General features: G+C 71.4%; 89 protein-coding genes and 6 pseudogenes (1 of these 95 only partly in view). 45 read left to right on the top strand and 50 right to left on the bottom strand.

Translation table 11 applies throughout. The features are described 5' to 3' along the window. The first annotated feature begins 428 nt into the window (after nucleotides 1-428). Nucleotides 429-1,616, top strand: a complete 1,188-nt coding sequence (locus tag AB0383_RS10505; RefSeq protein ID WP_366186517.1) for a glycosyltransferase family 1 protein — start codon at nucleotides 429-431, stop codon at nucleotides 1,614-1,616. A gap of 6 nt (nucleotides 1,617-1,622) precedes the next feature. On the opposite strand, the gene AB0383_RS10500 is transcribed toward AB0383_RS10505, so the two are convergent. Continuing rightward, entirely contained in the window at nucleotides 1,623-2,465 is an 843-nt protein-coding gene (locus AB0383_RS10500; protein WP_366186515.1) for an undecaprenyl-diphosphate phosphatase, read from the bottom strand. Continuing rightward, complete coding sequence (locus AB0383_RS10495; protein ID WP_366186513.1) at nucleotides 2,465-3,508, bottom strand: LLM class F420-dependent oxidoreductase; 1,044 nt, start codon at nucleotides 3,506-3,508, stop codon at nucleotides 2,465-2,467. The genes AB0383_RS10500 and AB0383_RS10495 overlap by 1 nt, the downstream gene beginning before the upstream one ends. A 123-nt stretch (nucleotides 3,509-3,631) precedes the next feature. Here AB0383_RS10495 and AB0383_RS10490 point away from each other — a divergent pair, with 123 nt between their 5' ends. The 3 genes from AB0383_RS10490 (at nucleotide 3,632) to AB0383_RS10480 (ending at nucleotide 5,936) form a co-directional block, all read left to right on the top strand. Then, on the top strand, nucleotides 3,632-4,600 hold the full coding sequence (locus AB0383_RS10490) for an aldo/keto reductase (RefSeq protein ID WP_366186511.1): 969 nt from the start codon (nucleotides 3,632-3,634) through the stop codon (nucleotides 4,598-4,600). Nucleotides 4,601-4,698: 98 nt separating this feature from the next. After that, nucleotides 4,699-5,715, top strand: coding sequence for a hypothetical protein (locus AB0383_RS10485; RefSeq protein WP_364177718.1), 1,017 nt, complete (start codon nucleotides 4,699-4,701; stop codon nucleotides 5,713-5,715). After that, nucleotides 5,712-5,936 carry a DUF5703 family protein gene (locus AB0383_RS10480; protein WP_285967049.1) on the top strand — a complete coding sequence of 75 codons (225 nt, stop codon included), beginning with the start codon at nucleotides 5,712-5,714 and terminating at the stop codon, nucleotides 5,934-5,936. Before AB0383_RS10485 ends, AB0383_RS10480 begins: the two co-directional genes overlap by 4 nt. Nucleotides 5,937-6,071: 135 nt before the next feature. Here AB0383_RS10480 and AB0383_RS10475 read toward each other — a convergent pair whose 3' ends face one another. The 6 genes and pseudogenes from AB0383_RS10475 to AB0383_RS10450 all read right to left on the bottom strand — a co-directional run bounded on the left by AB0383_RS10475 (nucleotide 6,072) and on the right by AB0383_RS10450 (nucleotide 10,894). Next, nucleotides 6,072-6,686, bottom strand: coding sequence for an HAD family phosphatase (locus AB0383_RS10475; RefSeq protein ID WP_366186508.1), 615 nt, complete (start codon nucleotides 6,684-6,686; stop codon nucleotides 6,072-6,074). 43 nt (nucleotides 6,687-6,729) lie between these two features. Next, nucleotides 6,730-7,476: an SRPBCC domain-containing protein gene (locus tag AB0383_RS10470; RefSeq protein ID WP_366186507.1), complete on the bottom strand. Its 747-nt coding sequence runs from the start codon at nucleotides 7,474-7,476 to the stop codon at nucleotides 6,730-6,732. 1 nt (nucleotide 7,477) lies between these two features. Then, entirely contained in the window at nucleotides 7,478-8,068 is a 591-nt protein-coding gene (locus tag AB0383_RS10465) for a helix-turn-helix domain-containing protein (protein ID WP_366186505.1), read from the bottom strand. A 31-nt stretch (nucleotides 8,069-8,099) separates the two neighbouring features. Continuing rightward, nucleotides 8,100-8,829: pseudogene (locus tag AB0383_RS10460) on the bottom strand (alpha/beta hydrolase). 18 nt (nucleotides 8,830-8,847) lie between these two features. Next, nucleotides 8,848-10,170 (bottom strand): M20/M25/M40 family metallo-hydrolase, encoded by a 1,323-nt coding sequence (locus tag AB0383_RS10455; RefSeq protein ID WP_220240646.1) that lies wholly within the window; start codon nucleotides 10,168-10,170, stop codon nucleotides 8,848-8,850. A 49-nt stretch (nucleotides 10,171-10,219) separates the two neighbouring features. Further along, nucleotides 10,220-10,894, bottom strand: a complete 675-nt coding sequence (locus AB0383_RS10450) for a GntR family transcriptional regulator (protein WP_364177730.1) — start codon at nucleotides 10,892-10,894, stop codon at nucleotides 10,220-10,222. Between the two features lie 134 nt (nucleotides 10,895-11,028). Here AB0383_RS10450 and AB0383_RS10445 point away from each other — a divergent pair, with 134 nt between their 5' ends. Next, nucleotides 11,029-11,832 (top strand): carbon-nitrogen hydrolase family protein, encoded by an 804-nt coding sequence (locus tag AB0383_RS10445; protein ID WP_366186502.1) that lies wholly within the window; start codon nucleotides 11,029-11,031, stop codon nucleotides 11,830-11,832. On the opposite strand, the gene AB0383_RS10440 is transcribed toward AB0383_RS10445, so the two are convergent. Beyond that, nucleotides 11,829-12,446, bottom strand: a complete 618-nt coding sequence (locus tag AB0383_RS10440; RefSeq protein WP_364177738.1) for an enoyl-CoA hydratase-related protein — start codon at nucleotides 12,444-12,446, stop codon at nucleotides 11,829-11,831. The genes AB0383_RS10445 and AB0383_RS10440 overlap by 4 nt on opposite strands. A 169-nt stretch (nucleotides 12,447-12,615) precedes the next feature. Here AB0383_RS10440 and AB0383_RS10435 point away from each other — a divergent pair, with 169 nt between their 5' ends. The 9 genes from AB0383_RS10435 to AB0383_RS10395 are packed head-to-tail and all read left to right on the top strand — an operon-like array spanning nucleotide 12,616 to nucleotide 21,912. Beyond that, nucleotides 12,616-13,476: a TetR/AcrR family transcriptional regulator gene (locus AB0383_RS10435; protein ID WP_364177741.1), complete on the top strand. Its 861-nt coding sequence runs from the start codon at nucleotides 12,616-12,618 to the stop codon at nucleotides 13,474-13,476. Further along, nucleotides 13,476-14,369, top strand: coding sequence for a 3-keto-5-aminohexanoate cleavage protein (locus tag AB0383_RS10430; protein ID WP_364177744.1), 894 nt, complete (start codon nucleotides 13,476-13,478; stop codon nucleotides 14,367-14,369). The genes AB0383_RS10435 and AB0383_RS10430 overlap by 1 nt, the downstream gene beginning before the upstream one ends. After that, a complete protein-coding gene (locus AB0383_RS10425; RefSeq protein ID WP_364177746.1) occupies nucleotides 14,362-15,306 on the top strand; it encodes a 3-hydroxyacyl-CoA dehydrogenase NAD-binding domain-containing protein in 945 nt (314 codons plus the stop codon). The genes AB0383_RS10430 and AB0383_RS10425 overlap by 8 nt, the downstream gene beginning before the upstream one ends. Then, nucleotides 15,299-15,733: a thioesterase family protein gene (locus tag AB0383_RS10420; protein ID WP_364177749.1), complete on the top strand. Its 435-nt coding sequence runs from the start codon at nucleotides 15,299-15,301 to the stop codon at nucleotides 15,731-15,733. The genes AB0383_RS10425 and AB0383_RS10420 overlap by 8 nt, the downstream gene beginning before the upstream one ends. Before the next feature lie 45 nt (nucleotides 15,734-15,778). Next, nucleotides 15,779-17,374 carry an ABC transporter substrate-binding protein gene (locus AB0383_RS10415; RefSeq protein ID WP_364177752.1) on the top strand — a complete coding sequence of 532 codons (1,596 nt, stop codon included), beginning with the start codon at nucleotides 15,779-15,781 and terminating at the stop codon, nucleotides 17,372-17,374. 8 nt (nucleotides 17,375-17,382) lie between these two features. Further along, nucleotides 17,383-18,339 (top strand): ABC transporter permease, encoded by a 957-nt coding sequence (locus AB0383_RS10410; protein WP_364177755.1) that lies wholly within the window; start codon nucleotides 17,383-17,385, stop codon nucleotides 18,337-18,339. Next, complete coding sequence (locus AB0383_RS10405) at nucleotides 18,336-19,235, top strand: ABC transporter permease (RefSeq protein ID WP_364177758.1); 900 nt, start codon at nucleotides 18,336-18,338, stop codon at nucleotides 19,233-19,235. The genes AB0383_RS10410 and AB0383_RS10405 overlap by 4 nt, the downstream gene beginning before the upstream one ends. Beyond that, nucleotides 19,232-20,815, top strand: a complete 1,584-nt coding sequence (locus tag AB0383_RS10400; RefSeq protein WP_364177761.1) for an ABC transporter ATP-binding protein — start codon at nucleotides 19,232-19,234, stop codon at nucleotides 20,813-20,815. Before AB0383_RS10405 ends, AB0383_RS10400 begins: the two co-directional genes overlap by 4 nt. Further along, nucleotides 20,812-21,912 carry a serine hydrolase domain-containing protein gene (locus AB0383_RS10395; RefSeq protein WP_364177763.1) on the top strand — a complete coding sequence of 367 codons (1,101 nt, stop codon included), beginning with the start codon at nucleotides 20,812-20,814 and terminating at the stop codon, nucleotides 21,910-21,912. Before AB0383_RS10400 ends, AB0383_RS10395 begins: the two co-directional genes overlap by 4 nt. Here the strand turns inward: AB0383_RS10395 and AB0383_RS10390 are convergent. Beyond that, the gene (locus AB0383_RS10390) at nucleotides 21,833-22,138 is read right to left on the bottom strand and encodes a hypothetical protein (protein ID WP_364177766.1); all 306 of its coding nucleotides are present in this window, start codon (nucleotides 22,136-22,138) and stop codon (nucleotides 21,833-21,835) included. The genes AB0383_RS10395 and AB0383_RS10390 overlap by 80 nt on opposite strands. Before the next feature lie 264 nt (nucleotides 22,139-22,402). Between AB0383_RS10390 and AB0383_RS10385 the strand changes: the two genes are divergently transcribed. Then, on the top strand, nucleotides 22,403-23,311 hold the full coding sequence (locus AB0383_RS10385) for a cobalamin-binding protein (RefSeq protein ID WP_364177769.1): 909 nt from the start codon (nucleotides 22,403-22,405) through the stop codon (nucleotides 23,309-23,311). Between the two features lie 7 nt (nucleotides 23,312-23,318). Here AB0383_RS10385 and AB0383_RS10380 read toward each other — a convergent pair whose 3' ends face one another. The 6 genes and pseudogenes from AB0383_RS10380 to AB0383_RS10355 all read right to left on the bottom strand — a co-directional run bounded on the left by AB0383_RS10380 (nucleotide 23,319) and on the right by AB0383_RS10355 (nucleotide 29,119). Then, nucleotides 23,319-24,179 (bottom strand): hypothetical protein, encoded by an 861-nt coding sequence (locus tag AB0383_RS10380; RefSeq protein WP_364177772.1) that lies wholly within the window; start codon nucleotides 24,177-24,179, stop codon nucleotides 23,319-23,321. 35 nt (nucleotides 24,180-24,214) lie between these two features. Continuing rightward, entirely contained in the window at nucleotides 24,215-25,069 is an 855-nt protein-coding gene (locus AB0383_RS10375) for a LysR substrate-binding domain-containing protein (protein ID WP_364177775.1), read from the bottom strand. Nucleotides 25,070-25,155: 86 nt separating this feature from the next. Beyond that, nucleotides 25,156-25,524 (bottom strand): DoxX family protein, encoded by a 369-nt coding sequence (locus AB0383_RS10370; RefSeq protein ID WP_220240630.1) that lies wholly within the window; start codon nucleotides 25,522-25,524, stop codon nucleotides 25,156-25,158. Nucleotides 25,525-25,637: 113 nt separating this feature from the next. Further along, nucleotides 25,638-27,998: a glycoside hydrolase N-terminal domain-containing protein gene (locus AB0383_RS10365; protein WP_364177778.1), complete on the bottom strand. Its 2,361-nt coding sequence runs from the start codon at nucleotides 27,996-27,998 to the stop codon at nucleotides 25,638-25,640. A gap of 289 nt (nucleotides 27,999-28,287) precedes the next feature. Then, nucleotides 28,288-28,880 (bottom strand): annotated as a pseudogene (locus tag AB0383_RS10360) (lipase family protein); the annotation flags it as partial. Continuing rightward, the gene (locus AB0383_RS10355) at nucleotides 28,820-29,119 is read right to left on the bottom strand and encodes a hypothetical protein (protein WP_366186496.1); all 300 of its coding nucleotides are present in this window, start codon (nucleotides 29,117-29,119) and stop codon (nucleotides 28,820-28,822) included. The gene AB0383_RS10355 and the pseudogene AB0383_RS10360, both read right to left, overlap by 61 nt. Before the next feature lie 107 nt (nucleotides 29,120-29,226). On the opposite strand from AB0383_RS10355, the gene AB0383_RS10350 reads away from it, so the two are divergent. Beyond that, nucleotides 29,227-29,892, top strand: a complete 666-nt coding sequence (locus tag AB0383_RS10350) for a TetR family transcriptional regulator (RefSeq protein WP_366186494.1) — start codon at nucleotides 29,227-29,229, stop codon at nucleotides 29,890-29,892. On the opposite strand, the gene AB0383_RS10345 is transcribed toward AB0383_RS10350, so the two are convergent. Then, complete coding sequence (locus AB0383_RS10345) at nucleotides 29,834-30,610, bottom strand: NAD(P)H-binding protein (protein WP_364177789.1); 777 nt, start codon at nucleotides 30,608-30,610, stop codon at nucleotides 29,834-29,836. The two genes, AB0383_RS10350 and AB0383_RS10345, sit on opposite strands and share 59 nt — an antisense overlap. A gap of 97 nt (nucleotides 30,611-30,707) precedes the next feature. Next, nucleotides 30,708-31,145 carry a helix-turn-helix domain-containing protein gene (locus AB0383_RS10340; RefSeq protein ID WP_364177792.1) on the bottom strand — a complete coding sequence of 146 codons (438 nt, stop codon included), beginning with the start codon at nucleotides 31,143-31,145 and terminating at the stop codon, nucleotides 30,708-30,710. Between the two features lie 152 nt (nucleotides 31,146-31,297). On the opposite strand from AB0383_RS10340, the gene AB0383_RS10335 reads away from it, so the two are divergent. Both AB0383_RS10335 and AB0383_RS10330 read left to right on the top strand, forming a co-directional pair. Then, nucleotides 31,298-32,491 carry a thiolase family protein gene (locus AB0383_RS10335; protein WP_366186492.1) on the top strand — a complete coding sequence of 398 codons (1,194 nt, stop codon included), beginning with the start codon at nucleotides 31,298-31,300 and terminating at the stop codon, nucleotides 32,489-32,491. Between the two features lie 182 nt (nucleotides 32,492-32,673). Next, nucleotides 32,674-33,984, top strand: a complete 1,311-nt coding sequence (locus tag AB0383_RS10330; protein WP_366186490.1) for a serine hydrolase domain-containing protein — start codon at nucleotides 32,674-32,676, stop codon at nucleotides 33,982-33,984. Between the two features lie 3 nt (nucleotides 33,985-33,987). On the opposite strand, the gene ligD is transcribed toward AB0383_RS10330, so the two are convergent. The 5 genes from ligD to AB0383_RS10305 all read right to left on the bottom strand — a co-directional run bounded on the left by ligD (nucleotide 33,988) and on the right by AB0383_RS10305 (nucleotide 41,760). Further along, complete coding sequence (gene ligD, locus AB0383_RS10325) at nucleotides 33,988-34,929, bottom strand: non-homologous end-joining DNA ligase (protein ID WP_220240621.1); 942 nt, start codon at nucleotides 34,927-34,929, stop codon at nucleotides 33,988-33,990. Nucleotides 34,930-34,964: 35 nt separating this feature from the next. Next, complete coding sequence (locus tag AB0383_RS10320) at nucleotides 34,965-36,419, bottom strand: hypothetical protein (RefSeq protein ID WP_366186488.1); 1,455 nt, start codon at nucleotides 36,417-36,419, stop codon at nucleotides 34,965-34,967. 76 nt (nucleotides 36,420-36,495) lie between these two features. Then, complete coding sequence (locus tag AB0383_RS10315) at nucleotides 36,496-38,031, bottom strand: hypothetical protein (protein WP_366186486.1); 1,536 nt, start codon at nucleotides 38,029-38,031, stop codon at nucleotides 36,496-36,498. Between the two features lie 34 nt (nucleotides 38,032-38,065). After that, on the bottom strand, nucleotides 38,066-39,553 hold the full coding sequence (locus AB0383_RS10310; protein ID WP_366186484.1) for a hypothetical protein: 1,488 nt from the start codon (nucleotides 39,551-39,553) through the stop codon (nucleotides 38,066-38,068). Nucleotides 39,554-39,711: 158 nt separating this feature from the next. Then, nucleotides 39,712-41,760: an MDR family MFS transporter gene (locus AB0383_RS10305; RefSeq protein ID WP_366186482.1), complete on the bottom strand. Its 2,049-nt coding sequence runs from the start codon at nucleotides 41,758-41,760 to the stop codon at nucleotides 39,712-39,714. 149 nt (nucleotides 41,761-41,909) lie between these two features. Here AB0383_RS10305 and AB0383_RS10300 point away from each other — a divergent pair, with 149 nt between their 5' ends. After that, nucleotides 41,910-43,022: a pyridoxal-phosphate dependent enzyme gene (locus AB0383_RS10300; protein ID WP_366186480.1), complete on the top strand. Its 1,113-nt coding sequence runs from the start codon at nucleotides 41,910-41,912 to the stop codon at nucleotides 43,020-43,022. 12 nt (nucleotides 43,023-43,034) lie between these two features. Here AB0383_RS10300 and AB0383_RS10295 read toward each other — a convergent pair whose 3' ends face one another. Beyond that, complete coding sequence (locus tag AB0383_RS10295; protein ID WP_364177818.1) at nucleotides 43,035-43,973, bottom strand: catalase family peroxidase; 939 nt, start codon at nucleotides 43,971-43,973, stop codon at nucleotides 43,035-43,037. A gap of 286 nt (nucleotides 43,974-44,259) precedes the next feature. Between AB0383_RS10295 and AB0383_RS10290 the strand changes: the two genes are divergently transcribed. The 7 genes and pseudogenes from AB0383_RS10290 to AB0383_RS10260 all read left to right on the top strand — a co-directional run. Next, nucleotides 44,260-45,657 (top strand): amino acid permease, encoded by a 1,398-nt coding sequence (locus AB0383_RS10290; RefSeq protein WP_364177821.1) that lies wholly within the window; start codon nucleotides 44,260-44,262, stop codon nucleotides 45,655-45,657. A gap of 145 nt (nucleotides 45,658-45,802) precedes the next feature. Next, nucleotides 45,803-46,774 (top strand): LacI family DNA-binding transcriptional regulator, encoded by a 972-nt coding sequence (locus tag AB0383_RS10285; protein WP_366186477.1) that lies wholly within the window; start codon nucleotides 45,803-45,805, stop codon nucleotides 46,772-46,774. A gap of 97 nt (nucleotides 46,775-46,871) precedes the next feature. Continuing rightward, the gene (locus AB0383_RS10280) at nucleotides 46,872-48,161 is read left to right on the top strand and encodes an ABC transporter substrate-binding protein (protein ID WP_364177827.1); all 1,290 of its coding nucleotides are present in this window, start codon (nucleotides 46,872-46,874) and stop codon (nucleotides 48,159-48,161) included. Further along, complete coding sequence (locus tag AB0383_RS10275) at nucleotides 48,158-49,129, top strand: sugar ABC transporter permease (protein WP_364177830.1); 972 nt, start codon at nucleotides 48,158-48,160, stop codon at nucleotides 49,127-49,129. Before AB0383_RS10280 ends, AB0383_RS10275 begins: the two co-directional genes overlap by 4 nt. Next, nucleotides 49,126-49,950, top strand: coding sequence for a carbohydrate ABC transporter permease (locus AB0383_RS10270; protein WP_364177833.1), 825 nt, complete (start codon nucleotides 49,126-49,128; stop codon nucleotides 49,948-49,950). The genes AB0383_RS10275 and AB0383_RS10270 overlap by 4 nt, the downstream gene beginning before the upstream one ends. 9 nt (nucleotides 49,951-49,959) lie before the next feature. Further along, nucleotides 49,960-52,821: a glycoside hydrolase family 2 TIM barrel-domain containing protein gene (locus AB0383_RS10265; RefSeq protein WP_364177836.1), complete on the top strand. Its 2,862-nt coding sequence runs from the start codon at nucleotides 49,960-49,962 to the stop codon at nucleotides 52,819-52,821. Then, nucleotides 52,818-55,022 (top strand): annotated as a pseudogene (locus AB0383_RS10260) (glycoside hydrolase family 38 C-terminal domain-containing protein); the annotation flags it as partial. The gene AB0383_RS10265 and the pseudogene AB0383_RS10260, both read left to right, overlap by 4 nt. Nucleotides 55,023-55,528: 506 nt before the next feature. Here the strand turns inward: AB0383_RS10260 and AB0383_RS10255 are convergent. Continuing rightward, nucleotides 55,529-56,215, bottom strand: a complete 687-nt coding sequence (locus AB0383_RS10255; RefSeq protein ID WP_366186474.1) for an NUDIX domain-containing protein — start codon at nucleotides 56,213-56,215, stop codon at nucleotides 55,529-55,531. Between the two features lie 82 nt (nucleotides 56,216-56,297). Here AB0383_RS10255 and AB0383_RS10250 point away from each other — a divergent pair, with 82 nt between their 5' ends. Together AB0383_RS10250 and AB0383_RS10245 are read left to right on the top strand one after the other, a co-directional pair. Further along, nucleotides 56,298-57,299, top strand: a complete 1,002-nt coding sequence (locus tag AB0383_RS10250) for an SPFH domain-containing protein (RefSeq protein ID WP_364177845.1) — start codon at nucleotides 56,298-56,300, stop codon at nucleotides 57,297-57,299. Further along, nucleotides 57,296-58,165, top strand: a complete 870-nt coding sequence (locus AB0383_RS10245; protein ID WP_364177848.1) for a hypothetical protein — start codon at nucleotides 57,296-57,298, stop codon at nucleotides 58,163-58,165. Before AB0383_RS10250 ends, AB0383_RS10245 begins: the two co-directional genes overlap by 4 nt. Here AB0383_RS10245 and AB0383_RS10240 read toward each other — a convergent pair. Further along, on the bottom strand, nucleotides 58,098-58,970 hold the full coding sequence (locus tag AB0383_RS10240) for a helix-turn-helix transcriptional regulator (protein WP_364177851.1): 873 nt from the start codon (nucleotides 58,968-58,970) through the stop codon (nucleotides 58,098-58,100). The two genes, AB0383_RS10245 and AB0383_RS10240, sit on opposite strands and share 68 nt — an antisense overlap. 91 nt (nucleotides 58,971-59,061) lie before the next feature. On the opposite strand from AB0383_RS10240, the gene AB0383_RS10235 reads away from it, so the two are divergent. Next, nucleotides 59,062-59,889, top strand: coding sequence for an SDR family oxidoreductase (locus AB0383_RS10235; protein ID WP_364177854.1), 828 nt, complete (start codon nucleotides 59,062-59,064; stop codon nucleotides 59,887-59,889). Between the two features lie 222 nt (nucleotides 59,890-60,111). Here AB0383_RS10235 and AB0383_RS10230 read toward each other — a convergent pair whose 3' ends face one another. Beyond that, the gene (locus AB0383_RS10230) at nucleotides 60,112-62,346 is read right to left on the bottom strand and encodes a glycoside hydrolase family 15 protein (RefSeq protein WP_366186471.1); all 2,235 of its coding nucleotides are present in this window, start codon (nucleotides 62,344-62,346) and stop codon (nucleotides 60,112-60,114) included. Nucleotides 62,347-62,541: 195 nt separating this feature from the next. On the opposite strand from AB0383_RS10230, the gene AB0383_RS10225 reads away from it, so the two are divergent. After that, nucleotides 62,542-63,018, top strand: coding sequence for a single-stranded DNA-binding protein (locus AB0383_RS10225; protein WP_366186469.1), 477 nt, complete (start codon nucleotides 62,542-62,544; stop codon nucleotides 63,016-63,018). 1,523 nt (nucleotides 63,019-64,541) lie between these two features. On the opposite strand, the gene AB0383_RS10220 is transcribed toward AB0383_RS10225, so the two are convergent. After that, nucleotides 64,542-65,039, bottom strand: a complete 498-nt coding sequence (locus AB0383_RS10220; protein WP_366186467.1) for a MarR family transcriptional regulator — start codon at nucleotides 65,037-65,039, stop codon at nucleotides 64,542-64,544. Nucleotides 65,040-65,103: 64 nt separating this feature from the next. Further along, complete coding sequence (locus AB0383_RS10215) at nucleotides 65,104-65,466, bottom strand: metalloregulator ArsR/SmtB family transcription factor (protein ID WP_364177866.1); 363 nt, start codon at nucleotides 65,464-65,466, stop codon at nucleotides 65,104-65,106. Nucleotides 65,467-65,533: 67 nt separating this feature from the next. Between AB0383_RS10215 and AB0383_RS10210 the strand changes: the two genes are divergently transcribed. Together AB0383_RS10210 and AB0383_RS10205 are read left to right on the top strand one after the other, a co-directional pair. Next, nucleotides 65,534-66,538 (top strand): cation diffusion facilitator family transporter, encoded by a 1,005-nt coding sequence (locus AB0383_RS10210; RefSeq protein ID WP_364177869.1) that lies wholly within the window; start codon nucleotides 65,534-65,536, stop codon nucleotides 66,536-66,538. Between the two features lie 74 nt (nucleotides 66,539-66,612). Further along, nucleotides 66,613-66,867: a hypothetical protein gene (locus AB0383_RS10205; protein ID WP_364177872.1), complete on the top strand. Its 255-nt coding sequence runs from the start codon at nucleotides 66,613-66,615 to the stop codon at nucleotides 66,865-66,867. A 748-nt stretch (nucleotides 66,868-67,615) separates the two neighbouring features. Here the strand turns inward: AB0383_RS10205 and AB0383_RS10200 are convergent. Beyond that, nucleotides 67,616-67,835: pseudogene (locus AB0383_RS10200) on the bottom strand (helix-turn-helix domain-containing protein); the annotation flags it as partial. Nucleotides 67,836-68,066: 231 nt separating this feature from the next. Between AB0383_RS10200 and AB0383_RS10195 the strand changes: the two are divergent. Further along, entirely contained in the window at nucleotides 68,067-68,696 is a 630-nt protein-coding gene (locus AB0383_RS10195) for a hypothetical protein (protein WP_364177875.1), read from the top strand. 55 nt (nucleotides 68,697-68,751) lie between these two features. Continuing rightward, nucleotides 68,752-69,326, top strand: a pseudogene (locus tag AB0383_RS10190) (helix-turn-helix transcriptional regulator); the annotation flags it as partial. Nucleotides 69,327-69,592: 266 nt separating this feature from the next. Here AB0383_RS10190 and AB0383_RS10185 read toward each other — a convergent pair. The 8 genes and pseudogenes from AB0383_RS10185 to AB0383_RS10150 form a co-directional block, all read right to left on the bottom strand. Continuing rightward, nucleotides 69,593-69,793, bottom strand: a pseudogene (locus AB0383_RS10185) (glyoxylate carboligase); the annotation flags it as partial. 86 nt (nucleotides 69,794-69,879) lie between these two features. Then, the gene (locus AB0383_RS10180) at nucleotides 69,880-70,758 is read right to left on the bottom strand and encodes a 2-hydroxy-3-oxopropionate reductase (RefSeq protein ID WP_366186464.1); all 879 of its coding nucleotides are present in this window, start codon (nucleotides 70,756-70,758) and stop codon (nucleotides 69,880-69,882) included. Further along, entirely contained in the window at nucleotides 70,755-71,582 is an 828-nt protein-coding gene (locus AB0383_RS10175; RefSeq protein ID WP_366186462.1) for a TIM barrel protein, read from the bottom strand. The genes AB0383_RS10180 and AB0383_RS10175 overlap by 4 nt, the downstream gene beginning before the upstream one ends. Nucleotides 71,583-71,723: 141 nt before the next feature. Further along, complete coding sequence (locus tag AB0383_RS10170; RefSeq protein WP_366186460.1) at nucleotides 71,724-72,806, bottom strand: acyl-CoA dehydrogenase family protein; 1,083 nt, start codon at nucleotides 72,804-72,806, stop codon at nucleotides 71,724-71,726. Nucleotides 72,807-72,935: 129 nt separating this feature from the next. Then, nucleotides 72,936-73,859 (bottom strand): 2Fe-2S iron-sulfur cluster-binding protein, encoded by a 924-nt coding sequence (locus tag AB0383_RS10165; protein ID WP_366186458.1) that lies wholly within the window; start codon nucleotides 73,857-73,859, stop codon nucleotides 72,936-72,938. 34 nt (nucleotides 73,860-73,893) lie between these two features. Continuing rightward, nucleotides 73,894-75,675 (bottom strand): NAD(P)H-dependent oxidoreductase subunit E, encoded by a 1,782-nt coding sequence (locus tag AB0383_RS10160; RefSeq protein WP_366186456.1) that lies wholly within the window; start codon nucleotides 75,673-75,675, stop codon nucleotides 73,894-73,896. Between the two features lie 11 nt (nucleotides 75,676-75,686). Next, nucleotides 75,687-77,624, bottom strand: a complete 1,938-nt coding sequence (locus tag AB0383_RS10155) for a molybdopterin-dependent oxidoreductase (protein ID WP_366186454.1) — start codon at nucleotides 77,622-77,624, stop codon at nucleotides 75,687-75,689. 31 nt (nucleotides 77,625-77,655) lie between these two features. Next, the gene (locus tag AB0383_RS10150; protein WP_364177895.1) at nucleotides 77,656-78,642 is read right to left on the bottom strand and encodes a 2-dehydropantoate 2-reductase; all 987 of its coding nucleotides are present in this window, start codon (nucleotides 78,640-78,642) and stop codon (nucleotides 77,656-77,658) included. A 293-nt stretch (nucleotides 78,643-78,935) separates the two neighbouring features. Here AB0383_RS10150 and AB0383_RS10145 point away from each other — a divergent pair, with 293 nt between their 5' ends. Beyond that, on the top strand, nucleotides 78,936-79,673 hold the full coding sequence (locus AB0383_RS10145) for a GntR family transcriptional regulator (protein ID WP_364177897.1): 738 nt from the start codon (nucleotides 78,936-78,938) through the stop codon (nucleotides 79,671-79,673). Between the two features lie 60 nt (nucleotides 79,674-79,733). On the opposite strand, the gene AB0383_RS10140 is transcribed toward AB0383_RS10145, so the two are convergent. The 4 genes from AB0383_RS10140 to AB0383_RS10125 form a co-directional block, all read right to left on the bottom strand. After that, nucleotides 79,734-81,137 (bottom strand): OFA family MFS transporter, encoded by a 1,404-nt coding sequence (locus AB0383_RS10140; protein WP_364177900.1) that lies wholly within the window; start codon nucleotides 81,135-81,137, stop codon nucleotides 79,734-79,736. 174 nt (nucleotides 81,138-81,311) lie between these two features. Next, a complete protein-coding gene (locus tag AB0383_RS10135; RefSeq protein ID WP_366186451.1) occupies nucleotides 81,312-83,450 on the bottom strand; it encodes an acetate--CoA ligase family protein in 2,139 nt (712 codons plus the stop codon). 11 nt (nucleotides 83,451-83,461) lie between these two features. Beyond that, nucleotides 83,462-84,691 (bottom strand): formyl-CoA transferase, encoded by a 1,230-nt coding sequence (gene frc, locus AB0383_RS10130; RefSeq protein WP_366186449.1) that lies wholly within the window; start codon nucleotides 84,689-84,691, stop codon nucleotides 83,462-83,464. A 16-nt stretch (nucleotides 84,692-84,707) separates the two neighbouring features. Continuing rightward, nucleotides 84,708-86,450, bottom strand: a complete 1,743-nt coding sequence (locus AB0383_RS10125; RefSeq protein ID WP_364177908.1) for a thiamine pyrophosphate-binding protein — start codon at nucleotides 86,448-86,450, stop codon at nucleotides 84,708-84,710. A gap of 324 nt (nucleotides 86,451-86,774) precedes the next feature. Here AB0383_RS10125 and sucC point away from each other — a divergent pair, with 324 nt between their 5' ends. Genes sucC through AB0383_RS10090 form a run of 7 tightly spaced genes read left to right on the top strand, consistent with a single transcriptional unit; the run spans nucleotide 86,775 to nucleotide 91,930 of the window. Beyond that, nucleotides 86,775-87,956, top strand: a complete 1,182-nt coding sequence (gene sucC / locus AB0383_RS10120) for an ADP-forming succinate--CoA ligase subunit beta (protein WP_366186447.1) — start codon at nucleotides 86,775-86,777, stop codon at nucleotides 87,954-87,956. A gap of 3 nt (nucleotides 87,957-87,959) precedes the next feature. Next, a complete protein-coding gene (gene sucD, locus AB0383_RS10115; RefSeq protein WP_364177914.1) occupies nucleotides 87,960-88,850 on the top strand; it encodes a succinate--CoA ligase subunit alpha in 891 nt (296 codons plus the stop codon). Nucleotides 88,851-88,852: 2 nt separating this feature from the next. Then, entirely contained in the window at nucleotides 88,853-89,362 is a 510-nt protein-coding gene (locus tag AB0383_RS10110) for a carbonic anhydrase (RefSeq protein WP_304504299.1), read from the top strand. 10 nt (nucleotides 89,363-89,372) lie between these two features. Then, entirely contained in the window at nucleotides 89,373-90,515 is a 1,143-nt protein-coding gene (locus AB0383_RS10105; protein WP_366186444.1) for a molybdopterin molybdotransferase MoeA, read from the top strand. 26 nt (nucleotides 90,516-90,541) lie between these two features. After that, the gene (locus AB0383_RS10100; protein ID WP_364177920.1) at nucleotides 90,542-91,399 is read left to right on the top strand and encodes a LysR family transcriptional regulator; all 858 of its coding nucleotides are present in this window, start codon (nucleotides 90,542-90,544) and stop codon (nucleotides 91,397-91,399) included. A 46-nt stretch (nucleotides 91,400-91,445) separates the two neighbouring features. Next, nucleotides 91,446-91,616: a LysR family transcriptional regulator gene (locus tag AB0383_RS10095; RefSeq protein WP_364177923.1), complete on the top strand. Its 171-nt coding sequence runs from the start codon at nucleotides 91,446-91,448 to the stop codon at nucleotides 91,614-91,616. Nucleotides 91,617-91,633: 17 nt separating this feature from the next. Then, nucleotides 91,634-91,930, top strand: a complete 297-nt coding sequence (locus AB0383_RS10090) for a LysR substrate-binding domain-containing protein (RefSeq protein ID WP_364177926.1) — start codon at nucleotides 91,634-91,636, stop codon at nucleotides 91,928-91,930. Here AB0383_RS10090 and AB0383_RS10085 read toward each other — a convergent pair. The 5 genes from AB0383_RS10085 to AB0383_RS10065 all read right to left on the bottom strand — a co-directional run bounded on the left by AB0383_RS10085 (nucleotide 91,927) and on the right by AB0383_RS10065 (nucleotide 96,990). Continuing rightward, the gene (locus tag AB0383_RS10085) at nucleotides 91,927-92,571 is read right to left on the bottom strand and encodes an NAD(P)-dependent oxidoreductase (protein ID WP_364177929.1); all 645 of its coding nucleotides are present in this window, start codon (nucleotides 92,569-92,571) and stop codon (nucleotides 91,927-91,929) included. The two genes, AB0383_RS10090 and AB0383_RS10085, sit on opposite strands and share 4 nt — an antisense overlap. Before the next feature lie 209 nt (nucleotides 92,572-92,780). Further along, nucleotides 92,781-93,632 carry a formate dehydrogenase accessory sulfurtransferase FdhD gene (gene fdhD, locus AB0383_RS10080; RefSeq protein ID WP_364177931.1) on the bottom strand — a complete coding sequence of 284 codons (852 nt, stop codon included), beginning with the start codon at nucleotides 93,630-93,632 and terminating at the stop codon, nucleotides 92,781-92,783. A 16-nt stretch (nucleotides 93,633-93,648) separates the two neighbouring features. Then, entirely contained in the window at nucleotides 93,649-95,004 is a 1,356-nt protein-coding gene (locus AB0383_RS10075) for an OFA family MFS transporter (RefSeq protein WP_366186441.1), read from the bottom strand. Nucleotides 95,005-95,108: 104 nt separating this feature from the next. Then, nucleotides 95,109-96,017, bottom strand: coding sequence for an MBL fold metallo-hydrolase (locus AB0383_RS10070; RefSeq protein ID WP_366186439.1), 909 nt, complete (start codon nucleotides 96,015-96,017; stop codon nucleotides 95,109-95,111). Between the two features lie 43 nt (nucleotides 96,018-96,060). Then, nucleotides 96,061-96,990 (bottom strand): LysR substrate-binding domain-containing protein, encoded by a 930-nt coding sequence (locus AB0383_RS10065; RefSeq protein ID WP_364177940.1) that lies wholly within the window; start codon nucleotides 96,988-96,990, stop codon nucleotides 96,061-96,063. An 83-nt stretch (nucleotides 96,991-97,073) separates the two neighbouring features. Between AB0383_RS10065 and AB0383_RS10060 the strand changes: the two genes are divergently transcribed. From AB0383_RS10060 to AB0383_RS10050, 3 genes are read left to right on the top strand one after another with little or no spacing between them, the layout of a single operon-like run. After that, nucleotides 97,074-97,784 carry a succinate dehydrogenase cytochrome b subunit gene (locus tag AB0383_RS10060; RefSeq protein WP_364177943.1) on the top strand — a complete coding sequence of 237 codons (711 nt, stop codon included), beginning with the start codon at nucleotides 97,074-97,076 and terminating at the stop codon, nucleotides 97,782-97,784. A 2-nt stretch (nucleotides 97,785-97,786) separates the two neighbouring features. Further along, nucleotides 97,787-99,715, top strand: a complete 1,929-nt coding sequence (locus AB0383_RS10055) for a fumarate reductase/succinate dehydrogenase flavoprotein subunit (RefSeq protein WP_366186539.1) — start codon at nucleotides 97,787-97,789, stop codon at nucleotides 99,713-99,715. Beyond that, the gene (locus AB0383_RS10050) at nucleotides 99,712-100,458 is read left to right on the top strand and encodes a succinate dehydrogenase/fumarate reductase iron-sulfur subunit (protein ID WP_364177946.1); all 747 of its coding nucleotides are present in this window, start codon (nucleotides 99,712-99,714) and stop codon (nucleotides 100,456-100,458) included. The genes AB0383_RS10055 and AB0383_RS10050 overlap by 4 nt, the downstream gene beginning before the upstream one ends. 14 nt (nucleotides 100,459-100,472) lie before the next feature. Here the strand turns inward: AB0383_RS10050 and AB0383_RS10045 are convergent, their stop codons facing one another. The 3 genes from AB0383_RS10045 to AB0383_RS10035 all read right to left on the bottom strand — a co-directional run. Further along, nucleotides 100,473-101,423: an alpha/beta hydrolase gene (locus tag AB0383_RS10045; RefSeq protein ID WP_366186436.1), complete on the bottom strand. Its 951-nt coding sequence runs from the start codon at nucleotides 101,421-101,423 to the stop codon at nucleotides 100,473-100,475. Between the two features lie 97 nt (nucleotides 101,424-101,520). Further along, nucleotides 101,521-102,534, bottom strand: coding sequence for a helix-turn-helix domain-containing protein (locus AB0383_RS10040; protein ID WP_366186434.1), 1,014 nt, complete (start codon nucleotides 102,532-102,534; stop codon nucleotides 101,521-101,523). Between the two features lie 44 nt (nucleotides 102,535-102,578). After that, on the bottom strand, nucleotides 102,579-103,689 hold the 3' portion of the coding sequence (locus AB0383_RS10035; RefSeq protein WP_366186432.1) for a pyruvate dehydrogenase. The gene runs 623 nt beyond the window's last position; the window shows 1,111 of its 1,734 coding nt (coding positions 624-1,734); its start codon lies off the right edge, out of view; the stop codon is at nucleotides 102,579-102,581.

Below are 103,689 nucleotides of genomic sequence, written 5' to 3'. Positions count from 1 at the left end.
CAGTAACTGTGTTTTCTGCCCCGGCTCCGCCAGGGCGTGCGAGATCGCCTTTGAGCCGGTTTCCGGATTGGGGCGGTCGGATCGGCCGGGGGCCGATCGCACCGCCCCAATCCGGAAGCCGGCGCGATCTCGCGCCGGGGTCGCCTCGGCAGTCCCCGGCTTCGGTTGTTGGGCGCCTCGTGGTGGGGGGTGTTCCCGGGGATGTCCGGAAGTCGGCGCGATCGCGTGTCGGGGTGGCCTCGGGGCAGTCCCGGGCTTCGGTTGTTGGGCACCTCGTGGTGGGGGGTGTTCCCGGGGATGTCCGGAAGCTGGCGCGATCGCGCGCCGAGGTGGCCTCGGGGCAGTCCCGGGCTTCGCTTGTTGGGCACCTCGTGTTGGGGGGCTGTTCCCGGGGATGTGAGGTGGGCGTCATCGGTTTGGATCTCCGAATGACGTCCAGCCATCGCGCGGGATCTTCGTTGCGGGTCCTCGTCGTGACCGAGTCGTACCCGCCGCAGGTCAACGGGGTCGCGCACACCGCGTTCCGGGTCGCCGAGCACCTGACGGAGCGCGGTCACGCGCCGCTGGTGGTGGCGCCCACCGCGCCCACCGGGCTGCGGCAGGAGGCGCCGGCGGAGGTCGGGAGCTCACGCGTCGTGCGGGTGCCGGCGCTGTCGTGGCCCGGTTACCCGGACGTGCGCATGGCGCTGCCGACCCGAGCGGTGGCGCGCGCGATCGCCGAGCACCAGCCCGACGTGGTGCACCTGTCGAGCCCGCTTCTGCTCGGTGCCCACGCGGTGCGGGCCGCTCTGAAGCGGCAGGTGCCGATCGTGGCGGTGTACGAGACGGACGTCGCGGCATACTGCGCTTCCTACGCCCCGCGGGTGCCCGGTGGCGCGAGGTACGTATGGCACCGGCTGCGGGGGATCCACGGACCGGCCGACCGCACGATCGTCTCGTCCAGCGCATCGAAGCGGGCGCTGGAAGCGCAGGGCATCCCTCGCCTGCACCTGCTCCCCCACGGCGTCGACGCCGTGCGCTTCGACCCGCGGCACCGGGATCCGGAGCTGCACCGCCGGCTCGCGCCGAACGGCGAGGTCCTCGTCGGGTACGTCGGCCGCCTCGCGCCGGACAAGCACGTCGAGCTGCTGCGCGACGTCTGCGCACTGCCGGGGGTGCGGGTGGTCGTCGTCGGAGACGGGCCGAACCGGCCCAGCCTGCAGGCGGCGCTGCCCGACGCGACCTTCCTGGGCCTGCGCGTCGGTGCCGAGCTGGCGAGCATCTACGCGTCGCTCGACGTCTTCACGCACACCGGGCCCTTCGAAACCTTCGGGCTGACCATCCAGGAAGCGATGGCGAGCGGCCTCCCCGTCGTGGCGCCGGCGGCCGGCGGTCCGCTGGACCTCGTCGTGGACGGGCACACCGGGTATCTGGTAACCCCGCTCGACGCGGGCGCCCTACGCGACGCGGTGCTCCGGCTCGTGGAGTCGCCCGCGCAGCGCGCCGCGTTCGGTGCTGCGGGCCGCGCCACCGCGGTCCGCAGCACCTGGGAAGCCTCCGGCGACCACTTGATCAACCACTACCGCGAGGTGCTCGGCGAGCGATCACCCCAGGCTCGCGCCCGCGCCGCCGCCTGACCACCCTCAGCTCCCGACAGGTCCGGCATTGGGGTCGAGCACCCCGCCGATGATCAGCCCGACCAGCAGCAGACCGAGCACGATCCGGTAGATCACGAACGGCACGAAGCTCTTGCGCTTGATGTAGGACATCAGCCACGCGATCACCACGTACCCGACGCCGAAGGCCACCAGCGTCGCCAGGATCGTCGGCCCCCACTGCGCGGTCTCGCCGTTCTTGCCGATGTCGGTGAGCTTGTACAGGCCCGAGCCGAACACGGCCGGCAGGGCCAGCAGGAACGAGTACTCCGCGGCGTCGGCGCGGGTGTAGCCCATGAGCAGGCCGGCGCTGGTGGTGCCGCCGGAGCGTGAGACGCCCGGGATCAGGGCCAGGGCCTGCGCGAAGCCGAACCCGAGGCCGTGCGGCACGGTGAGGTGGTCGAGTGAGCGCCGCTGCGAGCCCACGCGGTCGGCGATGAGCAGAATCACGCCGAACACGATCAGCGTGGACGCGGTGATCCGCAGGTCGCGGAACGCCTCGTCGATCTGGTCCTGCAGCAGCAGGCCGAGCACGACGATGGGGATCGAGCCGACGATGATCAGCCAGCCCAGCCGCGCGTCGGGGTCCCGGCGCCAGCTGCGCCGGTAGAGGGAGAAGAACCAGGCCTGCAGGATCCGGCCGATCTTCTTCCCGAAGTACAGGATCACCGCGAGCTCGGTGCCGATCTGCGTCACGGCGGTGAACGCCGCGCCCGGGTCGTCCCAGCCGACGAGCGCGGCCACGATCCGCAGGTGCGCGCTGGAGGAGATGGGCAGGAACTCCGTGAGCCCCTGCACCAATCCCAGCACCAGTGCTTCGAACCACCCCATCAGGCCACTCCCGCCAGCTCGATCGCTTCCACGGCGGTCCGCAGAGCCGCCTCGAATCCCGCGGACTCCCCGTACGGAGTCACGGACAACGTCGTCACGCCCGCCTTCGCGAACTCCGCCATCCGCTCGGCGATCCGCTCCCGCGGGCCGAGCAGCGACGTCGCGTCGAGGAACTCCAGCGGCACAGCCGCCTGAGCCCCCTCGTAGTCGCGGGCGAGGTAGCGCTCCTGAACTTCGGCCGCCGCGGCCTCGAACCCCATCCGCGCGGCGAGGCGGTTGTAGAAGTTCCGCTCCCGGCTGCCCATCCCGCCCACGTAGAGCGTGGCGTGGGCGCGCACGGCGTCGGCGCACTCGCGCCAGTCGTCGCCGACCACGAGCGGCACCGCCGGGGCGACGTCGAAGCCGTCGAGCGAACGCCCGGCCGCCTCGGCGCCGGCGCGGAGGTGCGCCAGCTGCTCACCGGCGTGCTCGGGTGAGAAGAACACCGGCAGCCAGCCGTCGGCGACCTCACCGGTGAGCGCGAGGTTCTTCGGCCCGATCGCGGCGAGGTACACCGGCACCTGCTTGCGCTCGGGCCGGAAGGTCAGGCCCAGCGCGAGCCCGGGCCCGTCGGGCAGCGGCAGCTCGAAGTGCTCGCCGCTGAAGCGCACGCGGCGCCGCGACTGCACGGCCCGCACGATCTCCACGTACTCACGGGTGCGGCCCACCGGGTCGGCGAACCGCACGCCGTGCCAGCCCTCCGACACCTGCGGGCCCGAGACACCCAGGCCGAGCCGGAAGCGGCCGCCCGAGAGCGTGTCGAGCGTGGCGGCGGTCATGCCCGTCATCGCCGGCGTCCGCGCCGGGATCTGCAGCACGGCGCTGCCGACGTCGATCCGCTCGGTCCGCGCGGCGATCCAGGTGAGCATCGTCACGGCGTCGGAGCCGTAGGCCTCGGCCGCCCACACCACCGAATACCCGAGTTCGTCCGCTCTCCTGGCCAGGGCCAGGTTCGCGGAGTTGTCCCCGGTGCCCCAGTAACCGAGGTTGAGTCCCATTCGCACGGCCGGAAACGTACCGATCCCGCGACTCGGGCCGTGCCCTGGGTGCACCGACGGGGTGGCCGGTCGCGACACGGCGTCACCTTGGTCAACTACGGGCCGGGCCGACGGCTAGGCTCGGTGGTCGTGGAAAAGCGACAGCTCGGCCGGTCGGGACTGCGGGTCTCGCGCCTGGCGCTCGGCACGATGACGTGGGGCGGCGACACCGACGCCGAGGAGGCGGCAAGCCAGCTCGTCGCGTTCGTCGACGCCGGTGGCACCCTCGTGGACACCGCGGACATCTACGCCGAAGGCGAAGCCGAGCGCGTGCTCGGGAGCCTGCTGGGCGACCTCGTGCCGCGTGACGACGTGGTGGTGGCCACGAAGGCCGTCGCGCGGCGCACCGAAGGGCCCTTCGGTGGCGGGGCTTCCCGGGGCGCGCTGCTGAGCGCTCTCGACGGCTCGCTGCGCCGGCTCGGCACCGACCACGTCGACCTTTGGCAGCTGCACGCGTGGGACGCAAGCGTGCCGATCGAGGAGACCCTCTCGGCCCTCGAGTACGCCGTGACCAGCGGGAAGGTCCGTTACGTCGGCGTCTCCAACTACGCGGGCTGGCAGCTGGCGACGACCGCGTCGCGCGCCGGCGCCGTGGCGCCGATCGTGTCCTGCCAGTACGAGTACTCGCTGCTGGAGCGCGGCGTCGACCGCGAAGCCGCGCCCGCCGCGCTGCACCACGGCATCGGGCTGCTGCCCTGGGCGCCGCTGGGCCGCGGCGTGCTGACCGGCAAGTACCGCACGGGCACGCCTGCCGACTCGCGCGGCGCGTCCAGCGAGTTCGCCGGGTACGTGGAGCACCACCGTACGGACCGCGCGGCGCGGATCGTGCAGGCCGTGGCCACGGCGGCCGACGGGCTCGGCACCTCGCCGCTGGTCGTCGCGCTGGCCTGGGTGCGCGACCGGCCGGGGGTCGTGGCGCCGGTAGTCGGCGCCCGCGACACCGGCCAGCTGACGGGTTCGCTGGCGGCGGAGGAGCTCACGCTCCCGCCCGCGATCCGCAGCGCGCTCGACGACGTGAGCTGCGTCGAAGTGGGCTACCCGGAGCGGGGACCGAAATGAGGCGCAGGTGTCTGTTGGATGACGCACACGTGACGGCACGGGAATCGTGGGGGATGCTGGTGAGGACACCTCGCCGAGGGACAGCTGGAGGCTTCAAGGTGCGTCGGCTCACCGCCGCGTCGCGGATTGCGATTCCGCTGGTCGGTGCCCTCGCGCTCTCGGCATGCTCGGCTTCGGGTCAGGACAACACCGATTCGCTGCAGGTGGTGGCGAACCCGGTGGCCGCGAAGCCGGCGGTCTCCCCCGCCGTGACGGCGAAGCCCGCGGGCCAGGTGATCGCTACACCGGCCGTGTCGGCAATGGCGACCGACGAGAAGACCCGCACGCTCGCGGTCGCGGTCACGCAGCCGCCGTCGGTGCTCGTCTACGACCTCGACTCGCTGAGCACCCCCAAGGCCACCGTGCCCCTGCCCGGGCCGGCCGAATCGCTGACGACGTCCGACGGCCAGGCGATCGCGAGCATCCCGACCAAGGGCGAGCTCGCCAAGATCTCGCTGCCCGGCGGGCAGCTGACCACGCAACCGGTCGCCGGCCAGCCGACCGCCAGTGTGGCCGACGGGGCGGACACGATCGTGGCCGTGCGCGACCGCAAGGCCGTCGAGGTCCTGGCCGGCGGCGCGGTCGCCAAGACCATCACCGGCCAGCTCTACAGCGCCGACGACGTCGTGGACACCGGGCAGGGCGTGGTCGTGCTCGACCGCCTGCGCACCGCGGTGTTCAGCGTCGACGTGAACGCGGGGACCATGGGCGAGGGCCTGCGCGCCGGCGACGGCGCCGCCAACGCCACCAGCGACTCCTACGGGCGCGTGCTGGTCACCGACGCCCGCGCGGGCGCGCTGCTCGCGTTCTCCGTCGGCCCGCTGATCCTGCGCCAGCGCTACCCGGTGCCCGGCGGGATCTACGGCATCGCCTACGACCACCAGCGCAACCTCGCGTGGGTCACCCTGACCGGGCAGAACCAGGTGGTGGGCTTCGACGTCCGCGGTGGCGAGCCCACCGAGAAGTACCGATTCCCGACCGTGCGCCAGCCGAACTCGGTGAGCGTCGACGACCGGAGCGGCCGAGTGCTCGTCGGCTCGGCCGCAGGAGAAGGGACCCAGGTGATCCAGCCATGACGACGGTCGACGAGGCGGTGGTCGAAGGGGATTGGGAGTACCGCCGCCTGCGCCTGCCCCCGGGTGTGTCCCGGCGCGCGGCGGCGATCCAGCTCTCGATCCACGCCGAGTTCGCCGGCTGGGAGCTGCGCACGGTGCGGCTCTACGCCGACGGCACACGACGGGTCTGGTTGCGGCGCAAGCGCACCGCCGCCGACCGCCTGCCCGGGCTCGCCACCTGACCGAGCCCGGGACCCGGCTGAGTGCGTCCGACGCGCGGGCTGCCGGATTCTTGTGGGTGAGCGCGCCGGCACGCCGCGGCACGGATGTCAGTGCGTGGTGCCGTGAATCTCGGCCACCGCGGCGGTGGCGCTCGTTCACGCGCCGGCGGACGCCAGAAGCCCTTCGATCTCGGTGATCGCTTGGCCGTTGTCCCGGTAGTGGATTCCGTGGATTCCGACCGCACGCGCGGCGTCGATGTCGGGTTCGAGATCGTCGAGGAAGATCATTTCTTCGGGGGTCACACCAAGCCGCGTACAGCTCAGCCGGTAGATCTCCGGATCCGGCTTGCTCATCCCGACCTCGTGCGAGTAGACGATGTCGTCCACCAGGTCCTCGAAACCGTATGCGGCTTGTTCCCGTTCCCGGGCACCGACGAAGCTGTTGCTCAAGATGCCGGTTCGACAGCGCGGCCGCAGCCCGCGTACGTAGTCGATCAGGTCGGCGTTGCCGGTGCCGAGGTACTGTTCCCAGACATCGGCCATGATCGCGTCGGCTCGTCCTGTGCCGACGCCGAGCCTGCTGCTGATCGTGTCACGCACCTCGTCCTCGGTGATGGTGCCGACGGCACCGGCTGCCCAAATGTCGGCCAACCGCCGGGTGATCTCGCCTTCCTCGAGGCCGAGCTTGGCCTCCCACCGCCTGTCGACGCCGAGGTCGGGCGCGATCTCCAGCACGTCACCGATGTCGAACACCACCGCGCGAATCACCATGGCGGCGAACCTATCGACCGACCTGCTGAGCCAGGGACCCGGCTCAGGCGCTGAGCCGCCCGAGCCACTCCTGCCAGTTCTGCTCGTCGCCGCCGTCGGCGGAGAACACGTGGTGGCAGGCGATGAGCGGGCCGTGGAAGCCCTGCAGGAAGCAGTAGAGCGCGTCGGCCGTGCGCACGCCCACCGTCTGAGGGTTCACCGCGTACACAACGCCTTCGACGGACCGGCCCGCCAGCTCGACGCGTACGCGGTCGCCCTCCTCGGGCCGGCCCGGCAGGCCCAGTTCGGCCCCGAGTGCCGCCCACAACCGGTCCCAGTCGGACACGGGCGGGCCGAACGCCGTGACCGGCGTGGCCGTGCGGCCGGCGAAGTACGTGACGTACTCGGCGAGGTTGCGGAAGAACAGCGCGCCGCCGGCGGTCATCGCCTCGAACTCGTCCTCCCAGTCGTCGCCGGGCAGGAATCCGCTGGTGACGCAGCGAACGACCGAGCTGCCGCCGTCGCGTCCCTCGATCAGGAACTCGTAGGCGATCCGGCGACCGTCGGGCTCGGTCTCCGTGCCGTAGACGAGCCGCTCCAGCGGGTCCCACGCGGTGATCGCCATGTCCGGTTCGTAGCCCGCGAAGGAACCGCGCACGACGCCGCCGAGGCCGCCTTCGACCTCGTTGCGGCCCATGTACCACGAGTCGATACCCGGCCCGGTCGCGATCGCCGCCCAGATCTGCTCCGGCGTGGCGGCCACCTCGGCCGATCCGGGGAGCTCGAACTCTTTCCCGGTGAACTCCGCCATCTCAGGCCTCCTCGTCCGGCACGCTCGGGTGCACAGCCACGATCACGCGGTGCGCGCGCCCGTTCTCCGCGCCCTCGTCGTGGTACTTCCCCACCAAGCTCGTCACGGCCACCGCGAGCTCCTCGGCGAACGCGGCCCGGTCCGCCGCCGAGGCGAAGCGCACCTCGCCGTCGAGCGCGAACGTCGCGACGCGCTTGCGCGCCTTGGCAGCGCCCGTGATCAGGATCCCGACGTCGCGCACCAGCCGGCCCGCCACGGCGAGCAGCCAGCGCGCCGACAATCGGTCGGGCGACCGCGAGGGGTCCGGCTGCACCGCCGCCAGCGCCGACGGCGAGATCACGTACGACGCCGCGGTCGCGCGCATCATGCGCTCGGTGACGTTGCCCTTGCGCCGCTCCTCCACCAGCTCCACGAGCCCGTGCTTCTCCAGCGCGCGCAGGTGGTAGTTGACCTTCTGGCGGGGCAGGTCGACGCGGGCCGCGAGCATGGTCGCCGACGCCGGTTCCGCCAGCTCGGCCAGCAGCCGGGCGCGGACCGGGTCGAGCGACACCTCGGCCGCGGCCGCGTCCTCGATCACCGCAACGGGAAACATGCGCCCATCGTGCGTCCGAAAAACGAAATTGTCAAGAACTACGATGTTGTCGGTATGCCTCGCGGACCTGCGCCACAATGCGCGGCACGACTTGCGCGGCGGCCTCCAGCGGCACGGCGTGCCCGACACCCCGCAGCACGAGGGCCGTCCCGTGTTCGAGATCCCCGACGAGGTGCTCGACGTCCGTGGCCGCCATGATCCGGTCCCGCTCCCCCACGATCGCCGTGACCGGCAAGGAACCCACGCGTGCCAGAGCCGCTTCGCGCGCGTACGCGTCGAGCGCCGGGCGGAACACGGCGACGGTGTGCGGCCAGTTGCGCCGGATCATCGTCACGGTCAGCTCCACGAGCTCCGGATCCGGGTCGTCACCGAAGAGCCACCAGCGCAACCCCGCGCTCACCGCGCGGCTCGTGTGCACGAGCACACGAGCCCGAACAACTTGGCGCCCAGCACCAGTTCCAGGTCCTGCCCAGCACCCCGAGCGCGCCCGGCCACGCCGCCGAAGCCTCCGTGGCAAGCCGCCCGGACGAGGTCGCGAGCAGCACGAGCCCGGCCACGCGCGCGGCGAACAGCTCGGGGTGGCGTTGCGTGAGCGACATGATCGCGAGCCCGCCCATGTCGTGGCCCACCAGCACCACCTGGCCTTCGGGCACGGCGCGTTCCAGTACTTCGTGCAGGAGCACCACGGTCACGCCGGCCGACGGGTCACCCCGGCGCACGAGGTGCAGAGGTGTCCCGTCGGCGAGCGTGAACGCGGGCAGCTCGGTGGTTTCCGGCGCTCAGGACGACCGCACGAACCGATCCAGCACGCGCGTGCCGAACTTCAGCGCGTCCACCGGCACACGCTCGTCCACGCCGTGGAAGAGCGCGGAGAAGTCGAGGTCCGCCGGCAGCTTCAGCGGCGCGAAGCCGAAGTTGCGGATTCCGAGCTGCTGGAACGACTTCGCGTCGGTGCCACCGGAAAGCATGTATGGCAACGTGCGCGCGCCCGGGTCCTCGGCGAGCACCGCGGCGGTCATCGCGTCGACGAGCGCGCCGTCGAACGTGGTCTCGACCGGCGGGAGCTCCATCCACTCCTTCTCGATGTCCGGGCCGAGCAGCTCGTCGAGCTCGCGGTCGAACGCCTCGATGCGCCCGGGCAGGATGCGGCAGTCGACCGCGGCCTCGGCGACCGACGGGATCACGTTCGACTTGTAGCCGGCGGTGAGCATCGTCGGGTTCGCGGTGTCGCGCAGCGTCGCGCCGATCATGCGGGAGATGTTGCCCAGCTTCGCGACCGAGCCCTCGAGGTCGTCCTCGGGGAAGTCCCAGCCGGTGATCTCGGTGACCCCGGCGAGGAACTCGCGCACGGAGTCGGTGAGCACGAGCGGGAACTGGTGGCTGCCGAGCTTCGCGACGGCCTCGGCGAGCTTGGTCACCGCGTTGTCGCGGTGGATCATCGAACCGTGGCCCGCCGTGCCGCGCACGCGCAGCTTCATCCAGCGGATGCCCTTCTCGGCCGTCTCGATCACGTACGCGCGTACGTCGTCCTTCAGCGTGATCGAGAACCCGCCGACCTCGCTGATCGCCTCGGTGACGCCCTCGAACAGCTCCGGCCGGTTCTCCACCAGCCACTGCGCTCCGTACTTGCCGCCGGCCTCCTCGTCGGCGAGGAACGCGAACACGATGTCGCGTGGCGGCACGATGCCGTGGATCTTGTAGTGGCGGGCCAGTGCCAGCGTCATGCCGACCATGCCCTTCATGTCCACCGCGCCGCGACCCCAGACGTAGCCGTCCTGCACGGCGCCGGAGAACGGGTGCACCGACCACTCGGCCGGGTCGGCGGGCACGACGTCGAGGTGCCCGTGGATCAGCAGCGCCCCGCGCGACGGGTCGGCTCCGGCCAGCCGGACGATGACGTTGTGGCGGTCTTCGCCGCCGGACTCGACGTAGGTGATCTCGTAGCCGGCGTCGGTGAGCTGCTCCGCGACGTACTCGGCGGCGGCGCGTTCGCCGATGAGGGTGTCGGGGTCTCCGGTGTTGGTGGTGTCGATGCGGATGAGGTCGCTGGTGAGCGTGACGGCCTCGTCAGCGGCGGCGTCGATCGAGTTCGGTTCGGTCACCCGACCTTCCTATCATCAGCGCCCGTAGTGCCGCGCCGCTCACACCCGTTCAGGTCCGGTCAAGGGCCGAGACCACCTCGGAAACCGGCCGCAGGTGCTGGTTCAGGATCCGCAGCGCCGTGTCCGTGTCACTCTCGTCGAGCGCCGCCACGAGCTGCCGGTGCTCGGCGTCGATGATCGACAGCCGTTCCGGCCGCGCCTCCAGCGCCCGCACGGCGACGCGCTGCTGGCGCGAGCGGAGTGTGTCGTACAGCTCGGTGAGCACGGTGTTGCCGGCGGCGTTCACGATCGCGCGGTGGAACCGGCGGTCGAGCCCCGAGACGGCAAACCAGTCGCGTTCCGCGCCCGAGCGGCCCATGTCCTCGATCAGGCCGGCCATCTCGGCGGGGGCACCCGCACCCGCGGCGCAGACCTCGGTGATCGCGTGCCCCTCGATGAGGCGGCGGCTCTGGTAGACCTCTTCCAGCTCGCGCGCCGTGACGGTGCGGACCTGCGCGCCCTTGCGCGGCAGCAGGCTGATGAAGCGCTCGGCCTCGAGCCGGTGGAACGCCTCGCGCACCGGCGTCCGCGACACGCCGACCACCCCCGAAACCCACAGCTCGTCGAGAAAGCGTCCGCCTTCGAGCGCGCCCGAGATGATCCCGTCGCGCAGCCAGGCGTACACCCGATCCCGAGCCGGTCCGCCGCCCTCGACCGGGACCGGTCCCGGTGCGGTGGTGGTCATGCGTCTCCCCTCGTCCCGCGCCCGCGTCGGCGCGCAGGCGAGCCTACACCTCTGGACCGGATCCAATCCGTCATGTATACACGGAGTACACAGACTCGGTGGCGATCGCCGTCGCTCCTTAAAGGACACTTGTCGTGGTGTACGTCGCCGTCGCGCAGTTCGCGCCCACCGACGACAAACCGGCCAATCTCGCGGAAGTCACGCGGCTCGCGGGCGAGGCCGCGGACCGCGGCGCCGAGGTCGTGGTGCTGCCCGAGTACTCGATGTTCACCGTGCCGAAGGTCGACGAGCGGTTCGTGGCGTCGGCCGAGCCCCTCGACGGCGCGTTCGCCACCGGGCTGCGCGAACTCGCGCGCGAGCACGGGATCACCGTGGTGGCCGGGATGAACGAAGCCATGCCCGAGGGCGGGCGGATCTGGAACACGCTCGTCGCCGCGGGTCCGGACGGCGACTTCGCCGCGCTGTACCGCAAGATCCACCTCTACGACGCGTTCGGCTTCCGCGAGTCCGACGTGATCCGCGCCGGCGAGATCACCGAGCCCGCGACGTTCAAGGCCGCCGGCCTGACCTTCGGCCTGCAGACCTGTTACGACCTGCGGTTCCCCGAGGTGACGCGCCGGCTCGTCGACGCCGGCGCGCAAGCCGTGCTGCTGCCGGCGGAGTGGGTGCCGGGGCCGCTGAAGGAGTACCACTGGACGACGCTGGTGAAGGCACGTGCGATCGAGAACACCGTGTACGTCGCCGCGGCCGGGCAGATCGCGCCGATGGGATCGGGGTCGAGCCTCGTCGTCGATCCGATGGGTGTGGTCACGGCGTCGCTCGGTGAGCGGCCGGGGGTAGCGGTCGCGCAGCTCTCCACCGACCGGCTCGAGCAGGTCCGGACCACGAACCCGGCGCTCGCGCTGCGCCGGTTCTCCGTGGTGCCCAAGGAGAACTAGTCGAACGAGCTGTCGCCGCGGTGCGCGCCGAGGCCGATCTCCTTCACGGCCGCGGCCGCACCGGGAGCGCTGCCGAGCGAGCGCGCGAGGTCCACCGCCGCCGCGAGTTCGGTGCCCGCCGGCACGACCCGGTGCACGACCCCGCACCGCGCGGCGGCGGCCGCGGTGAGCCGTCCGGTGCGGCACAGTCCGTGGACGGCCTCTTCGGAGAGCCGCTCGGGCAGCGGCACCGCGCCGCGGGGGTCGGGCAGGGCGAACTCGGCGTGGTCCGCGGCGACGATGAGATCGGTCATGAGCGCGAGTTCGAGCCCGCCACCGCGGGCGAGCCCGTTGACGGCCGCGATCATGGGTTTGCCGAGCCGGAAGAAGTCGGCCACGCCGGCGAACCCGCCGGAGCCGGACGCGAGGTCCCAGCCGGCCGAGAAGTACGCCGATCCCGCGCCGGTCACCACGCCGGCGAACAGCGCCGGGTCGTCGCGCAGCCGCGCCCACGCGGTGTAGAGCTCGAAGCTCATCCGGGAGTCGATTTTGTTGCCACCGGGCCGGTCCAGGGTGGCGACGAGCACGCCGTCGACCACTTCGGTGTGCACGGCACAGGACGGGGCGGCGGTCACGCTCGGACGGTAATGCCCGCGCCACCGGCGGTCAAACCGGGGGCTTGACTAATCCGACAGTCAGCACCCCGTCGTAAGTCGCCGACACCGCGCCAAAACTACGCGAACACGACAGTGAAAGTGTCCGGACCATTGCGATAATCGCAACGCGGGGTTACGGTCCTCCGGCATGGACGAGTCGGAGGAGCTGCGGACCAGGGTCCGGGAGCTGATCCGGTCCATGCCGGGAGCCCAGCGGGAGTTCGCCGCCGCCATCGGGCTCGACGAGACGAAGTTGTCCAAGGCGCTGACCGGCACCCGCCGGTTCTCGCCGCACGAGCTCGTCCGGGTCGCCGAGTACTCCGGCGTCACGGTCAACTGGCTGCTCAACGGCAGTGACGACGCGAAGACCGTGACGGCGGTCCCCGCGCTCGCCGCCCGGCCGGAGAGCGATCCCGAGCACCACACGCAGTCGGAGCCGCGGCGGCGGATCCTCGAGACGGCGTGGCTGCTCATCGCCGAGCGCGGCTACCACCGGGTGCGCATCGCCGACATCGCGAAGGCCTGCGGCACGAGCACCGCCACCATCCACTACCACTTCCCCAGCAAGACGGAAGTGCTCAACGAAGCGTTGCGGCGCAACGTGAAGCTCGCCTTCGACCGCCAGGTCGCGGAGCTGCACGCCGTCAACGACGCCCACGGCCGGCTGCTCAAGCTGGTCGAACTGCAACTCCCGGCCGACGGCGTGCTGCGCGCCGAGTGGTCGGTCTGGCTCCAGGTGTGGAACGAGGTGTCCCTCGCCCCGGAACTGCGGTCGCTCTACCACGATTCCTACGACCGCTGGCACCGGACGATCCTCATGACCATCCGCACCGGCCAGGAGCAGGGCGCGTTCCGCGTGGCCGATCCCGAGGCCGTCACCGAGCAGCTCACGGCGCTGATCGACGGGCTCGGCATCCAGGTGCTGACCCGCAAGCCCGGCAGCACCGTCGCCACCATGCGCGCGCACCTGCACGACTTCATCGAAAGGTCGATCGTCAAGGGAGCCTGATGAACCACGAGGTCATCGTCACCTGCGCCCTCACCGGCGCGGGCGACACCGTCGGCCGCAGTCCCCACGTGCCGGTCACGCCGGCGCAGATCGCCGCGAGCGCCATCGAAGCCGCGGAAGCCGGGGCGGCCGTCGTCCACATCCACGTCCGCGAGCCCGAGACCGGGGCGCCGTCGCGGGAGGTGGCGCTGTACCGCGAGGCCGTGCGGCTGATCCGGGAGTCCGGAGTGGACGTGGTCGTGAACCTGACCGCCGGGATGGGCGGTGACCTCGTGCTCGACCGGGAGGACCCGCTCAAGCCGATCGACGGCACGGACCTCGTCAACGCGATGGATCGCCTGCCGCACGTGGAGGAGCTGCTGCCCGACATCTGCACGCTCGACTGCGGTTCGCTGAACTTCGGCGAGGGCAGCCAGCTCTACGTGTCCACTCCGGACATGCTGCGCACCGGCGCGAAACGCATCCAGGAACTGGGGGTGAAGCCGGAGCTGGAGATCTTCGACACCGGTCACCTGTGGTTCGCCTCGAAGATGGTGGAGGAAGGGCTGATCGACGCGCCGCCGCTGTTCCAGCTGTGCATGGGTATCCCGTACGGCGCGCCCGCCGACCCCGGGCTGCTGCAGGCGATGGTGAAGCTGCTGCCCGAGGGCGCGCAGTGGGCGTCGTTCGCGATCGGGCGCGACCAGATGCCGTGGGTGGCGCAGTCGGTGCTGCTCGGCGGGCACGTGCGCGTCGGGCTCGAGGACAACCTCTACCTCGCCCGCGGGGTCAAGGCGACCAACGGGCAGCTGGTGGAGCGCGCCGTGCAGATCGTCACCGATCTCGGCGCCGGCATCGCCACCGCCGACCGGGCCCGCGAGATCCTCGGCCTCAAGGAGCGTGTCCGTGCCTGACGTATCCGCTGTGGACACCGTCGCGTGCGTCGGTGCGGGGGTGATCGGCGGCGGCTGGGTCGCGCACTTCCTCGCGCGCGGCTACCGCGTCCGGGCGTGGGACCCCGCGCCCGACGCCGCGGCGAAGCTGGGCCGGCTCGTCGACGCCGCATGGCCCGCGCTCATGTCGCTGGGCCTGGCCGAAGGCGCGAGCCGCGACGCGCTCACGGTCGCCGGGACGCTCGCGGAGGCGGTCGAGGGCGCCGGGTTCGTGCAGGAAAGCGCTCCCGAAGACCTGCCGCTCAAGCAGAAGCTGCTGGCCGACATCGACGCCGTCACGCCGGCCGGTGTCGTGGTCGCGTCCTCGACCTCGGGGTACGGCATGACCGAGATGCAGGTGGCGGCGAAGACGCCGGAACGGCTTGTGGTGGGCCACCCGTTCAACCCGCCGTACTTGATCCCGCTCGTCGAGGTCGTCGGCGGGAAGCTGACCGCGCCGTGGGCCGTGGCGTGGGCGAGCGAGTTCTACCGGCACGTCGGCAAGACCGTGATCACGATGGACCACGAGGTGCCCGGGTTCATCGCCAACCGGCTGCAGGAGGCGCTGTGGCGCGAAGCCCTGCACATGGTGGCGAACGGCGAGGCCACCGTGGAGCAGATCGACACCGCGATCACCGACGGGCCGGGCCTGCGCTGGCCGGTGCAGGGGCCGATGCTCACGTTCCACCTCGCCGGGGGTGAAGGCGGCATGGCGCACATGCTGGACCACTTCGGACCGTCGCTGAAGGCGCCGTGGACGCGGCTCGAGGCGCCCGAGCTCACGACCGAGCTGCGCAACGCCGTGGTCGACGGCTGCGAGGACGAGGCCGCGCCGCGCACGATCGCCGACCTCGTGGCCGAGCGGGACCGGGCGATCATCGCCGTCCAGCGCGCCGTCGGCGAGGCCCGCCGTGGGTGAGGTCCTGGTTTACCACGACCGGGTCCGTCCCGAGTGGATCGACTACAACGGGCACCTCTCCGAGCCCTACTACGTCCTGGTGTTCGGCGACGCCACCACCGCGTTGATGGACGCCGTCGGCCTCGATCCCGCCTACCGCGAGTCCACCGGGGCTTCGCTGTACACCGTGGAAGCGCACGTCCGCTACCTGCGAGAGGTCGGGCCGGACGCCGAACTGGCCGTGACGACCTCCGTGCTGGCCGTCGGAGCGAAGAAGGTGCGGCTGTGGCACGAGCTGCGCGTGGGCGGTGAGCTCGTGGCCACGGAGGAACTGCTGTGCCTGCACGTCGCCGAGGGCAGAGCCTCGCCGTTTCCCCAAGCCGTCGCCGAGCGCCTCGGCGCCCACCTCGCACCGCTCCCCGAACACGCCGGGCGCGCCATCGCCTGACCATCCCGAACCTCCGCCCGGCCAGCCTCCCACCGGAAGACACCCATGGAAGAACGATGTGAGCCGAATTCCCTCTCGCGCCGCCGGTTCCTCACGGCGGCGCTCGGCGGTGCCGCCCTGCTCGCCACTCCCCTGCTCGCCGCCTGCGGCGGCTCCGGTGTCGCGGCCGCCGCGCCGAGCGGACCACCGCGCCGCGGCGGCACCCTGCGCGTCGGCGTGACCGGCGGCGGCGCGTCCGACACGCTCGATCCGCACATTCCCGTGGCGAACCCGGACATCGCCCGGGTGCTCAACCTCTACGAACCCCTGCTGCTGCGCGACCACGACTACAAGCTGCAGATGCTCGTCGCCGAATCGCTCACGTCGTCGCCGGACGCGCGGACGTGGACCGCCGTGCTGCGCGACAGGGTGCGATTCCACGACGGCCGCGCCGTGACCCCCGCCGACGTCGTGGCGACGTTCAAGCGGATCACGGACCCGAAGGACCCCAAGAGCGGCGCCGCCAGCCTGACCATGCTCGGCCAGGTGGTGCCGACGGGCGAGCGGACCGTCGAGTTCCGGCTCACCGAGCCCAACGCCGGCTTCGACGACCTGCTCGGCCAATACTCGCTCGGCATCGTGCCGGCGGACTTCGACGTGAAGCGGCCGATCGGCACCGGGCCGTTCCGGCTGAAGGAGTTCACCGCCGGTCTGCAGAGCACCTTCGTGCGCAACGACCATTACTGGCGGCCCGGCCAGCCCTACCTCGACGAGCTGGTGCTGATCAACTTCGCCGAGGACGACGCCCGGATCAACGCGCTGCTCTCGTCCCAGGTGGACGCCATCGACCAGGTGCCGGTGGCGCTCATCGACGTGCTGCGCAGCGACCCTCGGATGCGTGTGCTGCGCTCGGCCACGGGTACCTGGCTGCCCTTCACGATGCGCGTGGACCGTCCGCCGTTCGACGACGTGCGCGTGCGCCAGGCGCTGCGGCTGGTGGTGGACCGTGACCAGATGATCAACCAGGTTCTGAGCGGTCAGGGCCGGCCCGGCAACGACCTCTACGCGCCGTTCGACCCGGCGTACGACTCGCAGCTGCCGCAACGCAAACAGGACATCCTGGCCGCGAAGCGACTGCTGGCCGAAGCCGGGCACGAGAACCTCGACATCGAGCTCGTCACCGCGCCCATCCAGGCCGGCGCGGTCGAGGCGGCGCAGGTGTTCCAGCAGCAGGCGAAGGCGGCGGGTGTGAACGTGCGCATCCGCAAGGTCGACACCACCACGTTCTACGGCGAGAACTACCTGTCATGGGACTTCGCGCAGGATTTCTGGTACACGCGCAACTACCTGCCACAGGTCGCGAACGGTTCGCTGCCGAAGTCGCCGTACAACGAAACCCATTGGCAGGACCCGCAGTTCACCGACCTCGTCACGCGCGCGAGCGCCACTGTGGACACCGCGGCCCGCACGGACTTGCTGCACCAGGCGCAGCGGATCGAGTACGAACGCGGCGGCCTCATCGTGTGGGGCTTCGTCGACCAGGTGGACGCCCACCAGGTCTACGTGGCGGGCCTCGTGCCGGACCGGACGGGGATCTCGCTGTCGGGCTACCAGTTCCGCGAAGCATGGCTCGGCACAGCGCCCGTCGACTCAGGAAAGTGAGGTGCGGCATGACCCGGATGATCGTGAAGCGGCTGCTCGTGAGCCTCGTGGTGCTGTGGCTGGTCACGCTGCTCGTGTTCGTGGCGACGCTGTTGCTGCCGGGAGACCCGGCGCGCGCCATCCTCGGCCAGCAAGCGACACCGGAGCGGATCGCCGCGCTGCAGCACCAGCTGCACCTCGACGAGTCGGTCTGGCAGCGCTACCTCAGCTGGCTCGGCGGACTCTTCACCGGCGATCTCGGCACCTCGACGTCCACGCAGGGCCCGGTGACGACGTTGCTCGGCGACCGGATCGTGGCTTCGCTCGTGCTGCTCGTGCTCGCCGCGGTGATCGCGACTCCGCTCGGGCTGGTGCTCGGCACGTGGAGCTCGATGCGGCGCGGCCGGGCCGCGGACCAGACCGTGTCCGGCATCAGCCTGGTGATCGCCGCGCTGCCGGAGTTCGTGATCGGCGTGGCGCTGATCGTGCTGTTCGCGACCACGGTGTTCAAGGTCCTGCCCTCGGTCACGCTCACCGCGCCCGGTGAACCGGTGTGGCGGCAGCCGAGCCAGCTCGTGCTGCCGGTGGCAACGCTCGTGCTGGTGGTGACGCCGTACATCGCCCGGATGATGCGGGCGACCATGAACGAGGTTCTCGACTCCGGCTACGTCGAGATGGCGCGGCTCAAGGGCGTGCGCGAGCGGACCGTGCTGCTGCGGCACGCCTTGCCGCACGCCGTGGGTCCCGTCGCGCAGGTCGTGGCACTGCAGCTCGCGTGGCTCGCGGGCGGGGTCGTGGTGGTCGAGTTCCTCTTCCGCTACCCCGGCATCGGGCAGTCGCTGATCGACGCGGTGAGCAAACGCGACGTCGCCGTGGTCCAGGCCGTGACGCTGATCATCGCCGCGGTGTACATCGTGGTGAACCTGCTCGCCGACGTGGTCGGCATCCTCGCGAACCCCAAGCTGCGGACGGAGGCGAGCCGATGACCGCCGTCGACGACGAGCTCGCACCGGCCACCACGGCCGGCGAAGCACCCGTCAAGGCCCGCGGACTCCTCCGTACGGCGTGGCGGTTCCCGCAGGCGAAGGTCGGCACGGTGCTGGCCGGGATCGTGGTGCTGGTGGCGCTGCTCGGCCCGTGGCTCGGGCCGGTGCTCACCGGATACAGCACCACGGACTTCGCGGGCAAGCCGTTCAAACCGGACGGGCTCGCGGGCACCGACGGCCTCGGCCGCGACGTGCTCACGCGGTTCCTCGCCGGCGGCACCACGCTGCTGCTCTACGCGGTGCTCGCCACCGTGCTCGGGATCGTGCTGGGCGCGCTGCTCGGCATGGTCGCGGGCTACGGCGGAGGCCGGCTCGACAGCCTGCTGATGCGCGGCAACGACGTGCTGCTGTCGTTCCCGCAGCTGGTGATCGCGCTGCTCGCCATCGCGGTGATCGGGCCGAAGGGCTGGCTGCTCGTGCTGGTGATCGGCTTGACCCACGCGCCCCGCACGGCTCGCGTCGCGCGCCAGGCGACGGTGGCGGTGCGCGGCGAGGACTACATCCGGGCCGCGGAGATGTACGCGGTGCCGCGCAGCCGGATCCTGCTGCGCGAGATCCTGCCGAACATCACCGGCCCGCTCATGGTGGAGCTCGGTCTACGGCTGACCTACTCCATCGGCTACATCGCGTCGCTGTCGTTCCTCGGGCTCGGGATCCAGCCGCCCGCGGCCGACTGGGGCCTGATGATCAACGAGAACCGGATCGCGCTGGTCGTGCAGCCGTGGGGCGCGCTGCTCCCGGTGGTGGCGATCGCGCTGCTCGCCGTCGGCACGAACCTCGTGGCCGACTCGCTCGCCTCGGCCGCGGCCGGGCGCACCCGGGAGGAACGCTCGTGACCGCGGTGGGCAACGCGCAACTCGCGCTGGAAGTGACCGGCCTGCGGGTGAAGACGGCCGCGGGCCGGCCGGTGCTCCACGACGTCGCCTACCGCATCGCGCCGGGCGAGGTGCTGGCGCTCGTCGGCGAGTCCGGGTCGGGCAAGACCACGGCGGGGCTGGCCGCACTCGGTCACTTCCGCCGCGGGCTCGTGGCGGACGGCGGCGAGGTGACGCTGCACCCGCGCGAGGGCGAACCCGTCGACGTGCTCTCACTCGCCACGCCCGAGCGTCGGAAACTCCGCGGCACGACCGTTTCCTACGTGCCGCAGGACCCGGCGCTGTCGCTGAACCCGGCGCTGCGGATAGGGCTGCAGATCGCCGAGGTGCTGCAGACGCACGGCTACCCCGGCCCGGTCGAGGAGCGCGTGGCCGAGGTGCTCACAGAGGTCGGGCTGCCCGCCGATCCGGCCTACCGCCGGCGCTACCCGCACCAGCTCTCGGGCGGGCAGCAGCAGCGCGTGGGGATCGCGATGGCGTTCGCGTGCCGGCCGAGCGTCGTGGTGCTCGACGAGCCGACGACCGGGCTCGACGTGATGACGCAGGCGCTCGTTCTGGAGACAGTGCGGCGGCTGACGGCCGAGCACGGCGTGGCCGCGCTCTACATCACCCACGACCTGGCCGTGGTCGCGCAGCTCGCCGACCGCGTCTCGGTCATGTACCAGGGCCGCGTGGTCGAGACCGGGCCGGCCGAGGACGTGTTGAAGCGGCCGGAACACGCCTACACGCGCGAGCTGCTGGCCGCCGTGCCGGATCTGGGCGCGGAACCCGGCGTCGCTCCGCCGCCCTCGGACGCGGTGCTGGCCGCGCGCGGCATCCACGTCGCGTACGGCCGCCAGGAGGTGCTGCGCGGGGTGGACCTGGAGGTGACCCGCGGCGAGTGCGTGATGCTGCTGGGCGAATCCGGGTCCGGCAAAACCACGCTGTCGCAGTGCGTCGCGGGTCTCACGCGCGGCTTCAGCGGAACTGTCGCGCTCGACGGGACCCCGCTCGCACCCGGCACACGCCAGCGCAGCAACGACGAGCGGCGGCGAATCCAGTATGTGTTCCAGAGTCCGTTCTCCTCGCTCAACCCACGCCGCACGATCGCGCAATCGATCGAGGTGCCGCTGGTGCACCTGACGTCGCTGTCGCGTCCACAGCGGCGCGAGCGCGTGGCCGAGGTGCTCGACCGCGTGCGGCTCGGCCGGTCGCTCGCGAACCGACTGCCCGACCAGCTCAGCGGCGGCGAGCGCCAGCGCGCGGCGATCGCGCGGGCGCTGGTGACGACCCCCGACGTGCTGGTGTGCGACGAGGTGACCTCCGCGCTCGACGTGTCGGTGCAGGCGACCATCGTGGAACTGCTCGGCGAGCTGCGCCGCGAGCTGGGGATGGCCGTGCTGTTCGTGACGCACAACATCGCGCTCGCGCCCGAGGTGGCCGACCGGATCGCCGTTCTGCGCGGCGGGGAGATCGTGGAAGAGGGTACGGTCGAAGCCGTGCTGACCGCGCCCGCCCACTCCTACACCGGCGAACTGCTGGCCACCACGCCGCGCCTATGACCGGCCACGGCGAGGTGCGGCCGGGGTTCGAGGCGGTGCGCGAAGCGTTCGACGAGGTGGCCGCCGCGGCCTCGGGCGGGGTCGCGTTCAGCGTCTTCCGGCGTGGCCGCCTCGTGGTCGAGCTGTGCTCTGGATCCGCCGCGCCCGGGGTCCCCTGGACCCGCGACACGCGCGTGGTGCTGTTCAGCGGCACCAAGGGGATCGTGGCCACACTCGTCGCGATGCTCACCGCGCGCGGCCAGCTCGGCCCGGGCGAACGCGTGGCGCGCTACTGGCCGGAGTTCGCGGCGGCGGGCAAGGCCGACGTGACCGTGTCGCAGGTGCTCGCGCACACCGTCGGGCTGCCCTATGTGGACGCCGAGGTGCCGATGGCCGACAATGCGGCCAACGCGACCGCCCTCGCCTCGCAGAGTCCTCTGTGGACACCGGGCGCGCGCGTGGCGTACCACGCCCTGACCTACGGCTACCTCGCCACGGAACTGATCCGCCGCGTCACCGGCCAGCGCGTCGGCGAGCTGCTGCACGAGCTGCTCACCGCCCCGCACAGGCTGGATCTGCGGCTCGGCACCCCGCCGTCGATCCCGGTCGCGACGCTGCAACGCGCGCCCGGCTACCGGATCAGCACGTTCCTGCAGGACGAGGAGCGCCGGCGCGTCGTCGAGCGCATGTACCGCGGCCTGCTGGATTCCACCGACACCATGAACTCCCCCGGGTACCGCGGCGCCGAGCTCGCGGCCGGCAGCGGCGTCGGCACGGCCACGAGCATGGCGCGACTCTACGACCTGCTGCTGGCGGGTTCCCTCGTCCCGTCGGCCGTGCTGACGCAAGCGACCCGCACGTGGAGCGAGGGCGTCGATGCGATCAACGACCGGCCGCTGCGCTTCGGTCTCGGCTTCGAGCTGGCCGACCCGATCGGCACCTACGGTCCCGACGGCGCCGACCCGGGTGCGTTCGGCCACTCGGGCGCGGGCGGCGGCCGGCACGGCGCGTGGCCCAACCGTGGTGTCTCGTTCTCCTTCACCACCAACGAACTGCAGGCCGAGGACGTCGACGCGCGCGCCGCGACGCTGCTGGCGGCGCTGCACCAGGCCGCCTGACCGGCGGCTGCACCGTCTCCCTGGTGATGTCGAACTGCGTCGCCAGCCCGGCCACGTCGACCCGGCCGTTCCTGCGCGCCACGCAGGTGACGGTGAGGACCGTCGCGGCGACGGTGTCGAGCTCGTCGAGCGCGGCTGCCACCAGCTTCGTCTTGCCGATGCCCGCCGGGCCGCGCAGCAGCACCACCTGGCCTTGGCCGAGCGCGGCGTCGCGGGCCTTCTGCACAATCCAGGATCGTCTGATGGCGCTCCTCGGCGTACATTTCTGCCGCTTCTCCCCTGTCGGTGACCCGAGGGCCTCCCTTTCGGTTTCCCGAAAGCCGCACGCTACCCACGGTCACACCGGCCACACGACAAGGTCCGGCCGGTTTTGAGGGAGATCCCGGTCTTTCGACAGGTTCCCCTAGACTTCACCGGGTCGCGTAACTGACGGTGATCGCGGTCCTGCCTACCCCGTGCGAGACGATGCGGCGCGGGCTAGGTTCGAACCATGCGGATCGTGTCGCTGCTGCCCGCCGCCACCGACCTCGTCGCGGAGCTCGGCCGCCTCGATGACCTGGTCGGACGCACCCACGAATGCGACTGGCCGCCCGGCGTCGAGTCGGTGCCCGTCGTGACCGCGGCCGAGGTGGACGACGCCGTGCTGACCAGTCGCGAGATCTCCGACGCCGTCGGGGGTTCGGCTCACCGCGGGTCTTCGCTGTACTCGGTGGACACCGCGCGGCTGGCCGGGCTCGCGCCGGATCTCGTGCTCACCCAGGACCTGTGCGAGGTGTGCGCGGTCTCTTACACCCGAGTCGCCGAAGCCGTGCGGATGCTCGACGCGGGGCCGAAGGTCCTGAGCCTGGAGCCCCGGCGGCTCGCCGAGGTCCTCGGCTGCGTCACGACGCTCGGCGACGCGCTGGGCGTGCCGGCCCTCGCCGCCGATCGAGTCCGCTCACTCACCGCGCGACTCGACGCCGTCCGCGCTCGCGTCGCCGGCCGGCCGCGGCCACGCGTGGTCGCCCTCGAATGGCTCGACCCGCTGTGGCCCGCCGGGCACTGGGTGCCCGAGCAGATCACCGCGGCGGGCGGCGAACCGCTGCTCGCGGCGCCCGGCGAGCACACGCACCCGATCCCGTGGGACGCCGTCGCAGCCGCGCGCCCGGACGTGCTGCTCGTCCTACCGTGCGGCTTCAGCCCCGATCGCACAGCGGCGGAGTTCGACGTCCTCACCTCGTTGCCGGGCTGGGCCGAGCTGCCCGCTGTGCGCGCCGGTGCGGTGTGGCTGCTCGACGGTCCGGCCTACTTCAACCGCCCCGGCCCGCGCGTCGTCCGCGGCGCGGAAGTCCTGGCCCACGTGCTGCACGGCGTCGAGGCCGACCCGCCGGTGTCCCCCGCCGAGGCCCGCCGAGCCTGAACCGCAGTCAGGCGAACACGACGTCCGCGGTCGCCACGGCTTCCGTGCGCGCGGAGTCGACCTGCAGCGCCGCGCCGCCGTCGCCGGGCACGCCGGTCGCGAGGAGGTGCTCGCCTGCGAAGACCGGGCGGCGCAAGCGGTAGGACAGCGACGGGATCGGGCGTTCCGGCGCCCGGGTGCGCGCCAGCTCCAGCAAGAGCAGCACGAGCAGCGGGCCGTGCACCACGAGACCCGGGTACCCCTCGGTGCCGGTGACGTACGGCTCGTCGTAGTGGATGCGGTGCGCGTTGGCCGTCAGCGCGCTGAACCTGAACAGCAGCACGGGATCCGGCGTCCACGCCTGCTGCCACTCGGCGGCCGACTCCGGCTTTCCGGACACGTCGAGCGCCGCCAGCGCAGTGCGCCCGGCGTCCTCGCCGGAGCGGTAGACGATGTCCTGCTCCTCGACCACGCGCACGGTCCCGTCCTGCCTGATCTCCGACCGCACCGTCACGAACAGCATCTCGCCCGTGCGGCCGTGTTTCACCGCGACCTCGCCGAGCGACCGCGTCCGTTCGGCCGGCGTGCCCAGCACGAGCGGGGCCCGGACTTCCAGGCGTCCACCGGCGAACATCCGCCGCCGGTCCGGCAGCGGCGGCAGGAAGTGGCCGTCCGCCGGATGGCCGTCGGCGCCGATCTCCGAATGCCGCGGCCACTCCAGGAAGTACAGCCAGTGCCACAGCGGCGGTAGCGCCTGCCCCGCGACGGCAGCCGGCCGCGGCAGGTCCAGCGCCGCCGACAGCGCGGCCGCCGGTCCGGCCGGCAGCGCGTCGGTGTCGGTGACCGGTTCAGGAGACCACGACTCGACGTAGGAACCCAGCGCGTTCATGGTCTTGGCCTACCACACCACCACGTCACGCGCAGTCAGGCTGTGACGAGCTCCGCGAACTCGTAGATCAGCCGCGAGCGCCGCGAGGCGACCCAGGCCAAGGCGACCTGGCCCGGCGGGAGGTCGCCGACCGGCACGTGGGTGACGTCGGGGCGCGTGTAGTACTCCGAAGTGGACAGCGGCACGATCGCGATGCCCAGACCGGCGGCCACGTGCTCCAGCTTCTCCTCGATACTGCGGAACCCGCGGGGCCGCGCGGCGCCGCCGGCGCGAAGCTCGGTCGCGACGGCCCGCCATTCCGGCACCGCGTCCGGGTCGTTGAGCAGGTGCTCGTCGGCGAGATCGGCCACGTCGACGGATTCCTTGCCCGCCAGGCGGTGCGACACCGGCAGGATGGCCACACGCGGCTCGCTGAACATCGGCCGCACGGTCAGCCCGCGCGGGTCCACCGGCAGCCGGACGATGCCGACGTCGGCCCGGCCGTCGTGCAGCACCTGGGTCTGGTCATCCCACGTGGTCCGGACCAGCTCCACGTCGAGGCCGGGATGCCGGTCCGTCAGCGCGCGCACGGGTTGGGTCACGGTGATGCCGGGCATGAATCCGATGGTGAAGGTCGAAGCGCCGCGCGCGGCCAGCGCCACGCGCCGCCGCAACGCGTCGGCCGAGGCGAGGATCGGCCGGCTGTCCTCGAGCAGCTGCCGGCCGGCGGCCGTGAGCTCCGTCGAGCGCCGGTCACGCACGAACAGCTGCGCGCGCAGCTCCTCTTCCAGCGCCCTGATCTGGCGTGACAGCACGGGCTGCGCGATGTGCAACCGCTCCGCCGCCCGGCCGAAGTGCAGTTCCTCGGCCACGGCGACGAAGTAGCGCACCTTCCGCAGATCGACGTCCACCTCGGGCCTCCGTCCCTCGCCGCCCCAGCCTAAGCCAGCCGCGGCTCCGCGGACGGGTCGAGACCGACGCCCGGGTGAGGCCGCGCTCAGCCGGCGAAGCGGCCCACGGCGACGAAGACGGTCAGCACCAGCAGTACCACGTTGACCGGCACACCCTTCGGTTCCTTGCGCCGCGCGTGCACCACGATCGCGCCGAGGGCCACGATCGCCAGGCCCACCGCCGCGATCGGCGTCAGGACGGGCGCGATGTCCAGAGCCCACGGCAGGATCAGCCCGATCGCGCCGAGCACCTCCGCGAGCGCGATCAGCTTCACCGAGGTGTCCGAGAAGTCCTCGACCCAGCCCATGTTGGGGTTCTCGAGCAGCTTCTTCCGCGGCGTGGCGAGCTTCATTCCGCCCGCCCCCAAGTACAGCACTGCCGAAATCCCCGCCGCGATCCACAACGCGATGTTCATGCCCGCTCCGATCCATCCGACTCGTATAGTTGAACGCTACACTGTTCGAGGTCGAATCGACGGGGGCACGGGCGCCGGAAGGTACGGACGGGAACCTTCCGGCGCCGGTCCGGTCACCGCGGGGTGACGGTGATCGACTGTCCCGGGCGCAGCCGGATCTGCTGCTTCCAGGTACCGGCGCGCAGTTCGGTCTCGGTCCCGCCGACGCTGCGCACGACCGCCTTCGTGACCTTGCCGCGCCGCCATTCGAGGTCGACCTCGAACCCGCCGCGGGCGCCGATGCCGGTCACGTGCCCGGACCCCGCCCAGGCCGACGGCAGCGCGGGCAGGAGCTCGATCACGCCGGAGCGCGAGTACAGCAGCATTTCCAGCACCGCGGCCGGCCCGCCGAGATTCGCGTCGATCTGGAAGATCGTGTAGCTGCCCTGGCTGTACATGTCGAAGAAGTTGGCCGCCGTGCCGTTGCCGTTGTTGAACGAGGGCCGCAGCACCGTGAGGAAGAGCTGGTACGCGCGGTCGGCGTCCTTGAGCCGGGCCCAGCACGCCGAGCGCCATGCGCAGCCCCAGCCGAAGGTGTCCATCCCGCGGGCGATCAGCAGGTTGCGCACGCCGTCGATCAGTTCCTTCGACGCGGTGTCGGTGTTGATGCGGTCGCCGGGGAAGAACCCGATGAGTGGCGAGAGGTGCCGGTGGGTGGTCTCCCCCAGGTTCTCCGGCGAGAGCCACTCCTGCAGCCAGCCGGTGACCGGGCTGACGGTCGGCAGGTGCAGCCGGTCGCGCATCCCCGTGATCGTCTTGCCGTAGTCGCCGTCGCGCCCGAGAATCTGCGTCGCCTGCGTGAAGTGCCCGAACAGGTCGTGGACGAGCTCCTGGGAGTAGGTGTTGCCCTGTGCGTCCGGGCCGTGCTCGGGCGACCAGTCGGTGTCGCTGACCAGGTAGTCCTTGCCGTCGATGTTCTTCGTGACCAGGCGCGCCTCCCAGAATTCCGTCGCGCCCTTGAGCACCGGGTAGACCTTCGCGAGGTAGGCCTTGTCCTGGGTGAACTCGTAGTGGTCCCACAGGTTGTTGCACAGCCACGCGTTGCCCGCCGGGTGCCACGCCCAGCCGGAGCCGCCGTAGATGTTGGTGGAGAACGCGATCGCCCAGCCGGCGATCTTGCCGGTGCTGTTGCGGAACCGGTTGCGCGGGTCGTTGAACAGCCGCTTCGTCGTGTCGGTCCACGAGGGCAGTTGCGCGAGGCAGTAGTCCGCCAGCGCGGTGAAGCACTCCTTCAGGCCCGCGCGGTCGGCGAGCCAGTAGTTCATCTCCAGGTTGATGTCGGTGTGGTAGTCGCTGTACCAGTCGGGCGAGTTGTTGTTGAGCCACAGGCCCTGGAGGCTGATCGGGAGACCGCTGCGGGAGCCGGTGATCGTCAGGTAACGGCCGAACTGCACGTAGCTCGCCTCGAGCTCCGGGTCTGGCGTGCCCGGGTCGGTGTAGCGCACCGCGATGCGCGACCACGAGTCGAGCGTGCGCCGGTTGGCCGGCGACTGCCCGAGGTCGACCTTCATCCGGTCGAACAGCTTGCGGTAGTCCTGCACGTGGGTCGCGAGCAGCGCGGTGCCGGACGCGGCGGCCGCGGCGTTCACCTTGCCGACAGCCACGGAAGCCGGGTTCGCCCCGGCGTCGAGGTAGTGCCGCGCGGCGTCGGGAACGTAGTTCGTGCCACCGCAGACCACGATCACCACTTCGCTGCAGCCGGTGAAGGTCACCTCCGTACCCGAAACGGCGACGCGCCCACCCTTCGACGCGGCCGTGACGGCGCTGCTGTACTTCAGGCCGTTCGCGAAGGTGCCGCCGAGCGATACGGCGCCGCCGCCCGCCGTCGGCTTCTCGTCGCGAGTGCCTTCCAGCGTCACCGAACCGGTGTAGGAACCGCCGCCCTGCTGCGTCAGCCGGATCACCACGACGTCGTCGGGGTAGCTCGCGTAGACCTCGCGCCGGTAGGTCGCGCCACGCAGGCCGTAGGTCGCCGTGACGAGGCCGTTGCTGAGGTCCAGGGTTCGCCGGTAGCCGCTGACGCCGGTGTGGGCGGGCAACTTCAGCCGCACCTTGGCCAGGAGGCCGAAGCTGCCGAAGTCGTCCTTGCCGTAGGGCAGCTGGCCGTCGTCCTGCACCGTGTCGTTGAGCCCGCCGGTCCAGAGCGACGAGTCGGTGAAGTACACGTAGTCGGCTGCGGGGTCGCCACCGACGAGGCCACCGATCCGACCATTACCGATCGGCAACGCCTGCTCGATCACGTGCGACTCGACAGCCGGCGCCGGGTACCAGAGCGTGGTCGCGGCGTTGTCCGAGACGAGGTTGGCGGACGGCGGTCGCGCGGGCGACGCTTGCGCCTTGAACGGGCGAAACCCGCTCAAGGCGAAGCCCGCGCCGACGGCGCCACCGAGCTTGAGAAAGGTCCGACGGGAGGGCGGGGAGGAGAGGTCCGACATGACAGGTCCGTTCGTCGTCGAAGGCGGAATCCGGCCGTGAGCGAGGCCTGAAGCTCGCCAAACATAGGATGTCTGCCCGAACCTGGTCAAGATTCTTCGGAATTATTGCCCGCCAACGACGGAGGCGGATCGGTTTCCGGCGGAGCCGGATCAAACTCCTCGGAGGACTCGGGTGGCGGTCCCTCCACCGGCGGGGGGGCACCCGGACGCGCTCAGCAGGTGCTGGGTGGGGCTTGCCCGCCAGCCGGTCGGCGAGGTAGGCCAGCGCGCCGGGCGCGCCCTGCACCGCCACCGTCACGTGGTCGCCGATCGGGATCCGGCGGTACTGCACCGCAGCGCCCTGCGCGCAGTACGTGCGCACGAGCTTGTCCACCGGCGGCGAGAACGCAAGTTCGTCGAACACGCCCTGGTAGACGTAGACCGGCGAGCCGGGCTTGAAGCGCCCCATGGTGTTCTCGGCGATCACGCGTTTCACCGCGGGCACGTCGAGCAGCTGCGGCACGGTCGTGTAGTCCCGCATGCGCCGGAACGTCTGTCCGACCGTGAACTGCGCGATGCACTGTCCACCGACTTCGGCGAACGCCTGCTTACCGCGCGCGTTGAGCAGCGTGTCCGTGTCGATCCCGGGGTACGCGCGGGCCAGCCCGACGGCGGCGCCCACGTAGATCCCCGCGAACGGCCGCCGTCGATGCGGCGGGCGATGAAGTCGAGGTCCGCAGGCACGCCGCCGGCGGCGACCCCGGCGAACTTCAGCTCCGGCGCGTACCGCGGCTGCAGCTCGGTGGCCCACTCACTGGCGAGCGCACCACCCGAATAGCCGATCAGGCCCGTCGGCGTGCTCGGACCGGAGAGGTGTCGGTCGAGCGGTACTTCACCTGCCACGCGCGCACCGGCACGGGCAGGGTCAGCGCCCGGATGGTGACCGGGCGCGAGTCGAGCACGGTGCCCGGCGCGACTTCCGGGAACGGCGAGGGCTGGGCGTAGAACGGGTCGCTCGCGGGATTTCCGGGCGACGGCGCGGCGGTGGCGGACGGCGCGGCCGTGAAGACCGTCGCGGCCATCGCGGTGACGACGGCGAGGGTGGAGAGCTTTCGGCGGATGTCGACGCTGACGGTGGGCACGGAACCTCTGACTCAATACCAACCGGTATCGAGTCAGAGGCTTACCAGATGACTTGGATCACAGTCAACGAAAAAACGTCCAGGTGGGGAGCTGTAGTCTCCGGCTCATGGCCCCTTCGCGGACCCCGCGCCGTCGCCCGAGCCGCGCCGAGACCCGACGCAAGATCATCGACGCCGCGGGCGAGGTGTTCGCCCGGCAGGGCATCGCGGCCACGTCGCTCAACGACATCGCCGCGGCGGCCGGCCTCACCAAGGGTGCGGTCTACTCGAACTTCGAGGGCCGCGACGACCTCGTGCTCACCATCATGGAAGAGCACATCGTCGAGCGCATGCGTTCGGCCACCACGGCGTTCGACGAGCTGAGCGATCTCGGCGAGGCCACCGCGGAGGCGGGCGCGCGACTGGCCGCGGGTGTCGACACGGACGCGACGTGGCACCGGCTTCTACTGGAGTACTGGGGAATCGCGATGCGCAACCCCGCCGTCCACAAGGGACTCGCGTTGCGCCGGGCACAGCTGCGCGACGCCATCACCGCGGCCATCACGCGGGCCGCGGCCCAGCACGGCGTCAAGCTTCCGCTGCCGCCGGAGCAGCTCGCCGTGGTGGTGCTGGCGCTGTCCAACGGGCTCGCGGTGGAGCGCGGCGTCGAAGCGTCGGCGGTGCCGGACTCGCTCTTCGCCGACGTGTTGAAGCTGCTGGTCACGCCGCGCGCAGTCAGTGGTAGCGCAGAGCCACCGGATTCGGCTGCTCCGCCAGGTACTGCCGGAAGGTGATCACCCCGTCGGCGTGGCCAGACGCGAGGTTGCCACCCTCGGCGTACGCGCGGAACAACGCGCCGGGCAGCCGTACCGGCAGCACGCGCTTGGTCCGGCCACTCGCCGCGAGCACCGCCTTCGCCAGGTCCGCCGCCGCCAGCACCTCCGGCCCGCCGAAGTCCGGCACCCGGCCCGCGGGCTCCGCCTTGGCGAGCTCGGCCAGGCGCACCGCGAGGTCGCGCACATCGACGGGCTGGAACCGCCACCGCGGCACCGGGACGACGGGCAGCCGGGCCGCGCCCGCGAGCACGGCGCGCACGAGCGCGTGGAACTGCGTCGCGCGCTGGATCGTGTGCGGCAGCCCGGAACTCGCGAGCACCTCCTCCGCGGCGAGTTTCGCCGCGTAGTAGCCGAGCGGCACGCGGTCGACGCCGACGATGGACACGTACACGACGTGCGGCGGGTTGCCCGTCCAGCGCGCGGCCTCGACGAGCGTGCGCATCGTGGCGACCTCGTGCCGGTAGTCGGTGGCGCAGTGCAGAACGACGTCGCAGCCCGCCAGCGCGGTGTCGATCCCGCGCCCGGAGCGCAGGTCCCCGACGACCCATTCGGCGCCGCCTCCGCCGCGGCGCCGGCGGCTCAGCGCGCGCACCTGCTCCCCCGCCGCCCTCAGGCGTTCGACGACCACCCTGCCGAGCTGACCGGTCCCGCCGGTCACCAGGATCCGTTCCGGCACGCCGCCCCTTCCCGGCACCACCGCCCGGCCGGACGGCTTCCGCGGCCATCCTGGCACGCGCCCGCCCGGCCCGGAAGCCGTGTGGTTCACCGGAAGATCAGCGCACCGCGCCCACGCGGACCGCGTGCAGGCCTTTCGACGCGATCGGCTCGCCGCAATCTGCGCACACGCTCTTCACGTGCAGCTTTTCACCGCAGTCGTGCTCGTACACAGTCGGCGGCGGGCCCTGGCGGATGAACCGGTCGCCCCACTGCATCAGGCCGAGCAGCACCGGCTGGAGCGCCTTCGCGGACTCCGTCGGCAGGTACTCGAAGCGCGGCGGGTGGTCCTCGTACTGGCGCTTCTCGAGCACGCCGGCGTCGACCAGCTTGCGCAGCCGCGCCGCCAGGATGTCGCGGCTGGCCCCGGTGTTCTCCGCGATCTGGTTGAACCGCCGCTCGCCCAGCAGGACCTCCCGGAGCGCGAGCAGACTCCACCGCTCGCCGACCACCTCCAGTGCGTCCGCGATCGAGCACTCCCGGCCTCGCGTTGCCATCCGTCCCACCTCCGTTACACCCCAGCAGGAATTTCCAACCTAGCACGTCACCAGGAGGGTGTGAGGTGGCCGACAGCCTTCGCCGAGTGAGTTGTGTTATCAAACCCATAAGGCGTACAACGGGATCAAGCGGCTATGCGAGGAGGCAGGTCATGAGGGACGCGGTCATCGTCGACGCGGTTCGGACACCGATCGGCAAGGGCAAGCCCACGGGGAAGCTGGCGGGGGTCCACCCGGTCGACCTGCACGCGCACGCCATCCGGTCGCTGGTCGAACGCACCGGCATCGACCCCGCGCTGGTCGACGACGTGATCAGCGGCGCGGTCGGGCAGATCGGCGAGCAGAGCATGAACACCGCGCGCTGGGCCGCGCTCGCCGCAGGGCTGCCGGAGTCGGTGCCCGCCGTGACTGTCGACCGCCAGTGCGGCAGCAGCCAGCAGGCCATCCACTTCGCCGCGCAGGGTGTACTGAGCGGCGCGTACGACATCGCCATCGCCTCCGGCATCGAGTCCATGGGCCGCGTGCCGATGGGCAGCCAGATGGCCGGCAAGGACCCGTTCGGCGCCGGTGTCGCGGCCCGCTATCCCGAAGGCCTCGTGCCACAGGGCATCAGCGCGGAGCTCATCGCCGCCAAGTGGGGCTTCTCGCGCGAGCAGCTCGACGCGTACTCCGCCGAGAGCCACCGCCGCGCGGCCCAGGCCTGGGCCGACGGCAAGTTCGCCGGCGAGGTCGCCGCACTCAAGGCGCCGGGCCCCGACGGCACGCTCGTCGACGTGACCACCGACGAGTCGGTGCGCCCGGGCACCACGCCCGAGGTCCTCGCGGGCCTCAAGCCGGCGTTCAAGGCCGACCTGTGGTCCGAGCGCTTCCCGCAGATCGACTGGCGCGTGACGGCGGGCAACTCCTCGCCGATCAACGACGGCGCGTCCGCGGTGCTCATCACCAGCAGCGACACGGCGAAGAAGCTCGGCCTCAAGCCGAGGGCGCGCCTGCACTCGTTCTCGGTGGTCGGCGACGACCCGCTCTACATGCTCACCGGCGTGATCCCGGCGACCCGCAAGGTGCTCGACCGCGCGGGCCTGAAGCTGTCGGACATCGACGCGTTCGAGGTCAACGAAGCGTTCGCCAGCGTCGTGCTGGCGTGGCAGGCGGAGCTCGGCGCGGACCTGAACAAGGTCAACGTCAACGGCGGCGCCATCTCGATCGGCCATCCGCTCGGTGCCAGCGGCGGGCGCCTGATGACGACGCTGCTGTCGGTACTCGAGCAGACCGGCGGCCGCTACGGCCTGCAAACCATGTGCGAAGCCGGCGGCCTGGCCAACGCGACGATCATCGAACGGCTGTAAATTTTTGGCCCCGACTCCGTCGGGGCGGGCGAGATCGCCTTTGAGCCGGCTTCCCGATTGTGCGGTCGGATCGGCCGGGGGCCGATCGCACCGCACAATCGGGAAGCCGGCGCGATCTCGCGGGTAGGGTCGGCGGAGTGTGCTCGCCCAGTCCGTCCCGGAACGGCCGCTAGGTTGGCGGGGTGGGGTGGAACCTGGGCGAGCTCATCACGAAGTACGACGTGCCGGGCGCGCAGGTGGCGGTGCTGGCCGGCGGAAAGATCAGGGACGAGGCCGCGGGCGTGCTGAGCCTGCGCACGGGAGTCGAGGCCACGACGGACTCGGTGTTCAAGATCGGCTCGATCACCAAGATCTGGACCGCGACCCTGGTCCGGCAACTGGTGAACGAGGGCGTGCTGGATCTCGACCATCCCGTTCGCGAGTACGTGCCCGGTTTCCGACTGAGCGACCCGGTCGCCACCGCGTCGCTGACCGCCCGCCACCTGCTCACCCACACCGGCGGCCTCGACGGCAACCACTACGTCGATGCCGGTCGCAACGACGACGCCATCGAGAAGTTCGTCGCCGCTCTGGCCGACGCGGACCAGCTCCTCCCGCCGGGCGCCCTCTTCTCCTACTCCAACAGCGGGTACGCGCTGCTCGGCCGGCTCGTGGAAGTGTTGCGCGGCAAGCCCTTCCACGCCGCATTGCGCGATCACCTCGTGACACCGCTGGGCCTGCAGACCGTCGCCACCGACCCGTACGAGGCGATCCTGCACCGCGCCGCGGTCGGCCACGTCGAGGCCGGCGGACAGCTCTTGCCCACCCCGTCGTGGGCGGTCCGCTACCACTGCGTGCCCAGCGGCTCGCACCTCGCGATGAGTGCCCGCGACCTGCTGGAGTTCGTCCGCCTGCACCTCACCGACGAGACGCTCGCGGCCCTGCGCGAACCCCAGCTCGAGTCCGTCCCGGACTTCGGTGGCGGCATCCTCGGCTGGGGGCTCGGCTGGATGCTCTACCAGGACGGCGTGCTCGGCCACACCGGCGTCTCCAAAGGACAGAAGGCGTTCCTGCGCGTCGTCCCCTCGGCCGGCGTCGCGGTGGCGGTGCTGACCAACAGCGCGGGCAGTGAGCCACTGGCGCACGAGATCTTCAGCGCGGTGCTCGGGGAGCTCGCCGGCGTCGGGACGGCACCGCTTTCCGTGCCGCCCGCGAACCCCGCTCCGATCGACGCGGACCGCATGTGCGGCACGTACCGCACCACGCTGTACGACATCGCCCTCACCGCCGAGAACGGCCGCTCGTCCCTCACCTACCGCCCCCGAAACGAGCGCGCCGCGACCCTCCTCGGCAAGCGCGAGAACCGCGTCGAGGTCGTCCGCCTCGGCGACAGCACGATCATCACGCTCGAGCCGAAGTTCGACGGCCACCAGGTCCTGTCCCTGGTCGGCTCGGACCAGCACGGCCGCGCCCGCTTCCTGCACAACGGAGCTGCCGCCTCCCGGATTGCCTGATCATCAAGAGTCGTCGGCTTCCAACCCGTCGCGATCGGCCCATTCGAGCAGGGGCTCCAGTGAGAACACCGCGTCGTCGATGCCCGCGTGGAGGTCGCCCAGCTCGGCGAAGCGCGCGGGCACTGTGGCGATGGTGCACTCGCGCGGCTCGACGTCGTCGACCTCGTCCCAGCGGATGGGCGTCGACACGGTGCCCTCCGGCACGCCGCGCACGGAGTACGCGCTGGCGATCGTGTGATCACGCGCGTTCTGGTTGTAGTCCACGAATAGCTTCTTCGGATCGCGGTCTTTGCGCCACCACGTGGTCGTCACCTCGTCTGGCGCGCGCCGCTCCACTTCGCGCGCGAAGGCCAGCGCCGCGCGGCGCACGTCGGCGAAGCCCCAGCGGGGTTCGATGCGCACGTAGACGTGCAGCCCGCTCCCGCCGGAGGTTTTCGGCCAGCCGACGGCGCCGAGCTCGTCCAGCACCTCGTGGACGACGTGCGCGACGCTGCGGACCGTGTCGAAGGGACAGTCGGGCATCGGGTCGAGGTCGATCCGCCACTCGTCAGGCTTTTCCGTGTCCGCGCGACGCGAGTTCCACGGGTGGAACTCCACAGTGGACATCTGCACTGCCCACGCGACGTGCGCCGCCTCCGTCACGCACAGCTCGTCGGCGTAGCGGCCGTAGCGAGGGAAGTGCACCCGCACGGTCTCCAGCCACGGCGGCGCGCCGTTCGGCACGCGCTTCTGGTGCACCTTCTCCCCCGCGACGCCTGAAGGGAACCGGTGCAGCATGCACGGACGCTCCCGCAGGGCGCGCACGATGCCCTCGCCGACCGAGAGGTAGTAGTTCACCAGGTCCAGCTTCGTCTCGCCCCGGGCCGGGAAGTACACCCGGTCCGGGTTGGAGATGCGCACCATGCGGTCCCCGACCGCGACCTCCACCGCCGAGTCTTTCGCCATGCCGTGACGGTAACCGCTGCGGGGCGCGGGCGCGATCAGATCCGCACGAGCCGCACCCAGCCGTTGCCCGTCGCCGGTGAGGACAGGTGCCACGTGTCCGGCCCGGAGATCGGCGTCCAGCTCCAGTCGAGGTGGTAGTCCACGGGCCGGGGCCGGCGGGCGCGGTCGAGCCAGTGGTAGTCCAGCCGCAGCAGGAATCCGCCGACCGGTCCCGCCGCCGCGATGCGCTGCGCCACCAGCGGGACGACGCGGCCCTGGTCGGCGAACGTGTCGACCATCGCGCACTCGCAGAAGTACGCGAGGGTGCCGATCTCGGGCGGGGCCGCCACCGTCGCGTCGCCGACCAGCGCGCCGATTTCCCGGCCGACACGGGCGTAGTCCGCCGCCGTGGCCCAGTTGCCGAAGATCGGCGGCGCCGTCCAGGGCACCCCGCGGTGCACGTCGAGGTATCCGGCCGGCAGCACCGCGAGCGCCAACGCCAGGATCGCCACGGCCACCCGGAACGCGCCGCCGCGGGCCAGCCACCCGGCTGCGACCACGAACACGACCGTGAGCGCGACGATCGGCGCCACGTAGTACCACTGGTAGGGCGGCACGCCGAGCAGCGAGTACGCACCGTAGTACGCCAGCCCTCCCACACCCAGCACGCCCACCGGTCCGAACCGGGCGGCCTGTTCCCGGCGCACCACGAGCCACCCCAGCCAGCCGAGCAGCGCCACCAGCCCGGTGGCAGCCGGCGCGAACGCCACCAGCGTCGCCTTCCAGCGCTTCGGGTCGAGGTAGTACTCCGGCCCGTTGCCGTAGGTGTACTCGCCGAACGCGCCCTGCGTCGTCTTGATCAGGAAGGTGTCGGGGATCGCCGAGCCGAGTGCGAGCCAGCTGAAGACGAACCACGGCAGGCACACCGCGAGCGCCACGCCCACCACGGGCAGCAGCCGGCCCCGCAGCGCCCCGACCCCCAGCGCGAACAGCACCACGAAGACCACCAGATCCAGCCGCACCAGCACCGCGAGCCCGGCCACCACGCCGAACCCGATCGCCCGGCCTTCCAGCGCGTACGCCGTGAGCAGGACCAGCGCCGCCGAAATCAGGTGCACCTCCAGCCCGGTCGCCGACAAAACGAACGGGTTGACCAGGATCGCCGCCGTCCCCGCCACAGCCGTGAAAAACGGCAGCCGCAGCGCCCGGGTGATGCGCGCGAACCCCCAGCCCACGGCCGTCATCTCCGCCACGAACACGAGTCCCGCGCCGACCACCGGGTGGACCTGGCCGCCCGCGACCCGCGTGAGCGTGCCGCCGAGCGCGAGCAACAGGACGTTCAGCGGCGAAGTCGCCGAGTTCGCCGTCTCGGCCTCGACCAGTCCCCAGTGGAAATGCTCGGCGAGGTTACGCGCGTACCCGAGCGTGATGAACGAATCGTCGATCAGGCTTCCCTTGACGCCGAGGAACACCACGGCGGAGACCACGGCCACCGTGGCCGGCCACAGCACTGCCCGGCCACGGCCTCGTCTCGCGGGCTCCCCCGGCTCGGCCGGGAGACGCGCGGGAGCCACGGCCCGGCCCACGTCAGGTCCCGTCGCCGCGCACGAGGTAGAGCACCTGCTCGCCGGCCCACGGCGACGCGATCCGCCACTTTGCCAGCACGTTCGCCGGTGCGGCCGCGCCGACCGGGGTCGGGACCAGCGCGTACTCGGGCTTCACGGCCACCGCTCCGTAGTCGAAGTAGCGGAAGTTGAGGTCGACGAGCTTGCGGCCGAACGACCCCATCGTCGCCTCGCGCTGCGCGATCGCCGGGCCGACCGCGCCGCGGTCGTCGAACAGGTCCACGATCGAGCAGCCGCAGCTGTACGCGAGCACACCGATCTCGCCGCCACTGCGCACCGTGCCGGTACCGACGAGCCGGCCCAGCTCCGGCCCGATTCGCTCGTACTGGGTGGTGGTGGTGTGGTTGGACATGATCGGCGCGAACGGCCGCGGCAGCCCACCCCAGGCGTAGAACGCCGCGCTCACGATCACGAGCCCGACCGCCGCCAGCACGGCGGGCGCCCCGGCCGCCCAGCGGGCCACCGCCGGTGCGCACCCGGCCACGGCGGCGACCGCTGCGGCGAAGAAGAGCGTGGTCACGGCGATGCTCGGCGCGTAGTACCAGTGATAAGGCGGTACGTGCAGCCGCGAGTACGCCAGGTAGTGCACGACCCCAGCGGGCACCAGCGCCGCGAACGGCAGCAGCGTCCTCGCCGCGGGGCCGCGCCGCACCAGCGTGAGGAGCCACACCGCGAAAGCCACCGCGCCCAGCGCCGCCGGGAGGAACGAAAGCCACGTCGCCCCAGGGAAAACGCTCTCGTACAGCGCCGGGCCGTTCGAGAACCCGTAGGCGCCCCAGGACTTCTGCAGCGTTTTGATGATCAGCGTGTCCGGCACCGCGGAACCGAGCACGAACCAGCTGACCACGAACCACGGCAGCGCGACGACCACCGCCGCCAGCACCGACTTGCCGAGCCCGGCCCAGAACCGCGCCCGCAGGAGGACCACCACGATCGCGATCAGCACCAGGTCCACCCGGATGAGCACGAGCACGCCGGTGGCCACGCCGACGAGCACCGGCCGCCGCTCGGCCGAGAACACCAGCAGGCACACCACCGCCGCCACGCCGAACTCGACCTCGAGCCCGATCGACGAGATCAGCAGCGGGTTCACGGTGAGCAGCGCGACGGCCAGCGGCGAGAACCACCGCGGCAGGCCCGCGCGGTCACCCAGGCGGGCCAGGCCGCCGGCGATCACGACCTGGCACAGCACGTATAGGATCGCCGCGGCCGGCACGGCGTCGCGCACCACCAGCGTCAGCCCGGCCAGCACCAGCACGCTCAAGGGCGAGGTCGCCGTGTTCGACGTGCCCAGCTCGATCAGGCCCCAGTGCCCGTGGAACGCGAGGTTGCGGGCGTAGGAGAGCGTGATGAAGGTGTCGTCGATCAGGTGGTTGCGGAACAACGCGAACGCGCCGGCCGAGAGCACGGCGACCACGAGCGCGAGCACGCCGTGGCGGCGTGGTGCCGGTCCGGCGTCCTCGACGTCGCCGGGTGCGGTGGTGCTGGTCGATGCCACGCGGACTCCTCGTCGGGAGGGGTCGGGCAGGGTCTCAGCGCGCGGGCTCCAGCGTGAAGTGCCCGATGCCCTTGGCGGCCGAGTACACCGTCCACGAGTCGGGTCCCGAAGCCGGGCCCTTGCCGTAAAGAAGCCGGTAGTCTACCTGGCGCGGCGGCTGATTCCGGTCGAACCAGTGGTAGTTGATGCGCAGGCCGAGCCGCGAGACGGTCCCGTCCTCCGCGATCCGCTTGCGCACGATCGACGCGACCTGGCTGCGGTCGGAGAACACGTCGAGGATCTGGCAGTCGCAGTAGTAGGCGAGCGTGCCGATCTCCCCCGGCCCCGCCACCGACGCGCCGTTGAGCCGCTGCCCGAGCTCGCGGCCCACCCGGGCGTAGTCGGTCGAGCTCGCCCAGTTGCCGAAGATGACCGGCGAGGACCACGGCACGCCCTGCGCGAGGTCGATCGACACCATGCCGAGCGCGGTCACCCAGGCCAGGCCCAGCGCCGTGAGCGGTGCGGCTTTGCGCAGCCCCGGCCGCCGGCCGGACTCCGCGAGCCAGATGCCGGTCATGAGCACGGCGAACGACCCGATCGTGGCCGTCGGCGTCACGTAGTACCAGTGGTACGGGCCGACGCCGAGCGTCGAGTACACGATGTAGTAGACGACGCCGCCCAGGCCGAGCCCGACGACCGGCGCGAGAGCCGGGAAGTCGTCCCAGCGACGCGCGAAACGCAGCCCGAGCCAGGCCAGCAGGACCACGGTGCCCGCGACCGCCGCCGCGAACGTGAAGATCACCGTCACCGGCTGGTACAGGAAGTACATCACCGGGCCGCTGAAGTAGCCCCAAGCGCCGAAGAGGCCTTCCTGGTCCTGCTTGATGACCAGGGTGTCGGGGATGAACGAGCCGAGCGCGAACCAGCTGAACAGGAACCACGGCGCGGCGACCAGCACGGCCGTGCCGAACGCGCGCCAGAAGTGCTGCCGGATGGCGCGCGTGCTGAACGTGATGATGAGGACGAACACGACCAGGTCGAGACGGGTGAGCACCGTCAGCGCCGCGAACACCCCGAACAGGACCGGCCGGCCCTCGACGGCGAACACCGTGAGCCACAGGAGGATCGCCGGCACCAGCAGGACCTCGAGGCCCGTGGCCGAGAGCAGGAACGGGTTCACGACCACGATCACCACGCCGAGCAGGCCGACCCACGTCGCCAGCCCGAACGAGCGCGCCAGGCGCTGCCACGCCCAGCCGATGGCGGCGGATGAGAGCACGGTGAGCGCGCCCAGCGCGACCACCGGGTGAGCCGCGCCGCTGATGCGCGTGACGAGCGTGAGGAGCCCGAGCAACAACACGTCGAGCGGCGAGGTCGCCGAGTTCGCCGTGATGCCCGGCACCAGCGACCACTCGCCGTGGAGCGCGAGGTTCTTGGCGTAGGCGAGGGTGATGTACCCGTCGTCGGTCAGGCTCCCCCGCACGAGGAAGAACGACAACAGGCCCAGGATGGCCGCGGCCCAGGGCAGCCAACGGAAGCGCACGGAGCGTGACCGTACGGCACTCCTGGATCGGGGCTCGACACGGCTGTCCGCATCTTCCGGGATCGTGACCACTGACTCATCCACCGACATGGTCCGGGAACAATAGGGGGTATTCGTTCCGGCGATGTTAACGCCCCGCCCGTAACGTCCCGGTTCTTTCAGACCAGAGCGTGGCGGCCCGTGCGCTCAGCGTCAGCGCTCTGGTCGAGCATGCGCGCGGCGACGCGGCCGATCGCGGCGTCGAGCTCGGCGCGGTCGCCGGTGCCCCAGTCGGCGAGCCGCTCGGCCAGCCAGTCGCGCCAGGCGCGCACGAGCTTGCCGAACTCCTCGCGCCCGGCCGCGGTGAGCGCCCAGCTCCCGCCGGAGAACCTGAGGTACCCGGTGAGCTCCAGCCGCGCGAACGCGGGTTCCAGTACCTGTGGGGGCACGCCGTAGTGCTGCCCGATCGCCGTGAGCGTCGCCGGTTCGCCACGGCGTTCACGCAGGTGGACCTGCACGAGGCACCACAGGCCGCCGTGGTCGAGCTCGGAACCGGAGCGCGCCGCGATGGCGGGCGCGACCTTGCGCCGCTCGCGAAAGAAGAGCGTGGCGACAGCCCGTTCCAGCTCGCGATCGTGGTCACGCGCCTCGGGCATCGCGAACCCGTCGCCGAGGTCGGGCGCGGCCGCCCTGGACGTGTCCCGCAGCGGCACTTCCTTCAGGAAGAACGCCAGCGCCAGCGCGACGAGGCCCACCGGAGCGGCGGACAAGAACACCACATGCAGTGAATCGCTGTACGCGGCGATCACGGGCTGTGACACCGCCGGGGGAAGCTGGTGCAACGCCTGCGGCACCTGCGTCGCCCGCGGATCGACTCCCGGCGGCAGGGGGTGCGCCGCGAGAGCGTGGGCCAGGTTCGGGCCGAGCTGGTTGGCGTAGACCGTGCCGAAGATCGCCGCGCCGAACGAGCTGCCGATCGACCGCAGGAACGTGACACCGGACGTCGCGACGCCGAGGTCGCGGTAGTCGACCGTGTTCTGCACCGCGATGGTGAGGACCTGCATGCCGAGGCCGATCCCGAGACCCAGCACCGCCATGTACAGCGCCGACTCCCAGAACCCGGTGTCCGGGCCCAGGCGCGAGAGCAGGTAGAGCCCGGCCGTCATCAAGGCGGAGCCCACCAGCGGGAAGATCTTGTACCGGCCGGTGCGGCTCACGAGGTTGCCCGACAGGATCGACGCGAACAGCAGCGCCAGCACCATGGGCAGCAGCCGCACCCCGGACGACGTCGCCGAGACGCCTTGCACGTACTGCATGTAAGTGGGCAGGTAGGACAGCGCCCCGAGCATCGCGAAGCCGACGACGAAGCTCATGATGCCGGCCACGGTGAACACGGGGTTGCGGAACAGCCGCATCGGCAGCATCGGTTCTTTCGCCCGGAGCTCCACCAGTACGAAGAGCCCGAGCAGCACGATCGAGCCGATCGCCATCCCGATGATCGTCGGCGAGCCCCACGCGTAGGTGGTGCCGCCCCAGCTCGTGACGAGCGTCAGCCCGGTGGCGGCGAGGCCGATGAGCAGGATGCCGAGGTAGTCGATCACGGGCTTGAGGGCGGCACGCGCGTTGGGCATCGCGGACGCGGCCACGATGAGCACCACGACGACCAGCGGGATGTTCACGTAGAACGCCCAGCGCCACGACAGGTGGTCCACGAAGAAGCCGCCGAGCATCGGCCCGGCCACGGTCACCACGCCGAACACCGAGCCGAGCGCGCCCTGGTACTTGCCGCGCTCGCGCAGCGGCACGACGTCGGCGATGAGCGCCGTCGAGGTCACCATGAGGCCACCGCCGCCCAGCCCCTGCACGGCCCGCCACACGATGAGCCACACCATGCTGTCGGCGAAGCCGCAGAAGAAGGACCCGACCCCGAAGATCACGACCGACAGCTGGAACATCAGCTTGCGCCCGAACAGATCGCCGAGCTTGCCGACGACCACGGTCATGATTGTCTCGGCCAGCAGGTACGCGGTGACGACCCACGACAGGTGCCCCGCCCCGCCGAGGTCACCCACGATCGTGGGCAACGCCGTGCCCACGATCGTCTGGTCCAGCGCCGCGAGCAGCATGCCGAGCAGCACCGCGCCGAACACCGCGTTGATCTTCCGCCGCGACAACCCTGCCCCCAGCGCGGCCGGCTCCTCCTGCGTCACCTCGGCGGTGGCCGTCATGCGCCCTCCTCGTCACCCGCTCGGCGGTCGTTCCCGCGGGTCCACCGTAGGGCGAGGTGTCCACTGTGGATAGCCACTCGTTCCGGTGACGGGACCACCCGTGACGCGTCACATTGACCGGACGGGTGAGCGTGGCCAGAGTGTCCCTCGTGGACTACGTGGACGAACGCTCCGCCCGCCGCTACCCGCTCGACGCGCTGCGCTGGTGCGGGGACGACGGCGCGCCGCTCACTGTGGAAGCGCTGCCGGGCATCACGCGCGAGCAGGTGGACACCGCCACGCGGTCGCTGTGGCGCTACCGCGCCGCACTGCCGGGCGACCTGCGGCCGATCTCGCTCGGCGAGGGCTGCACGCCGCTGGTCGAGCGGCCGTGGCGCGGGCACGACACGCGGTTCAAGCTCGAGTGGTTCAGCCCCACCGGCAGCTTCAAGGACCGCGGCAGCAGCGTGATGCTCTCGGCGCTCGCCCAGGCCGGCGTGCGTGAGGTCCTCGAAGACAGCTCCGGCAACGGCGGTTCCTCGGTGTCGGCCTACGCGGCCGCCGCGGGCATCGCGGCCACGATCCTCGCGCCGGAGTCGACGTCGCCCGCGAAGATCCTGCAGAGCCGCGCGTACGGCGCGACCGTGGACCTCGTGCCGGGCACCCGCGACGCCACCGCCGCCGAAGCTCTGCGCCGATCCGGTGAAACCACCTACGCGAGCCACAACTGGCACCCGTTATTCCTGCAGGGCACCAAAACACTCGCGTACGAGCTGTGGGAGGACTTCGGGTACACCGCGCCGGACACGGTCGTGACCGTGGCCGGCGCGGGCAGCATCGTCCTCGGCCTCGACCTGGGGTTCGGCGAGCTGCTCGCCTCCGGCGCGATCGCGAAGCGGCCGCGCCTGCTCGTCGCGCAGCCCGCGAACTGCGCGCCGATCGACGCCGCCTTCCGCGCCGGCGCCGACCACGCCGTGCCGACGCGGTTCGCGCCGACGATCGCCGAGGGCACCGCCATCCGCGAACCCGTCCGCCTCCCCGAGGTGCTCGCCGCGATCCGCCGCTCGGGCGGGGCGACGGTGGCGATCGCCGAGGACGAGATCGCCCGCGCCGCACGGGAGCTTCCGCGGATCGGCCTCTACGCCGAGCCGACCAGCGCCACCGCGGCGGCCGCCGTCGACGTCTTCCGCGCCGACGGCGTGCTCGCGCCCGGAGACAGGACCGCCGTCATCCTCACCGGCTCGGGGCTGAAGGCGGCCACCACGATGAGCACGCTCATCTGACCCCGCACCCGGTCAGCGGTCGTGACTGCGCCGGTCGTAGGAGACCGCGTAGATCGCGCTGCGGGCGGCCAGGATCGGGTCGTCGGACAGCTCGATGCCCTCGGTGAGCAGCGTCGGGTCGAAGACCTGGGAGTTCCAGTGCTTCTGGTCGGTGACCTCGGCGGTGATCGCCAGCCGGCCGGCCGTGATCTCCGTGCGGTCCTCGGGCCAGACCAGCGTGGCGTCGTTCGTCGGGTCGCCCGGCTCGCCGAGCTGCACCTTGAGCGTGAACTCGACCGGTCCGCGCGCCAGCCGCTCGCCGAGCTCTTCGGTGAGATGCTCGGCCGACCAGTCGCCGCCCTCGCCGGCGGCGAGCACGTGGTCGCCGGCCTCGGGCACCCAGCGGTAACGCACCGGGCGCAGGGAACCGTCGGCCGCGCGCCAGAAGAACGCGTGGATCGCCCAGTAGGTGGTGGTGCCGTAGCTGACCGGCGTGGGCAGCTGCGAGGCGGTGAACAGGCCCGGGCCCGCGCTCGGGTGCGCGCCCACGTGGGCCTGCACCTTGCCGAGGTCGGGCGCGCCGGTGGCGGGGTCGGGCTCGGCCGACTTGAGCAGCGCGAGGAAGTCCTCGGGCGTCGCGGCGATGAACCGGTCGAGGTTCACGCCGACGATGTCGGTGTTGCCGCCACCCGGGAGGTGGAACTTCACCGCGAGCCCGCGCACGGCCGTGCCGGCGTCGGGCAGATGCGGGTTGGTGTCGGTGTGGGAGAACCGCACGGTCGCGCGCACGGGCTCGCCCCGCAGGTGCGTCGCCGTGGTGAGGTCGGCGGCGACGCCGGACGGGACGAAAGTGGCGTCGTAGCAGACGCCCCGGGCGTGGGCCCGGCGGTAACCCGGGTAGGTGCCTTTCAGCTGCTCGATCTCGTCCACGATGGACACGGAGAGCTGGGACGCGGGCAGTTCGGTGGTCATGTCGCGAAGGTAACGGCCGTCGCGCGTGCACGCCCGCCGCATTACCCTCCCGGCCACGGAAGTGTTCCTGAAGTTCCCCGCGAACCTGAGAGATATTCCGAAATCCCGGTCGGCGGAATCGCCGCCCCGCGCGAATCAAGCCTTGATCAAGTCACCGGAAGAATGGTGCCGCTGTCAAATCGAGGGAGCGTTTTCCCGGGATTTCCCCCGAGTGAGGTGTCGCACACCTTAAGTCTTCCTTGGCGTGCTTGGTCACGCGCGCCCGCACCGCTAGCGTCACGCAACCATGGATTCCACAGTGGTCGCCAGCGAAGGCGACAGCTACACGAAAGCACTGGGCAACCGCCAGGTGCAGATGATCGCGATCGGCGGCGCGATCGGTGTCGGCCTCTTCCTCGGGGCCGGCGGCAAGCTCCAGCAGGTCGGCCCGTCGCTGGTGCTCTCCTACGCCATCTGCGGCATCGCCGCGTATTTCGTCATGCGCGCACTCGGTGAACTCGTCTTGCACGAGCCGAGTTCGGGAAGTTTCGTCACCTACGCCCGCAAGTTCATCGGGCCGTGGGCCGGTTTCGTCTCCGGCTGGATGTACTGGGTCAACTGGGCGATGACCGGCATCGCCGAGATCACCGCCGTCGCGATCTACGTGCACAAGTGGCTGCCCGACGTGCCGCAGTGGATCACCGCGCTCGTCGCGCTCGGCGTGCTGATCGGCGTGAACCTGGTGAGCGTGAAGCTGTTCGGCGAGCTGGAGTTCTGGTTCTCCGTGGTGAAGGTGCTCGCGATCGTGGTCTTCCTGATCACGGCGATCGGGCTCGTGTTCGCGGGCGCGAACATCGGCGGCACGCCGGCCGGCGTGCACAACCTGACCGACCACGGCGGCTTCTTCCCCGCAGGCATCGGCATCGCGCTCATGACCCTGCAGGCCGTGATCTTCGCCTACTCCGCGATCGAGGTCGTCGGCATCGCGGCCGGCGAGACCAAGGACGCGCGCAAGGTACTGCCGAAGGCCATCAACGGCGTCGTCTGGCGCATCGGCGTCTTCTACGTCGGTTCGGTGCTGCTGCTGGCGATGCTGATGCCGTGGTCGTTCTACAGCGGCGCCGAAAGCCCGTTCGTCACCGTCTTCTCGCGCCTGGGCATCGGCGGCATCGGCGACGTGATGAACGCCGTGGTGCTCACCGCCGCGCTCTCGTCGTGCAACTCGGGTCTCTACTCGACCGGGCGCATCCTGCGGGCGCTGGCCGACCACGGCGAGGCGCCGAAGTTCGTGGGCCGCATGAACAGCCGTCACGTGCCCTACGGCGGCATCCTGTTCACGTCGATCGTCTACGTGCTCGGCGTGGTGCTGAACTACATCGTGCCGCAGGAGGCGTTCGACATCGCCATCGCGGTGGCCTCGCTCGGTGTGGTGGCCACGTGGGCCACGCTCATCTACTCGCAGATGCGGATGCGCCAGGCCGCGCTGCGCGGCGAGGTCGAGCGGCCGAGCTACCGCATGCCGGGCGCGCCCTACACCGGCTGGGCCACGCTCGGGTTCCTCCTGCTGGTGGTCGTGCTGATGGGCTTCTCCGACGGCGCCGAGAAGATCGCGTTCTACTCCATCCCCGTGCTCGCGATCGTCCTGGCGGTCGGCTGGAGGATCGTGTCGCGCCGGCGCGGCGTGCGCGTCGGCGACAACGCCTGAGCCCGGCACCGGGCCGCACCGCACACGCCGGGCCGGGCACCGTTCCCGGCCCGGCGTGTGCGGTGCGGGCATACTCGGATCCGGCGGCGTGGACGCGTCGCACGGCGGGAGGTCCGTGATGGTGTCGTCGGAAACGTCCCGGAAGGTGACGATCCACGACGTCGCCCGCAGCGCGGGGGTGTCGCGCCAGACCGTGTCGCGGGCGCTCAACGACAAAGCCGAGATCGACGGCACCACGAAACAGCGGGTGCTCGACGCGGCCCGTGAGCTCGGCTACCGGCCGAGCCGGTTCGCCCGCGGCCTCGTTCGGCAGGACACCACGACGATCGGGCTCGTGATCCCCGACCTGCTCAACCCGTTCTTCACCGAGGTCGCCGCCGCCGCGCTCGAGGCCGCGCGCGCCCGCGGCTGGCACGTGGTCGTGTACGACACCTCCGACAGCGCCGAGGAAGAGCTCGGCACGCTGCAGGTGATCGGTTCGCAGGTGGACGCCGTGGTCGGCTACTTCAGCCGGCCCGAGGACGAGCTCGACCGCTTCACCCGCGGCATCCCCGTGGTCCTCATCGGCCGCGAACACCACACGCCCCGGTTCAGCTCGATCCGGGTCGAAGGCGCGAACGGCGTGCAGGCCGCGATCACGCACCTCGTGCGGGCCGGACACCGGCGCATCGGCATGCTCGACCACGCAGGCCGCGCCGAACCGAGCGTCCGGCGCGACTGGTTCGCCGCCGCGGTCGCCGCGCACGGGCTCGAAGCCGAGGTCGTCGAGCGGGCCGCCCAGTCGGTGGACGGCGGGGCCGCGGCCCTGGAAGCGCTGCTGGCCGAGCACCCCGACGTGACGGCCGTGTTCACCTTCAACGACATCATCGCCATGGGCGCCCTGCGCGCCGCCCGCCGCCTCGGGCGCCGGGTGCCGGGCGACCTCGCCGTGGTCGGGTTCGACGGGCTCCAGCTCGGCACCGTCGTGGACCCGGCATTGACCAGCGTCGCCCTCGACACGCGCCGGCTGGGCGCCCTCGCGATCGACCAGGCCGCCCGCCTGCTCACCGGCGCGACTCCCCTGTCGGCCGACGAGCTCGTGATCCAGGCCGAGCTGCTGGTCCGCGAATCCGCCTGAGCCTCACCGCTTGACACCTCACGGCACCTCGCGCACACTTCCGGGCAATTCGTGAACGTTCACGGGAGCGTTCACGGAGCTTCCCGGAGGGTCCCCGATGACGTTGACTCGACGACGGTTCCTGACCGGCGCGGCGGCACTCGGCGCCTCGGCGTTCGGCGCAGTTGCCTGCACCAGTCCCACGACCGCCAACCCAGGGCGGATCACGCTCTGGTACACCTCGAACGGCCTGTCCGACGCCGTGCTCGGCGAGGCCGTGAAGCGGTTCGCCGCCGACAAGCTGACCCCTTCGCAGGTCAGCGGCGAGCTGAAACAGCGGCTGCTCGCCGCGCTGGCCGGCGAGGCCTACCTGCCCGACATCACCATGCTCGGCGACGACATCGCCACCTACTTCGCCGACACCGACCATTTCGTCGACCTGAACAGCCTCGGCGCGGACAATCTGCGCGACGAGTACCTGCCCTGGAAGTGGCAGGCGGGCACCAGTCCCGACGGCTTCCAGCTCGGGTTCCCCGTCGACGTCGGCCCGGCCGCCCTGTACTACCGCCACGACCTGTTCGCCCAGGCCGGCTTCCCCAGCGAGCCCGACGAGGTCGCGGCGGCCGTGTCCACATGGGACGACTACTTCGCGTTCAGCGCGCAGGTGCAGAAGAAGCTGCCCGGCCGTTACATGATCACCGACACCAAGACGGTGTTCACGTACTCGCTCGCGCAGGAACCGCGCAAGTACTTCGACCACGCCAACCACTACCTCGACGACCAGTCGCAGGTGCGCCGCGCGTGGGACCGGGCCGTGCAGGCGTTCCGGATGGGCCTGACCGCCGGGTACGCGGGTTCGCAGAGCGTCAACGGCCAGTCGATCGACCGCCACGCGGCCTGGAACAGCGGCAAGGAGCTCAGCTTCGTCAACGCCTCCTGGATCACCGGCGAGCTCAAGGAGTCGGCGCCAGGCACCTCGGGCAAGTGGCGCGTGTGCCGGCCGCCCGGCGGTGCGGGCAACCAGGGCGGTTCGTTCCTGGCGATCACGAAGTACTGCCCCGACCCGCACGCCGCGTTCGAGATCGTGAAGTGGCTGCAGTCGCCGCAGAACCAGCCGCAGACGTTCCTGGACTTGGGCCTCTTCCCGCCCAGTCCGTCGGCCTACGGGGACCCGCGGCTGCTCGCACCCGAGCCGTTCTTCGGCGGACAAGTGACGATGGACGTGTTCTCGAAGATCGCGCGGGAGGTCAAGCCCGTGTACTTCAGCCCCTGGGACATCACGATCAGCGACACCTTCACCGATGAACTGACCAATGTGGAGAGTGCGGGCAAGGACCCCGAGGACGCGTGGCAGGACGCCCGCGCTTCGGTGGAACGCCTGCTGCGCCGCCAGGGGGTGCTCTCGTGACCGCGATCCTGCCCGCCGAGACGGCCGGCGCTCGCCGCGCTCCGGTCCGCCACACTGCCGACGGCCGCCGCAAACAGTGGCGCTACCTGCCGCAGTACCTGGCCGTCGCACCGTTCTTCGTGCTGTTCGCGATCTTCGGGGTCTACCCGGTGCTGTACTCGCTCTATCTCGCGCTGCAGCGCTGGGACGGCGTCGGCCCGATGAAGTTCGTCGGGCTGGAGAACTTCGCGTTCCTGCTGTCGGACACCACGTTCTGGGACTCGATCGGCAACACCCTGATCATCTGGGTGGCCTCGACGGTCCCGATGACGGCGCTCGCGCTGCTCATCGCGGTCGGCCTCAACTCTTCGGTGCGGTACAAGGGTGTGCTGCGGGTCGCGTACTTCCTGCCCAACGTGACCTCGATCGTGGCGATGTCGCTGGTGTTCGGCTCGATCTTCTCCGACGAGTTCGGGATCCTGAACTGGTTCCTGGGCCTGTTCGGCATCGGCAACATCGACTGGCTGAGCGACCCGTGGGCCATCCGCGGCGCGATCTCGATCATGATCATCTGGCGCTGGACCGGCTACAACGCGATCATCTTCCTGGCCGGGCTGCAAGCGTTGCCACCGGACGTGTTCGAGGCGGCCCGCATCGACGGCGCCGGCCCGGTGCAGACGTTCTTCCGCATCACGCTGCCGCTGCTGCGGCCGGTGCTGCTGTTCTCCGTGGTGATGTCGGCGATCAACGGGCTGCAGATCTTCACCGAGTCGCAGGTGCTGCTCGGCAATCGCGGCGGCCCCGGCGGCGCGGGCATGACGATGGTCCTCTACTTCTACAACACGGCGTTCGCGGACAACGACTTCGGTTACGGCGCCGCGATCGCGTGGGGCATCTTCGTGGTCGTCGTCCTCTTCTCGATCCTCAACTGGCGGCTCGTGATGCGGCCCGAGCGCGGCCAGGTCCAGACCAAGGGAGCCGGCCGATGACGAGCAGACGGGCACGGGTGCTGACGCTGGTGGCACTGATCGTCGGCGGCCTGATCACCCTCTTCCCCTACTACTGGCTCGCCGTGATGGCGTCCAACACCACCGCCGACATCTACGCGACCCCGCCGCGGCTGACGTTCGGCGGGCACCTGTTCGCCAACATCGGCGAGGTGTTCGCGAAGATCGACTTCTTCGGCTCGCTGCTCAACACGCTGATCGTCGCCGTGGTCACCACGTTGCTGGTGCTGTTCTTCGACTCGCTGGCGGCGTTCACCTTCGCCAAGTACGACTTCCCGGGCAGCAGCGTGCTCTTCGGCATCCTGCTCGCAACGTTCGTGGTGCCCACGCAGCTCTCGGCGATCCCGCAGTTCACGTTGATGGCGAACTTCGGCTGGGTCGGCGACCTCAAGGCACTCATCATCCCGGCCGCCGCCAACGCGTTCGGCATCTTCTGGATGCGCCAGTACGCCCGCGGCGCCATTCCGGACGAGCTGCTGGAAGCGGCCCGGATGGACGGCGCGGGGTTCTTCCGCACGTACCTGTCGGTCGGGCTGCCGGTGCTGCGCCCGGCGCTCGCGTTCCTCGGCATCTTCACCTTCGTCAACGCCTGGAACGACTACCTGTGGCCGCTGGTCGTGCTGATCGACTCCAACCACGTGACGCTGCAGGTGGCGCTCTCGCAGCTGCAGGGTGTGTACGTGAAGGACTACAGCGTCGTGATGGCCGGGACGCTCGTCGCGATCGTGCCGCTGATCATCGTGTTCCTCTTCGGTGCCCGTCACTTCATCCGCAACATCGCCGCCGGCGCTCTCAAGGGCTGAAAGGAACCCATGTCGTCGTACGTCGAAGACCCCGCCCCCGGCCACGGCTCGCTGCCGGCCCGCGCCGCGTTCTCCTCGGACGCGCGGTCGGTGAGCCTGGCCGGGACGTGGCGGTTCCGCCTCTCGCCCTCTCCGGCGGCCGCGCCCGAAGGGATCGCGCGCGACGACTTCGACGACAGCGGCTGGGACACGCTCACGGTGCCGGGTCACTGGCAGCTGCAGGGCCACGGGAAACCGGCCTACACCAACGTGCACTACCCGTTCCCGGTTCAGCCGCCGCTGGTGCCTTCGGACAACCCTACGGGGGATCACCGGCTCACGTTCGACCTGCCGGCCGGCTGGCCGGATGAGCCGGCGGTGCTGCGCTTCGACGGCGTCGACTCGTGCGCGAAAGTGTGGCTCAACGGCGAGGAGCTCGGCGTCACGCGCGGCAGCCGGCTGCCGTCGGAGTTCGCGGTGGGCCACCTGCTGCGTGCGCGCGGAAACGTGCTCGCCGTGCGCGTGCACCAGTGGTCTTCGGGCAGTTACCTCGAGGACCAGGACATGTGGTGGCTCTCGGGCATCTTCCGCGGAGTCACGCTGCTCTCGCGCCCGGTGGGCGGCGTCGAGGACTACCAGCTGCACGCCGACTTCGACCACGCCAGCGGCCTCGGCACGCTCTCGGTCACCGCCGCCGAGGGCGTGCTGCTGAGCGTGCCCGAGCTCGGCGTCGAGAACCTGCCGGCCGGGTCGCCGGTGGAGATCGCCGTGGAGCCGTGGAGCGCCGAATCGCCGCGGCTCTACCACGGTGAGGTGCACACCCCGGCCGAACGCGTGCCGGTGCGGATCGGGTTCCGGACCGTTCGGATCGAGGACGGCGTGCTCGAGGTGAACGGACGGCGGGTGCTGTTCCGCGGAGTCAACCGGCACGAGCACCACCCGCGGTTCGGCCGCGCGCTGCCGCGCGAGTTCGCGCTGGCCGACGTGCTGCTCATGAAGCGCCACAACGTGAACGCGGTGCGCACCAGCCACTACCCGCCGGACCCGTACTTCCTCGAGCTGTGCGACATCCACGGCCTGTGGGTGATCGACGAGTGCGACCTCGAGACCCACGGCTTCGGCGATCTGGGCTGGGCGGGCAACCCGAGTGACGACCCGCGCTGGGGCGAGGCCTACCTCGACCGCATGCGCCGCACCGTCGAGCGCGACAAGAACCACCCGTCGATCGTGCTGTGGTCACTCGGCAACGAGGCCCACACCGGCCGGAACCTCGCCGCGACGGCGGCGTGGACGCGGGAGCGCGATCCGTCGCGGCCGGTGCACTACGAAGGCGACTTCGAGTGCGAGTACGTGGACGTGTACAGCCGCATGTACGCCGACCACGCGGAGGTCGACCGGATCGGCCGCCGCGACGACCCGAACGAGCGCCGCCGGTCGCTGCCGTTCCTGCTCTGCGAGTTCGCGCACGCGATGGGCAACGGGCCGGGCGGACTGCTGGAGTACCGCGAGCTGTTCGAGCGGTACCCGCACGTGCAAGGTGGGTTCGTGTGGGAATGGCTCGACCACGGGCTCGCCCGGCGCGACGCCGGAGGCCGCGAGTACTTCGCGTACGGCGGCGACTTCGGCGAGCAGATCCACGACGGCAACTTCGTGATCGACGGCCTGGTCCACCCCGACCGCACGCCCTCGCCCGCGCTGGCCGAGTTCGCGAAAGTCTTCGAGCCGGTGCGGATCGACGCGAGTGCCGCGGGGGTGCGGATCTCGAACCACTACGACGTGGTCGGGTCGGCGCACCTGGTGTTCCGCTGGAGCTTCGAGGACGACGGCGTCGAGTTGGCGGCCGGCGAGCTGGCCGTGCCCGAGGTCCGCGCCGGACAAAGCCTCGACCTGCCGCTCCCCCGGCTGCCCGACACGTCGGGCGAAGGCGTGCTCACCGTGCGAGCGGTGCTGGCGGCCGACACCGGCTGGGCGTCCACGGGCCACGTCGTGGCGTGGGGGCAGCTGCCCGTGACGCCCGCGACCGACCCCGTGCCTCCCGCGGTGGGTGCGCCACTGCTGCGTGAACGCAGACTCCTGCGGCTCGGGCCCGGCGCGTTCGACGCCGCCACCGGCCGGCTCGTCGCGCTCGGCGGCCACCGCGTCGAGGGGCCGCGAGTGGACCTGTGGCGCGCGCCGACCGACAACGACCGGGGTTCCGACGACCCCGAAGCCGCGCGGTGGCGGGCCGCGGGCCTGCACCGGCTGCAGCATCGCGTGGCCGAGGTGGACGGGCAAGCGTCGGCTCTCGTCGTGCGGACGCGGGTCGCGCCGCCCGGGCTCGGGGTCGGCATGTTCGCCGAGTACCGCTGGGCCGCCGACGGCGACCGCGTGCGCCTGCGTGTCGAGCTGGAGCCGGACGGCGAGTGGCCGTGCACGCTCCCCCGCCTGGGCCTGCGGATGGCGGTGCCCGGCGCGTTCGGCGGTGTCGAGTGGTTCGGCGCCGGCCCGGGCGAGGCCTACGCCGACAGCCGCCAGGCGGCGCGGATCGGCCGGTTTTCCTCCACTGTGGACGCTTTGCAGACGCCGTACGTGTACCCGCAGGAGAACGGCAACCGCGCCGACGCGCGCTGGCTGCGCCTGACGTCCGCGGGCGGGGCCGGGATCCGGATCGAGGGCGAGCCGGTGTTCGACTTCACCGCGCGGCGCTGGACTTCGGAGGACCTCGACGCCGCTCGCCACACCGTCGACCTGGTGCCGGGTGAGCTCGTGCACCTCAACCTCGACCTGGCCCAGCACGGGCTCGGCACCGCCTCCTGCGGGCCGGGCGTGCTGCCGCGCTACCGCCTGCACGCCCAGAAGGCGAGCCTCACGCTCACGTTCTCCCCGATCACGCCCGAAGGAGCCGCCCGATGACCAGTGCGCCCGAGGTCCGCCTCGTCCCGCACACGCACTGGGACCGTGAGTGGTACGAGCCGTTCCAGCGGTTCCGCCTGCGCCTGGTCGACCTGCTCGACGAGGTCCTCGACCGCGCCGAGGCCGACCCGCGGTTCCGGTTCACGCTCGACGGGCAGATGGCGGCCGTCGACGACTACCTGGAGGTGCGCGGCGAAAATCGCGACCGGGTGGCCGCGCTGGTCGCGTCCGGGCAGCTCGCGGTGGGGCCGTGGCAGATCCTGCTCGACGAGTTCCTCGTCTCGGGCGAGAACATCGTGCGGAACCTGGAGCTCGGCTGGGCGCGCGCCACCGAGCTCGGCGGCGCGATGCGCGTGGGCTACCTGCCCGACGAGTTCGGCCACTGCGCGCAGATGCCGCAGATCCTCGCGGGCGCCGGGTTCGAGCACGCGTGCGTGTGGCGCGGGGTTCCGTCCGGAGTGGACGGCCACGCGTTCCGCTGGACGGCGCCGGACGGCAGCTCCGTGCGCGTGGAGTACCTGGCCGACGGTTACGGCAACGCGGCCTACGTCTTCTCCGACCCCGGCTTCTTCGCCTCCCGCATGGCCGAGCTCGGGCGGCGGCTGCGGCCCTCGTTCGGGGCCGACCCCGTGCTCGCGATGTACGGCACCGACCACTCCGCGCCCGTCGGCTCGCTGGTGAAGCTCGTCGCCGGGCTCGATCCGGCGTCGGTCGACGTGCGGATCAGCACGCTGGCCGAGTACGTCGGCGCGCGCGACGCCACGGACCCTTCGCTGCCCGTGGTGCGGGGTGAGCTGCGCAGCCACGCCGCGGCCAACATCCTGCCGGGTGTCCTTTCGGTGCGCCCGCAGCTCAAGCAGGCGATGGCGCGGGCCGAGCGGCTCGTGGAGCGTTATGCCGAACCGTTCGCCGCGCTGTTCTCGGCCGAGTGGCCGCAGCGGTTCCTGGAGCTGGCGTGGTGGCGGCTGGTCGACGCGTCGGGACACGACTCCGTGACCGGCTGCGGGGTCGACGAGACGGCGACGCAAGTGTTCGCGCGGATCAGCGAGGCGGGCCACCTCGGGCAGGCGGTGCGCGACCGCGTGGCCGGCCGGCTCGCGCGCTCCGTCGCACGGGATTCGCTGCTGGTGCTCAACCCGACGCCCGCTGCTCGCCGCGACCTGGTGACACTGGACGTGGAAGCGCCGTGGGCAGAGATCGCGCTGGAGCTGCCCGACGGCACGCGCCTGCCCGCGCAGGTGGAGGCTGTGGCCGGCGAGCTACTGCACGAGGAAGCGGCTTCAGGCGCCGACCTGGTGCTTTTCCTGCCGCGCATCCACGGACGTGAGCTGTTCGGCAGTGAGATCACCGGCTGGCGGTGCGAGTCTTCAGCGCGACTGCTGGAGTTCTCCGTCGCGCGGCACGGCGGCGAGGAACCCTTCGACGTCGAAGCCGTGCGAGCGGCGGTGACCGACGCGACGGGCGCGTGGACGATCCGCATCCGCCAGGCCGAGCGGCGGACGGTGACCGCGTTGGTCGACGTGCCGGCTCTCGGCTGGACGACCGCGCGCGTGGTGCCGGGCTCTGTTCCGGTCACTGCGCCCGTCGTCGCCTGCCCGTTGCTGAGCAACGGCCTCGTGACGGTCGAGGTGCACGACGACGGCACGCTGCGGATCACCGCGGCCGACGGCACTGTCCTCGACGGCGTCGCCACGATCGTCGACGGCGGCGATCGTGGCGATTCCTACAACTACGCCCCACCCGGCACGGACACCGTGGTCACGCGGCCGGACTCGGTGCGGGTGACACCGGGCGTCGAGGGGCCGCTGCGCACGACGTTCACCGTGGAGCGGACCTACTCGTGGCCGGCGGAGATGGACTGGGCGGGCGATCGGCGCAGCCCGTCGACTTCTCGTGGCACGGTGACGATGGCCGTCGAACTGCGCGCGGGTGAGCCGTTCGTCCGCCTCGACCTCACGATCGACAACGCCTCGCGCGACCACCGCGTGCGGTTCCACGTCCCGCTCGCCCGCGCCGCGTACACCTCGCACGCCGAGGGCCAGTTCGCCGTCGTCGAACGCGGGCGCACAGCCGAGGGCGGCTTCAGCGAGTACCCGATCCCGACGTTCCCGGCCCACGGCTTCGCCGACGCCGGCGGCGCCGGACTGCTGCTGACGCAGGCGTGCGAGTACGAGCTCCTGGATGACGCGCTCGCCCTCACCGTGCTGCGCACGAGCGGCCGGCTCAGCCGCAACGTCCACCCGTACCGCGAGGAGCCCGCCGGTCCGCAGATCGCGACGCCACTCGCCCAGCAGATCGGCACCACCACCGTGCAGCTCGCCGTCCTCCCGCACACGGGCGACTGGCGCGCCGGTGCCCTGCTCGACGCCGCCGAGCGCTACCGCCATCCGCTGCACGCCACCCTCGGTGCGGGCCCACTCGACGCGCCGCCCGCGTCCCGGCACGGGCTCACCGTCGAGGGCGCGGTGCTCACCAGCTTGCGGCGTCGCGACGGCTCACTGGAGGTGCGGCTGGTCGCCCAGTCTCCTGAGGCGACCACCGCGGTGGTGCGCGGTCCGTTCGCCTCGGCGTGGCGAGTGGACCTGCTGGGCAAGCCCGGCGAAACCGTGCCGGTGACCGACAGCGAGCTGCGGCTTTCCCTGCGGCCGTGGGAAATCGCGACACTCCGCGGCCGTGGGAAATCGCGACACTCCGCCTGTCCTGAACCTCAACCGCGGGTGCGCAGCATCGGCGGCGACAGCAGCTCGGCCGGCCCCCTCCGGTACAGCCGGGCGGGGCGGCCGCCGTCGCGAGTCGTGGTGGTGCCGACGGGTTCGAGGAGTCCTTCGGCGCCTGTGACCTTGCGGTGGAAGTTGCGCGGGTCCAGCCGCGCGTCCCACACCAGCTCGTAGACGCGGCGCAGCTCGGCGACCGTGAACTCGGGCGGGCAGAACGCCGCGGCGAGCGGGGTGTACTCGAGTTTCGCTCGAGCCCGTTCGAGGCCGTCGGTGAAAATCTTCGCGTGGTCGAAGGCGAGCGTCGCCGGGTCGAGGCTCACGACGGGGGTCCAGCGCGCCTCCGCCGCGTCCGTGCCGGCCTGCGGCACCGGCAAGTCGGGCGCGAGCGCCAGGTAGGCGATGGTCACCACGCGCAGCCGCGGGTCGCGGCCCGGGTCGCCGTAGCCCGCGAGCTGTTCGATGTGGACGGTGCCGGCGGCCAGGCCCGTCTCCTCCGCCAGCTCGCGCCGCGCCGCGGTGTCGAGGTCCTCGTCGGCGAGGACGAAGCCGCCGGGCAGCGCCCAGGCGTCGCGGAAGGGCTCGATCCCCCGCCGCACCAGCAGCACGCAGAGCTGCTCCCCCGTGATCGTGAGCACGACGAGGTCCACGGTGACCGCGCTGGGCGGGAACTCCTCCATGTGTCGCACACTACACCGTAATCGTCAGCTTGACGAAAAGACCGTCGGGCCCATGTCGTCACGGCGACGATAAGGAGGCCCCATGGTGGACATCAAGCGCCGGTTCGGGTTCCGGCACCTGCGCGGTGTGCCGACCGCGCACATCCGGCACCTGCGCGGCGGCAAGCTCGTGCACGACGGCACCGGGCTGTCGTTCTGGTACCGGCCGCTGGCCGCGGCCCTGTCGGAGATCCCGGTGGACGACCGCGAGCTGCCGTTGCTCTTCCACGCGCGCACGGCCGACTTCCAGGACGTGACGGTGCAGCTCGCCCTCACGTTCCGCGTGGTCGACCCGGCGCTCGCCGCCCAGCGCCTCGACTTCTCCGTCGACCCGGATACGGGCCGCTGGCGCGGCGACCCGCTGGCGCAGATCAGCGGGCTGCTCACGGAGAACGTGCAGCAGTACGCCCTCGACGTGCTCACCCGCACGCAGCTCGCGGAGGCCCTTGTGGACGGTGTCGGCGCCGTGCGCGACCGCATCCGCGCGGGGCTGGCCGAGGAGGACACGCGGCTCGCGCAGACGGGTTCGGCCGTGCTCGACGTACGCGTCGTCGCGATCCGCGCCGAGCCGGAGGTCGAGAAGGCGCTGCAGACGACCGCGAGAGAGAAGGTGCAGCAGGAAGCCGATCGCGCGACCTACGAGCGGCGCGCGCTGGCCGTGGAACGCGAGCGCGCGATCGGCGAGAACGAGCTGCAGAACAAGATCGAGCTCGCCCGGCGCGAGGAGCAGCTGCTCGCGCAGCGAGGCGCCAATGCCCGGCGTCAGGCCGAAGAAGCCGCGGCGGCCGACCACATCGAGACCGAGGCGCGCGCGAGCCGGGACACGCGGCTGGCGCAGGTGAAGGCCGAAGCCACGCGCACGCTCGGCGAAGCGGAGGCGGCCGGCGAGGCCGCGCGGCTGGCCGCGTACCGCGACCTGCCGGAGCCGGTGCTGCGGGCGTTGGCTGTGAAGGAGCTGGCGGCGAACCTGCCGAAGATCGACAGCCTCGTGCTCACGCCCGACCTGCTCACACCGCTGCTGGCCCGGCTGGGGATCGGGTCGTGAGCCTCGCCCCGCGGGCCGTGGTGGTGCACCGGCGCACCGAGCTCGACGAGCTGCTCGCCCGCCATGGCACGCTCGGCCAGGCGGAGTTCTTCCTGGCCACGCGCGGCCGTTCGCTCGACGACCGCTCCCTGGGTGACCTGGTGGCGCAGGACGCGGCGCTGCGGCGGACGCTGACCGCGGTGTCGGCCGCCATTCCCCTCGACTGGCGCCGCGGCAGCGTCGAGCGAGCGGACCTGTCGCGCTTCCTGTTCACGCCGGAGGACGTGGTGCTCGTCGTCGGGCAGGACGGGCTGGTCGCGAACGTCGCGAAGTACCTGGCAGGCCAGCCTGTCGTCGGCGTCACGCCCGGTGAGCCGGGCGTCCTGGTGCGCCACCCGGCCGCGGCCACGGCGGACCTGCTGCGCTCGCTGGACTCCGTCGAGCCCCGCACGATGGTCGAGCTGACCGCCGACGACGGCCAGAAGCTCTTGGCGCTCAACGAGATCTACCTCGGCCACCCGAGCCACCAGACCGCGCGCTACCGCCTCGGCCCCGAGCGGCAGGCGTCGTCGGGCCTGCTGGTCGGCACCGGCACCGGTGCCACGGGCTGGTGCCGGTCGGTCTGGCAGGAACGGCACAGCCCGCTGCGCCTGCCGGCCGTCGACGAACGCCGGCTCGTGTGGTTCGTCCGGGAAGCGTGGCCCTCCCCCACGACCGGGACCTCGCTCACCGAGGGCGAGCTCACGACTTCGGCGCTGACGATCGACGTCGAGTCCGATCACCTCACCGCGTTCGGCGACGGCCTCGAGAACGACGCGGTCACCGTGACACGCGGGCAGTCGGTGACGTTCGCCCCTGCGGCTCAGTCGTTCCACCTCGTCCGCTGAGGCCCTCCGACAGCTTCCGGAGAGCCTCGGCCGACCGCGTGCCGGGTTCGGCGTGGTAGATCACCATCAGCTGGTCTTCGGCGCCGCTGACCGCGAACTTGTCGTACTGCAGCTCCAGCTCGCCGACCCGCAGGTGGTACAGGTGGTGGGTCCCGCCGCCCGGCTGCGGACGCACGTCGTGGCGGGGCCAGAGGCTGCGGAACAGCTCGCTCTCCTCCGACAGCTCCGCGACCAGCCCGGCCAGCCGCGGATCATCCGGGTCGCCGGCGGCGCGCAAGCTCGCGACGAGACCGCCCACCCGCCTTTCCCACCCGGTGAAGAACTCCTGCGCGGCGGGGTCGAGGAGAACAGCGCGCAATAGGTTCGTGCCCGGCGTGTACACGGGCGACAACGCGGCGGCGATCGCGTTGGCGGCGAGGACGTCGAGGTGGCGGCCCTGCACGTACGCCGGCGTCAGCTCCCACGACGCGATCAGCCGCGCGACGCTGGACCTGACGTGCTCGTGGCTCTCCGGAGCGCGGCGACGGCGCGGCGCGGGGTCGGCGAGGTCGTGCAGGTACGCGGTGGCCTCGCGGTCGAGGTGGAGCCCACGCGCCACGGCGTCGAGCACCTGCGCCGACGGGTGGCGATCCCGGCCCTGCTCCAGCCGCGTGTAGTACTCCGTGCTGATGCCCGCGAGCATCGCCAGCTCGTCACGCCGCAGACCCGGCACGCGCCGGTGGCCGTTCACGGTGATCCCGACGTCCTCCGGCCGCACCTGCTCGCGCCGCGCGCGCAGGTACTCGCCGATCACGTTTCCCGCCATGTCCCCCACGATAATTCGCCGAAGGTGGCCCTGCCGGCACCCCTGTCATCGGAGTCTGGTTGGCCGCGCAACCGCGGCCCAGGCTGAAGACATGACACGAACCTGGTTCATCACGGGCGTGAGCACCGGCTTCGGCCGGCACCTCGCCGAACAGCTGCTTTCCGCCGGCGACCGTGTCGCGGGCACCGTCCGCCGCCTCGACTCGGTGGCCGACCTCGTCGAGTCTTACGGCGCCGCGTTCCAAGTCTCTCTGCTGGAGATGACCGACACCGGTGCCATCCGCCCGGTCGTCGACGCCGCGCATGCCCACTTCGGGCGCCTGGACGTCGTGGTCAGCAACGCCGGCTACGGCCTCATGGGCGCCGCCGAGGAGCTCACCGACGAGCAGGTGCGCCACCAGCTCGACACCAACCTGCTGGGCTCCATCCAGCTCGTCCGCGCCGCCTTGCCCCACCTCCGCGCCGACGGCGGCGGCCGCGTCCTGCAGCTCTCCTCGGTCGGCGGCCAGGTCGCCTGGCCGGGCGGCTCCCTCTACCACGCGACGAAGTGGGGCATCGAAGGCTTCGCCGACGCCCTCGCCGACGAAGTCGCGCCCTTCGGAATCGGCGTCACCCTTGTCGAACCGGGCGGCGCCCGCACCGAGTTCCGCTACGGCAACTCCAGGCTGGCACCCAAGATCGACGCCTACGCCGTGTCCCCGGCGTCCCGCATTCGCCAGGTCCTGGAGGAACGCACCAGCCTCGCCATCGGCGACCCCTCCCGCATGGCGGCGGCCATGATCGCCACCGTGGACCAGACCCCGGCGCCCCGCCGCCTGGTCCTGGGCAGCGACGCCTGGACGGCGATCACGAACGCCCTGGAAGCACGGCTGGCGGAGGTGCGGGAGCAGAAGAGCGTGGCGTTCTCGACGGACCTGTAGGCATTCCAGTGCGACCGCCACACGCGCTGTGCTGGTGCTTCACCACCGGAGACGCGTGACGTGTTGCCGGCCCGCAACGCTCGACGCCGGCCGCGTTTTGCCGGACCTCCGCCGCCGGTCGGGTGCGGGCGCGCATCAACGGCCAAAGCCGGGCTTGCGCACGATGCTCCGCGTCACCTCCTGCGAGCTGCGCGCACGAGCCACCGCCTCATCAGGCGGGCCTCAGTTGCCGTAGCGGTCCTTCACCACCGAAGGCGTGTCGAGGTTGTGGCCCGCGTCCATGCTCTGCGCCAGGCGCAGGTACTGGCCTTCGGCCCACATCAGCGGTGCGGCGCTGCCCGTCGGGCGGCCGAGGGCGAAGCAGCCACTGGAGCGGTCCCACACCTGCTCGGGGATGAAGTAGCCGTCGTTGGCGGCGTCGGCCATGGACTTGAGGTAGAGCGCGGCCGAGCGGCCGTTGGCGAGCTCGTACTCGCCGCGTTCGCCGGACAGCACGGGCCACAGCCGCCCGAAGCGTTGCGGGCCGCCGGCGGGCCAGCCGGTGCAGGCGGAGGTGCTTTCGCCGTAGTTGTCGTGCGGGTAGCGGTGGAAGTAGACGTCCCCGTCGGGCAGGGTCACCTGCATCGGCGCGTTGCCGTCCGACGCGGCGGCCGTCGGAGCGATCGAGGCGGCGATCGTCGGGTCGGCCGGCGCGCGCACGCCGAGCCGCACGAGATCGAGGAAGCCGAAGTCGACCACGTCGTGCTCGTAGAAACAGCCTTCGTCGAAGCAGATCTGGCCGCCGTCGTCGGGGTCGGTGCCCTTGTCGAGCCGTTCGTAGTACGTGTGGCCGCCCCAGAAACCGGACGTCGTCACGGTCCACGAGTCGAGCGACGCCCCCCATGAGTCCGCTGTGGACTCCCACGTGGTGGCGCTCGCGGTGTCGCCGTTCGCGCGGGCGATCGCGCCGGCCGTCACGAGTCCCGCGATCTCCGCGGCGATCGACGAGGGCGACCGGCCGTACTGCTCTTCCCAGCGTTCGGTCGTTGCGGGACCGCTCGTGCGCAGGTGCTCGGCGGTGACCTTGACCTTCGCGTACGTGGCGGCGTCGGTGAGACCGGTCAGCCAGGCGAGCACGATCGCGTCGGCGTCCTGGTCGAGCTGCTCGCAACACCCGAGCTGCTGGGCACTGGCGCCGGCGACGCCGCTCACGGGGCTGTAGCGCGGGAAGGCGCCGGCCGGGTACGTCGTGCCGTCGCCGGCGGTCGGCGAGCCGATCCACTGCGAGCCCCACAGGAACTGCGCCATGCGTTTCGGCTGCGCGGTGTCACCGGCGGCCAGGAGACCGGTGGCCTGTTGGTAGAGGTCGCGGCCCCACACGCGGTGGTAACCGTCGCCGAGGCTGTCGCCGTTGACGACGTCGCCCCACGGCGTCGCGAGCCCGGCCACGCCGGCCCCGCGGAACGTCTTGTCCTCGGCCGCGTGCAACGCCATCGCGGCGACGTAATACGCGCGGCGCCGCTGCTGATCCCCCGCGACGCTGGCGGGCGCGGGCTTGAGGCTGCCGACGTAGGAGTTCCAGCCCGTGCGGTAGCCGGATTCCAGCGAGCCGAACCCGGCGGCCAGTGAACCGGTCGCCGCACTCGTCGCGGCTTGTGCGCTCGAGCCGTACCCGAGGGCGGCGGTGAAGGTCGTGTCCGCGGCGACCGGGATCTGTCCACACTGGACGACGTTGCCGGCGCCGGAGACGGAGTCGAACCCGTTGTCCAGCGTGCGGTCGGCGCGCAGGTCGACGAGACAGTCGCTGGCGGCACCGGAGTATCCGTTGTCGTGCGCGGAAAACCCGGTCGACACCCGCAGCGAGGACACGACGGTGGTCGTCGTGCCGAAGAGGTTCTCCGTGCCACTCGCCACGAGGCCGCTGCCGTCCCACGACGCGATGTCCCCGCCCGCGCCACCCGCCATGGACGGGTTGGCGAGCAGGTAAAGCCGATACGTGCCACCGTCGAGCGACTGGAACCGGGTGCGGGTCACGAGCGTCGCGCGGGCCGGGTCGGTGACATACGTGGTCGTGATGCGGTAGCGGCCGCTCTTCGCGGTGTTGGTGACGGTGTATTCGAGGGACTTCTCGTCGGGCATCGAGACGACGTGGTTCGTGGCGTCGCGTTCGAGGTCGACGAAGGAGGATCCGTCGGTGATCACGTACTGCATGTCCTGCGTCTCGGGGACGTCCAAGCGCGGGTAGAAGACCTCGGACGTCACGCCGTTCGCGACGGTGAACCAGACGGGGCTCTGCGTCGTCGCCGAGGTGCCGAGAGCGGACTTGTCCCCGGTGGTCCAGGACGAGGGGCCACCGCAGCAGTCGGTCGCGGTGCCACTCGCGGGGGTTGCCGCAGTGGTTGCCGCTGTGGTTGCCACGGTGCTCGCCACCACCGCCAGCGCCAGCACTCCCGCGCGCGCCTTCTTCCAGCTCCTCATCCGCTCCCTCTCCGCAGCCTCGGCCGCCCATCGTGCCGTGGTGGCGCCGATCCGGCCACGGCCGAAGGAAGGGTTCCGGCACACCACCTAATGGGGTGACGGCCACGGTCGGAGAAACTGTCGTACCCGGATGGTCTCCTGAATCCCGGAAGCGGCCCTCACCCCGGGGTGCCGCCGGAACCCGAGGAGAACACCATGGCCGGAGACACGGTCGTCACCATCGTCGGCAACCTCACGTCCGACCCGGAGCTGCGCTTCACCCCGTCCGGCGCCGCAGTCGCCAACTTCACCGTCGCGTCCACCCCGCGCACCTTCGATCGCGCCTCCGGCGAATGGAAAGACGGCGAAGCCCTCTTCTTACGCTGCGCGCTCTGGCGTCAGCCCGCGGAAAACGCCGCGGAATCCCTCACCCGCGGCGCGCGCGTCATCGTCCAGGGCCGCCTCACCCAACGCTCCTACGACACCAAGGAAGGCGAGCGCCGCACCGTCGTGGAACTCCAGGTCGACGAAATCGGCCCCTCCCTGCGCTACGCCACGGCGAAAGTCAACCGCGCCAACCGTTCCGGCCCGCCCGCTGGTGGTTCCCCGGAGAGTTCGGCCGGCTCCGACAGCCCGTGGTCCCCAGCCGCCCCGATGCCGGTCGCGGCGGGTGCGGGGGATCCGCCGTTCTGACTTTGCCTGCCGGCGCACGGTGAAGCGCGCGACTCGATCAGGGTGCCGTTGCCGCGCGCGGTGGCATCGGGCGAGCGACGATGAAGGCTTCGCCGCCGCAGTGCCGCGCGGCTGGACGGAGGATCTGTAACCACACGATCCCTGTACGGAGGACAGGGCCCGCCGCGGCGTGCGGATACTGCGGATCAGTTGCGACGACGCCACTTTGGTGCTGAGGCAGCCAGCCCCGGCACCACACCCCGACCGGTGGGGCGAATCCGGAGTGCACCACCGGTTGTCCGCACCACCCGCGACGCCGCTATGAAGAGTAAGCCGGCCCCGGTGCCCCGCCCTGACCGTTGATGGGGCGGACTCGAGCGCAACACCGGCCGTCTCGGATCAAACGCGTCTACGCGCTTTCGGTGCTGGGGTTGCCAGCCTCAGCACGTCGCCTCGACCATAGGGGCGAACCGGAGCGCGCTACCGGCCGCCGCGAACCGGCAGCGACGCCGATTGGTGCTGAGGCAGCCAGCCTCAGCATCCCGCCCCGGCCACTGGGTTGGAGGCGGACCGGATCGCGCCGCTCGCCGACGCGGGACACCAGCGACGCCGCTTTGGCGCTGAGGCGCCCAGCCTCAGCATCCCGCCCCGACCGATGGAGCGAGCCTGACCACACCACCGGCCGTCGCGGAACAGCAGCGACACAGCTTGGCGCCGAGGCACCCAGCCTCAGCGCCGCACCCCGGCCAGTGGAGCGGCCAGATCGCGCCGCTTGCCGACGCGGGCACCAGCGACGCCCCTTTGGTACTGAGGCGCCCAGCCTCAGCACCGCGCCCCGACCGATGGAGCGAGCCTGACCACACCACCGGCAGTCGCGAACCGGTAGCGACGCCGATTAGTGCTAAGGCAGCCAGCCTCGGCGCCCCACCCCGGCCAGTGGGGCGGAGGCGAACCGGATCGCGCCGCTCGCCGACGCGGGACACCAGCGACGCCGCTTTGGTGCTGAGGCACCCAGCCTCAGACCCCAACCCGCCCGGTGGCGCGCGCCGGAGCGCACTGTCGGCCGTCGCGGAGCACCAGCGACATCGCTTTGGTGCTGAGGCACCCAGCCTCAGCAACCTCAACCCGACCGATGGAGCGAGCCTGACCACACCACCGGCCGTCGCGGAGCACCAGCGACACAGCTTGGCGCCGAGGCACCCAGCCTCAGCACCCCACTCCGGCCAGTGGAGCGCGCCGGAGCGCGCTGTCGGCCGTCGCGAAGGCGCGGCGGCCGACTGGCGGCACTCGGTCCGCTGCAGTCGAGGTGGCCCGCATTGTCGTTACCGTTCAGTCCGCGCGGGATGGCCCGGCTGGCCATCAGCGCCGCCGGTACGGCGGTCGAGCCTGCCCGGTGGCCGCCGTGTCGGAACGCCGTGCCGGTTATCGCGGCCGCGCTGCGGCCAGTGGCGGCAGTCGCCCCACTACCGCCGCCGCCGGTGGCCGAGATTCGTCGTCGCCGGGTCCGTCCACACAGGACGATCCAGGCTGTCGTCCGCCAGGTGTCAGCCGAGTTCCGCGAGCATGGCCTTGAGGATGCGGCTCAGCGTCGCCGCGTCGTCCGGACTGGTGGCCGAGGAAAGGAGTTTCGCGAGGCCCGCCGCGTGGTCGGTGAGGGTCGCGTCGATGACGTCGCGGCCGGCGGGGGTGAGGGTGATGCGGAAGCTGCGGCGGTCGGCCGGGTCGAGGCTGCGCTCGACGTAGCCCGCTGCCTCCAGGCGGTCGAGGCGGTTGGTCATGCCGGCGCGGGAGGTCATCAGCGCGGCCGAGAGCTCGGAGGGGGTGAGCGTGTAGGGCGGGCCCGTTCGACGCAGCGCGGCGAGCACGTCGAACTCGCCGGGGCGCAGGCCGTGCTCGGTGAACACGCGCTCCACTGCGGACTCGACCAGCCGGGTCAGCTGGGCGAGCCGGCCGAACACGTCCATGGCGGACAGGTCCAGGTCCGGCCGTTCCTGCCGCCACTGCGCGATGACCTCGTCGATGGCATCGCAAGACTCACTCACACCCGAAGTCTAGGCGAACGAAGGGAGCGCCCACCGCCCGAGACACACCCCGACGCCGGCTCGACTACCCGGCTTCCCCCGCGCGGTCCGCGACCCCGAGCCGCAGGTGTTCGCTGTGGTAGACGGCTTCGTCGAGCAGCTGGGCGACGTGGTTGTCGTGCAGGCTGTAGACGATGCTGCGGCCGTTGCGGGTGCCCACGACCAGCCCGAGGTTGCGCAGCAGCCGCAGCTGGTGCGACACGGCCGACTGCTCCATCCCGACCGCGGCCACGAGGTCCCCGACCGCGAGGGGCTGCTCGCGCAGCGCGCTGAGGATCAGCAGGCGGCTCGGGGTCGCGAGCGCCTGCAGCGTGGTGGCCACCGCGGCCGCGGTGGTCGCGTCGAGCGGTCCCGCGGGGCGGCGTCGCCCTTCGACCCCGTGTCCCATGGAAAGGAGACTAGAACACCGCAGGAGACATGAACACATCTTCATTCGTTCTGCTACCGTTCCGGACATGAAAAGCGCAGGACACGGGCATGGGCACGGCCACGGGCACTGGGGCCGGCTCAAGCACGCCCTGAAACCGCACAACCACGAGTCGGCGGAGCTCGTCGACGACACGCTCGAGGCGAGCCGCTCCGGGATGCGCGCGTTGTGGCTGTCGTTCGCCGGGCTGCTGGCGACGGCGGTCGCCCAGCTCGTGGTGGTCGGGTTCACCGGGTCGGTCGCACTGCTCGGCGACACGTTGCACAACTTCGCCGACGCGCTGACCGCCGTGCCGCTCGCCGTCGCGTTCTTGCTCGCGCGGAGGCAGGCGACGCGCCGCTTCACGCACGGGCTCGGGCGCGCGGAAGATCTCGCCGGCCTGGTGATCCTGGTGGTGATGGCCGGGTCCGCGGTGCTCGCGGGCTACGAGGCGATCGACCGCCTGCTGAACCCGCGCCCGATGACGGGCGCCGGGTGGGTGGCGCTCGCCGGCGTGATCGGTTTCGTGGGCAACGAGCTCGTCGCGCGCTTCCGCATCCGCGTCGGGCGGCGGATCGGGTCGGCGGCGCTCGTCGCGGACGGGCTCCACGCGCGGACCGACGGGTTCGCAAGCCTCGCCGTGGTGCTCGCGGCGGGCGGGGCGCTCGCCGGCTGGACATGGGCCGATCCGGTGGTGGGCCTGCTCATCACGGTGGCGATCGTGCTGGTGCTGCGCGACGCCGCGCGCGAGGTGTTCGGCCGGCTGCTCGACGCAGTCGACCCGCATCTGGTGGACGACGCCGAGCACGCGCTCGCCGAGACGCCCGGCGTGCTGGGCGTCGACGCGATCCGGCTGCGCTGGATCGGCCACACCCTCGCGGCCGAGGCGGAGGTGTCGGTCGACCCGGGCCGCACGCTCGCCGAGGCACACCGCATCGCGCACGCCGCCGAGCAGCACATGGCGACAGCCTTGCCGCGGCTCGCACGGGCGTTGATCCACGCGCACCCGGCGCGTGACGTCAACGTCGTTCCCGCGGGCGTCAAGGAAGCGTGAGCGCCGGAGGCGAGCCGGGACATGCCGCCGCACGCTGGGGTTCGTCAGGGTGACGCGTGGGAAGAAGGCGTGCGGTGAGTGATCTCGACGGTTCGGTGCTGCTGGTGGGCGTGTTCATCGCGTTCGCGGTGGTGCTGCGGGGGTTGCAGTGGTGGCTCGGCCGCGACCGCGGGCTGGCGCACACTCAACAGCAGCGCTCCCCGCGCCAGGCCTCGCGGCCCTCCCGCACCGCGGCCACCGCGATGACCAGCGCGACGACCGCATCGGCCCAGTACCAGCCGGACAGCGTGTTGAGCAGCAGCCCGGCCGGCAACACCGCCGAGAGGTAAGGGCACAGCAGGGTCTTCTTGTACGCGCAGCGTGCAAAGGCACAGCAGGGTCGGCTTGAACGCGCAGCGCGCAAGGCACAGCAGGGTCGGCTTGGAGTCGGCCACGGCGCTCGCGGCGCCGGGCTCGCGGCCGGCCCTGCGCTGCGCGCCGACAGGATCGGCACCGCCGACGCGGACACCACCACTGAATCCCAGCCCGAACGCCATCAGCGCACCCGAGCCCACTGCCTCCCCCGCGACCAGCGCGAGCACGGCCTCGACCACGTTGTGCGCGATTCTCACCGGCCACCGGCCGCCGCACCCTCCGAGCCAATACGCGTCGCCACTCCCCCGGGCACCGCCGACGCCCGACGCCGATCGCCCGGCACCGCCGACGCCCGGCACCGCCGACGCCCGGCACCGCCGTCGCTCGACACCGCCGACGCTCGACACCGCCGACGCTCGACGCCGATCGCCCGAGGGCGCCGGTTCGTGCGCACAGCAGCCGGCGCCGCCGCAGCACTCGTCGGCAGCCGCGGGTTCGACCCGTGCCTCGTGACTGATCACGCCGCCTCCGTGCCGAGCAGGTCGCCGCCCACACAACCGGCCCCAGCCAGGCGTTGCCGGTTGGCTGAAGCCTCCGGCACAGCGGAAGACCGGCCGAATCGCACCCGACTCTCCTCGACAGCCGCCGGCGCCTGCAGCGGCTCGGGAGCAATCGGGCGAACTCCGCGGCAGGCACTTCCTCATCCGCGAACTCGGCTGTCCGGGCGACGGCGACCTGTGTCAGTACGGAGAGGGCGTGGGGCAGGTGTGGGTCGGCCGGCGTGTAGCGGAGCTGGCGGCCCTCTGAGGTGGCGAGGACGAGGCCGCAGCCGCGCAGGCAGGACAGGTGGTGGAGACGTTGGCCTGCTCAACCCGAGCGTCTCGGCCAAGCGCGCCGGAAACGCCACACCGTCCAGGAGGGCGACGAGGATGCGGCACCGCATCGGGTCTGCCAGGGCGCGGCCGACTCGCGCGTGGGCTGGTTTCACGGCTCAGTGTGTGCCGACCAGTACAGCAATGGCTGAGCTATTCGACAGACCCTGAACAGCACTCTCCGAACCCCTGAGCGCGGCCGTGCACACCGGGGACGCGCGGCGGCAAAGGCCAACGCGGAACGCCGTAGAATCTCGAAGCTCTCCGCGAAACCCGCGGTTTCCCCCAACGCAAGGAGACCGATGTCCTCGACCGCCTCGGCGTCTGGTGGGGTTCGGCGGGGCGCGGCGCGCGTCGCGACGGAGGTGCTGGCGCCGTGGGTGTGGGTGCTGGGGTTGCCGCTCGCGGTGGCGTGGGAGGTGACCGGCCACCGGGTCGGGGCGACGGTTCTGTGGGGGCTCGTCGTGGGCGTCACGGGGTCGCTGATTCCCATGGCCGTCATAGTGCGGGGGGCGCGGCGCGGGAAGTGGGACTCGCACCACGTGACCAACAGGGCGGGTCGGGTGGTGCCATTGGCGGTGTGCCTGGCCTCGCTGGCGACCGGGTTCGTGGTGCTGATCGTCGGTGGGGCGCCTGAGGAACTGGTCGCGCTGACGGCGACCGAGCTGGCTTGCCTTGTGGTGGCGGTGGCGATCACGTTCGGGCTGAAGTTCAAGATCTCCATCCACGCCGAGGTCGCCGCGGGCGCGACGGTGATGCTCGTGTGGGTGTACGGGCCGTGGCTGCTCCTGCTGGTGCCGTTCGTGCTGTGGGTCGCGTGGTCGCGCGTGGAGCTGGGTGACCACACGACGGCCGAGGTGACCAGCGGCGTCTTCGTGGGCGCGGTGGTGGGCGGCGCCGTCTACTTCGGACTCCTGGCCGCGCTCTCGTAGACTGTCGGGCGTGGACAACCTCCTCGGCGACTAACTCCGGGCGCGGCGCCAGCTCGTGTCGCCCGAAGACGTCGGCCTGCCCGCCGGCGGGCGGCGGCGTGTGCGCGGCCTGCGCCGCGAGGAGCTGGCACTGGTGGCCGGGATCAGCAGCGACTACTACATGCGCCTCGAGCAGGGCCGCGACCAGAACCCGTCTGCGCAGGCCCTCGACGCGCTGGCCCGCGTGCTGGGCCTCGACGACGACGCCACGAACCACCTCCACAGCCTCACCGCCCCCGCGCCCGCCACGGCCGTGGGGCCGCCGCCGGTGGTGCCGCCCAGCATTGCCGAGCTGATCGGCACCTGGCCGGCCACGCCCGCGTACGTGCAGGACCGCCTCACCAACGTCCGCGCCGCCAACGCCGTCGCCACCGCCCTCTCGCCCCACTACGCGGCCGGCCACAACCTCCTGCGCGAAGTGTTCCTCGACCCCGCCGAGCAGACTTCCGCGTCGACTGGGACGAAATGACGGCCGACGGCGTGGGCGGCCTGCGCGCCTCACTCGGCCACGACGTCGGCGACCCCGCCGCCACCGAACTCGTCACCGAGCTCTCCGCGAAGAGCGAGCGCTTCCGCGAACTGTGGTCCCGCCACGACGCCAAGCCCCGCACCGGCCACCTCGCCCGCTTCCGCCATCCGGCCGCCGGCCCCCCTCGACCTGCACGGCGACAAGCTCACCCTCCCCGGCCCCGACGCATTGTCGCTGGTGGTCTTCCACGCCGCCCCGGGCAGCCGCCACGCCGAAACGCTCGCGTCGCTGGCCGGCCTCGTCGACAGCAAGTAGAAAGCAAGAAAGCACTGCCGCGGGCGGGTCCCGCACACCCGGACCCGCCCGCGGCAGAAACCCAGCTCGCGCTCTCGAACGAATTCACCGCCCCGAGCGCCGCACCCATCGCCCAGTTGGCCTCGCGCTCGATCATGATCTCGACGAGCACCGGCCGGCGCGTGCGCCCGGCTTCCTTGCGCGCCAACTCCAGCGACGACCGGACCTCGCCCCTGCCGGCCACGTGCGTGCCGGAGCAGCCGTAGGCCTCCATGATCTTCACGTTGTCCGTGCCGGGAAGCCGAAGGTCACACCCTCATCGGCGAGCACGTCGACGGCCGCTTGTCTGGCGGGGACTCGGGCCGTCGTCTGCTCTCCTCGTCAGTCGCGTCCGGAGAGCTCTTCGACGACCTTCAGCAGCGCCGAGTGGTCCAGCGAGCCGTGGCCCATGGCGCGCCCCGCGGCCACGAGCTGGGCGACCAGCCCGGTCAGCGGCAGGGCGACGTCGGCCTGGCGCGCGGCCGCGAGCGCGATGCCCATGTCCTTGTGGTGCAGGTCGATCCGGAAGCCCGGCTGGAACTGCCGCGCGACCATCGACTTGCGCTTGAGCTCCAGGATGCGGCTCCCGGCGAGCCCGCCCGCCAGCACGTCGAGCCCGGTGCCGGCGTCCACCCCGGACGCCTCCAGCAGCACGATCGCCTCGGCGACCAGCCCGTAGATGCCGCCGACCACGAGCTGGTTGGCCGCCTTCACGACTTGGCCCGCGCCGTGGGGTCCCACGTGGACGATCGTCTTGCCGAGCACCTCGAAGATCGGCTTGGCCGCCTCGAAGTCCCCGGTCTCGCCACCGACCATGATGGACAGTGCGGCCTGCTCCGCGCCCGCCTGGCCCCCGGAGACCGGCGCGTCGAGCACCCGGATCCCCTTGGCACCACCGGCCTTCGCGACGGCGATCGACGTCTCCGGGCGGATGGTGCTCATGTCGGCCAGCAACGTGCCCGGCTTGGCGACGTCGAGCACCCCGCCCGCCGCCAGCACCACCTGCTCGACCTGCGGGTGGTCGGGCAGCATCGTGACGACCACGTCCACCTCGGCCACCGCGTCGGCCACGTCGGACGCCGCGCGCCCGCCCGCGGCGGTCAGCTTCGCCAGCGCGTCGGCGCTCAGGTCGAAACCGCTCACGTCGTGTCCCGCACCGGCCAGGTGCGCGGCCATCGGCGTGCCCATCACGCCCAGGCCGATGAATCCCACCTTGCTCATTTGTCTCCCCTTCGCTCTTCCGGCAGCCAGGCCAGCGACGCGAGCGTGGGACCGTCCGGTTTGTACTCGATCCCCACGTGCCCGCGGTAGCCCGCCGCCTCCAGCTTTTCCAAGTGCCCCTCGAGGTCCAGCTCCCCCGTGCCCGGCTGGTGCCGGCCCGGCGCGTCGGCGATCTGCACGTGCCCGGTGCGCGAGGTGTACCCGGCGATCACGGAGTCGAGGTCGTCGCCGTTCACCGCCAGGTGGTAGAGGTCCGCGAGCAGCAGCACGTTGTCCAGCCCCAGCCGGTCGGCCACCGCGACCGCGTCGGCCGCCGTCTTCAGTGGGTACGCCGGCGTGCCCGACAGCGGCTCGAGCACGATCTGTGCCCCGATCTTGCCCGCCGCCTCCGCGGCCGTGGCCAGGTGCTCCAGCGCCAGCGCGTCCTGTTCGGACGGTGCGACGCCGTCGAGCCGGTTGCCGTACAGCGCGTTGAAGCTGCGGCAGCCGAGCCGGTCCGCGATCCCGATCGCGATCGTCAGGCTCACCGCGAACTCGGCCTCGCGCCCGACCCACGACACGAGCCCGCGCTCGCCCGCGGCCATGTCGCCGGCGAACAGGTTGAGCCCGGTCAGCCGCACGCCGGCCTGCTCGATGGAGCGCACGAACTTCTCGACCTCGACCGGCCGCGGGTCGGCGCTGTCGAACGGCCACCAGTACTCGACCGCGGTGAAGCCCGCTGCCCGAGCGGCCTGCGCGCGCTCGAGCAGCGGGAGCTCAGTGAACAGGATCGACAGGTTGGCGGTGTAGGGCAGCGAGTGCCGCGCCCCGGCGGGACCGGTCATCGGATACCTCGGCTCATCGGATTGCTCGAACCTCTTCATTTCGCATTGCGGAAGCTTTCTTCCGTATATCGAGAGTATGCCGCCTGGCGGGCACGCGGTCAACGGCCACGGGGCAGAGCGCACGCGGTGAGAAGCATGCGGTTAGAGGGCAGAGTGCAGTTCCGCCACCACGCCACAGTCGACGCGGGCCGCGAGGTCCACCACGGTGTCGACGGTCGGCTCCAGCGCGCAGTGCGCCCGTGCGTCGCGGAAGCACCGTTCCAGCACGGCGTCGCCGGGGTAGGCCGAGGACAGCCGCAGGGCCGCCTCGGTGATGGCCGTGACGGCTTCCCCCGCGGACAGCCAGAGGTGGAAGAACTTCGCCAGCGCGTGGACGGGGTCCCAGCTGTACGTCGCGAACGCGTCAGCGGCCAGCACCCGCACGGCCGAAGCCCGCAGGCGCATCCGGGCCGGCTCCGCCCGCGCCGCGCCGCTACCACCCGCGGCGACCCGCTCGATCGCGGCCTCCGCGAGCCCCAGCGCAACGGCCGCACCGAGGCCGAGGAACCACGGCAACGCCAGATCCAGCACCACCTCGGCGCCGTCGCCGTCGCGCCCGAGGACCGTGTTTTCGGGCAGCTGCACGGGATCCGCGCACACCGTGGTAGCCGCGGACGCCCGCAACCCCAGGCCGCCGCCCGAAGCGGGCACGAACAAGCCCGGCGCGTGACCGGGCACGAACCACAGCGTCGCGGCGCCCCGGCCGCTCGCCGGCCGGGTCGACCACACGTAGCTGTCGGCCTCGCCCGCCGCGATCACACCCGCCTTCCGGCCCGCCAGGTCGACGACCCCGCCGTGGGCACTGGCCACGCCGTCGGGTGCGAGCAGCCGGCTGCCCTGCGCCGCGTCGGACAGCGCCAGCGTGCTGAGGTGGCGGCCCGCGGCGAGGTCTGCGCGCACGGATTGGTCGGCGTGCACCTCCAGCACCGCGACGGCCGCGAAGTGCGAACGCAGCACCGTGGCCGTGCTCGCGCACGAACGCGCCACCACCTCGACCACCCGCGCGGCTTCCGCCAGCCCGTGGCCACCGCCGCCGAGGCGTCGCGACGCCGTCATCGCGAGCACACCCTTGCGGCTCAAGGCGGCCACCGCCGCTCGGGGGAACCGCGCGAGCCGGTCGGCTTCGGCCGCGGCCGGCGTGACGGTGGCGGCCACGATTCGGGAGATTTCTTCGACAGAAGGCACCATTGCCCCCTTCGTTCGGGGTTTGCCGCGAGGAAAAGAGCGCGCGAGACCCGCCGTCCCGCACGTCCGCGGTGAAGGCGGCCGGGACGGGAGACGGCGGGTCCGTGGGAATGCGGTCCGGGACCGCCCTCAGGTGTTCTGCACGTGCTGCCAGCCGAAGCGGCCCTTGATGCAGAGGTTTCCGTGGGTCACGGAGCTGTCGTGCGGGCTGGTGACCTTCACGATCTCGTTGTCCTGCACGTGGAGGGTGAGGTTGCAGCCGACTCCGCAGAACGTGCACACGGTCGTGGTTTCCGTCTGCCGGGACTCGTCCCAGGTGCCGGCCTCGCGTTTGTCGTGCTCGGCCTTGAAGCTCAGCGCGCCCGTGGGACAGACCTCGACGCAGTTTCCACAGTAGACACACGCGCTGTCGGGCAGCGGCGTCGAGAACTCCGTGGAGATCCGCGCACCGAACCCACGCCCGGCCACTGAGATCGCGAACGAGTTCTGCCACTGGTCTCCGCAGGCATCCACGCATTTGTAGCACAGGATGCACTTGCTGTAATCGCGCACGTAGAGCGCGTTGTCCACCTTGACCGGCTGACGCACGGTGGCCGCGGTGAGGCCGTCGACGGGCTCGTGCTCGCCCGGCAGCGCGTCGTCGCGATCGTCGGAAGGCGGCGCCGGCGGGCCGAACCGCTCGGGGTCGGCGCCCGCCTCCGCCATCCACTCGGCGACGCCGGGAGTGGTCGACAGGTCGGTCGCCGACCCGAGCAGCTCCAACACGACCTTGCGACTCGTCCGAGTGCGCTCGGAATCCGTGTGCACGACCATGCCCGGCTCGGCCTTGCGCGAGCACGACGGCACCAGGGTCCGCGAGCCCTCGACCTCCACCATGCACACGCGGCACGCGTTGGCGGGTTTGAGGGTGTCGCCGTAGCACAGCGTGGGGATCTCTTTCCCCACTGTCGAGCACGCGTCGAGAATCGTGGCGCCCTCGGGCACACTGACGGTCTGACCGTCCACAGTGAACTCCACGAGGCGCGTCGGCAGCCCCAGTTCGACGATCGTCATGGCTCCTCCACGGTAAAGAGTGTGTCGTCGGTGGTCATGACTCCGCTTCGTTCAACGCACCCAGCCGCTCGACGGCCGACTCGATCGCGTTCCACGCCGTCTGCCCCAATCCGCAGATCGACGAGTCCCGCATCACCTGCCCGACCTCCCGCAGCAACGCCAGATCGTCCGCACCGGTGCTCAGCTTGCGCCCGCCCACGATGCGGCTCACCGCCTCCTCCTGCCGGACCGTCCCGATCCGGCAGGGCACGCACTGCCCGCACGACTCGTCGCGGAAGAAGGACGCGATGCGCAGCAGAAACCCGCCGAGGTCGGCCTGGTCGTCCAGCGCCAGCACGACGCCGGAGCCGAGCGTGGTGCCGGCGGCCCGCGCGTCCTCCATCGTCAGCGGCAGGTCGAGCTCGTCGGGCCGCACGAACCCGCCGGCGGCGCCGCCCAGCAGCACTGCCCGCAGCTCACGGCCTTCCGGCACTCCCCCGGCCAGCTCCATCAGCTCACGCAGCGTGGTGCCGAACGGGACCTCGTACACGCCGGGCTTGCGCACGTTGCCCGACAGGCAGAACAGCTTGGGCCCGGCCGATTTCTCCGTGCCGATCTCCCGATACGCCGCATGGCCGACGGTGAGGATCAGCGGTACGTTGACCAGCGTCTCGACGTTGTTCACCACCGTCGGCTTGCCGAACAGGCCCTGCTCGGTCGGGAACGGCGGCTTCGACCGGGGCTCCCCGCGGAAGCCCTCGATCGAGTTGAAGATCGCCGTCTCCTCGCCGCAGATGTACGCACCGGCGCCGCGGCGGATCTCGATGTCGAACGAGAACCCCTCGTGGCCCATGATGTCGGTGCCGAGGAATCCGCGCTCGCGGGCGACGTCGATCGCGTTCTGCACGAGCCGTCGCGCCCGCGGGTACTCGCCGCGCAGGTACAGGTAGCCGAGGGTGGCGCCGGTCGCGAACCCGGCGATCGTCATCGCCTCGACCAGCGCGAACGGGTCGCCCTCCAGCAGCACGCGGTCCTTGAACGTGCCGGGCTCGCTCTCGTCCGCGTTGCACACCAGGTAGTGCGGCAGAGCGGGCTGGCGCGCCGCGCCCTCCCATTTGCGCCCGGTCGGGAACGCGGCGCCGCCGCGGCCCATCAGCCCGGAGTCGGTGACCTCGCGGATCACGCCGTTCGGGCCGAGCTGCAACGCGTTGCGCAGCGCCGCGTAGCCACCGGTGGCGCGGTAGTCGTCGAGGCTTTCCGGGTCGACCGCCCCGATCCGGTGCAGCAGCTTGAGCGACTCCCGGTCGGTCTGGTGCAGCACCGGCGCGGCGCCCTCCTCCGTGGCCGGTGACCGCCCGGCGGCCAGCACCACCTCCGCACCGGTGGCGGGCGCGAGCAGCTCGGTGCCCGCCGGGTCGCCGGCCTCGAACGCCAGCGCCGCCGGCGCCTTCTCGCACACACCCAGGCACGGGCTGCGCAGCCACGTGACCCCGCCGCGTGCCTTGCCCGCCGGGCCGACGTGCTCGGTGAGCGTGTCGCACACCGTGTCGGCCCTGTTGACCCGGCACGCAAGGTCGGTACACACGTGCACCACCCGCTCCGGCCGTTCGGTGAGCGAGAACAGTGAGTAGAAGCTCGCCACGCCGTACGCGTCGGCCGGCGGCACGTGCAGCTTCTCGCAGATGTAATTCAACGCGCCCTGGCTGATCCAGCCCACGCGGTCGTTCACGGCGTGCAGCGCCGGCAGCAGCTGATCCCGTGCCGCACCCTCGGGCAGCGCGTCGACGGCCGCGCGTTCTTCGAACGTGGCCTTCGCGTCGAGGAACTGGAGATCCATCCCCGCCCCCCTCAGCCCGCGACCGCGTCGGCGGGCAGCTTGTCGACCCGGATCGCCGCGGCCTTGTACTCCGCCGTGCCCGCCACCGGGTCCGTCGCCTCGATGGTGATCACGTTGACGTCGACCTCGTCCGGGAAGTGGAACGTCATGAACGCCAGGCCGGGGCGCAGCCCCTCGTCGATCCGCACCGGCGCGACGATCGCACCGCGCCGCGATGAGACCTGCACCATTTCGTCCTCCACCACACCCAGCTGCGCCGCGTCGGCCGAGCACAGGTCGAGCGTCTCGCCGCGCCGGCGCGGCGACGGGAACCCGCCGGACTGCACGCCGGTGTTGTACGAGTCGAGCCGCCGGCCCGTGGTGAGCCGCAACGGGAACTCGTCGTCGAGCACGTCGACCGGCGGGCTGTGGCGCAGCACGGTGAACGGCGCCGGCCGGCCGCGCTCGGCCGGGTCCTCGGCCCACAGGCGGGCGTGCAGGAACGACGGCTCCAGCGTGTCCTCGCTGTAGCACGGCCACTGGATGCCGCCGAGCTCCTCGAGACGCTCGTAGCTCATGCCGGTGTGGATCGGCGAGAGCGACCGCAGCTCGTCCCACACCTCACGGCTGTCGTCGCCGCTGTAGTGCCAGTCGTGCCCGAGACGACGGGCGAGCTCCGAGAGCACCTCGATATCGTCGCGCGCGCCGGCCGGCGGGTTCACCGCCTTGCGCACGCGCTGCACGCGCCGCTCGCTGTTGGTGAAGGTGCCGTCGCTCTCGCACCACGCGGCCGACGCGGGCAGCACCACGTCGGCGAGCTGCGCGGTCTTGGTGAGGAAGATGTCCTGCACCACCAGGTGCTCGATGTTCGACAGGCGCTTGATCGTGTGCTCGCAGTCGGCCTCGGACTGCACCGGGTTCTCCCCGATCACGTACACGCAGGTGATCAGGCCGTCCTCCATCGCCTCGAGCATCTGCGTGAGGTTTTTGCCCTTGAACGGCGGGATGTGCGAGCCCCACGCCTCGTCGAACTTCGCGCGCACGGCCGGATCGAGGATGTCCTGGAACCCGGGCATCCGGTCCGGGATCGCGCCCATGTCGCCGCCGCCCTGCACGTTGTTCTGCCCGCGCAACGGGTTCAGCCCGGCACCGTAGCGCCCGACCTGCCCGGCCAGCAGCGACAGGTTGATCAGCGACAGCACGTTGTCGGTGCCGTTGTGGTGTTCGGTGATGCCCAGCGTCCACGACATCTGCCCGCGGTCGGCGCGCGCGTAGGTGTGGGCCAGCTCCTTGATGAGCTCGGCCGGCACCTTCGTGACCTGCTCGGCGACCTCGAGCGTCCACGGCTCCACGGAAGCGGCGAACTCCTCGTAGCCCTCCGTGGCCCGTTCGATGAACGTGGTGTTGGCCAGTCCGGAATGGATGATCTCCCGCGCGATCGCGTTGGCGAGCGGGATGTCGGTCCCGACTTCCAGCTGCAGCTGCCGGTGCGCCCACTTCGCCGTGCTCGTCCGGCGCGGGTCCACCACGAAGAGCTTCGCTCCCTTGTGGACGGCCTTGAGCACGTGCTGGAAGAAGATCGGGTGCGCCTCGCGCGGGTTGCCGCCCCAGATCACGATCACGTCGGAGTCTTCGATCTCCGCGTACGACGACGTGCCGCCGCCGCTGTCGAACACCCGCGCCAGACCCGCCACGCTCGGCGCGTGGCAGGTCCGGTTGCACGAGTCGACGTTGTTCGTGCCGATCACCGCGCGGGTGAACTTCTGGGCCACGTAGTTCATTTCGTTCGTGGACCGCGCGCAGGAGAACATGCCGAAGGCCTCGGGGCCCTTCGTCTCCAGCGTGCGCCGGAACCCCGCGGCGGCGCGGTCGAGCGCCTCTTCCCACGTCGCCGGCCGCAGCACACCGGAGTCCCGCACCAGCGGCTCCGTCAGCCGGGCGTACGGCGTGGTGTCCTTCCTGCGCTTCATCTTCTGCCTCCAGGAGGTGGTGGGATGGGTGTCAGCCGACCGGCACGGCGGTGGCCGTGCGGTTCAGCAGGCCGATGGCCGCGTGCACGTGGCGCAGAGCGGGTGCGGGCACCCCGGTGAGCTCGGCCAGCTCGACGACGGCGCCGATGATGGCGTCGATCTCCAGCGGCTTGCCGGCCTCGAGGTCCTGCAGCATCGACGTCTTGTGGTGGCCGACGCGCCAGGCGCCGTCGATCCGCTTCTCCACGGAGACCTGGGGATCCGCCCCCGCGGCCCGGGCGATCGCGAGGGTCTCGGTCATCATCGTGGCCACGAGCCCGCGCGTGTCTTCGTGCTCGCACATCTGCGCCATCGTCGCCCGCGTCAGCGCGCTCAACGGGTTGAAGGCGACGTTGCCCATGAGCTTGACCCAGATGTCGTCGCGCAGGTTGGGCTCGACGGGCGCCTTGAGGCCGCCCTCGATCATCGCCTCGGACAGCGCGACGCAGCGGGGTGAGACCCCGCCCGCCGGCTCGCCCAGGGAGAACCGCGTGCCCTCGAGGTGGCGGATCACGCCCGGCTCCTCGATCACGGTGGAGCAGTAGACGACGCACCCGATGGCGCGCTCGACCGCCATCACCCGGCTGGTCTCGCCGTCCGGGTCGACGGTCTCGACCCGGTGGCCCTCAAGCGGATGTCCGGTCAGGCCGTGGAAGTACCACCACGGGATCCCGTTCTGCGCCGCGACGAGCGCGGTGTCGGGGCCCAGCAGTGGCTCGAGCAGCTCACCGCTGCTCGGGTAGGAATGGGCTTTGAGCCCGAGGAAAACGAAGTCGACCGGGCCGATCTCGGCCGGGTCGTCGGTGACGTGGGGACGCGCGGTGAAGTCTCCGCGGGGACTGAGCACCCGCACTCCGTGTTCGCGCATCGCCTCGAGGTGCGCCTTGCGCGCGACCAGATGGACCTCGGTGCCGCCTCGGTGCATAGCCGCACCCACGTAGGCGCCGATCGCGCCCGCGCCCAGAACAGCAACCCGCATGGTGTGCCTCCCGCTCGGTCGAACACAGCGATTGCATACAGTATCCCGAGAAGTGTCCGGGCACCAGGATCCGGTGATGGAATTCGCCGATGACACCCGGGCGGAGCAGGCAGACCCGATACTGATTGTCATTTCAGACCTGTCCGATTGATCCACTTCGGGTGAGATCCAGACCACAGAGTGAAGAGTTGGGATTTTGCATACCAAAACCTGTATTCTTGGATCAGCTCCACGAAATCCCGCGGCTTTCCCGCGTTCCCGCGGACCGCGTCTACCCAGACCAGAGGTGCCCCGTGACCCAGACCGCCTCTCCCCTGCCCGAGCGCGGGCCCACCGGTCGGCGAACGGCCAAGGGGTCCCTCGCGGCGAAGTCCGCCCAGCGTGTGGAGCGGCCGGCGCCGCTGCGCCAGGTCGTGTACGACGCGCTGGCCGAACTCATCATCAACCGCACGCTCGAGCCCGGGCAGCACCTCGTCGAAGCCGACCTGGCGGAGTACCTCGGCGTGAGCCGTCAGCCGGTGCGCGAAGCGCTGCAGCGCCTGCAGACCGAGGGCTGGGTCGACCTGCGGCCCGCGCAGGGCGCGTTCGTGCACATGCCCACCGACGAGGAGGCCGACCAGCTGCTCGGTGTTCGCGCGGTGCTCGAGACCCACTCCGCCCGACTGGCCGCCGCGTGCGCGACCGAGGCGGACGTGGCCCGGCTGTGGGAGCTGCAGAACGCCGGTCTCGAAGCCCTCGCCGCCGACGACAGCGAAGGCCTGGTCTCGGCCAACGCCGACCTGCACTCGTTCCTCACCGAGCTGACCGGCAACGCCGTCCTGGCCGAGCTGATCGGGCTCGTCGACCGCCGCGTGCGGTGGTACTACACGCCGATCGCCCGGCCCCGCGGCCACGACGCCTGGCACGAGCACGCCGAGCTGATCGAGGCCGTCGCGGCACACGAGGTCGACAAGGCGGAGAAGATCATGGCCCACCACACGGAACGCACGCGCCGGGCGTTCCACGAGCGGCCCGAAGCAGCCCGGGAGTGACGGGGCGGGCGTCAGCCGCCCCCTCACTCCCGGGCCCTGTACCGAAAACCCCGGCAGGCGTCAGCTGCCGGCGGTCCCGGCGGCCGGTGAGGCCTGTGCGACCACGCCGGTCTGCTCCGAGGCGGTCGGGCCGCTGCGGCGACCCGGCTGGCGCAGGAACAGCACCATCACGGCCGAGAGCAAGGCGATGCACCCGGCCAGGATGTACGCACCGGTGTAGCCCCACGCCGCGATCACGCCCGCGGCCAGACCACCGCCGCCGACACCGCCGATGAGCTTGGCGCTGTAGACGAGGCCGTAGTTGGTCGCGTTGTGGTTCTCCCCGAAGTAGTCCGGCACGAGCGCGGCGAACATCGGGTAGAACGCGCCACTGCCGAACCCGGTCAGGATCGCGAAGAACATGAACCAGAACAGGCTGTGCGTATTGCCGGACCACATCACGCCGAACTGCGCGACCGCGGCGATCACGAGCACCCAGAACAGCGTCTGCTTGCGGCCGATGCGGTCTGAGGCCCAGCCGACGAGCGCGCGGCCGGTGCCGTTCACGATGGCCAGGAGACCGGCCGACGACGCGGCCACGAACGGACCGAAGTTGCTCTGCTCGGCGAACGGCACCTGGAAGTTGATGCCGAACAACGAGACACCGCCGATCACGATCAGCGTGACCCACATCAGTGGGAGCATGCCGGTCCTGATCGCTTCCATCGGCGTGAACTGCCGGACGGCCGGTGGGTTCTTCTCGAGGCTCTTCGCGTTGCCGGTCGCCTTGCCCTTCAGCCAGGCGATCGGGTCGACCTCGGCCGGCCACCAGTTCTTCGGCGGGTCCTTGAACAGGAACCCGCAGATCCCGACGACCAGCAGCATGTAGAGGCCGATGGCGTCGAGCGTGATGGTCAGGTTCTCGTGCCCCAGGAAGGCGCTGAACAGGTAGATGAACGGCACCGAACCGTAGGCGAAGCCGCCGTTCACGAAGCCGGTGCGGGCACCGCGCTTCTCGGGGTACCACTTGCCGACCATGTTGATGCAGGTGGCGTAGACCAACCCGGCGCCGGTGCCGCCGAGCACGGAATACCCGATGAACGCGAGCACCAGGTTCCCGCTGTGCGCGATGGTGAAGTAGCCGATCCCGGAGCAAAGCGCGCCGATCAGCATGGCGGTCTTCGCCGAGACGATGTTCTTCTCGCGCAGCCGGCCGGCCGGGAACGCGACCCCGGCCTGGAACACGGCCCAGATGCTGGCCAGCCAGAACGCGTCCGACAGCGACCAGCCGTATTTGTCTTCGAGTGTGCCTTCGACGGCTCCCCAGCCGTACTCGAACACACTCACCGCCATCATGGCGACCCACGGCAGCCAGACCATGAATGCGCGTGAGCGGCCCATGATGTCTCTGGGACTCTCACCGATCCGGTACTTGCGTCCGTTGTCGTCGACGATCTCCTGGTACGTCGGTAAGGCTGCGGTCATGAGAGTTCTCTTTCGTCAACGTTGACTTCGGTTCCCTCTGAGTGGGGTGGCTCCTTGCCCCCCGCCGGGCGCGACCGCGCGCGCCCGGCGCTTCGTGCGTGTGCTCGTGTCCCCCGCTTGGCCGACGGCTAGGTGTCCGGCAAGATACGCCTCCTTCCCTCTCGCCGGAAGTGATCAGCCGAGCAGTCCGGCCGACCGCGCCCAGCGGTACTTGGCACCGAGCACCGCCACGGGCTTCTCGGTCGTGTAGGAGTAGGCGACGATCCCGTTGGCGTAGAGGTGGTCGCTCGCCTGCTCCACCTCGACATCGCCCGAGAGCGACGCCACCACCGGCTTGTGGATCCCCTTGCGGCGGAACTCCTCGACCACGTCCACCACGAGCTCGGCGAACACCATCGGCGGCGTGACGATCGTGTGCCAGTAGCCGAGAATCAAGGAGTGGATGCGCTCGTCCGAAAGGCCGAGCGCGATCGTGTTCCGGTAGGTCGACGGCGGCTCGCCACCCGTGATGTCCACCGGGTTGCCGGCCGCGCCGAACGGCGGGATGAACTTCCGGAACGCCTCGTCGAGGTCACCGGGGATCTCCATCAGCGAAAGGCCGTTGTCCACGCAGGCGTCGGACAGCAGCACACCCGAGCCGCCGGCGCCGGTGATGATCACGACGTTCTCGCCCTGCGGAGTGGGCAGCAGCGGGATACCGCGGGCGTACTCGAGCATGTCGTTGAGCCCCGGCGCCCGGATCACGCCGCTCTGGCGCAGGATGTCGTCGTAGACCTTGTCGTTGCCGGCCAGCGCGCCGGTGTGCGAGCTCGCCGCCTTGGCGCCCTGGGAGGTGCGCCCGGCCTTGAGCACGACCACCGGCTTCTTCGCCGACACGCGCTTGGCGGTCTCGGCGAACGAGCGGCCGTCCTTGAGGTCTTCGAGGTGCATCGCGACGAGCTGAGTGTTCTCGTCGTGCTCGAAGAAGGTGAGCAGGTCGTCCTCGTCGATGTCCGCCTTGTTGCCCACGCCCACGATGGACGACACACCCATGCCCGCCGAGCGGCTGAAGCCCAGGATCGCCATGCCGATGCCGCCGCTCTGCGAGGAGAGTGCGACACCGCCCTTGACGTCGTACGGCGTGCAGAACGTCGCCGACAGGTTTTCGGGTGTGTAGTAGTAGCCGTAGATGTTGGGGCCGAGGACGCGCACGCCGTGCTTGCGCGCGATCGCGACGACCTCGTTCTGCAGCTCGATGTTGCCGGTCTCGCCGAACCCGGACGGGATCAGGATCGCCCCGGCCACGCCCTTCGCCCCGGCCTCTTCCAGCGCGGCCGCCACGAACTTCGCCGGGATGGCGAACACCGCGACGTCCACGTCTCCGGGTACGTCCGAGATGCTCGCGTACGCCTTGCGGTCGAGGATCTCCGACGCCTTGGGGTTGATCGGGTAGATCTCCCCCGCGTAGCCGCCGTTGACGAGGTTCTTCATCACCGAGTTGCCGATCTTGCCGGCTTCGGCCGAAGCCCCGATCACCGCGACGGCGGCCGGCTTCATGATCCGGTTCATCGACGCGAGGATCTCCTCCTGCGTGAACCGCACCGGCTCTTTCGCGGCGTCCGGGTCGACCAGGATGCGCACGTCGACCGCGGTCGCGCCGTCGGCCGTGGCGAGCACCGGGTTGAGGTCGACCTCGGCGAGCTGCGGGAAGTCGCTGACCAGCTGCGAGAGGTTGTGGATGATGGCCGTCAGGGCCTTCTTGTCCACCGGCTCGCTGCCGCGGACGCCGTTGAGCACCTCGGCCGCGGCGATACCGTCCACCATGGACAGTGCCTCGTCCTCGCTGGTCGGGGCCAGCCGGAAGGTCACGTCCTTGAGCACCTCGACGAGTACGCCGCCGAGGCCGAAGGCCACGATCTTGCCGAAGGTCTGGTCGGTGACCGACCCGATGATGACCTCCTGCCCCGTGGTCAGCATCTGCTGCACCTGCACGCCGATGATCCTCGCCTCGGCGTTGTACGCCTTGGCGTTGGCCAGGATCGTGGCGTACCCGTCGGCCACCTGCTCGGCCGTGCGCAGGCCGACGAGCACTCCGCCGGCCTCGGTCTTGTGCAGGATGTCGGGCGACACGATCTTCAGCACCACCGGCAGGCCGATCTCCTGCGCCTGCGCCACGGCCTCGTCGGCCGAGGTCGCGAGGCGCTCCTGCGGGGTGGGGATGTCGTAGGCCTCGCAGACCGCGCGGCCTTCGGGAGCGGTGAGCGACGAACGTCCCTCGGCCGCCGCCTGTGCCAGGATCTTCTCGACCGCTTCGCGGCCGGTTCCCGTGGTCATCCAGAATCTCCTTAGATCACGCCTGCGGTGCGCAGCCGCTCGAGGTCGTCGGTCGCGTAGCCGAGCTCGCTCAGCACCTCGTCGTTGTGCTCGCCCAGCAGCGGCGAACGGCCGATGTCCACCGGGGAGTCGGACAGCTTGAGCGGGCAGCCCACGGTCTTGAACTTCCCGCGCTCGGGGTGGTCGATCTCGACCACGGAACCGAGCTCGGCCAGCGTCTCGTCCTCGATGAGCTCCTTCGTGGACAGGATCGGGCCGCACGGGATGTTGTGGGCGTTGAGCTGCTCCATGACCTCCCACTTGGTGTGGCGCTCGGTCCACTGCTCCACGAGCGCGAACACCTTGTCCAGTTTGGACAGCCGGGCTTCGGGCGTGGCCCACTCGGGGTCCTCGGCGAGCTCGGGCTGGCCCAGCAGCTCGGTGAGCGGCTGCCAGCCGACCGGCTGGATGATCACGTAGATGTAGTCGTTCGGGCCGCCGGGCGCGCACCGCACCGCCCAGCCGGGCTGGCCACCGCCGGAGGCGTTGCCCGAGCGCGGCACCTCGTCGCCGAACACCTCGTTGGGGTACTCGCCGAGCGGGCCGTGCGCCAGGCGCTGCTGGTCGCGCAGCTTGACGCGGCAGAGGTTGAGCACGGCGTCCTGCATGGCCACCTGCACCCGCTGCCCGCGGCCGGTGTTCGTGCGCTGGTAGAGCGCGGCGAGCATCGCGGCCACGAGGTGGATGCCGGTGCCGGAGTCGCCGATCTGCGCGCCGGTCGCGGTGGGCGGGCCCTCCTCGAAGCCGGTGGTGCTCATCGAGCCGCCCATGGCCTGCGCGATGACCTCGTAGGCCTTGAAGTCGGCGTAGCGGCCCGGCCCGAAGCCCTTGATTGAGGCGTAGATGAGGCCCTCGTTGATCTCCTGCAGTTTCTCCCAGGAGAAGCCGAAGCGGTCGACCACACCGGGACCGAAGTTCTCCACGAGGATGTCCACACCGGACACCAGTTTGGTGAAGATCTCCTTGCCCTCATCGCTTTTCATGTTGAGCGTGATGCTGCGCTTGTTCCCGTTCAGCATCGTGAAGTAGAGACTGTCCACTCCGGGCAGGTCCCGCAGCTGGCCGCGCGTGATGTCACCGCGGCCCGGCGTCTCCACCTTGATCACGTCCGCGCCGAGCCAGGCGAGGATCTGGGTCGACGACGGTCCTGATTGGACATGGGTCATGTCGAGGACGCGGACGCCCTCAAGTGCCTTTCCCATTTTTCCTGCCTCCCGACTACTTGTACATCGTCTGGTTCATGGTTCCGGGGGCGTACGCGTCCGGGTCGACCCAGACGTTGATCAGCGACGGCTTGCCCGACTCGCGGGCGCGCTGCAGCGCCGGCGCGATGTCCTTGGGGTCGCGGACCTCTTCGCCGTAGCCGCCGAGCATGCGGGCGAACTGGTCGTAGGGGACGTCGCCGAGGGTGTTGCCGATGCGTTCGCGCGCCAGGCCGTACTTCTGCGCCTGGCCGTAGCGGATCTGGTTCATCGACGAGTTGTTGCCGACGATCCCGACGAACGGCAGGTTGAACCGCACCAACGTCTCGAAGTCCCAGCCGGTGAGGGAGAACGCGCCGTCGCCGAAGAGCGCGACGACCTCCTTGTCCGGACGGGCGTGCTTGGCGGCCATCACGAACGGGATGCCGACGCCGAGGGTGCCGAGCGGGCCGGGGTCCATCCAGTGGCCCGGCGACTTCGGCTGCACGACCTGGCCGGAGAAGGTGACGATGTCGCCGCCGTCACCGATGTAGATCGAGTCCTCGGTGAGGAACTCGTTGATCTCGTGCACGAGCCGGTACGGGTGGATCGGGTTCGCGTCGGAGTGCTGCTGCGGCAGGCGCTTCTCCTTCGCCTTGTCCTCCACGGCGCGCAGTTCTTCCAGCCACGGCTTGCGGGCCGGCGCGCCGTTGTCGACGCGGCCCGACGCGGCCTGCGACACCCCGGCGAGGATCTGTCCCGCGTCGCCGACAAGGCCCAGGTCGATGTCACGGTTCTTGCCGACGGTCTTGTAGTCGAGGTCGATCTGCACCACCGTCGCTTCGGGCGAAAGCCGCTTGCCGTAGCCCATGCGGAAGTCGAACGGCGTCCCGACGATCACGATCACGTCGGCGTTGTCGAACGCGTACCGGCGCGAGAGCTGGAAGTGGTGCGGGTCGCCCGGCGGCAGCGTGCCGCGGCCCGCGCCGTTCATGTAGGCGGGGATGTTCAACGTGCGCACGAGTTCCGCCGCCGGCTCGGCTGCCCGGGTGGTCCAGACCTGGCTGCCCAGGAGGATCACCGGCTTCTTCGCGTGCACCAGCAGGTCGGCGAGCCGTTCGATGTCGGCCGGGTCGCCGGCGCTGCGGGTGGACGCGCGGTAGCGGCCCGCCTCGGGGATCCGCGCGGCCGACAGCGGCACGCGAGCGTCGAGCACGTCGCGCGGGATCTCCAGGAACGCCGGGCCGGGCGCGCCCGCCAGGGCTTCGCGGAACGCCATCGACACGAGGTCGGCCGCGCGGGCGGTCGAGGGCACGGTCGCGGCGAACTTGGTGATCGGGTTCATCATGTCCACGTGCGGGAGGTCCTGCAGTGAGCCCATCTTGTGCTGGCTCAGCGCGCCCTGACCGCCGATCAGCAGCATCGGGCTCTCCGCGCGCAGCGCGTTGGCCACACCCGTCACCGCGTCCGTGGTGCCCGGGCCCGCGGTGACGACCGCGCAGCCGGGCCGGCCGGTGATGCGCGCGTAGCCGTCGGCGGCGTGCGCGGCGACCTGCTCGTGGCGTACGTCGATGACATTGATGCCCTCGTCGACGCAGCCGTCGTAGATGTCGATGATGTGCCCGCCGCACAGCGTGAAGATCGTGTCGACGCCCTCTGCCTTGAGCGCCTTGGCCACCAGGTGCCCGCCGGAGATCGTGTCCGGAGCCGGCTGGCCGCCGTTCGTCGCAGGGGCGGCCCGGTCCTTGTCGACGTTCTGGCCGGTCGTGGTTGGCGCCATTGCTCAACTCCTCTGGTCTCACGCCGGACCTCTCTGATCCGGGCGCTCGTTCCGGTGCGCTCCCCGGTCTGCACTGCCGTCGGTCCACAGCCGCGGCGAAGGGCATCCCTCCAGGTCAGCGGCACCTTCACCGAAAACTGTAGATTGCATACCGTATGAGGTAGGCATTAGAATTACTCCCCGAGCGACCCGCTGTCCAGGGCCATCCGCAGGTTTGTCCGGAGGTTTTTTTCGCCGGAGCCGCTGCGGATGACGGCACGCCGGACGGCCCTTTCCTCCCCAGTCCCGTTCGCGGCCCACCCGGGCCCGCCAGGAAGGACTCAGATGGATCTCTTCGAACACGAGGCGCGCGAGCTGTTCTCCTCGCACGGCGTACCGGTCCCCCGCGGCCGCGTCGCCACGAGCCCGGAAGAAGCGCGCGCGGCCGCCGTGGTGATCGGCGGCACCGTCGTGGTGAAGGCCCAGGTGAAGACCGGCGGACGCGGCAAGGCCGGCGGCGTCAAGCTCGCGGCCACCCCTGACGACACGGAACAGGTCGCCGACGACATCCTGGGCATGGACATCAAGGGCCACACCGTGCACAAGGTGCTGGTGACCGAGGCGAGCGAGATCGCCGAGGAGTACTACGTGTCCTACCTGCTCGACCGCGCGGAGCGGACTTTCCTCGCCATGGCTTCGGTGGCCGGCGGCATGGAGATCGAGGAGGTCGCGGCAACGCGGCCCGAGGCGCTGGCCAAGGTGCCGGTCGACGCGCTCACCGGCGTGGACCGCGCCAAGGCGGCCGAGATCGTCGCCGCGGCGCAGTTCCCGGCCGAGGTGGCCGACGACATCGCCGACGCGCTGGTGCGGCTGTGGGACGTCTTCGTCGCCGAAGACGCCACCCTCGTCGAGGTCAACCCGTTGGCCCGCACTCAGGGCGGCGCGGTGATCGCCCTCGACGGCAAAGTCACGCTCGACGCCAACGCCGAGTTCCGCCACGCCGACCACGCGGCGTTCGCCGACCCGGACGCCGGCGACCCGCTGGAGCGCGAAGCCGCCGAGCAGGGGCTCAACTACGTGAAGCTCGACGGCGACATCGGCGTGATCGGCAACGGCGCCGGCCTGGTGATGTCCACATTGGACGTCGTCGCGGCCGCCGCCGCCGAGCTGGGCGCGCGAGGACCGGCGAACTTCCTCGACATCGGCGGCGGCGCGTCGGCCGGGATCATGTCGGCCGGGCTCGGCGTGATCCTCGGCGACCCCGACGTGCGCAGCGTCTTCGTGAACGTCTTCGGCGGCATCACCGCGTGCGACGCGGTGGCCGACGGCATCGTGCAGGCGCTGGGGATCCTCGGCGACCGCGCGACGAAACCGCTCGTCGTGCGCCTCGACGGCAACAACGTGGCCGAGGGCCAGCGCATCCTCGCCGAAGCCGGCCACCCGCTCGTGACCGTGGTGGAGACCATGGACGACGCCGCCCGCGAGGCGGCCAAGCTCGCGACCGTTACTGCTAGCGCGGAGGCCTGAGAAGTGGCGATCTTCCTGGACGAGAACAGCCGTGTCGTCGTGTCGGGCATGACCGGCGCCGAGGGCATGAAGCACACCAAGCGGATGCTCGCCGCGGGCACGAACGTGGTCGGCGGCGTGAACCCGCGCAAGGCGGGCCAGAAGGTGGCGGTCGGCGAGCACGAGCTGCCCGTGTTCGGCAGCGTCGCCGACGCGATGGCCGAGACCGGCGCCGACGTGGTGGTGCTGTTCGTGCCGCCGCCGTTCGTGAAGGACGCGGTCATCGAGGCCGTCGATGCCGAGATCGGCCTGGCCGTGGTCATCACCGAAGGCGTGCCGGTGCACGACTCGGCGGTGTTCTGGGCGCACGCCGTGGCCAAGGGCGGCAAGACGCGGATCATCGGCCCCAACTGCCCCGGCATCGTCTCCCCCGGCCTGTCCAACGCCGGCATCATCCCGGCCGACATCACGGGCCCCGGCCGCATCGGGCTGGTGTCGAAGTCGGGCACGCTCACCTACCAGCTCATGCACGAGCTGCGCGACATCGGCTTCTCCACCTGCGTCGGCATCGGCGGTGACCCGGTGATCGGGACCACGCACATCGACGCGGTCGAGGCCTTCGACAAGGACCCGGAGACCGACGTGATCGTGCTGATCGGCGAGATCGGCGGCGACGCCGAGGAACGCGCGGCCGCCTTCGTGAAGGCCAACGTGAGCAAGCCCGTGGTCGGTTACGTCGCCGGGTTCACCGCGCCGGAGGGCAAGACGATGGGCCACGCCGGCGCGATCGTCTCCGGCTCCGCGGGCACGGCCGTCGCGAAGAAGGCGGCGCTGGAGGCGGCGGGCATCCGCGTCGGCCGGACCCCGAGCGAGACCGCGCGGCTGGTGCGCGAGGTCCTCGCGGGAACGCCGTAACCGTGGGCGAGATCGACGCGCTGGTCGCCAACGCCGGGCGCTACCACCGCGGTCTCGACCACACCCGACTGGTGAAGCGGCCACGCCGGCGCGTGGCGGTGGTGGCGTGCATGGACGCGCGGATCAGCGTGTACCGGTTGCTGGGCCTGGAAGAGGGCGACGCGCACGTGATCCGCAACGCCGGCGGCGCCGTGACCGACGACGCGATCCGGTCCCTGGCGGTGAGCCAGCGGCTGCTGGGTACCCGGGAGATCATCCTCGTCCACCACGAGGACTGCGGCATGCGAACCTTCACGGACACGGAGTTCGCCCGCCAGGTCGAGCAGGGCACCGGGATCCGGCCGCCCTGGTCGGCCGAGGCGTTCACCGACGCCGAGCAGGACGTGCGCCAATGCCTGCGCCGCGTGCGCAGCAGTCCGTTCCTGCCGCACACCGCGTCCGTGCGAGGGTTCGTGTACGACGAGCGGACCGGGGCGATGACCGAGGTCGGCGCCGCGGGCCGGCCGGACTAGGAGGTACACCATGCACCGGGGATGGGCCGAGGCCCGCCGGATCGCCCGCGACGCGGTGAAGCCGCTCGAGGCGGTGGAACTGCCGCTGAGCGAAGCGCTGGGCCGGGCGCTGGCGAGCCCGGTCCGTGCCCTGGTGCCGATGCCGGCGTACGACAACTCGGCGATGGACGGGTACGCCGTCGCCGGGCCCGGACCCTGGACCGTGGTGGGCGCGGTCCGGGCCGGCGGCGCGCCGTACGCCGGGGTGCTGGCCCACGGCACGGCGCTCGAGATCGCCACGGGCGCCCCGGTCCCGGCCGGCACGCGGGCGGTGCTGCCGGTGGAGCACGCCGTCCACAGTGGACGCCGGGTGAGCGGCACCGTGGTGACCGGCAAGCACCTCCGCCGCCGGGGTGAGGACTGTCCCGAGGGCGAGGAGCTGCTCACCACGTCGACCACCGTGACGGCCGCGGTGCTCGGCGTGGCGGCGGCCGTCGGGCACGACACGCTGCTGGTGCACCGCCGGCCGCGCGTGTCGGTGGTCGTGACCGGCGACGAGGTGCAGACCTCCGGCCTGCCGGAGCCGGGCCGCGTGCGTGACGCGATCGGGCCGCTGCTGCCCGGCCTGCTGCGCGCCGGGGGTGCCGACGAACACGGCCTCGTCCGGCTCGCCGACCGGCCCGACGCCCTCACCGCGGCGCTGACCGACGACGACGCGGACGTGGTGGTGGTCTGCGGCGCCACCTCCCAGGGGCCGGCCGACCACCTGCGGGGCGTGCTGCGTGCGCTGCTCGCCGATGTGCGTGTGGACGGTGTCGCGGTCCGGCCCGGGCACCCGCAGCTGCTGGCGGTGCTGCCGGACGGCCGGTGTGTGGTCGGGCTGCCGGGCAACCCGTTCGCGGCGCTCGGGGCCGGGTTGACGCTGCTCATGCCGTTGCTGACCGAGCTCGGCGGGCACCGCGAGCCGGCGCCCGTCACGGCGTGGGCCGCCGAACCCCTGCCGCCACACCCGAGCGACACCCGGCTCGTACCCGTCGTGCGCTCGGGCGGCGACGTCACCCCGGTGGGCCACGACCGGCCCGGTTCGCTGTGGGGCGCGGCGCTCGCCGACGCCCTCGCCGTGGTGCCGCCGGGCTGGCGGGGCGGTGACGTCGAACTGCTGCCCCTGCCCTGACCACGAGCACCCGAGGAGGACCGCGGATGGACCTGCGGCAGCTGGAGATCGTCGTCGCGGTCGCCGAGGAGGGCGGGTTCACCGCCGCGGCGCACCGCCTGCACACCGTGCAGTCGACGGTGTCCACGGTGGTCCGCGCGCTCGAACGCGACCTCGGCACGTCGTTGTTCGAGCGCACCACCCACCGCGTCGCGCTCACGCCGGCGGGGCGGGCGTTCCTGCCCGCCGCGCGCGCCGCGTTGAAGGCGGCGGAACATGCCCGGGCGACTGTGGACGGGGCGCGCTGGAAACTCGACGGCCGCGTGCGGATCGGGGTGATGCCCGGCGCGTGGCCCGACCCGCACCGTGCCCTGGCGGCAGTGCGCCGGGAGCACCCCGGGGTGCAGGTGCAGGTCCTCCTGGTCCCGCCGCGGCAGCTGCGCTCGGCGGTGCACGAGTCCAGTGTGGACGCTCTCGTCGCCGTCGAGGACTGCGTGGCCGGTGACGGTCTGGTCAGCCGGCCGCTGCGGCGCGAGGCCATGGTGCTGGTGACTCCCGCGGGCGATCGCGGCGCCGACCGGCCGGTCACCGCCGCCGACGCGGCCGCGGCGGCGGTCGTCGACTTCGCTCCGGGCTGGGCCAACCGCGAGGCGACCGACCGCGCGTTCCACACCGCGCAGGTGCGTCGCACCGTAGCCCACGAGGTCACCGACGTCGCCGCCGCGGCGGAGCTCGTCCGCCACGACCTCGGCGCGTGCATCCTGCCCGCATCCGTGGCCGCGCGGTTCGCCGATCTCACCTCACGGCCTTTCTCCCGCGGCGGCCCGACCTGGCACATCACCGTGACCCGTCCGGCGGGTGATCCCCCGCCGGCGGTGGCGGCCGTGCTGCGGCACCTGACCTGACGCCGCAAGACCTTTCCGCGGTCCCGGGCCTGCGCCATGATGAGATGTGCTGCTACGCCAACTGGAGTACCTCGTCGCACTCGCGCGAGAACGTCACTTCGCCCCCGCCGCCGACGCCTGTCACGTCTCGCAGCCCTCGCTGTCGGCCGCGATCCGGAAGCAGGAGCACGAGCTGGGCGCGCCGATGTGCGCCGCGGCCGGCGGTTCGAGGGCCTGACGCCCGAAGGCGAGCGCGTGCTGCGGTGGGCCCACCGGATCCTCGCCGAGTGCGACGGCCTGCGCCAGGACCTCTCCACGATGCGCAGCAGTCTCTCGGGTGTCCTGCGCGTCGGCACGATCCCGACGTCGCTCACCGCCGCGACGTTGCTCACAACTCCGTTCTGCGAACGCCACCCGCACGCCCGCGTGACGCTGGAATCCCCTCCGTCGCGGGAGATCACGCGCCGGCTCGCGGAGTACGAACTGGACATCGCCCTGACCTATGTGGACGACGAGGAGCTCGGCGCCGTCCGCACCTACCCGCTCTACTAGGAGAGGAGCGCTACCTGCTCCTGACCCCGCGCGACGGTGAGCTCGCCGGGCGCGAGCGCGTCCGCTGGGCCGAGGTCGCGACGATGCCGCTCGCTCTCCAGGGCCCGCATGATCGCGTCGCGGTCGGCGATGCGGGCGCGGGCGGTGTTGATCAGGTACGTCCCGCGCTTCATCGTGGCGATGAGCTTGTCGTCGAACAGGCCCTCGGTCTCCGCGTGCAGCGGCGCGTTGATCGTCACGACGTCGCAGAGCGGCACCATGTCCGCGGCGCTCTCGTGGAACGTCACGCCCAGCTCCTGCTCGACCTCGGCCGGCAGGCGGTGCCGGTCGGTGTAGTGCAGGTGCACGTCGAACGGCTTGAGGCGGCGCAGCACCGCGGTGCCCATGCGGCCGGCAGCGACCGTGCCGACGTGCATGCCCTCGAGGTCGTAGGAGCGCGCGACGCAGTCGGCGATGTTCCAGCCGCCGTCGAGCACCGTCTGGTAGGAGGGCAGGTAGTTGCGCACCTGCGAGAGGATCATCATCACGATGTGCTCGGCGACGCTGATGCTGTTCGAGTACGTCACCTCGGCCACGGTCACGCCGCGGGCGATCGCGGAGTCGAGGTCGGTGTGGTCCGAACCGATGCCGGCGGTGATCACGAGCTTGAGGTTCTTCGCCGGTACGCCGATCCGCGACGAGTACCTCATCGTCGACGGCGGCAATCTCGCCGGCACGGGTGCGCACTCGTACTCGGCCAAGCGCTGAACCCTGCGACAATGGCCTCTTTCGCCGCGATTGCCCCGCGGCGAAAGAGGCCTTCCTCGTGCGTGGCGCCGGTGCGCAGCCTTCTGGATCTCGCTGCGGGACCTCAGCGCTCGACGAGCTGCAGCGGGTCGTGCAGGCCGAGCCGGTCGGCTCGCGTGTAGACGTTCATCGAGCTGCCACGCAGGAACCCGACGAGTGTGAGCCCGACCTCCTCGGCCAGCTCCACCGCCAGCGACGAGGGCGCGGAAACCGCCGCCAGCAACGGGATTCCCGCCATCGCCGCCTTCTGCACCAGCTCGAACGACGCCCGCCCGCTGACCATCAGCATCGTGCCGGTCAGCGGCAGCCGGCCCTCGCGCGCGGCCCAGCCCACGACCTTGTCGACCGCGTTGTGCCGCCCCACGTCCTCGCGCACGCACAGCAGCTCTCCGGCGGCGTCGAAGAGCCCGGCCGCGTGCAGGCCGCCGGTGCGGTCGAACACTTTCTGCGCCGATCGCAACGCGTCGGGCAGGCCCGTCAGCACCTCCGGACCGACGGCGAGCTGGTCGGCGGTCACCGGCCACCGCAACGTCGTGCGCACAGCGTCCAGGCTCGCCTTGCCGCAGAGGCCGCACGAGGACGTGGTGTAGAAGTTGCGTTCCATCGACGGGTCGGGCAGTGGCACGCCGGCGCGCAGCACGACGTCGACGATGTTGTAGGTGTTGGAACCGTCCACAGTGGCCCCGGCGCAGTACCGGATCCCGGCGATGTCGGCGCCCTGGCGCACGATCCCCTCGCCCACCAGGAACCCGGCGGCGAGGTCGAAGTCGCTGCCGGGCGTGCGCATGGTGATCGTGAGCGCCTTGCCGGCCACGCGGATCTCCAGCGGTTCCTCGGCGCTGAGCGTGTCCGGGCGCATCGTGAGCTCGCCGTCGACGACGCGGAACACGCGGCGTCGGCTCGTCATCCGGCCCATGGGGCCACCTCCGGGATCAGCGCGCGGGAAGCAGGGACTTGGGCCGGCCCGGCTGCGTCAGCCGTCCGGTGAGAACGGCGCCGGCCAGGCTGAAGATCCCAGCCGCGGCGAAAGCGCCGAAGTAGCCGTGCGCCGTGACCACGAGGGCGGCGAGCCCGATGCCGAGGAGCGCGCCGACGGCCTTGGCGCTGTAGAGCACACCGAAGTTCTGCAACGCCGACTCCTCGCCGAAGTACTCGCGCACCAACCCGGTCAGCAGGGTATAGCAGCAGCCGTTGCCCAGCCCGGCGAGCGCGGCGCCGAACACGAGGCCGAAGGCCTGCCGGTGCTCGCCGGAGTAGAAGAGCACGAACTGGCCGATACCGCCGGCCACCAGGGCCAGCTGCAGGATCCGGCGGCGGCCCACGCGGTCGGACAGCCACCCGAGCAGCACGCGGCCGGTGCCGGTCACGCCGGCGAGCACCGCGAGCGCGACCGCCGCGAGGCCCGTGCCGCCGCCCTGCTCGGCGACGAACGTGGCGAGATAGGCGAGGTCGAACAGCAGCACGGCGGCGGCCAGCACCACTGTGACGTACAGGGCGAAGGTCGTGCCGCAGCGCAGGAGCTCGGCCGGCCGGTAGTGGCGGACGGCGGGGCGGTTGACCGAGACGGTGCGGTTGCGGACCTTGTCCCGCGCCCACTCGCGCGGGTCCGGCGCCCCGGACGGCCACCAGTTGCGCGGCGGATAGCGCAGGAGCACGCCCGCGCCGACCACGATGACGAGCACGAGTGCCGCCGTCACGTCGAGCAGCACGCCGCGGTTGCCGAAGCTGAGACCGAAGCCGGCGACGAGCACGAAGGGGACGCTGCCGTAGGCGAAGGCGCCGCTCACCGCGCCGACTCGGGTGGCGGTGTGGTCGGGGAACCAGCGCATCACGGCGCCGACGCACGTCCCGTAGACCAGCCCCGTGCCGATGCCGCCGAGCAGCGAGTAGCCCACGAACACCACGGCCAGGCTCGACGCGTGGCCGAGCGTCACGAGCCCGATCGCGCACAGGATCCCGCCCAGCACCACCGCGAACGACGGCGAGAGCCGGCCGCGGTCGCGCAGCCACGCGGCGGGGAACACCACGCTCGACTGGGCCACCGCCCACACGGCGAGTGACACCACCACTTCGGTGAACGTCCAGCCGTGCGCGCCGGTGAGCACCGGCGCGATGGCGCCGAAGCCGTACTGCTGGAGCCCGGCCGCGAACATCGCGGCGCCGCTGAGCCAGAGCATCCAGCTCCTGGATCGGCCGAGCAGGTCCAGATCGCTTTCCCCGACCCGGTACCGGCGTCCGTAGACGTCCTTCAGTTCGCGAACCGCGGTGGTGGTCCGGTGCTCGGACATGGCGTCACCCGCTCGACTGGATGTTGTATGCAGTATGGAGTAGTCCGGTTATAGCACCCACACTGCACCCTGTCCACGGGCGTCGCCCGACGGGCGGAGCGGGCTCAGGCCCCCAGCACACGCGGCGCGGGCAGCACGGCTTCGGCCTCGATCGGTTCCCACCTGAGCAGACCATCGGTGCCTCGCCGGACGCGGCCGAACGCCTGGTCCCCGAAGTGGATGCCGAATCCGATCGCGCCGGGCCGCTCCAGCTCCTCCACGATCCGGCGACGGGCGGCGAGCACGCCCGCGGCGTCGACGTCGGGCAGCGAAGGCCAGTCGGGGTGCGTGATCTGCGCGGGAATGTGGAAGACGTCGCCGAACGCGATCACGCGCTGCTCCCCCGCCTCGATCACGTAGGAGGTGTGACCCGGGCTGTGGCCGGGTGTCACCAGCGCGTGGACACCGGGGAAGACCTCGTCGCCGTCGCCGATCACCTGGTGCGTGCCCGCCAGCGGCTCGATCACCTCGGCCCGGCCCGGCGCTCCCGGGATGAGCTCCCCGCGCCCGTGCGGCGCCCACTCCTGCGCGGCGACGAGGTAGGTGGCCGCCGGGAAGAACTTGCGGCCGTCGACGAACGCCCAGCCGGTGTGGTCCACGTGGAGGTGCGTGAACGCCACGGCCTCGATGTCCTCCGGCTTGTGGCCCAGCGCGGTGAGGGTGTCGGGCAGGGCGCCGGAATCGCTGAAGGCGACCGGTTCGCCGCCGATTTCGACCGGGTCGGTCGCGACGCCGAGCCCGGCGTCGACGAGCAGCGACCGGCCGTCGCGCTCCACGAGCAGGCCGCCCGCGGACGCCGTGACACGTCCCTTCGCGTCGAGCACCTCGGGGTGTTCGGTCCAGTAGGCGGCCGGGATGGCGGGGAAGAACGCGCCGGGCACCATGGCCAGCGCGCCGTCGACCACATAGGTGAACCGCACTCCCCCGAGTTGCAGCACCCGTACCGCCGACTGCTCGTTCAGCGCTCCCGCCATCACGCACTCCCCTCTCGGACTCCTCGAGTTGATCATGCCTCCGTCAGCGCCCGGCGAGCGAGCGGATCCCGGGCGGGAGGTGACCGAGCCCACCTCCCCCGGCCAGGAACCGGACAATCTCCTCCTGCAGGGCGCGGGCGGCGCGCGTGAGCTCGACGTCGCGGCGGAAGGCGAGCCGGACGACGCGGCTGAGGCCGGGTTCGGTGAACTGCGTCATCCGGAACCGGTCCCCCACCACGGTGCTCGGGACGACGGCCAGACCAAGACCTGCCTGCACGAGCTCGAGCACGGCGTCCATCTCACCGCCCTCGATGGCGAAGGCCGGGTCGAAGCCGGCGGCGCGGCAGGCGTTCACGGTGGCCTCGCGCAGGTCGTAGCCGCGGCGGAACATGACGAGCGGCCGGCCCTTCAGGTCCTGGATGGCGAGCCGCCCGCGCACCGGCGCCGGCTCGTGCTTCGGCGAGATCACCACGAGCTCCTCGACGAACAACGGCGTGCTTTCCAGTCGGTGATCGTCGCGGACCCGGCTGTCGACGATCATCGCGAGGTCGAGCCCGCCTTCGGAAAGGTCGGTCTGCAGGTCGCGAGAACCGCTCTCGTGCAGCACCAGCTCGATGCCGGGGTAGGTGCGCCGGAACGCCGCGAGCATCACCGGCAGCAGGCCGGTGCACAGGCTCGGCGTCGCGCCGAGGCGCACCCGGCCGCGGCCCAGTTCGTCGAGCTCGCGGATCGCCCGGTACGCCGTCTCGGTCTCGGCCAGGATGCGCCGCGCGATCGGCAGGAGCGTCTCGCCGGCCTCGGTGAGCGTGACGTTGCCGCGGACACGGTGGAACAGCGTGGCGCCGACGTCGCGTTCGAGCGCGCGGATCTGTTGTGACAGTGAGGGTTGCGCCACACGCGCCTGCTCGGCCGCGCGCGTGAAGTGCCTCGTGTCGGCCACTGCCAGGAAATATGCCAGCTGCTGGAACTGCATGGAGCTCATCATAGGCTTTGGCTCTGGGCACGAGAGGAATCATGTGTTTGCCCTCTCGTTGACGCGGACCTAACGTCGGAGCCGTGGCAAGTGAACTCGCCACCGCCCGGCGCAAACGCTCGGCGGTGCGGCTTTTCTGGGAATCGTCGATCGGCAAGAAGGTCGTGATGGCGGCGACCGGACTGCTGTTCGTGGTCTGGCTGCTCGCGCACATGGCCGGCAACCTGAAGATCTTCTTCGGGCCGGAGACCTTCGACCACTACGCGGCCTGGCTGCGCACGATCGGGGAGCCGGCGCTGCCGTACGCGTGGTTCCTGTGGGTCCAGCGCGCGGTCCTGGTGGTGGCGCTGGTGCTGCACGTCACGGCGGCGGTACAGCTGTCCAAACGCGACCGCCGCGCGCGGCCGGTCCGGTACGCGCACGGGCAGCGGCCGCGGGCGACCTTCGCCACGCACACCATGCGCTGGGGCGGCGCGACGCTCGCGGTGTACATCGTGTGGCACATCCTCGACCTCACCGTCGGGGTCGCGAACCGGGACTTCGTGGAGGGGCAGCCGTTCCACAACGTCGTCGCCGACTTCCAGGTGTGGTGGGTCAACGTGATCTACCTGGTGGCCCTGCTGATGCTCGGGCTGCACATCAACCACGGGTTCTGGAGCGCCACGCAGACGCTGGGGATCAAGAGCGCGACCAAGGACCGCACGGTCAAGACCGTCGGCACCGTCCTGGCCGTGGTCATCACCGGCGGCTTCATGATCGTGCCGATCTCCGTCATGACTGGATGGGTGAGCTGAGCATGCTCGACTACACGATCGGCGAGCCGATCACCGACACCAAGGCGCCGTCCGGACCGATCGACGAGCGGTGGAGCGCGCGGAAGTTCTCGGCGAAGCTGGTCAACCCGGCGAACCGGCGCAAGCACCGCGTGATCGTGGTCGGCACCGGCCTGGCCGGTGGATCCGCCGGGGCGACGCTGGCCGAGCAGGGTTACCACGTGGTGCAGTTCTGCTTCCAGGACTCGCCGCGGCGCGCGCACTCGGTCGCGGCCCAGGGCGGCATCAACGCGGCGAAGAACTACCGCAACGACGGCGACTCCGTGCACCGGCTGTTCTACGACACGGTCAAGGGCGGCGACTTCCGATCACGGGAGTCCAATGTGTACCGGCTGGCCGAGGTGTCGGCGCAGATCATCGACCAAGCCGTGGCGCAGGGCGTGCCGTTCGCGCGCGAGTACGGCGGGCTGCTCGACACGCGCTCGTTCGGCGGTGTGCAGGTGCAGCGGACGTTCTACGCGCGGGGCCAGACCGGGCAGCAGTTGCTCATCGGGGCCTACCAGGCGTTGTCGCGGCAGATCGACGCCGGGAACGTCGAGCTGCACCCGCGCACGGAGATGCTCGACCTGATCGTGGTCGACGGCCGGGCCCGTGGCATCGTCGCGCGCGACCTCGTCACCGGCGAGGTCACCACGCACCTGGCCGACGCCGTCGTGCTGGCCACCGGCGGGTACGGCAACGTCTTCTACCTCTCCACCAACGCCAAGGGTTCCAACGCCTCGGCGATCTGGCGGGCCCACAAGCGGGGCGCGTACTTCGCCAATCCCTGCTTCACGCAGATCCACCCGACGTGCATCCCGCGCTCCGGCGACCACCAGTCGAAGCTGACGCTGATGAGCGAGTCGCTGCGCAACGACGGCCGCATCTGGGTGCCGAAGGAGAAGCAGGACCCGCGGCCGCCGTCGGAGATCCCGGAAGACGAACGGGACTACTACCTGGAACGCCTCTACCCCAGCTTCGGCAACCTGGTCCCCCGTGACATCGCGTCGCGGGCGGCGAAGAACATCTGCGACGCCGGCTACGGCGTCGGACCCGGCGGGCTCGGGGTGTACCTGGACTTCGCCGACGCCATCCAACGGCTCGGGCGCCCGGCCGTCGAAGCCCGCTACGGCAACCTCTTCGACATGTACCAGCGCATCACCGCGGAGAACCCGTACGAGGTCCCGATGCGCATCTACCCCGCCATCCACTACACGATGGGCGGGCTGTGGGTCGACTACGACCTGCAGAGCACGATTCCCGGCATGTTCGTGATCGGTGAGGCCAACTTCTCCGACCACGGCGCCAACCGCCTCGGCGCCTCGGCGCTCATGCAGGGCCTGGCCGACGGCTACTTCGTTCTGCCGGCGACCCTCAACGACTACATCGGACAGGGCGGGTTCACCGACGTCGCCCTGGACGACCCCGCCGTCGTCGAGGCGCAGACCGGCGTCCGCGACCGCCTCGACCGGCTCCTCGCGGTGAACGGCACGCGGTCGGTGGACTCGTTCCACCGCGAGCTGGGCCTGATGATGTGGGACCACTGCGGCATGGCCCGCACCGCCGAAGGCCTGCGCAAGGCCCTCGAACGCGTCCCGGAACTGCGAGCCGAGTTCTGGCGCGACGTCCGCATCCCCGGCACCGGCGAGGAGCTCAACCAGGAGCTGGAGAAGGCCGCGCGCGTCGCCGACTTCCTCGAGCTCGCCGAGCTCCTGCTGCTCGACGCCCTCGTGCGCGAGGAGTCCTGCGGCGGGCACTTCCGGGAGGAACACCAGACTCCCGAGGGCGAGGCCGCCCGCGACGACGAGAACTTCTCGCATGTCTCGGCCTGGGAGTTCGGCGAGAAACCCGTGCTGCACAAGGAACCCCTGAACTTCGACTACGTCCACCCGACCCAGCGGAGCTACACGTGAAACTCACCGTGCGTGTCTGGCGCCAGTCCGGCCCCGACACCGAAGGACGGCTCGTCGACTACGCGATCGACGGCATCAGCACCGACATGTCCTTCCTCGAAATGCTCGACACGCTCAACCAGCAGCTCATCGAGGCGGGCGAACAGCCGGTCGCGTTCGACCACGACTGCCGTGAAGGCATCTGCGGCTCCTGCGGTGTCGTCATCAACGGCCAGGCCCACGGGCCGGAGACGACCACGACGTGCCAGCTGCACATGCGCGCGTTCTCCGACGGCGACGTGATCGACGTCGAACCGTGGCGCGCCAAGGGTTTCCCCGTGATCAAGGACCTCGTCGTCGACCGCTCGGCGTTCGACCGCATCATCCAGGCCGGCGGCTACATCACCGCCCCGACCGGTGCGGCCCCCGACGCCCACGCGACGCCGGTGCCCAAGCCCGACGCCGACCTCGCCTTCGACAACGCCACCTGCATCGGCTGCGGCGCCTGCGTCGCGGCTTGCCCCAACGGCTCGGCAATGCTCTTCACCGCCGCGAAGGTCAGCCACCTCAACTCCCTGCCGCAGGGCCAGCCCGAACGCGCGCAGCGAGTGCTGGACATGGTCGACACCATGGACGCCGAAGGCTTCGGCGGCTGCACCAACAGCGGCGAGTGCACGCTGGCCTGCCCCAAGGGCATCCCGCTGACGAGCATCACCACGCTCAACCGCGAGTTCCTCAAGGCGGCGCGCAAAGCCGGCAAGTGACCTGCTCGGCGGTCCTACTCAGCGAAGACGCGGCGTAGCCAGTTGGCCCGGCTCGCCCGCGCCTCGCGGGACATCGGGGCGTGCGGGACGACCTCGTCGAAGCCGTGACACCCGCCCGGCCACACGTGCAGCTCCGCCTGCCCGCCCGACTGCCACAGGCGTGAGGCGTAGGCGACGGCCTCGTCGCGGAAGGTCTCGACCGAGCCGACCTCGATGAACGCGGGTGGCAGGTCCGAGAGATCGGCGGCGCGGGCGGGCGCGGCGTACGGGGAGACATCCGGACCACCGGCGGCGGTACCCAGGAGCGCGGACCAGCCGGTGGCGTTGGAGACGCTGTCCCACACGCCTTCACCGACCAGTTCGGTGCTCGACGGCGTGCTCGCGCGGTCGTCGATCATCGGGCACACCAGCAGCTGCCCCCGCAGGGGCGGGCCGCCGCGGTCGCGCGCCATCAGCGCGGTGGCGGCCGCGAGCCCGCCGCCGGCGCTGCCGCCCGCCACCACGAGCCGGGCGGGGTCGATGCCCAGCTCGGCGAGGTGCTCGCCGACCCACGTCAGACCGGCGTAGCAGTCCTCGACGGGCGCGGGGTGCGGGTGCTCCGGCGCGAGGCGGTAGTCGACGCTCACCACGACCATCGGGATCTCCGCCAGCCAGCCGAGCAGCCAGTCGGCGCCCGTGCGGTTGTTGCCGGCCATCATGCCGCCGCCGTGCATGAAGTACACGCCCGGCAACGGCACGGTGGGGTCGCTGCCCTTCGGCCGCAGCACCAGCAGCGGAACGCCGGCGTCGACTTCCTCCACGTCGGCGTGCTCGCCGATCTCGCCCACGGTCATCGTGTGCCCGGCCGCCGTCAGCTCACGCAGCCCGCCCACGAGTTCCGGCGTCACCGACGACGGCAGCGCCTCGTTCACCGCCACCAGCGCCGCCGCGATCTCGGGGTCGAACGGTGGGTGCACCCTCTGCATGCCGCCTGCTCCTCTCGGGACGTCGACCCCCGACGCTAGGGCCCGAGCCCGCCCCGGTGAACCCGGCACGCGGCGGCCGTTGCCCGCCACGCGGCGGTCAGCGACTCCGGCGGAACCGGCGCAGCACCAACGCCACCGTGAGCCGGGTCCGCCCGGCCGGGGAGGCGAGGCCGTAGCCCAGCGCCTGCGCGAGCAGGTCGACGCGGCTCTGCAACGTCGAGTGGTGCACGTGGAGCGCTGCCGCGGCCGCCCGCAGGCTGGGCTCCGCCGCGACCGCGGTCAGGGTGGCGAGCGCCCACGGGTGCGCGGCGAGGACGCGTTCGAGGTGCGTCACGTCCGCCGCGGCCGCCGGCGAGTCGCACCCGTCGGCGAGCGCCAGCAACCCACCCACCTCGGCGGCGTCCACATGGGACGGCCCCGGTTCGTCGACGGCGGTGAGCCGCAGCGCGAGAACCGCCTGCCCGTAGGACACCGGCAGATCCCGCAAGGCGACCGCCGGTCCCGACGCCGACCGCACCGCCGGGCCGGCCCTCGCAGGTGATCCGGCCGGGTCGATCGTCACCACCAAGCCGCCGAGCCGGGCCGCACCGGGCGGGTGCGGGCCGCCCGCGCAGACCGTGACGACGAAGGAGCCCTCCGGCGACAACCCGAGCCGCCGGGCCGCGGCCAGCCGGGCGGCTTCGTCGGCGGTGGCGTCCACCAGCAGCTCCACCGCCGCCGGGTCACCTGACGGGAACCCGGCACCCGTGCGGTCGAGCACGATCCCGACCGTCGCGGCGAGCCGGTCCACGAGCACGCGGTCGAACTCCGCCCGGCCCGGCTCGTCAGCCATGCGTTCCACCCACACGAGCGCGCCCGCGTAGCCCGGCAGCGGCACCGAAAGCCCGGCGACCTCGCCGTCCACACGCCGGCCGTCCGGTTCCACTCGGACGCGCAAACGGCGACCCGGAGCGACGAGACCCGCGGCGCAGCCGGCGAGCACGGCCGCGGCCCGCACCGTCGCCTCGAGACCGGCGCGGGCTTCCACGAGGGCGTCGAAGTGGGCGACCACCTGCAGGGCGGCCCCGGCTCCGGGGTCGATCGCCCGCATGCGCCCGGCCAGCTCACGCAACGTCGGTCACCTCCACGGCGCCCAGCGTACGGGCCGCCGCCGGCTCAGAAGCCCGGCGCGTTGCGCAGGTTGGTGCGCGCGAGCTCGATCATCTTGCCCACGCCGCCGTTGAGCACCGTCTTGCTCGCCCCGAGCGCGAAGCCGCGGACCTGCGCGCCGGTGATGTGCGGCGGGATCGACAGCGCGTTGGGATCGGTCACGAGTTCGACCACGGCCGGTCCGGGGTGGACGAACGCCTTCGCCAGCGCCTCCCGCACATCGCGCGGGTCTTCGACGCGCGTCGCGTGGATACCGCACGCCTCGGCGATCGCGGCGAAGTTCACGGGTGCCTGGTCGGTGCCGAAGTCGGGCAGGCCGTCCACGAGCATCTCGAGCTTCACCATGCCGAGCGTGGCGTTGTTGAACACCACCACCTTCACCGGGATGTCGTAGGCCGACAGCGTGAGCAGGTCACCCATCAGCATCGCGAGGCCGCCGTCGCCCGAGAGCGACACGACCTGGCGGCCCGGCTGGGCGAACTGGGCGCCGATCGCGTGCGGCAGCGCGTTGGCCATGCTGCCGTGGCGGAAGGAGCCGAGCACGCGACGGCGGCCGTTGGGCGTCAGGTAGCGCGCGGCCCACACGTTGCCCATGCCGGTGTCCACGGTGAACACCGCGTCGTCGTCGGCCACCTCGTCGAGGACCGCGGCGGCGAACTCCGGGTGGATGGGCCGGCGGTGCTCGATCTTCGTGGTGTAGGCCGAAACCACCTTCTCCAGCTTCCGCACGTGCTCGCGCAACATCCGGTCGAGGTAGGTGCGATCGGTCCGTTGGCGCAGCAGCGGCAGCACGGCCTCGATCGTCGCCTTCACGTCACCGTGGACCGCCAGCTCCAGCGGAGTGCGGCGGCCCAGGCGCGCGACGTCGGTGTCGACCTGGATCGTGCGGGCTTGCGGGAGGAAGTTGTCGTACGGGAAGTCCGTGCCCAGCAATACGATCCGGTCGGCCGCGTGCATCGCGTCGTAGCAGGCGCCGTAGCCGAGCAGGCCGCTCATACCGACGTCGAACGGGTTGTCGTACTGGATCCACTCCTTGCCGCCGAGCGAATGGCCGACCGGAGCGTTGAGCCGCTCGGCCAGGGCCAGCACCTCGTCGTGCGCGCCGCGGGTCCCGGCG

The organism is Amycolatopsis sp. NPDC051373 (assembly GCF_040689465.1).
In the GTDB taxonomy this organism is placed as follows: domain Bacteria; phylum Actinomycetota; class Actinomycetes; order Mycobacteriales; family Pseudonocardiaceae; genus Amycolatopsis.
This window is presented reverse-complemented; position numbering and strand designations above follow the sequence as displayed.

Excerpts from the sequence above, each read along its gene's own strand:
- AB0383_RS10505 (WP_366186517.1), top strand. The coding sequence starts at position 429 with ATGACGTCCAGCCATCGCGCGGGATCTTCGTTGCGGGTCCTCGTCGTG.
- AB0383_RS10500 (WP_366186515.1), bottom strand. The coding sequence starts at position 2,465 with ATGGGGTGGTTCGAAGCACTGGTGCTGGGATTGGTGCAGGGGCTCACG.
- AB0383_RS10480 (WP_285967049.1), top strand. The coding sequence starts at position 5,712 with ATGACGACGGTCGACGAGGCGGTGGTCGAAGGGGATTGGGAGTACCGC.
- AB0383_RS10475 (WP_366186508.1), bottom strand. The coding sequence starts at position 6,686 with ATGGTGATTCGCGCGGTGGTGTTCGACATCGGTGACGTGCTGGAGATC.
- AB0383_RS10470 (WP_366186507.1), bottom strand. The coding sequence starts at position 7,476 with ATGGCGGAGTTCACCGGGAAAGAGTTCGAGCTCCCCGGATCGGCCGAG.
- AB0383_RS10465 (WP_366186505.1), bottom strand. The coding sequence starts at position 8,068 with ATGTTTCCCGTTGCGGTGATCGAGGACGCGGCCGCGGCCGAGGTGTCG.
- AB0383_RS10450 (WP_364177730.1), bottom strand. The coding sequence starts at position 10,894 with ATGACCACCACCGCACCGGGACCGGTCCCGGTCGAGGGCGGCGGACCG.
- AB0383_RS10435 (WP_364177741.1), top strand. The coding sequence starts at position 12,616 with ATGGACGAGTCGGAGGAGCTGCGGACCAGGGTCCGGGAGCTGATCCGG.
- AB0383_RS10430 (WP_364177744.1), top strand. The coding sequence starts at position 13,476 with ATGAACCACGAGGTCATCGTCACCTGCGCCCTCACCGGCGCGGGCGAC.
- AB0383_RS10415 (WP_364177752.1), top strand. The coding sequence starts at position 15,779 with ATGGAAGAACGATGTGAGCCGAATTCCCTCTCGCGCCGCCGGTTCCTC.
- AB0383_RS10410 (WP_364177755.1), top strand. The coding sequence starts at position 17,383 with ATGACCCGGATGATCGTGAAGCGGCTGCTCGTGAGCCTCGTGGTGCTG.
- AB0383_RS10405 (WP_364177758.1), top strand. The coding sequence starts at position 18,336 with ATGACCGCCGTCGACGACGAGCTCGCACCGGCCACCACGGCCGGCGAA.
- AB0383_RS10395 (WP_364177763.1), top strand. The coding sequence starts at position 20,812 with ATGACCGGCCACGGCGAGGTGCGGCCGGGGTTCGAGGCGGTGCGCGAA.
- AB0383_RS10385 (WP_364177769.1), top strand. The coding sequence starts at position 22,403 with ATGCGGATCGTGTCGCTGCTGCCCGCCGCCACCGACCTCGTCGCGGAG.
- AB0383_RS10380 (WP_364177772.1), bottom strand. The coding sequence starts at position 24,179 with ATGAACGCGCTGGGTTCCTACGTCGAGTCGTGGTCTCCTGAACCGGTC.
- AB0383_RS10370 (WP_220240630.1), bottom strand. The coding sequence starts at position 25,524 with ATGAACATCGCGTTGTGGATCGCGGCGGGGATTTCGGCAGTGCTGTAC.
- AB0383_RS10365 (WP_364177778.1), bottom strand. The coding sequence starts at position 27,998 with ATGTCGGACCTCTCCTCCCCGCCCTCCCGTCGGACCTTTCTCAAGCTC.
- AB0383_RS10350 (WP_366186494.1), top strand. The coding sequence starts at position 29,227 with ATGGCCCCTTCGCGGACCCCGCGCCGTCGCCCGAGCCGCGCCGAGACC.
- AB0383_RS10340 (WP_364177792.1), bottom strand. The coding sequence starts at position 31,145 with ATGGCAACGCGAGGCCGGGAGTGCTCGATCGCGGACGCACTGGAGGTG.
- AB0383_RS10335 (WP_366186492.1), top strand. The coding sequence starts at position 31,298 with ATGAGGGACGCGGTCATCGTCGACGCGGTTCGGACACCGATCGGCAAG.
- ligD (WP_220240621.1), bottom strand. The coding sequence starts at position 34,929 with ATGGCGAAAGACTCGGCGGTGGAGGTCGCGGTCGGGGACCGCATGGTG.
- AB0383_RS10305 (WP_366186482.1), bottom strand. The coding sequence starts at position 41,760 with ATGACGGCCACCGCCGAGGTGACGCAGGAGGAGCCGGCCGCGCTGGGG.
- AB0383_RS10295 (WP_364177818.1), bottom strand. The coding sequence starts at position 43,973 with ATGACCACCGAACTGCCCGCGTCCCAGCTCTCCGTGTCCATCGTGGAC.
- AB0383_RS10290 (WP_364177821.1), top strand. The coding sequence starts at position 44,260 with ATGGATTCCACAGTGGTCGCCAGCGAAGGCGACAGCTACACGAAAGCA.
- AB0383_RS10280 (WP_364177827.1), top strand. The coding sequence starts at position 46,872 with ATGACGTTGACTCGACGACGGTTCCTGACCGGCGCGGCGGCACTCGGC.
- AB0383_RS10270 (WP_364177833.1), top strand. The coding sequence starts at position 49,126 with ATGACGAGCAGACGGGCACGGGTGCTGACGCTGGTGGCACTGATCGTC.
- AB0383_RS10265 (WP_364177836.1), top strand. The coding sequence starts at position 49,960 with ATGTCGTCGTACGTCGAAGACCCCGCCCCCGGCCACGGCTCGCTGCCG.
- AB0383_RS10255 (WP_366186474.1), bottom strand. The coding sequence starts at position 56,215 with ATGGAGGAGTTCCCGCCCAGCGCGGTCACCGTGGACCTCGTCGTGCTC.
- AB0383_RS10250 (WP_364177845.1), top strand. The coding sequence starts at position 56,298 with ATGGTGGACATCAAGCGCCGGTTCGGGTTCCGGCACCTGCGCGGTGTG.
- AB0383_RS10240 (WP_364177851.1), bottom strand. The coding sequence starts at position 58,970 with ATGGCGGGAAACGTGATCGGCGAGTACCTGCGCGCGCGGCGCGAGCAG.
- AB0383_RS10235 (WP_364177854.1), top strand. The coding sequence starts at position 59,062 with ATGACACGAACCTGGTTCATCACGGGCGTGAGCACCGGCTTCGGCCGG.
- AB0383_RS10230 (WP_366186471.1), bottom strand. The coding sequence starts at position 62,346 with ATGAGGAGCTGGAAGAAGGCGCGCGCGGGAGTGCTGGCGCTGGCGGTG.
- AB0383_RS10225 (WP_366186469.1), top strand. The coding sequence starts at position 62,542 with ATGGCCGGAGACACGGTCGTCACCATCGTCGGCAACCTCACGTCCGAC.
- AB0383_RS10215 (WP_364177866.1), bottom strand. The coding sequence starts at position 65,466 with ATGGGACACGGGGTCGAAGGGCGACGCCGCCCCGCGGGACCGCTCGAC.
- AB0383_RS10210 (WP_364177869.1), top strand. The coding sequence starts at position 65,534 with ATGAAAAGCGCAGGACACGGGCATGGGCACGGCCACGGGCACTGGGGC.
- AB0383_RS10195 (WP_364177875.1), top strand. The coding sequence starts at position 68,067 with ATGTCCTCGACCGCCTCGGCGTCTGGTGGGGTTCGGCGGGGCGCGGCG.
- AB0383_RS10180 (WP_366186464.1), bottom strand. The coding sequence starts at position 70,758 with ATGAGCAAGGTGGGATTCATCGGCCTGGGCGTGATGGGCACGCCGATG.
- AB0383_RS10175 (WP_366186462.1), bottom strand. The coding sequence starts at position 71,582 with ATGACCGGTCCCGCCGGGGCGCGGCACTCGCTGCCCTACACCGCCAAC.
- AB0383_RS10165 (WP_366186458.1), bottom strand. The coding sequence starts at position 73,859 with ATGACGATCGTCGAACTGGGGCTGCCGACGCGCCTCGTGGAGTTCACT.
- AB0383_RS10160 (WP_366186456.1), bottom strand. The coding sequence starts at position 75,675 with ATGGATCTCCAGTTCCTCGACGCGAAGGCCACGTTCGAAGAACGCGCG.
- AB0383_RS10155 (WP_366186454.1), bottom strand. The coding sequence starts at position 77,624 with ATGAAGCGCAGGAAGGACACCACGCCGTACGCCCGGCTGACGGAGCCG.
- AB0383_RS10150 (WP_364177895.1), bottom strand. The coding sequence starts at position 78,642 with ATGCGGGTTGCTGTTCTGGGCGCGGGCGCGATCGGCGCCTACGTGGGT.
- AB0383_RS10140 (WP_364177900.1), bottom strand. The coding sequence starts at position 81,137 with ATGACCGCAGCCTTACCGACGTACCAGGAGATCGTCGACGACAACGGA.
- AB0383_RS10135 (WP_366186451.1), bottom strand. The coding sequence starts at position 83,450 with ATGACCACGGGAACCGGCCGCGAAGCGGTCGAGAAGATCCTGGCACAG.
- frc (WP_366186449.1), bottom strand. The coding sequence starts at position 84,691 with ATGGGAAAGGCACTTGAGGGCGTCCGCGTCCTCGACATGACCCATGTC.
- AB0383_RS10125 (WP_364177908.1), bottom strand. The coding sequence starts at position 86,450 with ATGGCGCCAACCACGACCGGCCAGAACGTCGACAAGGACCGGGCCGCC.
- sucC (WP_366186447.1), top strand. The coding sequence starts at position 86,775 with ATGGATCTCTTCGAACACGAGGCGCGCGAGCTGTTCTCCTCGCACGGC.
- AB0383_RS10105 (WP_366186444.1), top strand. The coding sequence starts at position 89,373 with ATGCACCGGGGATGGGCCGAGGCCCGCCGGATCGCCCGCGACGCGGTG.
- AB0383_RS10100 (WP_364177920.1), top strand. The coding sequence starts at position 90,542 with ATGGACCTGCGGCAGCTGGAGATCGTCGTCGCGGTCGCCGAGGAGGGC.
- fdhD (WP_364177931.1), bottom strand. The coding sequence starts at position 93,632 with ATGGGCCGGATGACGAGCCGACGCCGCGTGTTCCGCGTCGTCGACGGC.
- AB0383_RS10075 (WP_366186441.1), bottom strand. The coding sequence starts at position 95,004 with ATGTCCGAGCACCGGACCACCACCGCGGTTCGCGAACTGAAGGACGTC.
- AB0383_RS10070 (WP_366186439.1), bottom strand. The coding sequence starts at position 96,017 with ATGGCGGGAGCGCTGAACGAGCAGTCGGCGGTACGGGTGCTGCAACTC.
- AB0383_RS10065 (WP_364177940.1), bottom strand. The coding sequence starts at position 96,990 with ATGCAGTTCCAGCAGCTGGCATATTTCCTGGCAGTGGCCGACACGAGG.
- AB0383_RS10055 (WP_366186539.1), top strand. The coding sequence starts at position 97,787 with ATGCTCGACTACACGATCGGCGAGCCGATCACCGACACCAAGGCGCCG.
- AB0383_RS10045 (WP_366186436.1), bottom strand. The coding sequence starts at position 101,423 with ATGCAGAGGGTGCACCCACCGTTCGACCCCGAGATCGCGGCGGCGCTG.